Raw genomic sequence first — 115343 nt, 5'->3', positions numbered from 1 at the left:
TTTAGACGATGGTGATCCAGAACGGGTATATTTCAAGCAAGTAAAATGAAATACACTTGTGAAGCGAAGCACGCAAAAAGGCAGCTCTTTCGTCTCTTTATGGACTAAGAGCTGCTTTTATTTCACACTATTTATCCTCATGTCCATACAACAGGACCCTAATAAGCGTTATTCTTCTTCCCTGATTATCTGTTCGTGTATTTGAACACTGTATTGCATAAAAGCAGGATTACTATCTAAACCTCGTTCACGCAGAAGCTCTTGCAGACGCAGCCTTTTCAAAGACAATTTTGCCCGAATTGCCTTGCCTTCACTAGTTTCAGTGCCTCCGCTATTGTGGCAGGCAGCAAGCAGCCCTTCGAGGGTAACACATTCTGCACGCAAAGATACTTCCTCGGGCACCAGCCCGGAATTCTTCATAATTTTGAAAGACATGCGTAATTCTTCTGGCACGCCCGATAAATCCTCAAGCTCCAGTGGCTTGCCATGCCCAGGTAAATCTCCAAATTCCCCATTACGCATAGATTCCTGAATCCGCTGCTCAACCAGCCAGGACATCATCCCCATATACGCAGCCTCCTTCACCAATACCACTACTATGATCTATCCCGCCTAAGCAAAAGTATGGTAAGCAGAATTGCGTCTATTTTAGCATAAATAACTGTAGATTTACATCAAACTGCCGCAATGCATTCTTATAAAAGGCGATCCTTCTCCGTTCTATGAATCTTCCTCGTCATCGCAGATCGTTCGGACTAAGGAGCCTTTATTTCGCAATTTCAGGCTATTTTGCTACACTATCGGACTCAGTTGCACCTATTCACGCAAATACACCCTATTTTTAATAGAAATTGTGGAAATAAGAGCTATGCAGTCCGATACCGCTAAAATAAGCACTAAAAAGCTCAAATAGCTGCAATGCAGTCCGAAAAGTCTGCGCATCCTCATATTCGCCTCCGCAGATCGCTCAGGACTCAAAGAGTCCCCATTCCGCAAATTCAATTCATTCTGCTACACCATCATTCTCTGCTCCCTGTCCGCAACATATTACAGACGCCTAACCAAACCGTACAATAGTTTTTTTTCATGCGAACAATTGTTATACTCGTTCTAATAAGCCTCAACTCAACAAGAAAAACGCCTGACGTCGTCCTTGGAGGTAGAGTTACAAGCTGAGTACATCCGTAATTCCATACTCGTATCCATATACACCTTCGTAGTGAGGTTCCGCTTACGGACCGAATGGCTTTATTTCGATGAAATGAGCGCATATATTAGGGACGGACCGTATTGCACTTATTCCCTAATAACAAGCCCCTTCCCGGGTGATCTGGGGCGAATAACAGCGCTGGCTCATTTACGTTACCGGCGGCACATTATATTCGGTTTTTCGCATACATTTGGCTCGTTTACGTTACCGGCGGCACATTGTATTCGGTTTTTCGCATACATTTGGCTCGTTTATGTTACCGTCGGTACATTGTATTCGATTTTTCGCATACATTTGGCTCATTTACGTTACTGGCGGCACATTTGTATTCGGTTTTTCGCATACATTTGTCCGTAAGCTCGACTAAAACATGCATTTCGGAGGATATAAGGTCCGCTCGGTTTTTAGAATCTGACGGATGACTCCTCGTTTATTTCATGTCTCCTGCTTCTTCACGTTCACCCCTCCTTCCTCTTTCTTCGGAGTTATCCACATTTTTTTTGTATTGTATAATTTCCTAAACAATAAAAAAAGGACTACAGCAGTAGTCCAAAGGAGAAATATAACATGATAGCTAACCTCAAAAAAGCTGATGATCATTATGTCGCTCGTTTCGAACGTCAACTAAAACATCCCGCATCAGAAATATGGTCCTTTCTGACAGAAAATGAGAAGCTTGCTTTATGGTTCACTGAATTACGTGTTGAAGACCTGCGTGAAGGGGGATTAATCAAGTTTGATATGCAAGACGGAACCTTTGAGGAAATGACGATTACCGCCTTGCAACATGAATCTGTTCTTGAATTTACGTGGGCTGAAGATTCCGTTCGCTTTGAGCTATATCCTAATTCAGAAGGCTGCCTTCTCGTCTTGAATGAAACGATCCGAACGCTCACGCCACACACACCCCGAGATTTAGCTGGCTGGCATGTATGTCTGGACGTGATCCAGCATCTTCTGGATGGTACGACGCTGGAGTCACGAAAAGCTGAATGGAACGTCTGGTATGAACGATACCGAGAAGCGATCTCTAAATTAGGACAATAAGGACTCTGCTCCATCAATCACAATTTGCGCACCTGTAATATGAATAGATTCATCGGAAGCCAAAAAAGAAACTAGATCGGCAACATTATCCGGTTTACCCGGCCCATCCGCCAGCGGCTGCGCACCATCGGGAAATTCAATCGGAATGACGATCGCTTCTACTTCTTCGTTCATTTCAGTGGTTTCATCTATATTGGTAGCAATCGCCCCAGGGCAGATCACATTCACTCGAATTTTAAACTTAGCTAGCTCAAGTGCAGCCATTTTGGCAAAAGCTACCTGTCCAGCTTTGGTAGTACTATATGTAGACCACCCAAAGCTGGCAAATCTAGTATTCCCATTGATGGAGCTAGTGATGATAATGCTACCTTTCCCTTTATCCTTCAGATGAGGGATCGTATATTTTAATGTCAAAAAGGTCCCCGTCAAGTTCACCGACATCGTGCGCTCCCAATCACTCAAGCTCAGTTCCTCTATAGGTCCCACCGCACCATTGATTCCCGCGTTAGCGAATACTACATCTAAGCCGCCGAATTGTTCGACTGTCCTGCGCACGGCTTCCTCCATCCCTTTTTCATCCGAAGTGTCTACCTCTATGGCCAATGCACAATCTTTGCGAAACTTGTTTAGCTTATCCGCCAAAGATGAGGTACGTTCAAGATTCAAATCAAAAAGCGCTACATTAGCACCTTCCCTCGCCAGCTTAATAGCGGTAGCCCGACCAATTCCTGAACCCGCTCCTGTTATAATTGCAGTTTTTCCAATAAATCTTTGTTTCTTAGCTATGTTTGGACTCATATGTAATCTCTCCCTTAAGATCTCTTAGTGATGTACTATGGATCAAGATTACCCAAATACATGTACACTGGAATCATCTTCACAAAAAAACTCCCCGTTCAAAAGCTTGAACTGAGAGTTTCATCTAGATCTATACATCTAATTGTCCAGCTTCCGCACATCCACTTTCACGGTCAGAGTGCCTGCTCCACCACGATATACACCTTTTACAGGTACAATATCTTTGTAGTCCCGTCCGTGACCTAACTTAATGTAACGCCAATTGACCTCAACATTATTCGTCGGATCGAAACCAAGCCAACCTGTACCCGGAATGTGAGTCTCCACCCAAGCATGTGAGGCTTGCTCAAAATTAGCATTACTCCCTTGCAAATCACCAACAAAATGATATCCACTTACATATCTGGACGGCAGACCGACACTACGGCAGACAGCAATCATTAGATGAGCATAATCCTGACATACACCGCGTTTAAGCTTCAGTGCTTTTTTTACCGTAGTATTTACACTTGTAGCCTCAGGGTCATAGGTGAACTGTTCATAAATCGTCGCCGATAATTTAAGAATCCATTCATACATATCCTCTGCTTCATTAAAAGGGTATTGTGAGGCAAACTCCACTAATTCAGGCGTCACCTCGGTATAACGAGTCGGCAAAATAAACTCAATATATCTGTTCTGAAATCCCTCGTCATTTAACAATCTAATTTGTTCTTCAAGAGATGTTCTCGGGAGATCTGTCCCCTGAGCTTTATCCAGTGTAACTACAGTAGCTTTAGTGTGGATGACCATCTCCGTATGCGGCTTATTAACCGAATAGGCATGGACCCGATTCCCGAAGAAATCCTCATAGGTTAAAAGATTTGCTGGCGGGTAAATATCCACTTCATGGTGATAACAGGATTGGCGATAATTCGTGCGTGGCGTGAGTCTGATCTCATTGACACTGTCCGTAACCGGCTCTGGATAGCTGTATGTGGTGGTATGATTGATTTGAATCTTCATACAGACACTCCTTCTCGCCGAAAAAAGGCGCCCTCCATTGTTTTACCAAGTTTTTGACAGGATATCACCAGCGATTTAAGCACATCTTCCACTAGCTCGCCGGACATTTCTTCCTTTTCCATATAATCCAGCTCTGCTTTTAGCTTACCCGCTTGCCGGATAACCTTCTCATGACCTGAACCTTTCTCTGAGGGATCTAGTTCAAGCTTTGCTAAATGCTCTTCCAGCTGATGAAAAGAAAAACGAATGGAACGCGGAAATTTGGAATTCGCAATCAAGAAATCTAAAATGCTCTCCGGGGACATAGCATCTGCATAATAACGGCGAAACGCCTGGTACCCACTAACGGATTTAAGCACCGCCTGCAACTGAGTATAAACCGCGTCAAGCTCCTTAAATCGGCATGAGGCAATGACCGCCTGCAAGATACGAGTTGTATTCTCTGCCCGCTCTAGAAACCGTCCGCTCTCAATGAAATGCCACTCATTCCCTCTAAGCATTACCGACTGCTCTGCTCCGAGAAACATGGCTGTACGCTCCTTAACCTGCTGATAGAACTGATGTGGGCCGCTCATAATATCTGCAACAGACCGCTCACCAAGCCATAGGTTGAAGCTGTTGACAACATCCCATAATTCACTTGGAAGCTGCTGACGGAGTGTTCGCAGATTATTTCTGGCATGATGTACACAAGAGAATAATGAATTAGAATTGCCTAAATCAAGTGTGATGAAAGATAGGACATCCTGCTCGGAAAAGGTTTCGAACTGCTGCATATATTCACCTCGAACGCCTAGCGCATCGATTAACCTTGACCATTTATGTCCTTCTTCATGAAAATCCTCTTCCTGCTGGATATGATAATGAACATTGATTAGCCGCGCATGATTCTCTGCCCTTTCAATATATCTGCCGATCCAGAACAAAGCTTCAGCATTTCGATTCAGCATCTCCAGCCACTCCCTTATTTAACAAATTGATGCTGCATTTTGTTAATCATCAACAAGCCTCACTAGGTTGTATCAAGCCATGACCCAAGTATCTTTTACGCCGCCACCTTGCGAGGAGTTTACGACCAAAGACCCTTCTTTCATAGCCACCCGTGTCAATCCCCCAGGGATAACATGTGGCTTACGGTCAGCACCCATTAATACAAAAGCTCGAAGGTCGATATGTCTCGGTGCCATAGTCCCACCAGACAATACAGGTGCTCTGGACAGAGACATAATAGGCTGTGCTATATAACGTTCCGGATCTGCGATAATCTTCATTCGAAATTCAGCGAGTTCTTCTTTCGTAGCTTCGCTTCCGATCAACATTCCATATCCCCCGGATAAAGAGGTTTCCTTAACAACCATTTCAGATAGGTTCTCAAGGACATATAAACGTTCATCAGGCCTGCCTAGCAAATAGGTAGGGACATTTCCAAGAATCGGTTCTTCATTCAGATAATAACGAATCATATCCGGTACATATACATACATCGCTTTATCATCCGCAACACCAGTCCCCGGGGCATTAGCAATCGCTACATTCCCTGCCCGATACGCATTCATCAGACCCGCCACCCCTAGAAGTGAATCCGGCTGAAAAGCTAACGGATCGATGAAATCATCATCCAAACGACGATATAGTACATCTACGCGGCGAAGTCCGTTCATTTCTTTCAAATATATTTTGTGATCCTTTGCAACCAAATCTCGTCCTTCAACCAAATGTATACCCATCTGTTGTGCTAGAAAAGCATGCTCATAATAAGCAGAATTGTATTCCCCAGGTGTAAGAAGTGCTATAACCGGATCTGACTTTCGTGAGGGGGATAAACTACGTAGAACGGATAAGAAGCGATTCAAGCTATGATCAACATCTCGGATGGAGCTGGCAAAGGACAATTCAGGAAACAACTGATTCATAAGGGTTCTGCCTTTAAAAAGATATGAAAAACCTGAAGGCGTTCGTAGATTATCTTCAAGCACATAATATTGCCCATCATGATGGCGAATCAGATCGATTCCCGAGGTAGTGATGTAGGCTCCACCAGGCACCCTTAGACCAGTCATTTCTGGCCGGAAATAACAGTTGGAGATGATCATACGCCTTGGGACTATTCCATCCTTTACGATGTACTGCTCATGGTAGATATCATGAATGAACAGATTCAAAGCGGTGATACGCTGGATAATTCCAGCCTCTAGCCTCTCCCATTCATTCTTAGGAATAATGCGTGGAATCATATCGAAGGGAATCGTACGCTCCATGGGATGATCCTGAGCCGGATTGTATAACGTAAAAGTAATTCCTTCCTCCATCATCCTGCGCTGCATCAAATTCTGCTTACCCTGCAGCTCTTCGGAGCTCATTCCGGAAAACATGCGATTCACATGTCTGTAATGCGGCCGGACATTTCTCTTATCTGCATACATTTCATCGAAAAAATGTTGCAGCGGATATGGAGACAGACCTGGCAGAGGATCTAATTTGGACATGAGCCCGACTCCTTTCGATAAATGTTATCTTTACTAACAAACTATACTTTAATTTCTGAAAATATCCATGAAAATATTGTTTTGTATTCCCATAATACGTAAAATCTATTTCCGATGTCAATATATATAACAGAGAAATGCGATCTCTGAATATTTCCTCGTTTTGGAATCGCTTCCTTTCTCTCTTATATAGATTGCCGGAGCTGAAATGTAGTTTCTTCATTGAATTGTATGCAGGAGTAGTGACAAGCATTACTATTATGAATTTTTCATATGTTGGTTTTTTTATATAGTTGTCTGGGAAAGTGATTTCAGTTATATGGTATAATTTGGAGCGTTAGGAGAGTGAACAAATGGATCACAAATATACTATGACCATGGAGCAGGAAGAGGCTAGGCGGAATCATATTTTTCTTTTATTTGGCTTGTCAGAAGCTGGTTCGATGAAGGTAGCACTTAGTCGTGTAGGCAATCGTCATTTAATAAGAGTACTTTCATTTAATGAGGCGTTCTCTGCTGGACCGCTGTGCAAATTACATAATGATGAAGGGTGTCATGCCCGTGAGTTATGGTTTCAAGAACGATTTCCGGATCAGGGTTATCATCTCAATCCCCAGCATAAACTGGGAGCCATGATTCAGACCTTAAAAGAAATTCCCGAGGACAAAAAAATCACTATTTGGTGCGGAGACAACTCCCATGATCAGACAGGTTTACGATTTGCACTTTCTGTTCTTAGTGAGAGGAAGCAACCTATTCATATTATAAATCCAATCAAAGCTTATGAGGAGCTTCCCGGGATTGCTGACCAATTTAGCATGGGCTTATCTCCCCAGTCTCTGGGTCAGCTCCCAAACGAAGCTGTGCAAACTATTATCAAAAACACCGAAAATACGCAACCCCTTACCTCCGCGCAGAGAAAACAGTATGAACAGGAGTGGCATGAAATCAGCAACACTGAGGATATGCTTCGAGTATGGTCCAAAGGTCAGCTAACGAATGTACCCGAAACATACTATGACGAAGACATTCTATCCTTAATTCTGCAACTGCAAAAGAATGAACAGGGAGATCATTTCGTAAATGCAGGACTTATTGTAGGTGCAATTATAGGGCAGTGGAATTTATTTATCAGTACCTCATTTATAGAATATCGCTTCTGGAGGCTTATTAGTGAGGGAAAGCTGTTATTTAAAGGGATACCCTACGCGATGCATTTGTACTTTTTAAGAATTCCTTAGAGGTCACTACATTAACAACTAACAATCATTTTATAAAAAAGGAATGCCCTCATAAACTAAATATAGCTTCGAGGACATTCCTTGTAAATATGACTTCTTTAAGATCATGTGTAGGTATGGATTACACTTACTCTTCCGATTCTTCTGACTCTTCCTCAGCAATTAATCCGGCAAAAAGAGCATGCACGAACTGCTGAGAATCAAATGGCTGCAAGTCTTCCATCTTTTCTCCGAGCCCTACGAGCTTCACTGGTAAGTTCATTTCCTGACGAATGGCTACTACAATTCCGCCTTTAGCTGTACCATCCAGCTTCGTCAAGACGAGCCCTGTTACCCCACTCTTTTCACCAAATAGCTTGGCTTGAGTAAGCGCATTTTGACCTGTGGTCGCATCTAGCACCATCAGTACTTCATGCGGAGCACTAGGAATTTCTCTTTGAATAACGCGGAAAATCTTGTTGAGCTCTTCCATCAGATTGCTCTTATTCTGAAGTCTGCCTGCCGTATCGCAAATCAAGATATCTACATTCCGCTGCTTAGCCGCTTGAACAGCATCGAACATAACAGCGGCTGGGTCAGAGCCAGCTTGTTGCTTAATTACGTCTACGCCAGCACGTTGACCCCAAACTTCGAGCTGCTCAATCGCTCCGGCACGGAACGTATCCCCTGCGGCCAAAAGAACTTTTTTACCCTCTTGTTTGTAACGATGTGCTAGTTTACCGATCGTAGTCGTCTTGCCTACTCCATTTACCCCAACGAACAAGATAACTGTAATGCCATCCGGATTTTCTTTCAGGCTGTTATCGTCATCGCCGCGCAGCAATTCCATGAGCTTACGGGACAAAATGGGTTGCAGCTCAGTTGCATCTTCAATTCGTTTTTGCTTCACTTCGGCGCGCAGATCCTCGACAAGTGTCATTACTGTATTAACACCTACGTCCGCACCAATCAAGATTTCTTCCAGTTCTTCGTAGAACTCTTCATCTATTTTTTTACGGCGGATAATCAGGTCTGCTACCTTCTCGACAAAGCCTTTACGGGTTTTCTCTAATCCGTCGCGGAATTGTTTGGTTACACTTTCCGTTTTGCCGGAAATGCTTTCTTTTAACTTCCTGAAAAAGCTCATTTGTTTCCTCCTAAAAGTTTTGTGAGCGACACTTCATTGATTTAACTTCGTACAAAACTCGCTTCGAAAGCAGATACTTAAAAAAATCACCATTTTGGCAAGCCGTTAAGCGATCTCTGCTTCCTCATCCTCTAAACGTACAGAGACAAGCTTAGATACTCCGCCTTCTTCCATCGTCACTCCGTAGAGCACATCCGCCTCTTCCATCGTTCCTTTGCGGTGTGTAACGACGATAAATTGCGTTTGTTCCGAGAACTCACGCAAATACTGTGCAAAACGCACGACATTCGCTTCATCTAACGCAGCCTCTACCTCATCCAGTACGCAGAACGGAACCGGCTTCACTTGCAGGATGGCAAACAAGAGGGCCATCGCAGTTAAGGCGCGTTCCCCACCAGAGAGGAGCTGCAGGTTTTGAAGCTTTTTACCCGGTGGTTGGGCTACGATATCTATACCTGTTTCAAGCATATGTTCTGGATCCAGCAGCATGAGATCAGCTCGACCGCCTCCGAACAGCTTCGAGAATACCGTGCCGAATTGTTTACGGATCGCATCAAAGGTCTGTTTGAAGCGTTTGGACATTTCATCTTCCATCTCACGGATAACTTGATACAGGGTAGTCTTGGCTTCGACCAGGTCATCTTTTTGTCCACTAAGGAAGGTATAACGCTCATGAACACGCTGATATTCTTCAATCGCACCTAAGTTCACTTCGCCCAATGCAGAAATACTACGTTTCAGACGCTGTACATCCGCTTGTGCGGCAGGCACATCTTCGGGCACAGGATAACGTTGCTTCGCTAGTTCATAGCTTAGCTCGTAATCATCACTCAGCTTACGAAGAATATTATCAAGTTCAACATCGAGACGACCCACAGAAACTTCAGTAGAACGCAGCTTGTCCTCCACGACTCTAAGTGCCTGACGCTGATCCTTGGTCTTGCCCTCCTCTAGCTCAAGCTTACGGGTTAACGCTGAACGTTCCGCCCGAGCTAGATCCAAAGTACCGGCTGTCTCTTCCTTCTTCAGACGATAACTATTCAAATCTTCTTTCTGTTTCACGGTTTCCAAAGCATTGCTAGCCAAATCCTGTTCGATCGTATGTAGCAGGTTTCGATTTTGGCGTAGCTCTTTATCCTGTGAACCCGCATCTTGTCTTAGACGGCGTAATTGTTCCTCCAAGGAAAAGATCTCCTGATCGAGCTTGCCTTCTGATACTTTCATGCTGGTCAGCTTGCCTTGAAGCTCTTCCTTAGCCGATTCATTCGCTTTACGCGCCGATTCGGCATTACGGATACCCTCATGAGCTTCCTTCTCTTCCTTCTCGAGACGTTCAAGCTCAGCAGAGGCTTGTTTCCGAGTTTCTTCAAGCGTGCGGACCTCACTCTCAAAGCCACTACGTTCAGCGCCTGTGCTCTCCACTTGTTCCTGTACATGCCGAAGCTCTTGTTCAAGCTGCTTCAAATCGCCAGAAACACGTTGCTCTTCCAGTCTCTTCTCATCACCATCACGGCGCAGGTCCTCTAGCTTCACGCTAGCGTTCTCCTGCTCTTCACGAAGTCTGGCTATGCCTTGTTTCAGCTTAACAATTTGACGCTCGCTCTCTTCGATCTCACTGCTCAGCTGATCCAGCTGGCGTTTACGACTAAGTAAGCTATTGTTCTTCTTATGTTGGCTACCACCAGTCATGGAGCCCCCGGCATTGACTACATCACCCTCTAGCGTAACCACACGATAACGATACTGGCATCTTGCGGCGATGCGGTTGGCCTGCTCCAGGCTCTCAGCAATAACTACATTGCCAAGCAAACTGCCAACAATACTTGCATACTTATCATCGTATCCAACGAGTTCGGAACCAATTCCAACAAAACCTTCAGCATCTTCCACCATTCCTCGGTCACTACCGGAAATTTGGCGTGGCCGGATAACATCGAGTGGTAGAAAAGTAGCTCGTCCCAATTGACGTTGCTTCAGGAAAGATATCGCTTGACGAGACACGCTCTCATTATCCATAACCACGTGTTGCAGCGATGCACCCAGCGCAGTCTCAACAGCCATTTCCAGCTTCTCCGGAACGGAGATGAGTTCAGCAACCGCACCATGCACACCGTTAAGCTGTCCTTTACGAGCTCCTTTGAGAACTTCTTTAACCCCAAGCATAAAGCCATCGAAATCATCCTGCATTTCTTTCATGGTCTCGTGACGGGAGACTTGTGCTTCCCGCTTCTGTTCCCACTTTCTCAGACCTGATTGCGTCTCTTCAATCAGCTTCTGACGTTTACTAAGTTGTTCACTTTCAGTAATATAAGCACCACGAAGATTGCTTAGTTCTTTTCCAAGCTGGGCAATCTTGTCTTTTAGCCCTTTCTGGTTAGCAGACAGCTCATCATGCCGTGCAGTCCATTTGCCGCTTTCTTCTTCACTGCGGCTCATACGACGCTCCAGGTTCTCCTTCTGTTGATCGGCGTAACGAATTTCGTTACGTGCATTCGCCATAAGGTTCATTAACTCCAGGAGAGCACTTTTCAGCTTCTCCTCCTGGCTCTGACTAATACCGTCAGCGACACCTTCGAGTCTTGCCTCTTCCGCTTCGATCTGTTTCCGAAGCTCAACAAGCTTAAGCCGGGACGCTTCGAGCTTAGCTTCTAAATCCCCAAGCTCACGCTGTCGGTCCGCAGAACGCTCACCTACAGAACCTAATGTGAGCATTAACTGTTCACGGTTGCTCTCAAGATTACGCTTGCGTTCCTTCAACACTTCCCCGTAACCTTCGCTCTTCTCATAAGCTTCACTATAACGGAGCAATTGCTCTTGCTGCTTCTCGATCTGTTCTTCTAACGCGCGCAGTTCAGCACGTCCGCTTTCCAGCTTGGCATCATGGGCTGAGACAACTGTAGATAACTCCAGTTGCTCATCCTTTAAAGTTTCGAGCTTAGCGTTACCTTCCTGCCAAGCTGTATGAATGCCTTCAATCTGATGCACATAGACTGAAATTTCCTGATGCTTCAGTTGTTCCCGAAGCTCTTTAAAGCGAATGGCCTTCTCCGATTGATCCTTAAGGGGACCAATCTGATCCTCAAGCTCACTAATCAAATCGTGAATACGAAGCAAGTTTTGCTCCGTGTCGTCAAGCTTTCGACTTGCATCTTTTTTGCGCGATTTATATTTTACAATACCCGATGCCTCTTCGAATATGCCTCGCCGATCCTCGGAACGAGTACTCAGAATCTCTTCAATCCGACCCTGTCCGATAATCGAATAAGCCTCACGCCCGATACCGGTATCCATGAACAGCTCTGTGATATCCTTCAGTCTGCAGGATTGCTTATTAATTAAATATTCACTCTCACCACTACGGTGAACACGCCGAGTCACTGTAACTTCGCTGAAATCCAGTGGAAGCGTGTGATCCTCATTATCGAGCGTAAGTGATACTTCACCATAATTCACAGCTTTACGCGCGTCACTACCGGCAAAAATAATATCTTCCATCTTGCCGCCACGCAGTGATTTAGCACTCTGTTCGCCGAGCACCCAGCGTATGCCGTCAGAAATATTGCTCTTGCCGCTTCCGTTCGGACCCACTACGGCCGTTATTCCGCGCACAAATTCCATTTCTGTTTTGTCGGCAAATGATTTAAAACCAGCTAATTCTATCCGTTTCAAAAACATACTTGCCTATCACCTCTGACCCATTATACCATAGCGTTTATTCGCCTAAAATAGCTTCAAAATGAAGCTTGGCTATTCTTTCGAAAAAGAGCAGCAACGGTCTGAGCTCCGCCTAAACGCCGGTATTCAGACCTTTGCTGCTCTCCTCCGCTTGTCCACATGATGCAAAATTCAGGCACCATCTTCTTTCAGATGCAACAGTGCAGCTGCTGCAGCCTGCTGCTCTGCTTCCTTCTTCGAGCGGCCGCTCCCTTTACCAAGAGAACGGTTAGTCATTAACACTTCAGAGACGAATTCACGCTCATGCGCGGGTCCCCGTTCTTCAATGATCCGATATTCCAACGTACCCATATTGTGCTGCTGAATTAGCTCTTGCAGTTCCGTCTTATAATCGGTCATCTGCATTTGCAGTTTCCCATCCGTCTCCACAAGTGGAAATACGTGATTATCAAGAAAAGACCGTACAGTTTCCAGCCCTTGGTCAAGATAAAGCGCTCCCACGAAGGATTCGAACACATCAGCCAGCAGGGCCGGGCGAGTACGTCCGCCCGTAAGTTCTTCCCCTTTTCCCAGCAGTACATAACGGCCAAAACCTAAACTCTCAGCGAACTTAACCAGCGAAGGCTCGCATACGATAGCGGCACGTAGCTTGGTCAGTTCCCCTTCAGGTCGATCTGGCAACAGATTGTACAAATATTCAGAAACCGTCAGCTCCAGTACAGCATCCCCTAGAAATTCGAGACGCTCATTGTCCTGATGCTGATTGAAACGGTGTTCATTCACATAAGATGCATGGGTAAAGGCCTGCTTCAGAAGCACAGAATCGTGAAATTGGATTTGAAGTTGCTGTTGTAACTGCTTCAGTTCTCCTTTCACCGCGCTGTCCCCTTACTGATTATATTTTTTTAGAATAACTGTTGCGTTATGTCCCCCGAATCCAAACGAATTCGACATTACGATATCAAGATCCGCTTTACGTGGAACATTTGGTACATAATCCAAATCACATTCCGGGTCCTGGTTGTCCAAATTAATTGTTGGAGCAATCATGCCTTTTTGCAAAGAGAGTCCGCAGATAATAGCTTCTACTCCACCAGCAGCACCTAGAAGATGACCTGTCATGGATTTCGTTGAGCTAATAGCTACTTTATAGGCATGTTCACCTAATGCTTTCTTAACAGCAGCCGTTTCTGATCGATCTCCTACAGGCGTTGAAGTACCATGTGCGTTGATGTAATCAATATCTTCAGGAGAGATACCAGCATCACGGATTGCCATCTTCATGCAGCGAGCTGCACCATCTGGATCCGGTTCAGTCATATGGTGAGCATCAGCACTTAGACCATAGCCGATTACCTCAGCATAAATCTTCGCTCCACGTTTCTCAGCATGTTCAAGGGATTCCAGAATCAAGATCCCAGCGCCCTCTCCCATAACGAAACCATCGCGATCTACATCAAATGGCCGACTAGCCTTCTCCGGCTCATCATTACGAGTGGACATCGCTCTCATTGCACAGAATCCTGCCATTCCTGTTGGACGAATGGTCGCTTCCGAACCACCGCAGATCATAGCATCCGCGTCTCCACGTTGAATCAGACGGAATGATTCCCCAATGGAATGACTTCCTGTAGCACAGGCCGTCACTGTAGTCGTATTCGGTCCCTTTGCACCGAGGTTAATGGACAGCTGCCCAGAACCCATGTTAGCGATCATCATCGGGATAAAGAACGGGCTAACCCGTTTCGGCCCTTTTTCAAGCAACAGATTATGATTGTCTTCCCAAGTACCAAGACCACCGATACCCGAACCAACAGATACACCGATCCGTTCAGCATCGATATCTTCACCGATCTTAAGTCCACTGTCTCTCAATGCATCTTCACCAGCAGCCACTGCAAATTGTACAAAACGGTCCATTTTGCGGGCTTCCTTGCGGCCAAAAAGCGCCTCCGGATCAAAGTCTTTAACTGATGAAGCAATTTGCGTAGTGTATTCGCTGACATCAAACGCTTCAACCATCGATACACCTGATTTACCGCTCATCAGATTATCCCAGAACGTCTCCAAGTCTTTCCCCAGTGACGTAATTACGCCCATCCCGGTTACAACCACTCTATGACTCAAACACAATCACCCCATCTATAGGCTGTATACATTATATTCAGTACTTATATACTGCAAATTATTACTATATGAACAGCGATCACCGCATCATTAAAGCTTCCGCGGTTCTGTTATAATCCCTATGAAGCTGCACATGGCAACCTGTAATACAACTTTAATGCTGTATAAATGAGGAGAAGCCCCGCCCAAGTTGGAACGGGACTCTCAATCATATGACTCTAGGTATGAGATTGTATGTACTTCACAACTTCACCCACGGTCGTAATCGTCTCTGCATCTTCATCAGAGATTTCCATGTCGAATTCATCTTCCAATTCCATAACCAATTCTACTACATCAAGAGAATCAGCACCTAAATCATCTTTGAAAGACGCTTCTAATGTTACCTCAGCTTCATCGGCACCTAAGCGGTCGATGACAATGCGTTTTACACGCTCTAATACATCGGACATCCGGTTCACCTCCTCTTTTGGTATTATACGAGATATGAGGTCAAAATACCATAGACCGCAAAAAACGCTTTCCTGATCCCTCACATTTCATCTTTAAAACAGTGTAATTTCTCCCAAGCATAAACGCTTTCGGCGTCCTTATAAGGACGGTAAGTGTTTAAGCAAGAAATATAAAGATAAAGTATAGTGTGAAACTTATACTTTCTTATATTTTCAAAGGAGAATTACATATACATCCCGCCATCCACGTGTAGTGTCTGGCCGGTCATATAAGCGGCGCCTTCAGAAGCTAAGAAAACAACTGTCATAGCTACTTCTTCCGGACGCCCAAGGCGAGCTAGTGGAATGCCCTTCTCTAGCTCACTGCGAACTTCTTCAGAGAGCTCACGTGTCATATCTGTATCAATAAACCCAGGAGCAATACAGTTGACGGTGATGCCCCGCGAAGAAAGCTCACGAGCCGATGCCTTCGTTAAACCGATGACACCAGCCTTAGCTGCAGAGTAATTAGCCTGACCAGGGTTACCTGTCACGCCCACAACCGAGGAAATATTAATGATTCGGCCATAGCGCTGTTTCATCATCGGACGTGTTGCTGCCTTAAGGCAATTAAACACACCTTTCAGATTCGTCTCAATCACTTGATCGAACTCTTCCTCTTTCATGCGCATAATCAGGTTGTCCCTAGTAATGCCGGCATTATTGACAACAATGTCAATACGTCCCCAGGTATTAAGAACCTCTTTCACAAGGCTCTCGGCCTGTTCACTATTGCCGACATCTCCACGGAGTGCAATACCCTCCGAGCCAAGCTCGACAATACGAGCCACAGTCTCCTGTGCCGCCGCTTCACTTCCTGCATAGTTCACGGCCACCTTTACACCGTGTTCTGCAAGAGCAAGCGCGATACTACGGCCAATGCCACGTGAGCCGCCAGTTACAAGGGCCGTTTGGCCCCGCAATGCTGAGAACATAGTCTAATCCCCTTTCAATCATGATGCTGTTGTCAAAATGTTAAACCATTTCTTACAAAACAGTTTGGACACTTTCAAGTGTATTAATGTTGATTACTTTGACTGTTTTATCTATTTTGCGGATCAGACCTGCCAGAACACTACCAGAACCAATCTCAACAAAAGTGTCAACACCATCCGCAATCAACCATTCAATACTGTCTTGCCAAAGCACAGGAGAATACACCTGACGAACAAGCAGTTCGCGAATTTCTTCGGGATCTGTTACCGGTGATGCAGTGACGTTAACGATGACAGGTACATTTGGAGTGTTGAAGGTTACTTTCTTCAACTCTTCTGCCAAACGATCTGCAGCAGCTCTCATCATAGAAGAGTGAAAAGGTCCACTTACTTCTAGCGGAATTGCCCGCTTGCCACCAGCTTCTTTAACACGCTGCACAACACCATTAACGCCTTCCTGAGATCCGGAAACAACGATCTGACCTGGACAGTTAACGTTAGCCAGTTCTACAACACCATTCTCTTCAGAGATAGTTTGGCATAATGCTGCCAGCGCTTCTCGTTCTGCACCAAGCACTGCCGCCATTGCACCTTGTCCTCCTGGAACAGCTTCTTCCATGAAACGGCCTCTCAAGCGTACAAGTGTTACAGCATCTTCATATGACAACACACCCGCAGCTACTAGTGCACTGTATTCACCAAGGCTATGACCAGCAACATAATCCGGCTTCAATCCTTGTTCACGTAGAGCTTCAAGATAGGCTACGCTTGCTGTAAGAAGCGCTGGTTGCGTGTTTACCGTTTGCTTCAACTCACTGTCCGGTCCTTCAAAAATCAGCTTACTTAGTGGAAATCCGAGAACTTCATCCCCTTTCTCGAACACTGCACGGCTGTTTGGAAGAGCATCATAAACATCCTTGCCCATTCCAACTGCTTGTGCTCCCTGACCGGGAAAGACGAATGCAATTTTACTCATAAGTATGAACTCCTTCCCGTATAACGGTCTTAGCTTATTACCAGATCAATACAGATGCGCCCCAAGTCAAGCCACCGCCGAATCCAACCATCAGGACGGTGTCGCCTTCTTTCATACGTCCTTCTTCCGCCGCTTCAACAAGCGCTAGTGGAATGGAGGCAGCCGAAGTATTGGCATATTTATCAACATTGATTACACATTTCTCTGGTGGCAAATCAAGACGCTGCATAGCGGATTGAATGATACGAATATTCGCTTGGTGAGGTACAAACAAATCGATATCTTCCTTACCCAGACCAGCTTTAGTAAGCACACGTTCTGTAGCTGAGCCCATTACACGAACAGCAAATTTAAAGACTTCACGGCCATTCATATAAATGAAATGCTTCTTATCTTCAACGGTTTGCTGAGAGGCAGGCAAGCGCGAACCGCCGGCTTCTAGCTTAAGCAAGTTCCCTCCAGAGCCTTCAGCACCCAGATCAAAGGATTGGAAACCACGACCTTCCGGAACCTCACCAATGATAACTGCACCTGCTCCATCACCAAACAAGACACAAGTATTGCGATCTGTATAATCTGTGATGCGGGATAAAGTATCCGCACCTATAATAAGTGCATTATTGTACATTCCGTTCTGGATAAAGCCAACCGCAGTAGCTAAGCTGTATACAAAACCAGAGCAGGCTGCTGACAAGTCAAAAGCCGCAGCGCCTTTAGCACCCAGTTTATCCTGTAAAATACAGGCTGTAGAAGGGAAAGCACTATCAGGTGTTACTGTTGCAATAATAATAAGATCCAAATCTTCGGCTTTCATTCCAGCGGAATCAAGTGCCTTGAGTGCTGCTTCATACGCTAGATCAGAAGTTGCCTCGTGAGGCGCAGCAATATGTCTCTCGCGGATGCCTGTCCGACTGACGATCCACTCATCGTTAGTCTCCACTATTTTTTCCAGATCGCTATTTGTCAATATTTTCTCAGGTACATATTTCCCAGTTCCTATAATTCCAACCGGTCGCAACTGTCTCATGTCGTCACTCACTTCCCGCTAATTTCCTTGGATATACTTGGCACAAGATCGGCTTGTAGAGCAATCCGCGCTTGTCTTACCGCATTCTTAACTGCATTTCCGTCAGAAGATCCGTGGCCCTTAACTACCAATCCGCTAAGACCGAGTAGTGGTGCACCACCGTGCTCTTTGTAATCCATTTTACCCTTTAAAGCTCTAAGCTCCGGCATCAGCATAGCCGCGCCAAGCTTAGTCTTCAGGGAACGACTAAATTGCTCCTTGAGCAAAGAGAACAAAGCACCCGCCGTACCCTCAAGAGACTTTAGCAAAATATTACCGGCAAATCCATCGCAGACAAGCACATCGCAATTCCCTGTCAGTACGTCACGTGCCTCAACATTACCGATAAAATGAATGCCTGGCAAGTTCTCAAGCAGCGGATAAGCTTCTTTCGTCAGTTCGTTACCCTTTCCAGGCTCCGTCCCTACATTCAGAAGTCCCACACGCGGCTTAGCAATACCATGAACCTTGCTTCGGTAAATGCTGCCCATCAGCGCATATTGTACCAGATGTTCAGGCTTCGCATCCATGTTAGCACCAAGATCAAGAGCCAGTACGCCAACATCGTCAAGCGTTGGAATCATAGGTGCTAGTGCAGGACGTTCAATTCCCTGCATCCGGCCAACTACGAGGAGTCCTGTGGTCATTAGCGCACCCGTGTTACCCGACGAAATCATAGCATCTGCTTCACCTTCACGCACCATTCGTCCAGCTACAACCATGGATGAGTCTTTTTTACGACGAACTGCCTTAACCGGCTCTTCATCAGAACCAATGACGTCTCCTGCATGACGTATTGTCAGATTAGATGGCTTGTCTTTGAGTAGTGGCTCTAATCTGGCTTCGTCACCAACGAGCACAATCTGCGTATCTTTCCATTCCGCGGCCGCGGACAACGCCCCCTCGACATTACATTCAGGAGCGTTGTCCCCGCCCATGGCATCAATGGCGATCAGCACTATGGTTACCCCCTTCACTGTGTTCATCATTTGCGGACCGATACACTATAAAATGGCCCTGAAACACTAGTTCTTCTCCGACATAGGTGAATACGTCCACCTCTGCTTTGCCACCCCTACCGGCGAGTGACCGCACCTGTGCTTTGGCAATACACTTCTCACCTAGCTGAACTGTGCGTACAAAACGTATATCGGCTGAAGCGGTCAGAGCAATTTCATCGTTGATTACGGCAACCGCAAGCGAGTTCGCTTGAGCAAACACATAGTGACCACGAGCGATCCCATTTCTAGAGAACACATGGTCTTCGCGAATCTCAAATATCGAAATCCCACTCTTGTCCAATTGTAAATCCACAATATCTCCGATGACTTCATCCGCAGGCAAAGAGCGCACCTGATCATAGGAGTGCTCTGCCATTTGCTTCATTCGTTCACGCAGTTCCGGTATCCCCAGCTCCATTCGGTCTAACCGAATCGTCTGAATGCTAACTTTTAGCTGACGAGTCAACTCCCGATCCGTTACAAAAGGATTACCTGCGATTATATGTAGCAGCTGTTGCTGACGTTCTTTCTTGGACATCCGCTCGATTGCGGCTCACCTCCTGGCACGTGCCAAGCATAAACGCCTTCGGTGTCCTTATGGACGATAAGCGTTTAAGCGAGAAATATAAGACATCAAGTATAGGTGCATAACTTATACTTTCTTATATTTTAAAGAAAGCATTCGGCCGCTTGAATGGCCGCTGTTATATTAGGTCAAATAACCTTAAACATTATTTAGAACCAGGTACTAATATGTAGTATAAAGCATGCCGCACCAAAAATAAAGCATTGACTTCTGGGCGGCTTATGTTTGGATAAGCATAAACGCCTCAGCGTCCCTAATAGACGGTAAGCGTTTGTGCAAAAAATATAAGGATAATGTATAGTGTAAAACTTATATATTCTTATATTTCAAAAAAAATAGTACTTCACCGATAGTGAAGTACTATTTATTCCGAAACTATTGTTTGATGATTTCTCTTGCTTTGTAAGTTCCGCAAACTTTACATACGTGGTGAGCCAATTTCAACTCTCCGCATTGTTCGCATTTCACCATGCCCGGCACAACCAACTTAAAGTGGGTGCGACGTTTGTCACGGCGTGTTTTAGACGTTCTACGTTGTGGTACTGCCATGTGTTCCACCTCCTTGTGATATTTCTGTCAGCCTGCTCCTCAGAGCAGAATGTGTTTTGTTGTAATGTTTCATTTGAAAAAGTCTTTCAACCCAGCGAGTCGAGGATCGATCACTGTGTTGTCGCAACTGCAGGTGCCTTCGTTCAAGTTCTGTCCGCATTTCTGACAAAGACCAAGACAGTCTGCCTTGCACAATACCGAATCCGGTAAGTGCAGTACGAAATTTTCTTCCACATAAGGAATAAGATCCACAACCTCATCCTTGACGTAAATGAGTTCCTCATCTTCGTCATCATCTGGAAGAACTGGCTGCTTAAGCCACTTGAAAGTCTCAGCAAAAGGAATGTTCAAATCACTTTTGACCTCCGTGAGACAACGTGAACATAACATGTCCACATCTCCACTCAGTTTTCCCACCACGTTCACACAATCGGTTCCCGCGGGCAGCGCTTTAAGGTCCACTGAGAGCGGAGCAACAGCTAGAATATCCTTGCGCCCTTTGACTACCTCGCTGACATCCACAACATCGTGAATATGTAACGGTTCGTCGGCATTCGCTAATTTGCGAAAGTGAATCTGCATAACTTATCACTCCCAAACAAACAAAATTTATTATACCTAGTATTATATACCTTTGTCAACCATTTTCCCTTTATATTGTTTCAGGAATTGGAGAGAATTATGATATAACTATTAGTGTAAATCAAAATGACAGCATATGCGAACTGAGTTTCTAAATATTAATCTTACTAATCTCTACTTATATTTTAAATAATGGTTACATACGGAGGGAAGCAGCAGTGACAACAGTTGGAATAATAGCAGAATACAATCCATTACATAACGGACATGTCCATCACTTCACCGAAGCCAAAAGACTATCTGGCGCTGAGCGCGCCATTGTCGTCATGAGCGGTCCCTTTACTCAGCGCGGCGAGCCGGCGGCGGTAAGCAAGCAAGCCCGGACAGAGATGGCGCTACGAATGGGCGCCGACCTCGTCATTGAGCTGCCGGTGGCCTATGCTGTACAGCCGGCAGAATGGTTCGCCTTCGGAGCAGTTGCACTGCTGGAAGCGACCGGAGTCGTGGACAGCTTGTGCTTCGGCTCCGAAGCCGGCACTTTGGGTTCGCTGCTTCCTCTGGCCAAGTATCTGGCAGAGGAAAGCAGCGAACTTCAGAGCGAGATCCGCCGCCGCATGGCGCTCGGAGCGAGCTTCCCCGCCGCGTACAGCGCAGCGGCGGCGGTGGCCTTTGAAGGGACTCTCCATGAAGAGGAGAGTCCCGGCGATGCTGGCGAGTTGCTGCGCCAGCCGAATAACAGCCTTGGCTTGCATTATCTCATCGCCTTGCAGCGGCTGAATAGTAAGATAAAACCGCTAACCGTTCCGCGAACAGCAGCCGGATTCCACGATCCTTTGCAAGTTGGCTCATCGATCGCAAGCGCCACTGCTATTCGTAAGCTGCTGCAAGAAGGCGGCTCCCCAGCAGCATACATGCCGGAATATAGCGTGTCCATATTAGAAAGAGAGCATGCAGCAGGTAGGGGTCCTCTGGAATTGGAGCATTTCCGAGGTCCCCTCCGTCACCTACTCTCTACACGTACCGCTGCCGAGCTACGAACCATCCAAGACATGAATGAAGGCTTGGAGAATAGAATCCTTCGACTTATGCCCGATCTTGAGCAATTCTCTGTCTCGGGTTTGCTTCAAGCCCTTAAGAGCAAGCGTTATACGCACACACGACTGCAACGTCTACTACTACACATTTTGCTAAATCATACAAGGGAAGAAATGACCCCTTCTGTACTAGCGGAGGGGCCCGGATATATTCGAATCCTTGGTTTTAGAGAAAGCGGACGAGCTCTCCTTAAAGAGATGAAACAAAAAGCAACCTTACCCATCGTCATGCGGCCTTCACTGTGCTCCCATCCACAACTTGAACGAGACCTTCAAGCCGCGTCTGCTTTCGCAGGAGCTTTTCGAGAACCTCATAGAACCGATATGTATCGCGATTATTTGGAACCTCCGGTCATGGTTTGACCGGTAGTTCCTCCATATACTTCAGTGCTTCATCCAGTGTCGATACGGGTACCAACTTCATAGATGTGCCGATTTTATCAGCTTTCGTTTTGGCTTCGTCGTAATTCTTAACAGGAACGAAAAAAATCTCCGCCCCTTCTCGATCCGCTGCAACAATCTTATGCTTCACTCCACCGATAGCACCTACCACACCCTCAGCGTCGATCGTACCCGTTCCTGCAACCCTATGACCTTTGGTTAAATCACCAGGCGTAAGCCGGTTGTAAATCTCCATAGTGAACATCAGACCTGCAGAAGGACCGCCAACATTCGTATCCACAAAGCTGACCGCTTTGCCTTGTTCTTTAGGTTTTACCTTTTGAACTGCGGCTATAGTGACTCCAAAACCAGGTCGAACTGCAGTACCTTCTTTATCTTTGATCTCGACAAGTGTCACTTGTTCCTTTACTTCCTTACCGTTTCTTTGTAAAACAACAGCGACCTGATCACCGATTTTTTTTGTTGAAAGCAAAGCTGAAAGTGCTTCCGGATCGGGTATCTTCTGGCCTTCTACACTTATGATTCTGTCACCCGGCTGGAATTGTCCTTTATTACTGGCAACCGGAACTGAAAAAACATACAAATAATCCACAATATCCTCATACGGAATTCCTGCAGCATGATAGGCCGCCTGAACGGAGTAAGATTGCGAGCTGTTCATATAAAAAACCTGCTCCGCAGCATACTCATCTTCAGACTTATCTCCTAACCGTGTTTCTTTCCGCACAACCTCTGAATTGGAGTTAAAAACAGAGGCGACCAGCAACGCCACATTAGCGTAACTAGCAGATACTGTAGTCATCATGAAGGTTCCTTCTTCAGCTGGATCAGCATTTTCCACTTTAATCATAGGGGCAACTTCAGAGGCACTACCCGGTTGATATACGATGTAAGGGGTGTTCATAAAAACAAATACATACACGATAACTACAAACGTAAAGAGGTAAGCTGTGGCACGGAATCCCGGCCGATGCTTCAACTGCTTCACTACTCTTCCCTTCTTTCCCACGGCACATTTAGGAGTTGAATGTTTGAACTTCATTACCGCTTCGACTAGTGGTTTGGCATGATGGTTGTCTACTCTGCATAAATTGATAACACATCCGCTATGCCTTAAGTTATGAAGAGGTGATTCTAGAAATGAACAATATTAAAATACGCCGGCTAGCTAGTCGCTCCACACCTTTTTTATCTGGGGTGATCGCAATCCTGTTAGCCATTGCCATCATCATCTCACCAGAAAGCTCTTTCGAGGCTTCTCTCCAAGGGTTAAAGCTCTGGTGGACACTCGTATTCCCTGCACTTCTACCCTTCTTGATGCTGTCTGAGATGCTAACCGCTTCGGGCTTCGTGCATGGTTTCGGAGTTCTCCTGGAACCATTGATGAAAAAGGTCTTTCGACTGCCTGGCGCGAGTGGTTGGACTTTGGCGCTTGGAATCACCGCTGGATTCCCCGGCGGGGCCGGTGGAGTAATGCAGCTTCATAAGCAGGGCAGCATTTCGGACAAGGAAGCCGCTCGTCTTGCTTCACTTACGCATTTCGCCAGTCCAGTAACCCTGCTCATTGTGATTGGTGTAGCTTTCCTACATAGTCCTACAGCAGGTTACTTTCTACTTGCTATCCACTGGGTTTCAGGACTTCTGGCCAGTTATACAGACGCTCTTTTAAATGGCCGGCTAGACAATCCGCAGCCTTCTGTAAAAGAAAGCACGAATACCAAACGACCTTCTTTATATAGTCGTGTCCAACTTGCAGCCACTGAAGCCAGATCAAGAGATGGCCGAAGCTTCGGTAGACTTCTTGGGGAGTCAGTAGCTACAGCGGTACAAAATTTGATGGTTGTGGGCGGTTACATGATTATGTTCGCCGTGGTCATCAATATCATTACTACGGTACTTCCTGCATTGCCAGCCGCTCTGCCAGCGAGCTTGCTCGAGATTCATTTAGGAGCCGACGCTATAAGCAAAGGGCTCTCGAGCATCGGAGCTGGAGCATCAGGTGTACTAGGCTTGGCCATACTCTCTGCTGCACTAGGCTGGAGCGGGCTCTGCGCACAGCTACAGGTGCTGACGTTGCTTAAACAAGCAAATGTCCGATTCCTCCCCTATGCTGTCGTTCGCCTGATGCATGGCGTTTATGCTTTTTTATTAACACTGCTACTATGGAAACCACTTTTAGTAATAAGTGAGGCTGCTTTGCCTGCGCTCGCTGATTCACAATCCATACCAAACAGAACCATTAATGTAACTGCCATATGGAGCTCTTTTCCACAGTTGCTTAGTTTGCAATCGCTTCTGCTAATCATCCTCCTGGCATTATCCGCAACGATCTATCTCGTTAGCGCTTTTCGCCATCGGCTCGATTAAATTTAAGCTTCATCGCCTGTTCCACCTCAGGCGTCACGAAGTCAGACACATTCCCACCAAAATGGGCAATTTCTTTTACAACGCTGGAGCTTAAATAGGAATATTTCGGATTAGTCATCATAAAGATCGTTTCCGCATCCGGATCCAGACTATGGTTGATGGATGCGTTTTGCAGTTCATATTCAAAGTCAGTTACGGTACGAATACCACGTACAATGACTTGAGCATCTTTTTGACGAACATAATTGACTAATAGATCCCTAAAGCTGTCGATTTCCACATTGGGAATATCAGCTGTTGCCTGTCTTAAAAGCTCTGTCCGCTCTTCTACAGTAAACAGCGGGTTCTTACTCAAATTATTAAGCACCGTTACGATTAAACGGTCGAATTGCTTGGATGCGCGCCGAATAATATCCATATGTCCCATAGTCACGGGATCAAAGGTGCCTGGATAGATGGCAACACGTTCTTTTCTAATTTGCTGACTCATTCTCTACCTCCTCACCAGTCTCGCTTTCCACAGAAGGATTAGCTTCATACTGATAAATAGAAATTGTCGTTTCTCCGTATACGGCCTGACGCAGCCTATAAAATCCTGGGATATCCTCAGGATAGGCATAACTTGATTCATGCTCCAGAACAATGATTGCGTCCTCTTGCAGCATTCCTTTTTCTACCATAGATAACATCAGCTCATCTCCGTGCTTCAATCGGTAGGGAGGATCTAGAAAGACTAAATCAAAAACACGTCCCCGCTTCTCTAATGCACTGAGTGCTCTTCCTGCTTCATTTCGGTACACTTGCGCACTCGCTTCAAGATTAGTCGCCTTCAAATTGGCACGAATGGTGTCAATACTCTTGGGATCCATATCTACAAATACGGCACTTTCCATCCCTCTGCTTAAAGCTTCGATACCCAAACCACCTGTACCTGCGAACAAATCCAGTACCGCTCCACCTTCAAAATATGGACCGATCATACTGAATACAGCTTCCTTCACCTTATCGGTTGTAGGTCTTGTTCCACTTCCCGGCACACTTTTTAGTGGTCTTCCTTTTGCACTTCCCGATACCACTCTCACCGTCAATCACCCGCTCTATGTCTCTGTTTGTTATACCCAAAAGGGCATAAGTCCACGCCTATCGTAACACATTTGCGCGATGAAATAAAAAATTTGTCTTGATATGAAAAATGGAAAGATCAAGACTATTCCGATAAATAAGTCTTCCTTATGTATAAGACTGGGCTTCCAGGGACATCATGTAATTATCGACACCACAAATGTCGTAGACAACCGCGGAGCAGGCTTACGTTTCCCCATAAGCTCTTCGTCCGGTTTCTCCTCTCCCATGAAAGGGGCCCTAGAGATAGGGCCCCGAATTTATGTTTAAAGACATTAAAAGTTATTATTATATAGAATAACCAATACAAAATTACTAGTTTCGCACAATGAAAGACACCCGCCGACCCCTTAAGGTTGACGGGTTCGCTTAATGTTGTCCTGTCTGGAAGCCATTAGATCGTAGGTTCGTTGGTTTGATTGCTCGCAATCTTTAGAATCTATTAAAAATCCGCGCATTTCATTCAACTGTATCATCACTACTTAATTCATCATCGATTTGTTGTTGTCTTTTTTTGTTTATATTCCGTAACACTAGGTGTGTAAGAAAATAAACAATTATAAAAGATACAAAGATTAAAATAATGCTCCATACATTTCTTTCTCCCGCCAAAACTATAAGCAACGAAACACAAATTCCGCCTGAAATAATGCTGTTTATGAGCAGCTTTTTGTTTGTGTTTCTTTGGGAATCCCAAATATCAACACCAACAGACAAGTGCCGTATCGTTATATATATTCCACTACCAATCAAACAGAAAAACTCGACTGCGAATTGCTCAAACGGAGCATTCATTATGAATTGTTGAATCAGTACTGAAATCAGCAAACAATATACTAATATTTGATAAGCATCACTTTGAATCGTTCTTCTTTGAGATACAATTCGCTCATCATTCATTTTACTTTTTTTCATTATTATCCCTCCCTATAACCAGAATTATAATATATTTATTACATAATGCAATTTATATATTGCATTTAAATGTGAATAAAAAGCAAACTCACACAATAAATTCACTAAGGAGTATATACATCACAAAAGGACCACCTTTCGGCAGCCCTTTGTTAGACAGTCACGGTCGGGGTTACATGATAGAAATAAAAGCTTCCCACCGTTATGAAAATGATTAATAGTACAATAATGGAAGAAATCCCGGTCAGCATTTTTTATGTACTTCAATACGAGAGTAGAATCCTAACGACTTTTGCTTTGCATGGCATAAATCGAAATAGTACCATTAAGAAAGTCTGCTTCCAGCACGCATGCCAGAAGCAGACTTTTTTATATCTTTAGAATATGCATGCGCTCGTAATAATAACTAACAAGATGAACAACACTAAGATTGCGCCTGTATTAGTAAAAGCACCACCAACATGACCAAATTCTGCACCCATGAGAAGACCTCCTCCGTATTTTAGAATACATCATAAGATATGTAATCATCTTCTTAGAAGATTGGGCGAACGGTTAAAAAAAAGACCCCACTGGCAACCAGTGAGGTTAAATGCTCTGCAATTAATCAGAAACTAAAATACCGTCAAAGCTTTCTGGACCCACACGAACTGTGCCGAGAAGATTAGAAGATACAAATGCTGTATAAGTGAGTTGAGGTGTGATTGCAGGTAAGAAATCGTCTGCTGAAAAGGTTATGACTTGCGGAGCCAATATACTTAGACCAAAAGTTGAAGTAGCAGAATATATAAGCGGATCGGTTGGCAAGGTTCCCCTTACAATCGTAATTGTGATTCCCACTAAAGCTAAAGGAAGTATTACAGAGATTGTTCCTTTAAGCAGCACACGCGGATTTGTAGTCACTCCAGCAGTCAACAACCCAATCTGTCCAAACAGCTGTGGAGTATTTAGAACTGTTATAGGAATAGCTATAGAGTTGGCGAGGCTGGCATTTTGCGACGTTCTTGCATCAAGATAAGTTCCCATCGTTGCACCCCCTTTATAATTGACATAAGATAATATATTAGGGTTCTCGATAGATTGCGTAGTCACAATACCTGTATAAAACGATTGTTTTATATAACTGATAGGCCGAGTCTATTTATCATCTGTTTTGGTTCCTTCCCTTTTGTTAAAAGCAAGCTCAAATAACCCCGTCGCCGAAAGTCCTGCTAGCCCTCCAGCCCATAGCCGCAGGATCAGATTCATATCAGTGAACGGATAGGCTACTGCTCCAACCAGCAAGCCAATAGCTAATCCAACAACCGGTACAATATTCCGCGGAAGTTGCACGCTATTCTTCACAAGTTGTACAAGTGCCATTACAAAAACAGCCAGCACGGAAGCAAAGGCAAGCACACTGTTGAGAGCATCATTATACATAGTGTTTAATCCTCCTTATTTCATTTTCCACTACCAGAAACAAGTAAGCCTGCACGGTTCAGCACTGTTATTATGCGATAGAAGTCATAACTGCCACCTGACGGTGTATCCAGAAGCCCTGCAGCACTCGCTGCTTTTATTGCCGCTTCAGCCCATGGGGGTACATTCATCACTGCACGGCCTTCGATTAAAGTCACACGATCTGAAAGCTTAGTAATCGACTGTCCTTGTTCCTGCATACCTGTTTTTAGCGTATCCTTGCTATCCGTAAGGCTCACAATAAGACCACGCAATTCCTTTATTTCCGTTTCCAGACTAGCCAGCCTTTGTTTATCCTCTCCCGACATTTCGTCATCACCTTCCTTGGCTTCATCATCATATTTATACAAATTGTAGGTATTCATGATTTGGATTAGCTTTGCTGCATAGTTTGGGTCGGTAGCATAACCAGCGGCAGCAATCTCTTGTGCAGCTACCTTGCCACTAGCACCAAGCACCTTGCTGTAAAGATTACGATTCCACGAAACACCATTCACAATCAACCCGGAATGATCCGCAACAGATTCTCCCCAGTTGTTATAGGCCCGAAAAAGAGCTTCTACTTTAACAGCTTTACCATTAACATATTCAGTAGTTTGCACAGTAATACTACCGGCTGGTCCGCTACCTTTAATCCCAAACAAATTGTTGGCCTTAACAGTCAATCCGCTGCTGCCAAAGCCCGATTCCAGCGCCGCTTGAGCTATCGTTAGCGATGCCGGAACCTTGCTGATCTGCATGTCCTTCACAGCAAAATTTGCGATCTTCGCAATAAACTCGGTCTCCGTCATTTCATCACTTCCTCTCCTTTTATTAAATGCTGACCATAATGAAATGCTTGTGCATATCCCTACTAAATAGAGCGTCATTGCTAGATTCCATTCAAAATAAACGTCAAAACACGCGCCCAAAGAGCCCGTGTTAGTATTTGATAATTCAGATGTGACATAAGTAGCTGAAAAGAATTAAATGAAGCATGCAACCCACATAGGGCTATTAGTCCTGCTCACATGAGCATTTTACTTCTCGTAGATTCATAATATGTAATTATAAGTAAAATTGTCTTGAAGTTTCATTAAAACTAGCGTAACATATAGTATTAATTGACTATATAGGAGGGTCTAATAGACTATGCCTTCATATTACTTTAGAGAACTATGGACACCCTTACGCTGGGTAGGTATTAAATTTTTCCGTGATGACGAAGGTTTTCTTTGGATTAAATGGTGGGCCAAACCCAGAAAAAGACTGCGTTAACCGTTAAGCAAGCAAATATACATAAGAAGTTTCATACAATGTGCATATGTATTTCTTGATAACAATCTAAAGGGGCATCAACCGCTACAACATTAGCAGCTGATGCCCCTATTCCTAGTTTCCTACCTTAGCCCCAAAAGAGCGTGCTAACAGTACAGCCTGATCTATATCCATACGAACACCTTGCAGATCCAAACTTTTCAAATCAATTCCTTCAACTATAGCATCCCGTAGGTCAGCCCCCTTAAGCTTGCATTGAGACAGCTGTACACGGCTCAGATCAGCCCCTCGAAGATCACTTTTTTGCAAATTACAACCCATGAGATCGGCCTCAGTAAATCGAATCCCGCGTAGATCCTGTCTGCTAAGATTGGTATGTCTCAGGTTCGTGTAAGACCAGTCCCCGCCGATAAGTGTGATCCCGTCCAAATAAGCATTTGAGAAATCAGATCCTACCATTTTACAATTTTCAAATTTCGATACGAACAGATTCGCACCCGTGAACTTACAGTTAGTAAAAGCCGAGCCTTTATGATGTGATGCATTGAGCATGGCTCCAGTAAAATCGCAATCTATAAATCGGCAGCCGATGGAAGTCATCTCTTCCATAGAGCTTCCCTTGAAGGAACACTGCTCAAATGTACAGTTATTTAGTTCCCCGTCCTGTAGACTTCCTTGGTCAAAATTGTGTTTTTGGAACGTTTCATTAAGGTATTGGTACATGTTAAGTCTCATCACCTTCATTAGGATTAAATAAATTTATTCTTATTAAAAATAGCACTTTAGTAGATTGTTCTCAACAATCTCTTTCGATATAATTGCAAATAAACGATATGGAGGGAAATTATGGATGTGTCCAGCAGGAAAGAACCATTTCGCTATGTAATGAACCAGCCGCTTGAATGCTGGATTGAAGTTCCAATAAGTAGTAGCGGTCCGGGCGCCGGAAAGCTAACAGAAGCTGTGTTGCTCGATCTTAGCCGATCTGGCTGCAAAGTGCGCACCCCCCTGAATCTTCGATTCACGGCGGGCGATACAAAGCTAGTGATTCATCTTCAATTAAACGAAGAAAAGCTTCAACTCGTAGGCAGCGTCCGTTGGGGCTGGATGTTCGGACTCGGCCAATACCAATATGGAGTTAAACTTAAATTAAACGAGGACGAAGAAGAACAGCTACATAGAGAACTCGATATATGGACAGCCTCTCTAAATGTAGAGGGCCTGTAGAATTCTACATAACAGATGCCCTTCTCATGGAAAGGCGTCTTTTTTTTGCATAAAAACGAAGACAAAGCTAATCGCTCTGCCTTCGTTCTAAAAAGCGTTATTTCATCGTGTACCTAGGACTCCACTCTTTTTTTAACGAGCTTAACAATAGCATATACTAGAATCGTAATAATCACAGCTTCGAACAGGGTAGGAAGTAAGCCAAGAACATACTGAGAGATCTCAATATCATTTAATTTAGCGGCCTCATCCGTCACTTCAAATCGAAAAGCTCTTTCCAAAGTGACATTTTTATGATCGAACATCGATGTTTCTAATAAAGAAATTATATACTGTATTACAAAAAAAACGGCTATCCCAATCCATACTCTTCCTTTCACTCTCACACTCATTGCAACGGTCATGGAGAACATCACGAGCAACATAGAGTAGGCGGAAGCCCAAAAGACTAGTAGCACTGTATATGCAGAAATCAGCCAAAATTTTTCCGGTAAAAACGAAGTTGAAAACATCATAATATCTACTGCTAAATGAATATAAGCGACAAGAAATAAAGCGAGTAACGACCCTAAAAACAGCATTACCGGTGAGAGAACGGTATACAGGACTGGTACTGGAACAAGCCTCCGATTGAATAATCTCAGGTTCTGACCGAAGGTACGCAGACTAAAAAAGAGAAGCACTACACCTGCTACGGCATAGGAAGTGACGTTCATCATGAACATGTCTTGATCTGAATGAACCGTAAATCCTATCACAAACTGCACAAGAATGGTGATTACAAAAACAGCAAGAAACTTATCCCTATCTCGTCTAAAATCATACTTCACTAGCTTTAGCATTCTGCGTACACCTCTCTGAACAGTTCGTCTATGCTTTTACCTTGGCGCAGCCGGATATCTTCTACCGCCGTATGCATCACAATTTCTCCCTCTTTTATAAAAATCACATCATCAAAGATCCGCTCGATATCCGAAACTAAATGAGTAGAAAGGAGAATGGTGCTGTCCTCTTCATAAAACTCTACTAACGCGTTAAGAATTTTAGTTCTAGCTACTGGATCAACACCACCGATTGGCTCATCCAGTAAATACAGGCTAGCTCGGCGTGATAAAGCAAGTGTAAGCTGTAGACGTTCATTCATCCCTTTGGACAAATCCTTCACCTTATCTTGAGCACTTAGCTTCATAAACTCCAACATTCGAGAAGCCTTAGTCTGATCAAAATCCGGATAGAAATCACTTTGGAACTTTAGAGCATCCTTAACATTCATCCAGGATTCTGTAAGCGGCTTATCGGGCATAAATGACACTACTGCTTTACTATCTATGCCTACAGCCCCTCCAATAATGGATACACGACCGGAAGTAGGCTGTGTCAGCCCGGCGATGATTTTCATAAGTGTACTTTTACCGCTGCCGTTACTGCCCAGCAGTCCCGTGATTTTACCCGCACTCAGATTAAAGGATACTCCGCGGAGGGCGTGCTTGGATCTATATTTTTTTGTAACGTCATGAACCTCAAGTATATTTTCCAACTTGCTTATCCCCCTATTCTCCATCCTTGTTTCGGATACTCTCTGCTACTGCCGCTAAAATATCTTCACCTTGAAAACCAAGGTCCTGCATGCCACGAATGAAACGATCTAGTACATCCTTTGCCATTTCTTTTTTGATGGTCAAAATAGTTCCTTCATTACTAGTGACGTATCTTCCCATTCCACGCCGGGTCTCCACGATTTCTTCACGCTCCAGTTCCTGAAAGGTTCTTTGTACTGTATTCGGATTAATCTGCAGTTCATTGGCAAGCTCTCGTACCGAGAGAATTTTATCTCCTGGTTTTAACTTACCTGTGACGATTTCTCCTTTGATGTAATTCATGATCTGAATATAAATCGGCAGGTTGTTATCGAATTCGATTGTCATGATTAAGCAACATCCCTTCGTCTAAAGACGGAGAAGCCTATGAGTAGAAAGACAGCTGTGTATAAAACTAGCATTACTATGGAAAAGGTCAGCGTCATTCCAGGCATAGGTGCTCCTCCACCTTCATAAGCAGCTAAATTTAGGTTGGGGAATAATACATATTTATAAAATTCACGAAAAATAACCAATTTGTCTATCATCAGCATAAACATTGTAGCACCAATTGTAACACCCGTAGATGTTGTCAAAATACCGATCATAAAAGCAAGTGTTGTATATACAACTGTACTAACTGAGTTATACATTAAACTGGTTAACATCTCACGAATACCAGCCTCACCACCACTCAAGCCAAACCATAAAGCTCCTGATGCAAAAACCGCCAACATGCCGACAACTGCCACTGAGAACGGGTAAATCAACACAACAGCATATTTAGACGCAAGTATTGCTGTACGACTTCTCGCACGGATTAGAAGGAATTTGATGGTGCCCTGACTATATTCTTTTGAGACAATACCCGCTGTTCCGATGATTGCGAGAATGGTAATCACTTGCCCAATCCCTTGTGAAAGCAGCATCATTGCTGAAAAGTCATAAGCTGATCCAAACATATCAGGTGAGGCAGAATGAACAATATAACCTAATAGCAGGGATAATAGAATTAATATCAGGTAAGGTACAAAAAACGTACGTTTCTTCGAGAGCTTGAGCCATTCATTAACAACCAAATTATTAAAGCTACGCAATTCGGTTCCCTCCTGTCCATTTCAAGAAATCTTCCTCTAAGCTTTGTTTATTCTCTGCAATCCGGTAAATACCTACCCCTTTATTACTAAAAGTCGACACTAGTTCCGGCACTTTACTGTCATGCAGATTTATTGTCACCTCAGAACGAGCACTATCCATAGACAATAACTCTGCGTATTCTAGCCCTTCCAAGATGTTAATAGCTGATTCTACTGAGCCTACACGAATGGTTAGTTTCACATCTGAAGCTGTCTCCTGCTCCCCACCAATCGCTGTAACGGTCACCAATTTGCCGTTCTGAATCACGATGGCCCGGTGACAAATTTGCTCAATTTCAGTCAGTAAGTGGCTGGATATTAGAATAGAAATCCCTTCAACCTCAGCAATCCTACGCATATAATCACGCATTTCTCGTATGCCTGCTGGGTCAAGGCCGTTCGTAGGTTCATCTAGAATCAATAACTTTGGTCGGTTCAGTAATGCCTGAGCAATCCCAAGACGTTGACGCATACCCAGCGAATAGGCCTTCACTTTCTTATTCATCGCTTCCTGAAGTCCTACCAATTCAACAACCTCATCAATTCTGCCAGCCTCAATATTATCTGTCATTCTCTGGTATTGCTTTAGATTATCAAGCCCTGTCATATACGGATAGAACTCTGGATTTTCAATAATCGCTCCAATATGTCCAATAGCTTTATTAAAATCACTCTTAACACTGTGACCTTGAACGATCACATCGCCTTCACTCATCCGTATAAGACCCGTCATCATCCGGATCGTTGTTGTCTTCCCTGCACCATTGGGTCCCAATAGCCCAACAATTTCTCCCTTACGGATATCAAATGTCAGCTTATCCACAATGGATTTCCCTTTAATGATCTTGCTTACCCCATTCATTTGCAGCACGATTGAATCCTGCATGCGTTCATCACTTCCCTGCTTCATGGTAATCCTCCCTGCCATCTTTTGTATTATTGATGAGTTTGTTTTAATGTGTCGGTGTTATAGTTGAATAGTACACTAATATATTGTTGATGTAAAGCCCGAAATTATGGATTACGCAAAATAAGGGCTTTCTATTAGACTATCTGCCAAACCAAAAATTGAAATGAACATAGATTAGATTACAAAGGAGGAATGACAAATGAAAAAAGAGGTTCATGTATCACAGACTAACCCACGTTTGACTGTATACAATGAAGAAAATTTTAGGGGTAGCAGTAGAATCTTTACCGGCAACCTTGGCATTCGTAATACGGATAGGATTTTAGATGGTATTGAGAGTCTTCGTTTCTTCTCTACTAGCAGTAATGCAACACTGGTACTCTTCACTAGAACCCAGTTTAGAGGGAACTTCCGTGTACTTCGTGGAAACCACAGCATCCGTGATTTGGACGACTTCATTTCCGGTAATGATGTGGAATCGATTATTTCAACTAATCAAAGATTAACTCTCGAACAGATTCGCAATATCCGCAGCAGCGGCACTTTGCCTGCGGGATATCGCCTGATCTAACATTTCCATTCAACAAGAAAGGAGCAATCTGGTGCTAGAGCCCAGGTTACTCCTTTTTCCCAAGTGATCTTCTGAGATCAAATAGTTATTAGATTTACCTGCTAAGTCAATCCAACAAGGAGAGATGAAATATGGTAACCATAAAAGCAGCGTCCGTAATCTATCCCAGATTAAGAGTATATAGTGAGGAGAACTTTCGTGGGCTCCGCAGAACCTATCGCGGCAACCTAGGCATTGCAGATATTGATGCAGTCCTTACTGGAATAGAAAGCTTACGCTTTTTCTCCACGAATCCGAATGCTACGCTTGTGTTGTTCGATCGTTCTCGCTTCCGTGACAATTTCGTAATTCTGCGTGGTAACCACAGCATTCGCGAACTGGATGACTTTCTCCGTAGAGGAGATGTCGAATCGCTCATTTCAAGCAATCAGCGGCTGACTCCGGCGCAGGTTCGCGCCATACAGCGCACTGGTAGCTTGCCTTCAGGATATCGTTTGATCTAATCACCTGAGGACGCAGTTTAAGCTATAAGCTTAAGGTGCGTCCTCATTTATTTTCCGCTATAATGACTCCATACATATTAATAGAAAGAAGGTATCTTTATGGAACCAATCGTTTCTACCCGATGGCTGCTTGCTCGGTTATACGAACCTGAACTGGTTATAGTCGATTGCCGTTTTTTACTCACCGATCCGGAAGCTGGACGTAAAGCCTATACAGAAGATCATATTCCCGGCGCAATCTATTTTCATCTAGAAGAACAACTCTCCGCTCCAGTAAGCGCACACGGTGGACGCCACCCACTGCCTGAGATCTCGAAGCTAACCACCGTTCTTAGCAAGGTTGGTATTAACAGAGATAGTATTGTCGTTGCTTATGATGATCAAGGTGGTGCCTACGCTTCCCGTCTGTGGTGGATGCTTAAATATTTGGGACATGAACGTGTGTTTGTAATGGATGAAGGCTACTCTGCTTGGAAAAAAGCATCCTTCCCCGTCAGTGATCATCAAGCGGTTAGGATTCCTAGCCAGTATGAAGCAGATGTTCAGAAGAAGATGCTTGCTAGCATGGAAGATGTGCAAAATGTAGTTAACGACGGTCGCGCACTATTGATTGATTCCCGCGAGTCCCGTCGCTATGAAGGGCTGGAAGAACCGATTGATCCGAAGGCAGGTCATATTCCTGGGGCGATCAATAAGTTCTGGAAAGAAGTGCTGGATGAGCAAGGACGCTGGAAATCAACTGAGGTGCTGAAAGAGCATTATGAGGGAATTGATCCTGAGCAAGAAATTATCGTGTACTGTGGTTCAGGTGTAAGTGCCTGCCCGAATGTGCTCGCGCTCGGAAAAGCTGGGTATAGGAATGTGAAATTGTATGCGGGTAGTTGGAGTGATTGGATTAGTTATGAGGGGAATCCGGTGGCTATTGGGGAAGAATAAGAGTTGCGAGGAATTTGGATAAGTAGTTGGATGGACTGGACTGGGTGATGCGTAAAATTCCAGTTCAGTCCTTTCTGTGTTCAATTGCAAACAATCTGCAAACAAAAACTCAAAAATAATAGTTCCGATGCCCGTAGAAACATCCACCTAATAGCAAGCTAAATAAGTTGGTGTTGAATGCTCAAATTAGAAAGGATTTAGGATGATGCAGAAAGATTATCATTTGTCTTATAAAGAGTGAGTTACTTGGATGATACTATTACACAGATTATTCAGCACAATTGAGAATTTAGAGGAAGCACTTGTCCATTTCAAATAAAATAAAGATTCGAAGATATCAGACCAAGTAATTAATTTGCCACTGAAGGCGATAGAAGTTCATTTCAAATCATTAGTTTTTTACAATTTGTGTATTCAGTCTGTACCTTCTTCAATTTCATCAACATCTGATAGATTACCATTTTGATTAGAATTTTTATGGAGCCAAACAAACTGTTGAGCAGTTTTAAGCTCTAATGGAGTTTCGTCGAACTCAGGATATTGCTCCACATTTATTAGATCACTGTATACCCTTTCTAGGGCAGTTATAATCAATTCCGGCTCAACTACCTGTGTGACTGCTTTATATTGTTCAAATTCAAAATCTGCCTTATGAGATAAACCGCTTTCCATTCCCCATGCAGTCGGTACGTATGATAGTAAGAGTTGGGTCACACCTTCGGGATATTCTTCTAACCACGAGTCAATTTTATTATTGGCTTCTCTTTCCTCTCCATAAGTACTCCAAATATAAAGAAGAGAAGTTACGTTCGATTCAAAATTATTAATCAATGCAGCTGGCCCACCTTCATAATCTCCAATCCGTTCTGCAAGTACTCTTCCAATAGTAGCCAAATCTTCTGAGTTGAAACCTTTCGGATCTGGGCGTTCTTCCTTGTTTCGTTTAAACCACCTCAGGCATTCATACCCAAAATTAAGGGGTTCTGCCGTTACTACTAGTTCAACAGCAAGAGCAATTCGTTCTTCTTTTGTAGAAATATTAGAAACGAGGTCTCCGACGAGCATAGCAGCTCGAGAGAATGCAGTAAGACTAAATAATGCTTCTGGATTTGGTAGCAACTGCGCCGAAATAGCTAATGCTTGTGCTAGAACTTTCGATGCTTCTACCGAAATGCTTAACACCTCTTGACGTAGCTTTGCAATTACCACTTCCGCATTTCTTTGATCCATTATATGACCGATCTCAACTAAAACATTATCAATGCTCATCTCAGATAATTTATCGATAAAAGCTCTTAATTGCTGATCAGAAATATCATCAACAGGGACAGAATAAGAGAAGTATCTGGCTACATATGAACTAGAACATATTCGTTTGGCCTTGGCCCATGATTTATCCCAATCTGAACCGTAGTGTGTATTACCATACACACCCTCCAAACGAGGAAATAAATATGTAAGTATTTCATTAGCTGATTTTATATCTTCTGTTCTAAATCCTTCCAAGGAGGTCGATATCAATTCCTTGACTTTCTCCTTTTTTTCTTCAGTTCTACGTCCATAGTCTCTAATTTCACTTAGAAAGAGTGTGGTATTACGACGAATAACATCATATAACCTAGGATAAAACACTCTTACACCTTCAATTAACATCAGATCAACGTTATTGACCTCTCCTTTTAATATTGGGAGAGAAAATGTAAGTATATTACTATAAAGCTTAGCTTGTCTTGGAGTGTTCAACCTTGTCTCTAGACCATAAGTGAAATTGCGTACGAATAGCTGAGCATTCTCTTCTCCCAAAACAATATCCGCTTGCGATAATGCTTCATTGACACCAGAAAAACAATATTTCCGCAATGAATTTCTATCTACTGCCGGTAATTGTAATGGCACTTGTATAATTTTCTCCAAAAAAGCTTTCCCTGCATTTTGTTGTACCGATCCATAACGCTCTTGAAGTGCAGCAGCTACCATCTCGTGGTCAAATGCCAAAACATAGGCAGTATTCTTAAAGTCTGCTGTAAGCTTTACCAGACGAAATATTGCATGGATCTCGCTTTTCTCCAGCCTATCAATATCATCAACAAGGATCACAACTCGGCGATCTTGCTCATCTAAAATCTTCTCAATTCTTTCACGTAAATTCTCAATGTCAGCAGAACTTAACATATCCCCCAAATTTCCAGCCACTTCACCTTGTCCAGCCAATGAGGCTAGTGGTTTCCCAAAACGCTTTATCAGATCTCCAACTTTTTCAGCAGTTGTTGATAATGACTGATCAATGCAGCTTGCTAAATCATAGAAGAAAACCTTAAGCAATTGTTCTTCGTCTCCAAATCTCCAAGGATTAAACTTCATACAAACAACATTTGCATGCTGGTTCAACTCATATTGTATAAAATTCAAAACAGATGTCTTGCCCTCACCCCATTCACCATTAATACCGATGACAATACTACTTTTATCTCTTCTTGTTGCAATAACTTGAGCGACACGTTGAGCAAAGGGCCATCTTTTGAATACATCACCTTCAGGATGTTTAATTGGTGCATCAGACGAGTAAGCATCCATTGAATTTGAATTGGACATACTTTTCAACCACCTTTTCACCTATATACATTCTTGTTTATACATATATTAACTCATATCAATAGAACCCTTGCAATTAATTCAATGTTTTAGTGAGAATCAAACATTTGCTAGTACTTCAAGGGATATGTTAAGACGAATTCCTATGTTCAGACACTTAGAGATTCGGAGTCATTGGTCCATTATGATACCTTATCAGCATTAAGCTACTAAGTTTCATCAATATTAGCGGAGAAATTCAAACCATATCAGAAAAACCACAAAAAATAAAAACTAATTATCCACGTCCCTGAAAGGGCCGGGAGCAACTTTAAGCTAAGGTTGTAGAAGCTCGCTTCAAGATATAGTAAAATAATATTATTATTTTAATCAGTGTCACCACTCTGTCACCTCGTGCTACCTCCAGTCACCCAGGTGACAGCTTCCACTCCTCCGTGCCTACGGTTCTCATCTCACTCTTTGTCACATGATTCCTTAGCCCAACTCATGTTCTCTTGAAAAAGCATTTTATAACTTTTGGGCATGTTCTTTTGTTCGTTCATCTTTCTGCTCAAGGAACCATTGTTAAAGCTTGATTAGTTCACCCTATCAGGGGCTGATTGCAAACAACCTGTCAACAAGTTGCAAACAAATAACCATACGAAATCAACAATTTATACCACTACACTATGAAACCCCAAGATCTTAGTTCACTTATATAAAAATCCTCTATTAATTCATCATGTTAGGAAGCGGAAAAGCGATCAGACAATTAACTCCTACATCTTTTTACTTACTACCATCAGAAGGCATAACTCCTAGACAATCAGTTAGTTTAAGAAGACTTAAACAAGTAATTGACTGGAAATTCTCGAACTGATAAAATAAAACATTAAATCCAAAATAGGAGATGAGCCTTGAGCTTCGACTTTAGTAAGATAGATAATTGGGATGATTTTCTGAAACAAACCGCAAGTAATAATAAGCGTAACCAGATTGAAGTTATTGAACTTGTTACTAAGGATAATCATCTTAATAATGTTGATTACAATAGATCAATCGCTTTAGTTGACGAGGGTGAGCTTTATGTACATATCACACATGATCTCGACCAGTCGTTTATCCAAACCTACGCTGCAGGTGAACGAAAAACGGAAGTGTTGCTCGCTCAGGCAAGCAGACTGATCGCTGATAAAATGCGAGATTGTGTTGAGCGACTACGCGTTATGGATAGATTATGATAGTCTCGCTAGTTTCTAGCGAGACTTTTCCATTTCAGTATGACTAACGTTGATACACAAGTGTTTAGGGGGACGATGTTTGGGTTTGGGTTTGGGTTTGGGTTTGGGTTTGGGTTTGGGTTTGGGTTTGGATTTGGGTTTGGGTTTTTGTTCGAAGCTTAGTAAGTTTTTGGCGTTGATACCGTTGATTATCTGTGTATAGCCCTTACACAAAAAAGGGCAGCGTTATCCAGGAAAATGGTTATAGGATTACTCCCGAAGAAACGATTTGATTATCGATAAAAGTGCCTAAGCTCTGTATCTTTTCCGTAGAAGGTTAATCCATGTTAAAAAAGAAGTCTCTGGAAAATTTATATAAAAAATCTAGCACACGTTTTTACCACTTTTTATATATAAGCAAAAAAAACCATTAAATATATTTTATGCAATCACTTACGAATCTTAACCTAAAAAGTAGATGACACAAATTATCCCTAAATTATAACAATTGAGATGCCGATGATATTATACGGAAGGAGAAAATGGGATTTGATAATTAAGTACATAAAAAAAATATCATATAACGATTGGGAGGTTTTATTTTTATGAATATTACGAAAAAAGTATTTATCTCTTCTATTTTGGCTACAGGATTATTGTGCGGGGCTGTAGGGGTCTATGCCTCGAACGGAGTGTCTTTAGTGCAAGCATACCTTAATAGTACTATTAAATTCACTGTGAATGGCGTTTCCTGGAGCCCTAAAGATGCTAATGGGAATAAAATTTCCCCTCTAGTCTACAATGGTTCTACTTACCTTCCCGCCAAGGCGGTTGGAGAAGCTATGAATGCGTCAGTCCTATGGAATGGCAGCAGTAAAACAGTAGCAATTACAACCTCGGGTAGTGAAAATACCGGAGAACCTTACAATGACACTTCAACAACCTCAAAAACACCAACAGCGACAACACCACCTGCAGCGAATGACTCCGTCACCCAACAAAGTAACCTTCCAAGTGGGGTAATCTCATTGCCTTCTAATTTTGATCTAAACACTTCAGGTGAAAAATATAGATCCGTAGCATTGGCTTTTATCAAGGCTTACGGAAGTGATCTAACCTCTGGATCAAGCTCTGGTATGAATGCTCTGATTGATAAATATGCGATTGATGATATTGGCGGCTATAATATGGAATACAAAAAAAGTGCAAAAGAATATTTAGCCAAAATGGTTGCCTCAAGTATCCAAGACAATGATAGTGTCACTATGACTGAATATGCAAGACTTTTAAAAATCGCACCACTTAGTGATGTGAAATTCGATAAGTCTTTCTCTGATAAAAACACCTACTCTGCTAACCTAGGTTACAAAATAATGTTACCTGGCTACATATATAGCCTCACTACCGATTTAAAGTTTGATTTTGACGAAAAAACCAATAGCTATATTATGACAGGTGTAAAATTTTACTAACATAAAACTCATAATAGGAATGCTAACTCGTCGTGCTAGCATTCCTTTTTTCGATATGCAAAAATGAGACCACGTAAGAATTCAAGCTCCGTAACCTAACAATCGAATGTCATACCATTGAAATCATGTCATTTATCCACGAAATCTCTCCTTATGGTCTTACTACATGAATAAGCCGCTTCCGCTCCAAAGTAGGTGCCTGCCCGAATGTGCTCGCGCTTGAAAAAGCTGGGTATAGAAATGTTATGCGGGTAGTTGGAGTGATTGGATTAGTTATGGGGAGAATCCGGTGGCGATAGGAGAAGAATAGAATAAGAACCCGCGGTGTGGATTCTTGTGATTCCCTGGAAATCAGAGACCCGACCATACTAGAAAAATATCGTATTCGATTTTTCGTGTGTATTTGGCTCGTTTAGCTTGCCGGCGACACATTGTATTCGATTTTTCGCGTACATTTGGCTGATCACCTACCGTCGGCACTTTGTGTTCGGTTTTTCGCATACATTTGGCTCATTTATGTTACCTGTGGCACATTGTATTCGGTTTTTCGCATACATTTGCCTCGTTTACCTACCGTTCGCACATTGTACTCGATTTTTCGCATACATTTGGCTCGTTTACCTAACGTCGGCACATTGTGATCGGTTTTTCGCATACATTTGGCTCGTTCAGCTTGCCGGCGGCACATTGTGTTCGGTTTTCGCATACATTTGGCTCATTTACCTACCGTCGGCACATTGTATTCGGTTTTTCGCATACATTTGGCTCGTTTACCTACCGTCCGCACATTGTGTTCGATTTTTCGCATACATTTGCTCATTTACGTTACCGACGGCACATTGTATTCGATTTTTCATTCACATTCTCACGACGGCCTTCATCTTCAAACCAAATCTGGACTTTGTAGCGTGCCAATATATTCATAGTAAATGATTCGCTGAGATGAACCTCTTGCCACCGGGCGAAATTTTCCTTTATCCACCAGCTGACGGCAGTATTTAATGATCGTCATCGTGTGCAATTCCAGTTCTCTCGCGGCATCAGCCGGGCGAAGGACTCGATGGTGCCGGATGGCTGCCCGCATAAGATCGCGCTCGATTCTGGAATAAGCTCTCTCAACGGTTGTCTTCGCAGACTTTTCTGCTAACAAATAAGAAAAGAGAATGTTCCGCAGCGCGGAGAGAATGAAGGATGGATTTTCTTTTAGCTCATCCAGCGAGATATAGAGCACCGTGCAGTCTTGAGACTGTAGAAAAAGCCCGCGGTTCAAGTCCATGCGGTATTTGCTACGATCCGTTCCATGTGAGCCATAGTCCATGATCTCAAATGCAATACGCGAGGCTCCGATCTCCCACAAAATATCCACAAAATAGGATCTGCCGCGCCAGTCCTTAACTTCATATTCTGGGTGTAATCCGTGAAAATGTCCGGCTAGAGGCCACCACACCCGCTCGACAAACAAGCGGTTTCCGTAACCATGACCGCGTTTAAGTGCATCAAGCCGCTCTCCCTTCCTTTGTTTAAGATGATTACATAACCATTCATTATGCTCCCTCTCGAAACCCATTACCTATCCCCTCGCTCTGCAACGAAATATGTTTTTAATCATACAAAACCCCGCCTCTATTCCAAAAGGAAAGGAGACGGGGCATTCTTTGCCTCGTTTGGTTTTATCTATAAATATTGTGCCACATTATCATTAGAATGCACAATAGGAAATCGGCAGGATCATTCAAAATAAATAAGCCCAGTAAAATCCCCCAAAAATTCTATCACTCTCTATTCCATTTATTTTTATATTTATATCCTCTTTTCTTTTAATATTTTCCCTATTAATACATTTTCATATCGCATATTTCATCTTATCCACCTTTGGGTTTACTTTCCATTTTAATCAACTGCCCGCCCGGGGTATTATCGCCGGAGAAGGCCGGATATACGAATATATAAAGGTATGCAGCAAATTAGAGTGATTGGGTTTTGTATGGGGATTACGATCGTTCTTGAGGAAGATTAAAGTTAAAAGCGCGTGCTTGATATCTGGTTAAACGATTATATGAAAGAGAAGCAACTGTCAGCATACCGGAGTATCCGGCCGCACTTCTGCGAAACGGTCCGCTGAGGACTCCCGTTCCATTCTAAGTAGTGCTCACCCTATCTGAGGACGGTTGGTCCGCGTTGGGTTCGACCAGGATTTTCTGTATAATGGTAAACGTTACGTCGGATGTGATGTTAAACGCACGAAATGACAAGTAAACAAAGTCCATCCGGCGTTTGAAACCATGAACCGGAAAGGATGAAGTAAATTGAGTTATACGGAACTGCTGGAACGGAAGAGCGAAATCTTGAAGAAAACGGTCGAGAACTGGGTTTTGAAAGAAAATCGCGACGGACTGAACCTTCAAGAGGCTCATATTTACCAGAATATACTCAAGGAATTTCATCAGAACGAACATGAATTGAATGGGGTACGAGACGAGGAAGCAGTTAAGCGTCAGGACAACGGGTCCACGGAAAAAGAAGACACTGTAACAGCTCGCAAACATGAGGCGCAAACGGCTTGATCTCAGAAGACGTACGCGTAAGAATATGAGAGGCTGCCCGGGAAGTTTGGGCAGCTTTTTACGTACAATCATTTCGCTGCCGGCCTCCGAAGCAAACGCTCTAAAATCCAGACGTTCGTATAATCCAGCAACCTGAGGATATCGCTATATGACGTTAACCTTTTCTGTGGCAAGTATAAATTAGAGTACAGAGCTAACTCCTGTGCGTCACGACTGCCAGTATGTGCTGGCGGTGCTGGAGGTGGCCCGTATACCTCACACTGGAGTTTCTCAGATGTATTCGAAATCAACAATTTATATTTGTAAATATTTTCATGATAGATGGAAGACCAATACAACAGTTTCTACTGTTAAGGTAACAGCTCAGCACATAATTTTCTATCCTATTAGGTATTAACGCTTGATGAAACTACCAACCTTCTGGACAATCCTTCCTCTAGTTGTATATAGTGTATAACGAAAGTGGCACTTAGTGAGCAAGGTACCAGGAGGAGAAATACGAAATGGCAAATATATTGGTAGTAGAAGATGAACGAGCGATTAATGATTTAATTACAATGAATCTCAAGCTGGTTGGACATACATATAGCAAGGCTTACCGTGGACCGGAGGTTTTCGAAATTCTGGAGCGTGAAAAGACTGATTTGATTCTGCTGGATGTTATGCTTCCGGAATTGGATGGTTTTGAGGTGATGCAGCGGATTGCACATTTGCAGGTTCCAGTGATTTTGATCACCGCCAAGAATTCTTTGGCTGACCGCATTAAAGGCTTCGAGCTGGGCGCGGATGATTATATCATTAAACCCTTTGAAATTCTTGAATTACTGGCAAGAATCAATGTAGTCCTGCGCAGGGGTGAAAAAGGCACTTCCAGCTTCATTTGCGATAATGTTGAGGTGCGTTACCTGGAACGGCAAGTTTTAGTAGATCAGACACCGGTTGATTTGACCGTTAGAGAATTCGAGCTGCTTGAGGTGTTAATTCGTAACCGGAATATTGCATTGTCGAGGGAAAAGCTGCTGGAATTGGCGTGGGGCTATGATTTTGAGGGCGACACCCGCACCGTGGATGTTCACATCCGGCAGCTACGTAAAAAGCTGGGCTGGGAAGAACGGATCAAAACCATTTTCAAGCTAGGCTACCGCCTGGAAGTTCAGAGCTAATCATGAGATTCTGGCATAAGATTCTGCTGTCGGTACTTGCTCTCTTTATTGCTGCTCTGGATGTAAGTGTCATTATGGTGATGAAAAAAAGCTGGCAGCTAAACATGGACAGTGAAATGCAGAGAGCATCCAGTGAGCAATTGTTAATCGCCAACAATATTTATGAGAACCTTAATTCTATTCAAGCACGGGGAACGGCATTGACCCCTATTCTACTGGCCAGCGTCTCTGAGTCCTATGGAGATTACTACCGTAAGCAGGGAATCTATTTACAGCTATGGGAGAACGACCGAATGATTTACCCTCCCCAAAAAGGACAATTCGGGAAATCTAATTTAGGAAAAGGCGATCAGCCTGTATCCTCAGACGAACGCTCTATTCAGCTCTCCACTCAGCTTCCTGCTCCTTACCAGCATTTGCTGCTTGTCTATCAGCGTGATATCAGTGAGCTCTTCAACAAGCAACAGGAACTGAACCGCTTTTTTGTAATGATTAACTGGATCGTGGGACCCGTTCTACTGCTTCTTCTTTATCTTCTAATCCGGCATCTAAGCAAGCCGCTAAAGCTCCTGTCAGAGACCAGCAAAACAATCGCCGAAGGCGACTATACGAAACGGGTGCAGCTGCGCAGCAAAGATGAATTTGGCGAACTGGCCTTGAACTTCAACCGGATGGCGGAGGCCGTGGAGCAGAGGGTTACGGAACTCTCAGACATGGCTGAAGAGAAACAAAGGATGGTGGATAATTTGGCCCACGAGTTGCGCACGCCTTTGACCAGCATGCAGGGGTTCGCCGAGTTTCTGACCACGGCCAATATTGGACAGGAAGAACAGCAAACTGCGGGTGGCTATATTCTTAGTGAAACCCTTCGTCTCAAGAATCTGGCCTTCAAGCTGCTGGATTTGTCTGTCCTCCGGCATCAGCCGTTGGCACTTCAGCAGGTGGATATTTCGGAACTATTTCAAGCTATCCAACAGACGGAGCGCCCAAAATTGACGGATGCTGGCATAAGATTTCATGTCCAACATACGATTTCAAATGTCTGGGGAGATCCCGATTTACTAGCTTCATTATTGGTAAATCTGGTTGAGAATGCGATTCATGCCTCCAAGCAAGGCAGCGAAATCCACATGCTGGCCTATGAGCTGGATGGAGAAGCCGTGCTAGAAATCCGTGATACGGGAACCGGAATCACCGCAGAGATGGCTAAACGTGTGTTTGAACCTTTCTATCGGGGAGACCAGGCTCGTTCACGTGAATATGGCGGCGCTGGCCTAGGATTATCCTTATGTAGGCAAATTGCTGAAGCGCATAAGGCCAGACTATCCTTAAACTCTGTCCTCGGCGAGGGAACTAGCATCAGACTCTTTTTACAACTCTATAACAACTGCCCTCCTACTCTATAACATCTTTGGATTAAGGTTAGGAAGATTCATCATCATCCGATCCCAATGGAGGTTAAGTTAAATGAAGAACAACAAGATTTCCGCTACACTCGCTGTACTCTTGTTCTCTGGAAGCGTGCTGGCGGTGAGCGCAATGATTGTCCCAGGATTTGTGAACACCACCGCCGCCAAGAGCATTTCTGCAGTACAAGACTCGGGCAATCTAACCTTGAACAGCAGCAAGGCACCCGTACTAAAAGTAGAAGCAGAAGCTCCGGTATCTACTGTGAACAGAGATCTAGAGCAGCTGATGACCCAAGAAGAAATGCAGCAAATTTATGATTTTGCGGACAAGCCCAATAACGAAATTATCACCATCGGAAGGGAGATGACCGAGGATGAAATAAACCGGAGGCTGATATTGGAAGACCAGTATGTGTATGACGGCCTTCGTCCCAAGCAGCTGTTCCCGTTAAAATCGGGACAAGCGGAGTTTTATTTTGACTTGGAGAAAAACACGCTCAAGTATCCGAATCGGACATTGACTGACGAGGAACTGTTACAATATATTGACTGGTTCTACCGGGAGGCCTATGCCTTGTCCAAACGGAATATTGTAACCCCTCCAGAAACAGGGAATTTGAGCCAGACCGACGCCGTTGCCATGGCCGCTTCAAGTGTGCGAAAAATATTCGGAGCTGACGTCTCCAAGCTTGAAGTAAAAGCAAGCCAAGGAGAATCCATGCTATCAAAGAAAAAGACCTGGATGGTAATATTCACCCCCTATAAAACCAACACCTTAAGAGGACAAGGTAAGGAATTTTGGCAATATACCGTAATTATTGATCCCTCCACCCGGACGGTAGTAGATACGACCGCAGCTAATTTTTCACTCACAAGAACCCCAATCAATGCTGAAGCTGCCATCGCTATCCAAAAGGATGCAACCTGGATTAACGAGGCTATAAAAATAGTTACAGACAGACAAGGAGAAACCCGGAAAATCGCCACGGCTTCCCTTACAGACACTGACGTAAATAATAAGCGCGGTATGGTAGCGGTCAAAATGTTGCTCGAAGACGGCAGCAGTTATACTGCAGAGTTACGCTACCCAGATCAGACTCTTCGGTGCCTCATCTATGAAGAAGCAGAAGCTGCTAAATAGGATATTAAGGATGAACAAAGGGGAAATTATATTTCAAATCGGTATAACCAGTTCTTGAAAAAGTCAAAGAAGCTACTGAGGAAGAGTAAGAATTGCGAGGCATTTGAATAAGTGGTTTGTGGACTGAACTAGGTGATGAGTAAGATCCCTGTTCAGTCCTTTTTGGTTTCTTCTGCAAACAATCTGCAATCAAAAACTCGAAGATGATAGTTGTAGTGTACCTAGAAGCATCCACGCTTTAATAGTCTCTATCCTTTGTCCAAATTGCATTTAATAGAATATTTTGGTAGATTGAATCCAGGAACTTGTTAACCGACTGATCAGCGCAAATATTGTTCAAAACTAAGCGTATTTCTACCGAGGGGAGATCAGATTTCTATGAATATAGCCGTCAAATTGATGCAAAAATTCAAAGACCGCGATACCCAGAATAAGCTGAAAGTTTATCAGGACAAAGTGGAGCTCATCAGAAAACGGAATTTGGAAGCATGGGACGATGGGCAGCTTCTAGCGGAATCCCTCCGGCTACAAAAAGAAGCAAAATCAGGTACACCTTTGGATGAGCTGCTTATCGCTGCTTATGCGTTAGTATGCGAGGTAGCGAAGAGAAAGCTTGGATTAAATCCTTACGATGTCCAGATCATGGCTGCCATTGCTCTGCACGAGAGATTCTTGATAGAGCAGCATACAGGTGAAGGAAAAACACTTTCTGCTGTTATGCCTGCATATCTAAATGCACTGACTGGCAAAGGCATTCATGTGCTGACTTTTAACGATTATTTAGCCAAACGGGATGCGGAATGGATGGGCCCGATCTATCGTTTTCTCGGATTAACGGTAAACTCGGTTCAAGCGGGCATGAGCCTGTCCGAGAAACAGGAAGCATACGCCAAGGATATAACCTATGTTACGGCAAAAGAAGCGGGATTCGATTACTTGCGCGACACAATTGCACTAAACGAAGCGGATACCGTGCATCGTCCTTTCCACTACGTCATCGTCGACGAAGCGGATTCGCTGCTTCTCGACGAAGCTCGGGTGCCGCTAGTCATAAGCGGTGATTCTCCCTCTTCCAGGAGCGACGGCTTTCGTTTCGCAGAAGTAGCTCAGCAGCTCAAGCGAGATGAGCATTACGACTTCGACGAGTTCCAGCGGAACGTTTACTTAAATGAAACAGGCGCTGCGCAAGCGGAATCGCTGCTGGGATGCGGCAATTTGTACGATAGCCATAACAGTCACTTGCTGACATCATTAAATTGCGCGCTGCATGCAGAATCGTTATTAAAGAAAGACGTCGATTACATCGTCCGGGACGGAAAAATCGAGCTGATCGAAGAATATACCGGCCGAGTGGCGGAGAACCGGTATTTGCCGGACGGGCTTCAAGCCGCGCTTACGGCAAAAGAAGGGCTGTACTCCATAGCCGGCGGGAAAATTCTCGGGACGATCACCATTCAACACTTCATCAGCCTGTATCCGCAGATTTGCGGAATGACGGCTACCGCTCATGCATCCGCAATGGACTTCGAAGATATTTATGCGCTGCAGGTGCTGCAAATTCCGCCGAACCGGCCAAACATCCGGATCGACCATCTGCACCGGATTTATACCCATAAAGAAGCCAAACTTAAGGCACTCGTACAAGAAATCTCATCCGTCCATAGGACGGGACGTCCAATTCTCATTGGTACGTCAAGCGTCGAAGAGTCTGCCATGCTGGCAGAGGCACTAGCGGTTGCTGGCGTACCTTGCCATGTTCTAAATGCGAAAAACGATGCGGAAGAGGCAAACATCATCGCCAAAGCGGGAGAAACCGGTGCAGTGACGGTGTCTACAAATATGGCGGGACGCGGGGTCGACATCCGGCTCGGCGGCGTCGACCCCACGCAAGCGGAGGTAATCGCAAAGCTAGGCGGGTTGTACGTAATTGCCACCCATGTGAACGAAAGCGTGCGGATCGACGACCAGTTGCGCGGGCGTTCCGGTCGCCAAGGCGACCCGGGAGCTTCCGTTTTTTATGTAAGCTTGGAGGACGAGTTACTGCTTCGCTTCGGCATCCATAAAGCAGTTCGCGCTCCCAGGCAGAAAGAGGCTCTTGAAGAGACGGGGCTCAGCAGCAAGATCACAAGTATTCAGCGGATTGTTATGGGTCAAAACTTTGATATTCACAAGGAACTGAACTGTTATTCGGATATGGTGGAGGATCAGAGGCGAATTCTATACGCGGAGCGGCTGCGAATTTTGAAAGGCGAGCAGCCGTTGAGCCCAGCGGAGCAGCGGGTACGGCTTTTTTATATCGACGAATTCTGGGCTGACCATCTTGCATACGTTTCTTACCTTCGTGAAGGCATTCACTTAGAGAGCCTTGCCAGCCGCAATCCAATCGACGAATTTCATGCGCAAATCACTGAAGCCTACGAGCAAATTCCTTCTAAAATAAATATCGCGTCAGAAAATATGCTTGAAAAGCTCGGAGGTTCAAATGATCCGGCAGAGTGGGAAAAGTTCGGTCTGAAAAGCCCTGCTTCCACCCGGACTTATATAATCAACGATCAATACCTACAGAATAAGCGAACCTCATGGACCGGAACGACCGTATTTGCTTATTGGCTTCGCACGGTTGCGAGGCCGATATTCAAGCTGTCAAAATATTGATGCAACGATGGGGCGGTTAGCCCCTACTCCTCTAGCTCATCCAGCTTCGCTTCCAATTCAGCCAGCTTGCGATTCGCTTGATCCAATATCTCCTGTTGTTCTGCGGTTTTTGCTCGTTTTATTTCTTTTTTGATGGCCACAATTTGCTGTTCCAAATAGAGAATTTCAGCTTCATTTCCTGCGTTGTTCCACATCTGTGAATAAGTCATTGTCGCTCTCCTTTTTTCTAATTAAGAAAAGCCTTCCCTAAAGTTCAAACGAACTTTAGGAGAGCTTCTTTTTTTATCTACACAAGGGTTTCAAGTTCTCGCTTCTAGCAAAATTCTACTCTCGTGATGCTTCCTGTATTAAAGGCATCCCAGCTTCAACTAAACATTTGTTTCGAATGAAGATAATGGACAGTATTACAGTTAACACCCCTGTTCCAACAAGGAGCCATTCAATCTCAATTACATCCGCGAGCGGACCGAATATCAGCATTCCGATTGGCATCATGGAAGTCGATATCATACCAAAGACTCCGAATATGCGTCCCAAGTAATCCGGATCTACCTTCTCTTGTAGCATTACGGTTGTCGGTGTATTAAAGACGGGCATAGCTACGCCGAAAATAGCCATCATAACTAAGTAGATCCAAAAAACAGGTACAATGCCCAAAGCGAACGTACATACACCCATAATTAAGCTAGCAAAAGTCATTGTATATACTTTGTTTCGAAAGCCGCCCCATGAAGCAATAATTGCTCCGCCAGCCATCATACCGATAGAAAAAGCAATTTCAATAGCTGTTAATCGCCAATAATCATCTCCGAAGCTGCGTGTCACTTGTAGCGGTGTTAAAAATGCAGCCGGTGCCATCAATACGAAGAAAAAGGCGAAAAAAATGAAAAAAGTTTTGAGAAAGCTGTGGGTTTTAATATAGCTTAAACCCTGTTTAAAATCGTCCAAATAGCTTGTCGTTTGTTTATCAGTCGCTTTTTTATGCAACGGTATTTTCAAAAAGAAAGATAATGTAAAGATCGCTATCGCCGCTGTGATAACATCGATAAAGAAAATGACCTCTATTGTTGCCAATGAAAGCAATGACGCGCTAACGATAGGTGCAACAAACATCATTAGTGCTTGAAGACTTCCGTTAATCCCATTTACTTTCGTCAGCTTATCCTCTGGTACAATTTGAGGTAATATTGCCCCAACCGCAGGTGATTGAACCCCAGCTCCGAGCGCACGAACTGCAGCAATGGCGAACAACAACCATATCTCATCATAACCAAGCAAAAATGTAATGGCTAAAATCAGTGTAACAAAGGCAATCAGGGCATCTGCTATCATAATAAGATATTTCCGGTTGAAACGGTCCGCCCATACACCTGCAAACGGTGATAATAAAAAGGTAGGAATGAATCCACAAATAATAAATAATGTCATCATCATACCTGATTTTGTTGTAAGCGTAACGTACCACATAATAGCATATTGAACTAAAGCAGAACCGAATAACGAAAATGTTTGACTACTTAGAAAGATAATTATATCCCGTTTCCAATGTTTTTTGTTTTGTGCTTCGTTTGGTATCACTATAACTTACTCCCCCATTTTTAAAAAATATCATTCATTCCCCATTCGCCTATTAAAATTAATTACCAAATCCAGTACTTCTAATTCTATGTACAAAAATTTTATATAAATCACATTTCTAGAATAGCACAGAAATATTCACCCCACCATTCAGCCAGAATCTTAAAATTAGCCTGTGCACACAAAGAGCCGGTATCCCCCTCTTTCGAGAAGCCACCGGCTCTTTTTTACGTCTATTTCATTCTCCGTTTATACACTCGCATTGCGGAAGCCCAGAAAAACGCAAGTATTGCTAAACTCCATAATACCGCCACAAGCGTAGTTTTATCTGCCGTTCCTCCGAGTAAAAGAGAACGAATACTCTCGATAAGCGGTGTCATGGGCTGATATTCTGCGAATACGCGTATAGCCGAAGGCATGCTGTCGGTCGGCGCAAAGGCAGAACTAACGAATAAAAGTAACATCAAAATGTAAGAAAATACTCCTGCTCCTTCGAATGATTTAGCAAGTAAGCCGAAGGTGACGGCAATCCAAGTAAACGCAAGTACGCTAAGCAACAAAATACCAATGGCTAATACCCAACCGAGCACATCCGCTTTCGGCCGAAATCCCATTCCGAAGGCAACAAGGAAAATGGCAAGCAATGAAATGACGTTAAAAACTAATGAAGCAACCACATGACCGCCTAGAATAGAGGCTTTTGCGATCGGCATGGAGTGGAAACGCTCGAATATGCCTTTCGTGAGATCGTTATTGATACGAAGAGAAGAATAAGCCACGCCACTAGCAATGCAAAAGAGCAATATTCCGGGCACAATATAATTGATATAGCTTACATCACCGGTGTTCATCGCTCCGCCAAAGATGTAAACAAAGAGCAGCATGATCATGATCGGCATGGCGATGACGGTAATAATCGTGTCGATGCTACGTGTGGAATGGCGAATGACACGCCCACTCATGACGGCGGTATCGCCTAGAAAATGAATGAATTTCATCGGGAGTCCTCCTTTTTGCTAGTGACGATCGCGAGAAAAACATCCTCAAGCGAGGGCAGTTTCTGCGCAAACTCGGCAATTTCTATGTCAGCTTCCGCTGCTTTCGTTAGCAGTCGCATCATCTGTCTCGTACTTCCGTCTGTAATGACGGAGAGCGTGAGATTGTTCGAATCTGCAGTCGCGTTAAATTCCTTCAACAGATCTTGTGCTTGATTTAGCGTTGTTTCATTGTCGAATCGAAGCTCGATATGACCCTTAGGCAATCTATTTTTTAGCTCCGCGGGACTGCCGCTTGCCACGATATGACCTTCATGTAAGATCGCGATTTGATCGGCTAGATGGTCAGCTTCCTCTAAATACTGCGTAGTTAAAAAAACAGTGACACCTGATCTCGCTAAATCCTTGATCATATCCCACATAGCAAGACGCGCTTGCGGGTCAAGTCCGGTGGTCGGCTCATCGAGAAAAATGACCGAAGGGTTACCCAATAAGCTCATGGCCAAATCCAAGCGCCGACACATCCCTCCGGAATACGTGGAGATTCGGCGATCGGCGGCATCGAGCAAGTCAAAACGACGTAATAACTCCTCGGCTTGTTTGTCAGGATCGGGCAAATGGCGGAGTTTGGCCATCATTCGCAGATTCTCGCGTCCGGTCAGGATATAGTCAGCGGTGACGCTTTGTCCTGTCAGGCTGATCTCCTTACGTACTTGCTCTGGTTGCTTAGTTACGTCGGCTCCATTAATCTTTGCGCTTCCGTTGTCGGGCTGGAGCAGGGTGGCAAGAATTTTGATCATAGTGGTTTTACCCGCGCCGTTGGACCCTAGAAGAGCAAAAGTTGAACCCTTCTGAACAGTGAAGTCCACCCCCCGCAACACTTCCACGTTCTTATAGGATTTTTTGAGGCCTATTACTTCAATCGCCCAATTGTTCGATGTCATCCTAATCCCCCCTATCTTCCAAGTTTTTTGTGAATGGACTCGTTCATTTTGGCTCGCATTTTCCCTGTCCAAGTCTGAGCGGAAACGTCCTCGAGCAGCCCGTCACAGAACGCCATTACGTCATTCCCTACGATCTCCAGAACATCTCGACCTTCAGCAGCTCCCATCTCAAACATGTCAAGCATTTCGGGAAACAGGTTGATGACGCTAGAATCGTTAGTTGAGAAATTCAGCATGTAGCGCGATGCGATATTGTAAACTTCTCGGTAATCGTTCGGGAGCGCTTTTGAACGTTTTACGCACTCTTTATAAGCCTTTTTTTGTTCACGTAAATCTTTAAATTTAGCGAGCATGTTCTTATACACGGCTATCCTCCTTCAGTTGGGTAAGTCTTGACGAAACATATCCCCATTTCTCCCAAAACATGGACAGTTCCCGCCATCCCTCTTCATTTAAACTATAAAATTTCCTTGGTGGTCCTATTTCGGACGGTTTTTTCTCGATATCGACGAGTTTATTTTTTTCTAACCGTATCAAGATGGTGTAGACCGTCCCTTCAACAACATCTTCGAAACCGAGCGCATTTAGCGTTTTTACGATTTCATACCCATAGGTTTCTTTCCGGCTGATGATTTCAAGTACACAGCCTTCCAAAACTCCTTTCAGCATTTCTGTTAGGTTATCCATTTAAATCCTCCAATGCTACTCTGTATTGCTTAGTACCACTATATAGTAACACCGAGTAGTGGAATTGTAAATAGGAGGAAAAGCGGATTGCTGAAAATAAATACGACAGCAGTAGGGACTGGATTTGGTATGAGTGGAAAGCATTTGCTTTAAGTCAGTAACAATAAAGAAAGCCCGCGCTGGGCACGGGCTTTCTTTATTGTTACGAGGTTCTTCGACATCGACAAAACTATTTATACGGGTCAGCAATTTCTTCCCATTGACCAGTGAAGACATCCACTTTTATCGTGAACTCCCTGCCGCCTTGCCTAACATTACTGAACAAATAACCATCTCCAATAAAGCCGGAAATCCAATCCTCATCTATTGGCTCGAAGCCTTCTGTATCAAAGATTGGCTGAAGTAACTTATACAGCTCCTTCTTGTATTCCGTACCGTTAGATATGTTCCACAGATCTATCGCTTCTCGATTCACAAGGCTTCTCACTGGACTGCCAGAAGTTGTATCATGAACCGTTCCGGTAAGAGGATTAATTTTATAGCTAAGGCCTTCCCCTACACCATTCGGTGGATCCATAAAATTAATCGTGTATTGATCGCCTTTTTTACCAAAAGTCCAGCCGCTAGCTGGAAGCTTTTTTTCCAGCAAGGACTTAATATCCTGTTCACTGAGTGGAGGAGAAATAAACGAGCCATAGTACATCTGTACACTCTCAATGGTCAATTCCTTGCCGTAAACGACAATAACTTCAAGCGGAAACTCAGAGATGGATGCTGCACCTGCCAAACGAGCTACAATACGGTCCCCATCAAGCTCATACGAAACTACGGCGCCAAATCCAATCTTTTCGCCCCAATCCCCCTCAGTGTAATCATACACTTTAGTCAAATGCTTTCCGTCTAGTTCAGCGGATACGTAAGTGTGGTTATTCCGGTGTGAAATGGAGGATTTCAGCCTCCGATTTAGCGTCTCGACCGGTTCCTCTACCACAAGCTCTTCCAGAGTGACAGGCTGGAGCACATGAATCTCACTCATTGAGAGCCCTGTTCCAGTGCCGGTAGTAATACGAATAAAGATTTCTTTAGTACCATCCCCGTTAAGATCGGCTTCTTCAATGGAAGGTGGCCGCGTTTCATCTTCACCGGCATTCCACAAAAACGTTCTGTTAACCTCACCGCGCACATCTACCGTGACTTCATGCAAAAGTGCATGCTCAGCCGTGGGCTTTGCAGTTACAGTTATTCCGTTCTTCTCCACTAATAGGGTTCCTTTGGGATCGATTGCAGTTGAATCTTTAGTCTGAGAAGCTGACGGGATAACAACACTCTTCTCCGGGGCTGACGTAGAACTCAGCTTTGCCCCAGTCAAGGTACAGCCACTTAAGACCATAATTACTGTTAACCCCAACACCGTATTTTGTGCTGTGATTTTTTTATGCCTGGTGATCATGGTTATCCTTCTTTTCATTTCCTTCTTGTTGCTTGAAATGCCGGCTGCACCAGCCACTCGGATTGGATCGGTCAATGTTTCCAATAGTTTAAGAAGAGTCCGTGCGTAGTCTTTGTGGTGCTCCGATGCAAGATGCTTTAAAGCCAGCGCATCACAGGCGACCTCTTGATCCCTTTTCATTTGGCTAACGGCATACCAAAGCAACGGATTGAACCAATGCAGGGCCAGCAGCAGTCCTGTCAGCAGATTCAGCGAAATATCACGACGTTTCACATGCGCCAGCTCATGCAGAAAAATATGACGCAGTTCGTTTGCCTCCAGCCTGTGTAACATGGATGTCGGCAGCAGCAGCTTGGGGCGCATCATACCAAGCAGTGTTGGCACGGCAATCTGCTTCGTCTCAACCAGCTTCACTGGGCGCCTTACCTTCATCTCTCGTTGACACGTTTCGAACAACCACAGGATATCTGCGGAACGGATCTCCGGTTCCCGTCGAACCCGTGCCGTGAATCGCAGCTGCTCACGAACCGACAGACTTATCATTACCACTGCTCCGCTAAACCATATCAGAACCAGCAAATGCATCGGCGTCCAGCCTGTATTGAATGTCTCATAAGTATCGTAGATTTCCGGAGTCACCAGTGTCATACTATCTGGTCTCTCGGCTTGCTTTGAAGTTCCTGTTCCTGTTATTTCAGCGACCTTGGTCGAGTCCACCTCTTGAATGTTCATCCCGGACACAGGCAAATCACCTACATCCGGCTGCGCAGAAGGAATATTGAAAGTCAGAGCTGATTCTGTCTCCAGCGGAAACAAATTAAAAATGCTGAACGCACTTTCCGGTGTCCAAGGGACGGCTAACCTCACGATCAGCGGTATCCACAGAAGATACGTCCAGGTCGGTTTTAATCTATTCTTGATCAAGAAACGGGTTGCCAGGATCAGCAAAGCCAGCACGCTCGCCATAGCGGATAGTGACAATATCTTAACGAACAGATTGTATGCAGCTTCCAGCAAGCGACTCAGTCCTTTCGCTCATCCAAAATTCTCTTCAATTCTTCAATATCTTCTCGGGACAGCTTCTCATTCTGTAAAAAGTTGACTAACATCGGGCGCAGCGTTCCACCGTAGATCCGCTTCAGAAAAGATTGTGTCTCCGATTGGACGCATTCCTCTTCCCGCACCAGTGGGTAATACGAATACACCCTTCCTGTCTGGTTGTAACCGATAGCCCCTTTCTCCGTCAGACGCTTAATCAGCGTCCGCACCGTTTTTGGGTTCCAGTCCCGGCTGCCCTCCAGAGCTTCAACAATCTCTCCTGCCGTGCGCGGGGCTCCAGTCCACAGCACCTTCATTACTTCCCACTCGGCATCCGAGATTTTTGGAATTTCCGTAGACATAATCCTATCCGCCTTTCTTTCTACTGAATGACTACACTTGTAATCCAATGTAAAAAATATACAAGTAAGTCTCGTTTATGTCAACCTTAAGTAACAATACGAATCACTATTAACAATGAATGCAGATGTGGGGTTAGTGCAGAACACTATATTTGGGGAAATAATTGTGAATATCCTCTTTTTATACTTTAAATTAAGGTTGGCCCCTTCACTGACCCGGAGTATGGACAATGTACAAGAAGAATTATGATTACGTACATTAAAAATATTAATACAACTCTCCAAAGAGGTGGAACATGTGCCTATTAAAAATGGTAATCAATACATCGAACGAATCGACCGGCAAAATATCAATATTTGGTACAAAGGGACGCGTATCGAAGGACCATTATCCAAACATCCTGCATTTCAAGGCCTCATACAAACACAAGCCGAAATGTACAACATGCAGTGTGACGAACGTTATTTAGCGCAGATGACCTACCCTTCGCCTGATACTGGAGAGCTTGTTGGTCTATCTTTTCTCCCACCCAAAAGTGTTGAAGATTTAGAAAGTCGAAGAAAAATGATTGAACTCTGGTCAAACAGACATCACGGTTTTTTAGGACGCTCCCCAGATTATATGAATACGGCAATCATGTCTCTGTTTACTGCTGCCGATATCCTTGAGGACCTTCATCCGAAATATGCCGAGAACCTCAGGAAATACTATGCCTACTGCCGAGATCATGACATTACTTTATCCCATGCATTCATCCAGCCACAAGCAAGTAAAATATCCGGTCAGGTTGATGCCACAGAGGATTCTATCGCTGCTAAAGTCGTAGAAATCAAGGACGAAGGGATGGTTGTGACCGGTGCTTTTATGATGGCAACACAAGGGGCTACATGCGATGAAATGCTAGTATTCCCTACGCCTTCACCATCCCTTGTAGATGATGATAATCCCTTCGCATTTGCCTTTGCAGTACCTAATGATCTGCCTGGGATGACTTTTTTTTGCCGTGAAAGTTACTCAGCCCCATCTACTTACGACCATCCCTTAAGTTCTATATATGAAGAAATGGATACGCTTGTTATATTTGACCGCGTACTCATCCCTCATGATCGAATATTTTATTACGGAGATGAGATCTACTGTGCCCGATTGTTCGGTGAGAGTCACTTTCATACCCATATGGGTCACCAAATCATCACCCGCTATATTGCTAAGACTGAGTTCTTTCTCGGTGTGCTAGAATCTTTGGCAGAAGAACAAAATGCTGAGCTCGAGTCCTTCACCATTCTGCCGATTTCAAGAATACTGACGTTTCTAGAAACATTCAAAGCGTTAAGACTCGCTTCTGAAGTAGGAGCATCCCACGATAAATTTGGATTTCTTGTTCCTGATAAAGGCCCTCTTCTAGCTTCAACCATTCACTTTTCAGAGTTTTATCCCAAGATGGTTGAAATGGTTCAAAATCTCAGTTCAAGCGGGCTTATCATGATCATCTCTGAATCGGACTTCAGTTCAAGTGCCGGTTCATACCTCCATCAGTATTTGAAGGGTAATGTCTCGGATGCTTGGTACCGAAATGCCTTATTCCGGGTCGCATGGGAACTGGGAGCGGGTGCATTCGGTGGCCGCCAAACCCAATTTGAGCGGTTATTTTTTGGGAATTCAGAAACAATGGCCTGGCGTATGTACAATAGCTATGATAATCACGAATACTTCCGTCAAATCATTCACGAATTTATTTCACCAAAAGATCCCCTCCCTAATTCAACAACAGATGTAGTTTCTAATTGAGCTTTTTGTTTATTTTTCATGTTGAATTGAACTTTTCGAATTGCTCTCACAGCCAGGTAACACGAAGCATTATAACCCTGGCTGGAGCGTTAAGACTTAGATATCGCACCTAATTATACGAGATAAGTGTTACAATTTTTTCAACACGAATACTCATCCCTTCAGTTACTCCTTTGTTAATAACCAAAAAAGAAGAGCCAGAGCACTCACAATTGCACCTAACAAACTCACTCCGTTCCAGCCAAAGTAAACATAGATACTGGTAGATGCGATCGATCCAGTGGCGCTGCCAATGGAATAAAAAATCATGTAACCGGCAGTAAGCCTACTGCGTGCCTCAGGTCGCAAAGTAAGGATCATGCTCTGATTGGTGACATGTACAGCTTGTACTGCAAGATCAAGAAGGATAATACCAACGATTAATGCAATAAGCGAATGCTGAACATAACTTATTGGCAACCATGATATGAGCAAAAGAATCAAGGCTACACCTGTGGTCTTCTGCCCTAAACCCCGATCGGCGAGGCGACCTGCTCGCGCTGCTGCTAACGCGCCTGCAACACCTGCGAGACCAAACGCTCCAATCGCAGTATGTGAAAGAGAAAACGGTGGGGCGCTGAGAGGTAATACTAGAGATGTCCATAATATACTGAAAGCGGTAAAAATCATCATGCCTAGTGCAGCACGGATTCTAAGAGTTCGTTCCTGAGCAAACAACGTGAACATTGAACGAATCAGCTGTAGGTAAGATAATGATTCTCTTTTATGCTCATAATGTGGCAACACCCGAAACAATACACATGCCATGATTAGTGTTAATACCGCGGAAACAAGGTAGACAGAACGCCAACCTGCTAAATCCATTAATACGCCAGCGAAAGTTCGCGCCAGTAGAATACCAATTACGATTCCACTTGTCACAACACCAACGACACGCCCACGTTCGGCTGGAGCAGCCAAAGTTGCCGCGAATGCAACGAGCGTCTGTGTCACTACGGCTAGAAACCCAACCGCTGCTATACCTATGAATAACACTTTACTACTGGTGGCAGTACCAACGACAATTAAAGCCAATACGGATAGAAGCATCTGTCCAGCGATCAGCCAACGCCGATTTAATAGATCACCCAGAGGCACTAATAATAACAGTCCAAGTGCATAAAAAATTTGAGTGATTGTAATAACAAGTCCAACGAATGAATGAGAAATACCAAACTCGTTCGAAATAGCGTCCAGTAAAGGCTGCGCATAATATATGTTAGCAACTACTATTCCGCAGGCGATGGAAAATAAAAGTGCCACATTACGAGATATTATTGATACAGGCACTTGTTCCGACGCTCTAAACCCTCCTTGTACTTTTTCAGCTTTTTTGACTGTTTGATCCGCTATAATAGCTTTCGATTCCTCAACAGATTCCCCCAAAAATAACGCCTCCTGATTAACTTTTATCAAATTCATACATTACATACCATTCAGTACGTAAATACGTTTGACAAATATAACTCTAAAAAAAGATAACTGTCAAGAGATTAGCTTATAGAACAACCAAAAATTAGAAGCCGACTATTTATACGTTCATTTCTTATTGACATAATAATATTCAAACCATAAAATAATATCATACCGTTCGATATGAAAAGAGGGAGTTACTATGGCTCGACCACGTGAATTTGATGAGGAAAAAGCATTGGATGCAGCTATGCAAGTATTTTGGGAAAAAGGGTTCGAGGCTACCTCTTTAAGCGACCTGACATCAAGAATGGGTATTCAGCGGCCTAGCATCTACTCTACCTTCGGAGATAAAAAAGGACTATTTGAAGCTGCGTTGCGGAAATATACGAGCTCTCATGCTGCCTATGTTCGTAACAAGCTTCAAAACAATTCTTCTGTTAAAGAGGCATTCCGTGACTTTTTCGAAAATATAGTGGCAAAAGAATATGGACAACATCCGAACTGGGGATGCTTTTGCATTAATTCGATGGTTGAACTTTCACCCCACGATGAGAAATTTGAGCTCCTGACAAGAGAACACCAGATGTATCTCTCGGTAATATTTCAAGAAACGATTGATCGGGGTTTGCGCTCAGGTGAGCTTGATTCAACTATTAACGCAAAAAGTTTAGCGCAGACACTAGTCATATCATTAATTGGACTTACTGTGATCATGAAATCCCGTCCTGAAAGATCATTTGTAGATAATTCTGTAAAAGAAATACTTACATTGTTACGATAGAATCAAAAATTAGGTATGCAGCTTTTGTAACTTCGAAACTTTAATATGTTTAATAACTCTTCACTAATCCTGTTTTCCTGTCGATAATTTATAGTAGATGGAAAAGTATGGAGGAGCATATGAACACTAATCGCAGAACTGAACCTTTTCGATATACCCTTAAAGAACCTGTAACCCTTGATCTTCATATTCTTAGTATTAACGGAATCCAGGTTCCTTCTAAGCCTGTAAGAGCTGTACTGTTTAACATCAGTCGAACAGGCTGCCACTTATCGTTACCCCTCAACATTAATCCAGAAAATAACCTAGTACGGATTGGTATGGAAATGAATCTTACGGATGAATCTATTTACTTAGAAGGAATTCTAAAATGGAATAGAGAACAGCAAGACTGTTTCCATTACGGTATTCAATTAGACATACCTGAAGCTGACATTGAGTGTCTTCCGAGGGTGCTACGCAGGCTCGCTGGAGAAGGTAAAATATTGGTTCGTTGAGATGTTAACAAAAGAATAGTACTCCATTAATAAAAAACAAACCCGCGTGTAGACGCGGGTTTGTTACAGTTTTTGCTGCTGTTATTGAAAATCAAGATAATTCCTAACACTTCTACCTTTGTTCTTGAGGTATATCTCGTTCAGGGGTTACTGGTATAACTTGCTCTTTCTCCAGCACCTCTTTTAAATCATCCTGAATTCTTCGATCCCAATGAGGAACACCGGAGCGATATGCCGCCCTACCTGTTAGGTGGGCGGATAAAGGTGCAGTTATAAATACAAAGACAATTCCTAGTAATAGCTTTGCACTAATATGATTCTGAAAAAATGCAAAATATAGAAATGCCCCAACTAAGACACATAACACACCGAGAGTGGCACTCTTCGCGGCAGCATGTGATCTTAGATAAACATCAGGTAGCCGTATCAAACCAATAGCACTAACGGCGCTAAGCAATGCCCCTGTAAGAATTAACAAGGCAAACAGCAACTCACCTGTAGTCTTGATCATTTCCATTTTCTAGCACCACTCCCTTTTCGATATATCTGGCAAAGGCTGTCGTTCCAATAAAAGAAAGAATTCCAATCAATAAAATAATTTCTATAAAAGCCTGCGTTTGGAGAAAGACAGATAACACGGCCACCATTGCTAGCAGATTAATTCCAATCGTATCTAGTGCAGCGACTCGGTCAGGTAAAGAAGGTCCTTTCACCAAACGCCAAGCACATACGCCTATAGCTAAAGCCATGATCGTAATGGATAGCATAAGAATAAAATGAATCATTAGCGGGTCACCTCCAGTATCGCTCGCTCAAAGGTATCACGGATATTTGCTCTGAACTGTGCAGGGTCATCAACATCCATAGCGTGAATATACAATGTCCGATTATCATCCGACACTTCAAGCACCACCGATCCAGGAGTGAGGCAGAGCATCGTGATTAACGTTGCCACTTCCCAATCTGATTTCAGCTCTGTAGTATATTTGAGGATAGCTGGACGTATATTAAGCTCCGGTCTTAGAACGGCTTTTACCACTACATAGCTAGAAACGACCAGCTCCCGCAGCAGCAACAGGATTAGTTTAATGATCGCCCACACTTTTCCAAGATATAATCTGGGCCAAAAGCGTCGCATTCCGAGCAGAATGAGTATACCGAGCAGGAAACCTATGACGAAACGTGGCCCAGTCCAATCATTGTGCAGAAACATCCACAGGAATGCTATCATGAAATTCAATAATAGTTGAAAAGCCATAGTATCTACTCCTTCATGACAGCGTTAATGTATAATGCTGGATCGGCCAGTACGGCTCCGGCTTGGCTGACATATCCGTTTACCGTCTCAGCACCTACACCCATCAGAATTACAATCGCGAACAGAACAGCTGCCGGTGCCATCATAGCTTTATAATGAAGCGGTTTGACTTGTTCTTCCCTTTTCTCGCCACCCCAGAATACCTGCTGGAATACCTTGATCAAGGAATATAACACTATGAAGCTTGATGCAAGTGCAATTAGTGCCAGAGCCACATGATTCTGTCCAAATCCGCTACGCACCATCATCACTTTTCCAGCGAAACCACTAAGTGGTGGAACACCAACCAACGCCAAAGTCAGTACGAAGAACATCCAGCCGGTCCACGGATAGCGTCGGATTAAACCACCCATTTCTTTTAAGCGGTCTGTGCCCGATGCTGAGATAATCATCCCGCCCAGGAAAAATAATAATGCTTTGGCAACCATGTCATGCATTAAATAAAACACTACACCATTTAACGAATCCTGAGTCGCGACAGAAATCCCAAAAGCAATAAATCCAACACTGATGATGATATTATAATTAAAAATCCGCCCCAGATCGTTGTAAGCCAGTGCACCGATTGCACCAAGGATCATCGTCGCTCCCGCCATCCAGGCAATCAGTGAATGGGTGAGTCCCGGTTCTTGAATAAAAATCAATGTAAAGGTACGTGTAATGGCATACAATCCCACTTTCGTTAACAATGCTCCAAACAGTGCTCTAACAGCCACAGGTGGTGCACTATAAGAATCCGGAAGCCAGAAAAAGAGCAGCAAACCTGCCTTTATCGAAAATACGATCAGCAGCAGAACCGCAATGACGTTCATTACACCGCCTTGTCCCGCCTCTGCTACACGCATAGATAGATGTGCCATATTCAGTGTTCCTGTCGCGGCATATAAATAAGCAAGCGTTGCTACAAACAAGGAAGAGGAAATCACGTTAACTAATACATATTTTAACGTCTCTCTCAGTTGACCTTTGGAGCCACCAAGTACAATTAAAGCGTACGAGGCAACTAACAGGACTTCAAAGCAGACGAACAAGTTAAACAAATCTCCGGTGAGAAAGGAGCCAAATACCCCAGTTAATAGAAAATGGAAAAACGGATAGTAATAAAACCGTTCTCTTTCTTCCCCAATGCTGGCGAAGGAAAAAAATAGACAAGCCGCACCAACAATAGCACCGACTAGCACAAGTAAGGCCGCAAACATATCGGCAACAAACACAATGCCATAAGGTGGAAGCCATCCACCCATATATAGGGTCTGGATGCCCTTTGTACTTACCTGGTACACAATGATTCCAGAAACCAAGATATTTAAAAACACACTGACGGCACTGATAATACGTTGCAGATCCACTCGTTCTTTTAGAAAAATCAGTATAACTGCCGTAAAGGCCGGAATCAGCAGAGGCAGCACTAGCAAGTTGTTCATTGTTGTCTCTCCTCCTTGGTTCCTTCCACATCATCCGTGCCCGTCGAACGGTAAGTCCGGTATGCCAAAACAATGAAGAATGCTGTTACTCCAAAACTAATTACAATAGAGGTCAAAATGAGCGCCTGCGGTAACGGATCTACATACGCCTCCGCTTTTTCACCTAGCAAAGGTGGAGCACCTGTCTTGAGACCCGACATTGTCAGTAGCAGTAAATGAACACCATGGGTAATTAAATTAGTACCCAGCAGGATGCGTAGCAAGCTTTTGGAAAGGACTAGATAAACACCTACGGAAAACAATACGCCGATCGCCAAGGCAACAACAAGCTCCATTAGTTATCCCTCCCGATCGTAAGTATGATATTCATAGTGACACCAATAACAGCTAGATAAACACCAAGATCAAAGAACATTGCAGTGGTTAATTCTGTTTTGCCCATAAGCGGCAATTGGAAATATCCAAACGTTTGGCTCAGGAAGGGTACGTCGAATATAAATGAGCCAACCCCGGTAAGAAAAGCAATCGAAATCCCGATCGCAATTAACTTACGATAATTAATAGGCAGCACCTTCTCAACCATATCCATCCCAAAAGTAATAGCAAGTAGCACCAAACCTGCAGATGCCATCAAAGCCCCAATAAATCCGCCTCCCGGATTATTATGACCGGCAAAAAACAAAAACAACGAAAATATCAGAATGATAACGAATGCTACTTTAGCTACCGCTTGCAGTAACACATCATCACTTCGGGAATAACGAGGCTTATTATAGGGAACAACCCTCTTCAGTTGGTCTGCTGTACCCTCTCCATCCAACTGCAGCTTGATCATGGAATAAATAGCAAGTGAGGCAAGGCCTAGTACTGTTATTTCAAACATGGTATCAAAGCCGCGGAAATCAACGAGCAGAACATTGACAATATTTTTACCGCCACCCAAAGTATAGCTATTCTCCACATAATATTTCGAGATGGATTCGAACGGACTACTGCCTAAAGCAGCAAGTGCAACCAATGTCATCGTTACGCCCATCCCGATGGAAATAATTAGTTTCAGGAAATGCGCACGAGGTTTGAGCTTCTCTTTTTCCAGCCTAGGCAAATGCCGGAAACATAATAGGAACAATGTAACAGATACCACTTCAACAATCATTTGCGTAAGCGCCAGATCAGGAGCTCTGAACAGAACAAAGAGCAAAGTAACCATATAACCAACCATTCCTGTTAACAAAATGGCTGTTATTCTGGAACGCACAAACGGAATAGCTAAAGCACCTAGAAGCAAAACCATTACAGCAATAACCTCAAACAAAGAAAAAGGAGTATACTCAGTCGTACCAAGTGTAATTCCATCTGAATACCAGACGACACCGCAAATCGTTACGATCAAGAAAGAAAAAATATACATTAAATAATGTCTCATGGAACCAGTCATATAAGAACTAGTCACCCATCTAGACAATTTCTCAACCAGCCGGATTACTCCGTCATAGACTTGATTTAAAGTGTAGCCACTGCCCCATTCTTTATCGACCAGACTTAAGCGGCCATAGATTCGGTATACAGTAATACCAAGAATCACAACACCAAGTGTCATCCATACTTCTGGTGTAAAGCCGTGCCAGAAATGGATATTCACGACAAAAGGTTCCCCGGTCTGCAAGATAGGGTGAATAGCATTCATTGCAGGGATAATAAGTGTATTAGATAGTATATTCGGGAAAAAACCGATAAATATAGACAGCACTGCTAGCAGGCACGGGGCAAGCAGAAGTCCAAATGGGGCTTCATGCGGTTTTTTGTCCAGCTTCTCAGGCTGATATTTTCCGAAAAAGGTGTGGAATACCAAAATCATACTGTATGCAAAAGTAAACACGCTGGCAATCCAGGCCAAAACCGGGAAGAGCGTAAACAACGAGGGAATAGAGAATATATCCAAGTTTCGGATATTCAGGACAGCTGTAAAAAACATCTCTTTACTTAAAAATCCTGAAAATGGCGGCAAACCAGCCATGGAGAAACTGCCGATCATCGCTACCGTAAAGGTAACCGGCATAATGGAAATCAGTCCGCCCAGCTTTCGCAGATCGCGGGTACCCGTCTCATGGTCAACTATACCGACCATCATAAACAAAGAGCCTTTAAAGATGGCATGGTTAATAAGGTGAAAGATAGCCGCTGTTGTTGCAGCAGTGTAAAAGACTGAATCTTCCCCTGCATAAAATGCCGCTGCCGATCCCATTCCTAGCAATCCCATAATCAGTCCAAGTTGACTAATCGTTGAATAGGCTAATAGAGCCTTCAGGTCCGTCTGCTTCATCGCCTGGATAGAGCCATAAATCAAGGTGATCAAACCGACGCCTGACACAACCCAAAACCACTCATATTGCCCCGCAAAAATAGGGCTGAAACGGGCGACAAGATACAATCCAGCTTTAACCATCGTTGCCGAGTGAAGATATGCGCTGACGGGTGTCGGTGCCTCCATGGCATCCGGCAGCCAGATATGAAACGGGAACTGAGCTGATTTGGTGAAGGCGCCTAAGAGAATTAGTAGCATCGCCGGAATAAATAAAGCATGCCCGCTAATATCGCCAACCTCACTCCAAATTTCCCTGATACTAAAGGTGCCTGTCATTACATAAAGCATTAAAAAGCCGGCAAACATCGCTAAACCACCAAATACGGTAATCAACATAGATTTGAGAGCACCATACCGCGATTTTTGCCGCCGATGCCAGAAAGCAATCAACAGAAATGACGAGACACTTGTTAATTCCCAAAAACCGTATAGCACCATCAAGTTATCCGAGAGCACAACGCCAAGCATCGCTCCCATAAACAACATTAAATAAATATAAAAAGGGGTCAACGCTTCTTTTCGCTTGTCTAGATAATAAATCGAATAGATAATTACAAGACTACCCATTCCAGTGATTAACAAAGCGAACAGTAAACTTAATCCATCCAGATGGAAAACCAAATCAATGCCTAGGGAAGGAATCCATGAAACGGTTTCATATCCCAAATCCCCTCCCTTAATAACAGGAATCCGGGTTAAAAAATATACAAACAAAGCGAGTGAACCGGGGAAAACAAGCCATCCTCTATGAAGGTTGGATGCTCTCTTGGTCAAAAGTGCGATTACTAAGGCCATTAGAAACGGAACAAGTATGATTACATGCAGCAAAGGCAGTCCTCCTTTTCCACTTGAGCTTATCAAGTTGTGAACTTTAGTACTTACTTTTTTACCAAAAGCCAAAGATCATATGATTGGAAGGGCCCTTAATAATAGGCCCTCATGAAGATAAGGGCACGCCGATTATAAAGAATCGGTCAATGTGCCATCACAAATATGCAAATATCTAGCCTTTCCATCTTCTTGCTCAATTCTGAATAAACCGTTCTCAAATTCTGTGTGTAATTCGTGAAAGAACTTTCCTTTAAGCGAATACTCACCCTTAGGTTCATCACTGAGCTGATACTCATCCCCGATTTTGACCAGGTAGGCGATTACGCCTTCCTCATGGGTTTCTTCCAGCCCGGCGCGCATCCGTTGAACGGCAACTACATGCAGATCCATCATTTTCATTTTACCAATGAGTTCATTGATGAAATTGCGTTTGGTAAGCTCCTGCCATCGAGTCTGAGCAGATTGTCCAATTACGATCTGTGTAACCTCATTCTTTTCAGCTACTTCTACAATAATATCAGTTGTTTTTCGGCCTTCACGTTTCCGAATGATAAATTCTGCGCCAGCTTCATCGGCAAGACGTTTCCAAACCGTCATATACATTTCTTTGCTCTGATTATATTCATCATTGTCCGAACTATCGACATTTAATACAAACAATGGGGCCCCTATTATTTCAGATAGTTGCACACCACGCCGGATTAAACGCTCCCCATGCGGACCATAATGAACACAAACCATAATCTTTTCATTGTGTATGACCTTCACCCTCCTGTAACATGGCCAAGAAATACAAAAGGAGCCTACTGGCGTTAGGCCCCTTGCGTAAATCTAAAACCGATAAGTTATACTTAATTATATCTATTCCTATGTTTTTTGTAAAGTTTAATGGTTATCATGGAACATATTTCTACGTAATGATTGTACTATGCCCTTCTTTTGAAGTTATCATACAATGAAAATTTTAAATATCCCTTTACAGGAATATTCACTTAATGGTATATTGTAAATGCAAACAGGAAATACAAGGAAGTAGGCCTGTTGAGTCGCTCCATCACGGCCCGTCATATGAAATCCGAATCAAATCAATGAATCGAAGTGATGCTTGTTTATGAATACTAACGTAATGAGTGCTTTAGCAGAGCCTAATCGTATGCAGATCGTTGAACTATTACGCGAGAATCCCCTAACCGTTGGAGAGATCGCAGAAAGTCTTCAGCTGCGGCAGCCTCAAGCGTCCAAGCATTTGCGTGTTCTCAGTGAAGCAGGCCTTATTGAAGTTCAAGCTGTTGCTAATCGGCGCATTTGCAAGCTCCGCCCTGACCCCTTTAAGGAATTAGACACTTGGTTAGAATCCTACCGTCATATGTGGGAGGAACGCTACGATCGACTGGATGATTATTTGCAGAAGCTACAAAGCAAGGAATTAGATAATGAAAAGTAAACGAGGAGGATTTATCCAATGACAAATTCTAACCAAACCAACCAACTAGTATCCAAAGTTGAAGGCAGCACTCTAATATTAGAGCGTATTTTTATAGCTCCACGTGAGCTAGTTTTTAAAGCTTTTTCTGAGGCTGAGCATTTGAAGCATTGGTGGGGGCCAAAAGGCTGGACACTTCCCGTATGCCATGTCGATTTCCGTCCAGGAGGTACTTGGCATTATTGCATGAAGTGCGAGGATAAGAGTCAGGGAGATTTCTACGGTATGGAGTCTTGGGGTAAGGCGATTTATGGGGAAATTTCGATTCCAGAGCAAATTATTTACACGGACGGGTTCTCAGATGCCGAAGGTAATATTTCAAAAGATCTGCCCGAGACACTAGTCCAACTAGATTTTATCGAGCTGGATGGTCAAACGAAGCTGGTTAACACCGGTAAATACGCTTCTCCAGAAGCGTTACAACAAGTGATTGATATGGGGATGCTACCGGGTATTTCACAAACCTTTGATAATTTGGACGTACATCTTGAGAATATACAGAAGCATAGCTAAGAGAAGATAAGATAAAAAGGACGATGCAAGGATACTCTCTCCTGCTCGTCCTTTTATTCATTTTGCGGGAAATAAGAACCTGATGCTACTCGGAAAATATTGCAGAAAAAACGTGTCATTATGCGTGCCTAATGGATCTGTCTCAAACATCACCCGCTGATCAGCTCCATCTATCTTCTCTTTTAAAATATCAAAAGCACGTTTACTATTAGGCACCATGTCCTTCTGTGCATTAGTCTTCTGGATACCTTCCTGTTCACCTACATACATATAGACTTTGCATTCCCTATCTAACTTTGAAGTCTCCATATAATGTATAAAATCTTTGAACCACACAGACGCGGATATGAATATAAAATTTTCAAAAACAGACTCCGTCTTGTACATCGCGTACAGACTTATTAACCCACCTAGTGATACACCGCCTAATGCCAATTTGCCCGGCTCATGAGAGATCCGAAAGGAACGAATTATATGCGGGACCAGTTCCTTATATACGTAATCCAAATAGTCATCCCCCTTGCCCCCAAAGGACCAATCCTTAAAAAGAGCAGGCATTTCCCAAGGTGTATATTCATCATTGCGTCGCTGAGAATCAATCCCGATAAAAATAACCGGTTCTGTAATCCCCTCCTCCACATCCCTTTCTATATCAGCAATCGACTCTTTGAACAAGAAATCGCCATCCTGTAAGAAAACCGCCGGGAAGCTTCGCTCAGTAAACAAATGATATGCTTTAGGGAGATACACGATAATTTGTCGCCCCATATGTTCAAAAGTAGTAAGTTCTCCTAACATCATCCTGCATCATAGCCCCTTCCTTAACAATTCAACATACGGAACGCTCTGCTCATGATGGTCGGTACTACTGACGCGTGGTTTTCATCTGGCGCTATGTAATGTTCAACCTGCAAGTCAGGCAAAGAATACTCACACAATTTCGAAAATAATCCTTTAGCATCATCGACCATAAATGCCTCTTCACTGCCCACTGTGATCAATAGCTTTCGTTTCTCGGATCTTATCGTTTGCCCCTTCTTATAAAACGCCTCCGCATACGCCAAGATTTCATGATCATTCCACCAAATCGAGGGGCTAGAGGCCAAATAATACTGGAATAGCTCGGCACGAGTAAACAGCGTCCAGAGAACAAACAATCCGCTTAATGAGTGACCAAACAAAACTTGCTTATGCTGATCGATATTATATTTTTCAGAGATCAGGGGCATTAATTCCAATTCTAAAAAAGATAGTAACTTTTCAGCACCACCATGTGGTCCTATGTCAGCATTTTTCAATCGATCTGGATATACATACTGCTTCGCAGGAGGCGTGAAATCATAAAATCTTCTTTTGGAGACCTCATCATCTGAACCATAATGCCCAATGCCAATCACGATGGCTGGTGCAATCAAAGTTTTCGGCGCATTTCTTGACTGCAATTTCACAACATCCCGGCCCAATTGAAAATATGAATTACCATCGAGCATATAATAGACGGGAAATCCATGCTCAGGGGCCTCTTCTCTCGGAATTGAGACCTTTATATCATACGTGTAGCCCATATACTGAGATTCTAGCTTCCATGATTCTGTGCGTTCGAGTTCAACTTGTGTTGACATATGTGCTGCTCACTCTCCCCTATACTCTTGACTTGGCTAATAAATATAAGAAATAGGGAATGCCAATAATCGAAACAACTATTCCCACAGGTAACTCTGCTGGCTGAAATAATGTTTTGGCAAAATAATCCGAGATCACCAGCAAAAACATCCCAACCACTGCACTGGATAACATAATATAGCGGTGATTAATCCCTACTAATCTTCTGGCGATGTGAGGAGCCATCAATCCTATAAAACCTATAGAACCGGATACAGATACACAGACACTTACAATCCCCACACTGCATAACAGAAAGATCAGCTTTTCTTTTTCTACGGAGATCCCCAAGCTTTTTGTGCTGGAATCCTCCAATTGAAAATAATTGAGCAAATAGCTTTTTCGATACATCACAAATCCTAAAATCAGCACCCAAGGTGTGATCATTATGATATAAGTCCAATTCGCGCTGTAAATACTTCCGACACTCCACACCGCAGCCATTTCATAATCACTTGCATTCATTTTTAGAGATAGATACAACGACAACGCGCCAAAACCACTGCTTATCGCGATCCCTGTCAATATCAAACGTTGCATATCAAGTGCACCATTCCGCCAAGAGAAAATAAAGATAACCACAACTGCGGCAAGCCCCCCCACAAAACCAAAGAGAGGCATGGCTAGTATCGAAAACCAGCTTTCTTTAAAAAAAGTAACCCCTGACATCTGAAAGAAAAACATAAATGCAACAATGGCAGCTCCGGCACCTGCATTAATCCCAAGGATGCCTGGATCAGCCAGCCCGTTTCGGGTAATGCCTTGAATGACCGTTCCAGCCATCCCCAGACCTATGCCTACTAACGACGCAATAATGATCCGTGGTAGTCGAAATTGAAAAATAACCAGGTCAAATTTAGGATTGGGATCTATTCGCAGCAGCGTTTTTATCACATCCATGACAGACATATCAAAAGCGCCATTCGTAAGATGAAAATACCCCGCCACAAGTGTTAGCAGGATAAAAGCTAGTAGCGTCAATATATAGCGACTAAACTGTATTTTGCCTCTATCCACGTTGCTCTCCCCCCTTAACCCGAATTAAATAAAGGAAGAACGGGATTCCAATAAAGGCTGTCACAACGCCAATTGGCGTCTCAAACGGAAAGTTAATATACCGGCTTAAGACATCACAAAATGCTAAAAAAACAGCCCCAATGACTGCTGAGCAAGGAATGATGAAACGATAGTCGATACCAACGATAAAACGTGTAATATGAGGAATGATTAGACCTACAAAGGCAATCTTACCTACTAAGGCCACTGCTGTCCCGGTCAGACATACAACAGATAAAATACTGATGATTTTCACCCATTTTGTCCGTTGACCCAAGCTAATTGCCGTTTCATCCCCTAGGGAGGCAACCATTACAGATTTAGAAATACTAACTGCCAAGAGTAGACCAACGATTATAAAAGGAATGGACAATATTAGCATATCTGGATTTACAGTATGTATTTTCGAGCTATACCAAACGCTAACATTTTGTGAGACTTGAAAAAACATCGCTACTGCTGAGGCAATACTACTTAAAAATGTACCAATTACAGTACCAATAATGGCTAGTCTGACTGGAGATAAGCCGTTTTTGACCAATGAGCCAAATCCGAAAACCAAACCCGCTCCGATAGCAGAACCCACCATGGATAAAAGAATCATATGAACATTCGATAATCCAGGATAAAACACCATAGCCAACGTAATAACAAATGCCGATCCGTCATTTACTCCCATAATCGATGGTGATGCAAGATAATTCCGTGTAACGCCTTGCATTAACGCCCCTGAAACAGCCAGTGCCGCTCCAACTAATAAAGCGGCGATTACACGCGGTAATCTAGATGTCATAATAATGTTGTGGTCCACATTATTTGCATCGAAGTGTGTAATCGCCTGCCAGATTGTTACTATTCCAATATCCTTAACACCATATAAGACGGATACAACCATTGCTAATACGATGAATAATGGAGAAGTTGATAGGATCAATATAACTTTCCAATTTTTTGTATTCATCTTATTCATCGCACCTTCGGTTTTACTTCAAGAGATTTTCAATTGCAGCATCCAGGAATCTTACTTTAGACCAAGCTGTACCACCTTGCGCCAACGGATCAATTGCATTTACAAAGACATGATTGTTTTTGACTGCATTTACGCTTTTGAAAATAGGATTCTTGAGCAAATCATCAAGTGCTGTTGCATTATCAGTATTCTCGCTAGTCTCAAACTGCAAGAAAATATAGTCCGGATTAATTTCCGCTAAAGCTTCTAGTGAAAGCTCAGCTTGAGCTTTAGTAGTTGTTATTACTTCGGGAATGGTAGCACCTAAATCTTCGTAAATAACCGGATTCAGGTAAACACCCGCTGGATACACACACATACTACCCTCACGAATACGAATAACTAGAATTGATTTATCTTTCAACTTTTCTCCAACGTCAGCCTTTGCACTAGCAGCTTTTGATTCATAATCGCTAATAATCTTTTCTGCTTCTGAGGTCTTTCCGGATAATTGACCTAGTAAAAGCAGATTATCTTTCCAATTCGTTGAGATATGTGAATAAGGAATCATCGTTTGAATTTTATTAAGCGCGCCGGCCACATCTTCCCCAAACTTGGAAGACCCTAAGATAACATCTGGATCCAGTTGCAGAATCGCTTCATTACTTGGAGCAAATTTATCCCCCACTAAGGATGCACCCGCTAGGTCAGTTGACAGATAACCTGGAATGGCATTTGCTATAGCAAGTACGCCTACAGGCTTCACTCCTAGGATTGCAGCATCTTCCATAGATTCAAGACTTGCAGCTACGATATTGTGAATCTCTGCAGGTACTACATAATCCTTGCCTAGATATGTAATGGTTTGTTCAGTGGCAACTGCCTCCTGAGTCGCATTTCCTTTGTTATTTGCATTTCCCTCAGCTGCTACTGCTGCATTATTTGCACTTTTTGAAGCTGCGTTATCCTTTTCATTGTTACCGCAAGCCGCCAAACTCAAAGCTAAAACCGCTGATACCCCTGCTAATAAAACTTTTTTCTGATTCATTTTCTATCTCCCCATCTCTATTTTTTTTATCATTCCTTATAGCAAAGTAATGATAATGAGAATCGTTATCATATTAAATCATATGAGAATAATTATCAATAGATTTCTTTAAATATATGAAATTTTGTAAATTGTCAGATCATTATAAAGGGAGAAATTTCCGCAGATGACGTAATTGTTAAAAAAGGAAATGGAGCTGGCTGTGCATCCGTGTCACATGTACTGCATCTAATGCAGGTTGGTCTTCAAGAGGCGTACGCTCTGGCAGAGCTTGTCGAGCTAGATGCACTCTCTGTCGTAGTTCGGAATAAGTTTCGTAAACAGTTGGGTCTGCCAGTGGCCTAGACTCTACCGTCCTATTAAGAACACCGAAGGCGATTATGCTTGCTATAATAGAATTTTTAAAGTTTCTAGATTGCGGAGAAATGTGAAATGAACTCAAGGGATGGGCCTATATTCAACTGTTGGCCATGGGGAGCCCTGTTTTTAATTAAGCACACGCCTCTTTAGGATGACGGACCGAGCGGACCTTAAATCCTTAGAATACATGTTTTAGTCGAGCTTACGGACAACTGTATGCGAAAAACCGAATACAATGTGCCGACGCTAACGTAATAAGCCAAATGTATGCGAAAAACCGAATACAATGTGCCGAAGCTAACGTAAATAAGCCAACTGTATGCGAAAAATCGAATACAATGTGCCGAAGGTAACGTAAATAAGCCAACTGTATGCGAAAAACCGAATACAATGTGCCGGCAGTAACGTAATAAGCCAAATGTATGCGAAAAACCGAATACAATGTGCCGACGCTAACGTAATAAGCCAAATGTATGCGAAAAACCGAATACAATGTGCCGACGGTAACGTAATAAGCCAAATGTATGTGAAAAACCGAATACATTGTGCAGAAGCTAACGTAAATAAGCCAAATGTATGTGAAAAACCGAATACATTGTGCCGAAGGTAACCTAAACGAGCCAGCGCCGATACACATGCTGAAGAACATGCAGAAGAACCCGCACCAAGTGCGGGTTCTTCTGCGCTTAAATATAAATTCAACTTTTTCATCAGCATATAAATTACGGCATATATTTCTCAGCAATGCTGGTGACATATCCGTCTTTTTTAGTAATCACACACGGGGGCACAAAATCAGTATATTGCTTGAAATATTCAATAAACTCCTGCTTGCTTACTTCTTTTAGAGCACCCGCATTAGCATCAACTATAGAATATCTCGTATCCTCTGTAACCTCTAATGGATCGGTATACGTATATTTGTTGAGGATATAAAATCCATTGGGCATATCCTCATCTGGATTAATATTCAACCCTTTAAAGCGAGCGGAATCCTCCATTGTTAGCCATTCAATGTTATCAAAATCAAAGGAATGATTCTCCAGGCTAAGATTAAAAACGTAGCCCATTAATATACTCTCGGGCGTGTTCGCAAAATCATCAGCTGTAGCCTCATTGTCCACCACAAGCTGATCCAGCTTAACATGCTGACCCATTCCAATATCATTGCTTATATAATTCATGGCGACCTGCAAAGGATAAAGTAGTGCTGGCTCCTCACCCTGATCAGCTAATGTCTGCAGACGGGCATAATATTCAGCTATCGTAACATCGGTTTGAGGTGTATTGTAATATTCATTTCCATTCGAATCCTTCCAGCGTTCTACGCTCCAAATTCCTGAATCTCCTTGAATAACAGGTTGGGATAACAACAGTTGGCTTGTTTCGCCTGTAGTTAAGAGGAATTTCACTAGAATATGATTCCCACTATAAGTTTCATGCGGAAGCTGATGGTTTGCTTCAAGAAACACACGCACTGCCATTTCCTGACCGGCTGGTGTGGATATGTCATTCTCTCCACTCCTGATTACGCCCAAATATTGTGGTGTTGAATTCATAATAGAAAAAATAAGTATCGGTTTCCCCATGCTTCCTTCTTCGGTGATAAATCCATCAACCACATTTTCCGTCATCGTCAGCTTAGCTGGATCATCCGGTTTCAAGCGATATTCTAAACTCCAAATTTCCAAGGGTGTTGCAAACAGATCGTCGAATGACGCTATTTTTTCAAGCTTAGTAATTTTACTGTCAACCATCTTAACATTTGTACTATTCTCATAGCTCGTAATGTTCTGCTCCATAAATTGCTCGGCATAATCCTTTACGGTTAATGGATCATTTTTCGGATTACTTATGAGTCCGACACACAGCGCAGCCACAACTATGATTGCGACTAAAACAACCCAAAAGGCTGGTTTTTTGTAATTTAAAATATTTTTTATCCGCCCTTTCGTGTTGCTCTCTCCAAAGGCAAGCGGTGAACCGCCCATAAATCGTCTTCCAGTAGATAAGGATAAGAGTGAGGTCGAATATTCCTTTTTGATTCCGCTGCCCATCTGTCTTATGACGCTTTCGTCACAGGATTTCTCCATATCATCACTCATCAGATAAAAAGCAAGCCAAACCACTGGATTAAACCAATGTATACACAGAACAGCGAACGCCAGAGGTTTTATGATGTGGTCGCATCTGTGTATGTGCACTTGCTCGTGTTTGATGATATAAGCTTTTTCATGATCGGAAAGACCGTTTGGAAGGTATATTCTAGGCTTAAGGAAGCCGAATACAAAAGGTGTGGAGATGCCGTTATGTTCATATACATTTTCGAAAAGAGGGGTTGCGGCTCTTAAGTTTCGTGAAAGTCGAACAGTGGCAACAATGCTGTAGATGAGCAGCAGCCCAATCCCGATCAACCATATATATTGGCCTATGTTAATCCACGCGTCTGAAGGATTTGAAGGGATTATACCACTTGGTGCAGCAGGTGTAGAGGGGATAGGTACGGGTGATATATTATTTACTGCTTGCTCGGATGTGATGATTACATTTTGGATTTGAGGCGTTTGTGTGTATAGCTTATTTAGAGGTGAGTTCTGTACTTCAGATGGGATAAAACTAAATATACTCTCAATCGAGAACGGACACAGGAGTCGGATCAAAACCACAGACCATAAGGCATAGGAGAATATTTTGGGAACTTTTCTTAAGAACAGCCGTGCCACGATGATAAACACAATCACATAACTTCCCGTAATGTTCATGTTTAAAAGTTGTCCAAACAGCTGATCCACCGTTACTCCTCCTTATGCTCATGGATTAGTCTTAGAACATCATCAATTTCGCTGTCACTTAATTTCCGGCTCTTTGTAAAAGCAGCCAAAAATTTGGGTAACGAACCGCCGAAGGTTTCCTTCACAAACGCCTTGCTCTGCTCCGCATAAAAGTCATCCTTTTTGATAAGAGAACCTACCACACCATTATCATTTTTAAAAATCTCTTTAGCTTCAAGTCGTTTTAACATCGTATACGTCGTAGATTTCTTCCAGTTGAGCTCGGATTCACATAACTTCACCAGATTCCCTGACGGAATCGGTTCATGATCCCATATTAATTCCGCAAATCTCCCTTCCATTTCGGTCAGTCTGAGATCCTTCAACCTTGCGCCTCCCGTTGGTCTACAATTCCTAGACCTTCCATTTGAATTAGAGTTTACAACTTGTAGACCATTTTGTCTACAAAAAATTCCCAGCACAAAAAAGAGACTATGTCTTTGCAAACATCGCCTCATTGTTATCTTTATTAAGGATAAAACACAGATAAGTCACGGAACAATAGTCCGCTCTCTTCTAGTCTGTTAAGCACCTCTTCTACATCAGTTACAATATGGCTTTCTCGCTCATGAGCTGCATTGATTAACCACGGTCGCCCCTGTCTTAAAAAACAAAGATCATCGGGCACTCTAGTCTGCACCCATGAGTACAAGCTCGTAGAATAGGATAGTAGGATATCGACCGCATCCGGTGAACATCTAAAATAATAAACATCTGCATAATGTCCCATAAGCCGAGTTCCCGGCCAATAATCATCTTTGACGATCTCTTTGAGAAAAGGCTGTAACCGTTCCAATAGTTCATATCCTTCTGACTCTAACTCCATCTGATCCCGTTTGACCAAAATAAATTCATCACACACTTCCATAGCTACCTGTATCAGCGTCTTATAGGCCTGACCTGTTGGGTCCTGCAAAATAGTATTTATAATAATGTCCGCCCCTTACTTATTTGTATTATTTAAATACTCTTGATGCAACCTTCCCCAGCCACACATGCTATCCAAAACAGTAATTAGTGATTTGCCATGTTCTGAAATACTATATTCCACCCTCAATGGAAGCTCATGAAAAATCACACGATCGATAAGTTGATCCTCTTCAAGCTCTCGTAGTTGCTTCGTTAATGTCCCTTGAGAGACATCTGGAATAATCCGTCGAAGTTCGCCAAATCGTTTGGTACCATCTATCAATAAAATAAATAAAATGAGCGGCTTCCACTTTCCACCGATCTTATCAAGCGTTGTAAGCACTCCGGCCAATCTCGGCTCAAGTAAATCCATGTGATCATCTCTTTCGATAGTTAATCTATTTCACAGCTAGTACGAACAATCGTACCTAGTACGAAAAAAGTGCGTACTGTGCAGAATTTCTTTTATATCTAATAATAAAAAACAGAACTTAAAAGTCCATTTAACTATGAACGGAGTAGATAAAAATGTCCAGTATTTCTTTAAAAAACCAGCGAATCGTCATTATCGGAGGAAGCTCCGGAATAGGGCTCGCGACTGCCAAACAAGCGGTTGAACAAGGCGCATATGTCATAATCGCTGGGCGTTCACAAGATAAATTAGAAAAAGCTCAACAAATTCTAGGGTCCGAATCTACCGAAACTCATTCGCTTGATAATCAAAATGAAGAAGACTTAAAGTCTTTTTTTGAAAAAATCGGCAACTTCGATCATTTGTTCACTCCCGGCGCCTCTTATGTTAGAGGACCGATTACTTCAAGCTTAGAGATTGCTCATAGCTGCTTTAATGCAAAGTTCTGGCCTCAATATAATGCTGTGAAATGCGCGATCCCATATATAAACCCAACAGGCTCTATTGTTCTGATGTCTGGTGCATTCGGCCAACGACCACTTGCAGACGGTGCCTCCTACGCGGCTTGTAACGGTGCAATTGAGAGTCTGGGAAAAGCATTGGCTGTAGAATTAGCTCCGATTCGGGTAAATGTCATCTCCCCAGGAACCATTCATACCAACTTTAATTGGGAAGGTGCAGAACAGGAAACTAGAGACAAAGCTTACGACGAATATACGAATATAAATATTCTTGGGAGGGTCGGCCATGCGGACGAAGCAGCACATACAACCATTTATTTGATGACTAATAACTATACAACAGGAAGCACTTTGTTTCCGGATGGGGGTTATATTTTGCGATAAGAAACAAAAAAAGCCCATATATCTTTTGGGCTTTTTTTAATAAACTTAATCCTATGTAAGCGCCTGAATCCGTACCTAACTTTTTTCTTAATTAGGAATAGTATACTTTTTCCACTTTATATAATGTATGCTCGATAGTTGGGCAGAGATCGGCATCTACTTTATAAAATTTAACTCGAAAGTATAAACTTTTCAGAAAGTTCTTTATATTATGTTTTTGCCTAAAGGCAGGAAGAAACTCTGAATTTTTTTCTACATCACCAAAACCTTGAATCCATTGCTCTACATAAGTCTGACTAAGTATTTTTCTATTTAAAACACTAATTATGGGTCTTACCATTCTCTCATCTTCCCCATCGGAGTAAATTCGATCTGTTATGATCATCTTTTCATAAACCAAATGGAGAATCGTTATGAGGTCATTGTTATCCAGTTCGGAACATTGAGCTAAATCGTCTAAAGCATCTGCTGCATGGGCTATGGCATGAGCCCAGCCCTTTTCTTCATCATACCCGCGGTAATCTCGCTCTTCTTGTACATTGTAAAATACTTTCTCTTTTATCAGATGAATTTGCTCTCTTGAGAGAAATGGTGATTCTCTATGTCTTTCTAAGACGAGTGGTATGACTAGCATTGAGAAAGATCGAGTAAAGACAGCATCTGTATTTGTTTCACCAAGCTTAAAATGCAAATGGTTATGATCCAAAATAACTGGAAGAAGTTGTTCTAGTTCATTTGCAGTTAGAGAATTACCAGGAATCCAGTGTGATAAGATTGTATAAATCAGATCATCACGCAGCTCGGCATCCACAGAACCGATGTTATGTATCATTTCTTGTATCAACTGGAATGTATCGGGAGGTGCTTGGTAGCCATTTTCTTTTATTACTATCAACTTTTCTTTTAAATTCATTTTACACACTCCTACTAGAATTTTTCCGTATACAGCGTAATAACGCGACAATTAACAGAGATATTAGTTTGGAAAATGTCACACTATCCTTTCGGGTTGTCGGCATTTATCATGGTACTATATATAGTATTAAGGGCAAACTTTTATGGTTAAGCGACACCCTTTCTACATTCTAGAATAGCCTATTCAATAACCAACCAAAGGTGGTACGAAAATGAACCAGAAACTAGAAACAACAGATTCTAAGCGTCGTGTTCTCCCCTTTAAAGGGGTCCTCAATTTCCGAGATATGGGCGGATACACCACCGCAGATGGCCGTAGAGTCAAATACGGTTTGTTTTTTCGATCAGCCGAATTAACAGGAATGACCGATCAAGATATAAAGCTCTTTAAATCACTTGGAATTAAGACCATATTTGATTATCGGGGAATAGAAGAAATTCGTTTAAAACCAGATCCAGTCATTCCAGGAGTTAATAACATTTGTGTACCTGCGCTAAAGCAAGAGGTGCCTGGAGACATGAGAGATGTGGTTCGTTCTGGATTCCTTGAACATTTTACGACAGACTTCTTGGTTAATATGTATTTGGATATGGCCTTTAATAACCCTTCCTTTAAGCGACTTATGGCAACCATTATGCTTCCAGATGAATTCAGTATCCTGCATCATTGTGCCGGCGGAAGAGACCGCACTGGCGTAGGATCAGCATTCATCTTCCTAGCACTTGGGGTTCCAAGAGAGACGATTATAGAAGACTATTTGCTCTCCAATCAGACACTTGGTCCTTTGAATGAGCAAATAAAAAAGCAAGCCTCACAGCATCTGTCACCGAAGGAAGTCGATACTGTTATGGCTGCGCTTATATTACGCAGAGAATTCATGGAAGCCATTTTCTCTGCCATTGACGCGCGTTATAAAAGTGTAGAGATTTTCCTCGAACAGGAATTCGGCATGACTGCTGATAAGCGCAAGCAGCTACAAGCCTACTGTTTAGAAGCTTAACAACTTATTGAGCTATGGACTAATTCATTAAGATAGCGATAAAAGTATAAGAAGCGTAGCTCTTTAAGAGCTACGCTTCTTTCCATTTAATACTGACGTTCTTCCTCGTAGGATACAAACAACATTCTACGCTGTACATCCATCAACGACTTAATCACCCAAGTTGCGATCACGGCAACGACGAGTCCCGCTACAACATAAGAAATGTATTGCTGAGATAATGTCCAGTCGATATTAAATAAAGCAAACACACTATTCTCCAAAATGTTCAAATCCATCGTTTGCAGGAAAATCTGATGAAGCACGGGTAGTGTAATCAGACCTAACGCAGCTGCTACCACAGTTATCGTTAGTGAAAAGAAGATAATACTGGATACGAATCGTCCCATAATCAGCATGATGTTACGTGCAAACTTTGCACCATCAAAACCTAACTTCATTCGTTGCAGGAAGCCTGCTCCCTCTTGCTTCATATCTGTTCTACGCTCTTCACTCGGTCTAGGGATATCCAGCAGTGATCTCACTAGGTCTTGCTCAAATTTCACAATGTAATCTAACCCTTTAGCTACTGCGAAAAATAAGGGTATACCGATGAAAATTGGTGTTAAAGCAATCGATAATGCTAATCCTGTCACCATAAACACGAAATATATAATCGTAATCGGCAAAGAGATTATAAAATACAACATACTCCGATAGGTCTTGGGACTTGATCGACGTTTGCCTGGTTTAGATTGTGATTTCGATTCTACGGGAATCTGCATGGAATCTACCGCTCCGATCGGCATTGTATACAACTTATCGTTCATTTCTTATGTCCTTCCTCTCACGTTATCAATTAATCTCATTATACGTGAGAAAGAGAAGGCTCAAAACAGTCTTAGGACCGGAGTCTTACCAGACTAAAGGCTAGGATGGGTTTAGACTGGAAATAGCTACAAGCCCAGCTTATTCCCCTTCTCGAGCCGCACGATCTGCTGTTCTCCGCTATCTGCCAGCTCTCTAAACTGGTTAATGGTTTCACGCATTTTAGGAAGAGCTTCCTGCTTATAAGTACTGATCGAATCTAAAGCGGATAGCACATCTGTAAATGCCTGTTTTAATGTATCTACTGAAATGCTAGATTCTAGGGATTGCTTATGGATCGCCGCCCCCTGATCTTTCAACATTTTTGAGGTGCCGCTTATTAGCGTGTTGGTTGTTTGATTTAGGAGTTCAATCTTTTTCAAAACAATTCGTTGATTATAGAGTGCACTGGCCACCGTAACGGAGATTTTCAGGGCAGAAACCGTAACATTTCTAGCTCTGTCCACCCCTCTAATTAGCTCTTTATTATTTCGTATAACCACTTCAATCGCCATAATTCCCTGCTGATTTACTACCAGCATCTGTTGCAGATCCATCACACGCTGCCGCAGAGGAAACAACACCTCCTCCGTTATGAACTTTACTCTTTCTTCAGACTCATTACGTAGCTTGGCTGCATCTAGCTGAGCCTCAATCTCCTGATCCATCAGCATTCCCAGCTGAATTTCTTTCTGCAGTTTTTTAGTGAGCTCTCTAAGCGATTGCTGCTCAAACTCTAATGTAGTGTTATCATTTTTCAATACGGTTTTGCCTTTATCTAAAGAAATGATAATATCTGAGATTACAGCATCTGCTTTTTGATACTTCGCAAAATAACTCCGCAATGGGTTAAAGAACTTCCCTAGAAGACCACTTTTGGCAAAATCCACTGCGCTTGGGTCTAAATCTTTCAACTGGAGGTTTAGTTCCGTTAACCCTTTAGCTACTTGCCCGCCTTCATCCCCTGTTTTTGATAAATTCCCTACAGAAACTTGCAAAAGAGAGTTCTTGTCTGAAGACGATCTCATGGTGCTCATCCCGAAGCTGTCTATGGATTGCAGCACTTCTTTTCGTTTATCCAAAGATTCTAAATCCAGCTCCAAAATCGTCGAGACATTGGTTATCGCCATTTCCTTCAGTTGCGTTACTTCCTGTGGCTCAGGTTTAACCTGTTCTTCAATCGCTGACTTCAATTTCTCCGGACTTACCACTTCCATCGTAAAAGTCATAGAACCCCTCCTAAAAGTTGTAACTTACATTTGAACATTAAGCAGGTTTCCGATTTTATAGACTACGTCGTCTGTATCCGCGTTGATGTTAGCCGCTTCATTAATACTTGAAATGCTCTCCAGTGCTTTAATATTTGCGTTGTAGCCAATGGTGTAAATCGGAATTTTGTAGGTTTCAATTAAGCCCCTGATATCATTCAGTGAATGACCTTCATTCGTTTCTCCATCACTTAATACAAAGATTAAAGGTTTGATTTCCGGGTTTATCTTCATTTCGTCTTGAAGCATTTTGAGTGCCACCACAATTCCATCAAAAGTCGCTGTCCCCCCATTCGCCTGAAGACTATCTATTGCCCCAACAAACATCGACTGCTGATTCGTGTCATATTTGCCAATTGGAAGATTTATCGTAACGTTATCGGAGTAGGAAACAAAACCAATACTATTATCTTTGCCTAAGTATTTCTGTCCTGTTAATAATGATTGCTTTAAACGATTTAAAGGCTCACCGTTCATGCTACCTGAGACATCAGCTACAAATACTGCCGCAATGGGTTTATTGCCGTTTTTCTTCTCCTTCCACAGCTTTTGAGCCGAGGATAAAAGACTGCCATCCACTGGATTAACCTCCGAATGATAGTCATTCAGTCCATTAAAACCTTTTTCCTCACCCAAACGCTGATACTTATCCTGTTCAACAAACTCCGCGAATTTCTTAATAATGTCCAGCTTCTCTTGTGGAAGATCACCTAATGCGTAAAGGGGGCTGTCATGCCTTACACCAAAAGGAGTAAATACATAACTACCCTTTAGTTCGGGGGCATTTGCGTAAATTTGGTACTCTAATACAAAAGCATCCAGCTTCCCCGTTTTAGCCGCATCACGCATTTGTAAAGTAGTCGATGCGATAAAAGGTACATTCGCTTGGAATTTCTCAAAGCCCTGAACCGCTTGCTCTCCAAGCAAATCAGAGCTGTCAAACGTCCCAAGTGCAGTCACAAGAAAATTCAAACCTGTTGAGCTGGCAAAAGGATCTGTGTAACCCATAGATAATTCATTATTCGCTATAGCATCAGTAATCGTCTTAACGTTTAAAGAACCATACTTTTCTACTAACTCATCATACTTCGTTTTATTCGTGACAATACCAGCTACATTACCAATAAGACGATTGGTTATAAGCTGCGTATTCATTCCGTTCGCTTTTACCATCTCACCCCATAACTCATTGGATGGTGTAAACGCATCTGGTATATATTTACCAGACCTTATGTAATCCGTCGCTGTTCCTGAAGCAATATTGCGAATTTTTACTGAAACAGGTAATCCGTTCACTTCTATATTGGAACTATTAAAGTCTGTCGCCACTTCATTAAGCCATCCATCATTACCCGTTCCTGATTTCTCTGTGGATGAAAAGATTTCGACAAAGCTATCCGTTGTATTGGTTACTGATATAGGGAATTTAGAAATATCCGGTAAGGAATCACCAATCGCTACAGGATCAAGGTCGATTTGTCCTTTAACTTGCTCCGCGATATTTACGTTAATTTTTTTATAAAGTTTTTCCAGCCGCTTTCCTGCATCTTCTGACGAAACCTCAGTAGTGGTTTTACCTAAATTAGATGTTAAGGTGATCCCAAAATACACAAGAGCAAAAACCACCACTGTTATAATCCCGAGGACTAAAAATGTTCTCCCTTTCCTAGCCATTCGCATCTTCCTTTCATTGCTTATAGAATTTCGTCTGTTTGATCAATTCATCGATCTCCTTCATACAAGGCATATCTTCAACATCTTTATAATTCGTACTGTCTAATAGCGATATTTCGAGAAGTAATTGATCTAACTTCAGCAAAATCTCTTCGTTTGCACCGAGATAACCTGTTACATAAGCCAAGTATTCATTGTATAGCGCTGTTTTTTTCTGCACCAATTTATCCGAGAACTGCGCAGGTCTCTGCTGACTGGCAAAAAGGGAGAATTCCGAAGCGTCAAAAACACTTAACTTATTAAGTATCCCTCGGACATTCAGATAGAAAAGCTTCTCTACTTCATAACTGACCGCACCAAACTTCTTGTAGCTTAGCTCCGATTGCTCAAATCTCTGACCCAGGACAACCATTAACGTGTTTTTCTTCTTTTCCATCCGAATGACCTGATCCAAAGCCAGTGTAATGTCCTTCTTCAGCACCTTTACATTTTTGTATTGCGTGAGCGCTGCTATATAATCCTCATGCGTCTTTATCTCTTTTACAGGTGGAACCACCGAAGCTTTAAACAGCAAATTATAACTTCCATAAAGGACAACAAGAAGACTGATCACTACTAATGTCACGCCAAAGGAAGTCTCTAGAACGCTTACTCCCCCAATTTCGACCCCTAATAACCCTGGTGACAAAACGATAATATTCAGTAACACCACGCCAACTATAAGTCCTAATAGCTTTACGGATCTCGCACCGTTCAACATAAACACCTCCCTAACCGATCCGGTAACTTTTTCCATCATTTGCTTTATTTTATCAGAAACTAACTCACCATACTCCTTTTATTTACAAAAAAACTAATTTTCCGCAGATGATCTCTGCCCTACGTTGATTCACTTCTATATATATGGAATTATTTCTGTGATTACATCCCTAATCACAAAAAAACCTTAACAGGCCCAAAGCCCATTAAGGTTAAGTAAACTCATTTATACCCAAGCGTCATTCGAATAGCCTCGTTGCTCCCAGTATCCTGTATGCTCTCCCTCGATCAGTTCAATCCGGTTCAGCCACTTCACTGACTTGTAAGCGAACATTTTGGGGACAATTAGCCGAACCGGTCCACCGAGATCGCTTGGAATCGGTTTCCCATCATGCATCACCGCGACCATAACATCGTCCATATCCGCCTGCTCCAGCGTAAGGGTATCTGTATATACCCCATCCCCTGAGTAGAACTTCACTGTCTTTGCAGTGGACTTCACACCAGCCATTTGTAGAAGATCCTTCAGCTTGATGCCCTCCCAGGTATTCTTATAGACGGACCAACCTGTCACGCAGTGAAAATCACTCACTTGAACCGTACGTTGCAATTGAACGAATTGCTCCCAATTCCATGTAAAGCTCTGATCAACAAGACCATCCAACTTAAAGGACCAATTATCGTTCGTGAACTCAGGAATAGGGGTTACTGTATAAACACGGAATTGACCCTGCGACCCACCTCCAAGAGGCGGTGACGATGCCGCCAGTGGCTGCGGTGCTGGCAACAGCTGATTGCGGTCATTCTCGATTAATTTATCGATCGTTTCGCTGCCACCGATGTTTCCAATCGAGCTGCCTAACCATTTTACAAATGAGGGTCCGATTGTAAGGGCAAGCCCTACACCGATCGTCCCTCGAATGAAAGCTCTACGTGTATAGACTGGCTGCGGAGTATTCTGAGATGTTGTAATAGCACTCCCCTCGCTCTTGATGGTCCGACGATTCGGCTCCTTCAACCACTTCACACGAGTCAATGAGTGATAGATAATGTAAGGCAGTCCAATCCAAGTCAGGACATCATGAACGACCAATGCAAGATTAGATACTTGCGGTCCTACCGTACGAAACTGCCATAACAATACACCAGAAACGAACCACCCAAGCAACAGGAAGAGCACAACAAGTACATTGAACCGCTGCCAAGGTTTTTCCTTTAGCTGTTTCCAATGTTTACTGGCCAGCAGAAGATAATAGATCACTGGAAGGATAGATGCAATTCCTACCACAATATGCAAGCCTTTAATCCATACCCTGCCTTCACCGAGGAAACCTCGCCAGAAACCGCCTACTAGCACAAGCCCAGTCAAGGCCAATATCACGACGATCCAGCCGTTCCAGGTGTGAAGTGCACGCAGCTTTTTCCCGTATCCCTTACGTAGCCGACCAAGCAAATCAATCATAGCTTAGCCTCCTCCTCATATGTATGATCCCGCATCCGATATAATTTAGTCCAATAAGGTTAGAAAGGACTTTGATGCAGCAGAGAGTGGAACCCCTCGAAGAGTCGCTATCCCGATGTTACGCTCTGGAAATGGCGGATCTAAAGGGATTTCTACAAGCTCCCCACTTTTTAATTCTTCCCTTACATAATCACGAATAACAAAAGCTAGACCAAAGCCACGCAAAGCGAACTGAACAAGAAGATCTACACTGCCTAGTTCAAACTCTGGTGTTATCGTCACATGATTGGAGGCAAGAAACCCATCTATATATTTTCTAGTGCTGCCTCCTGGCTCCAGAAACAACAATGGGTACTGCTTGATGTTTGAAAGCGGCATCGTATTATCCGCTAAATGACGGAAGCCCTTGCCTCCTACAAGACAATCTTGGAGCCGTGTACTCTTACGAAATTCAATCTGCTTGTCAGATGCCGGTAAGCTTACGATGCCGAAATCAATTTTGCCTTCTTTTAAAAGCGTGAGCGTTTCCGGTGTTGTTCGATTCGTAATATGAATACGTACGTTAGGATATTGTTCATGATATTGCTCGAGATAAGATAACAAGTAATATTTGCAGAGGGTATCACTTGCACCGATATGAATCTCCCCACTATTTAAATTGTTCATTTCAGCAATCGCTCGCTCACCCATCTCCACATTCTGAAAGGCTTGCTCAATGAATCGCAGCAGTACTTTTCCTTCTGTTGTTAGATCCACCCCTCTAGAGGTACGGAAAAATAAAGGACCGCCCATCTTTTCTTCCAATTGCTTAATCGTGTGACTCACCGCGGGTTGTGTGATATTCAGCCGTTCTGCTGCCGCAGTTAAGCTGCCTGTTTGTGCTACCCAATAAAAAGAGCGATACCATTCCAAGTTGATGTCCATTCCCAAGTCATTACCTCACCTTATAATAGATATTACATATATCAATTTTTCTAATGTTATATCTAGCATTATACTTAGAGCTGTAGCCAATCACAAGCTTGGGAGGTAATCACGTGACCGTAATCGCAATTGTAGGAGCTAACTGGGGAGATGAAGGCAAAGGAAAAATGACAGATGTACTAGCCGCTCAATCATCCTATGTAGTTCGTTTTCAAGGTGGAAGTAATGCTGGACATACTATCATTAACCAGTATGGAAAATTTTCGCTTCATATGCTGCCTTCTGGTGTATTTTACCCTTCAGTTACAAACATTATTGGACCAGGAACAGCTCTTGATACAGAAGTATTAGTAAAGGAATTACAAGCATTAGCAGATAAAGGGGTTCCACGGCCGAAGTTGTACGTGTCTGAGCGTGCTCAAATCGTACTTTCGATCCATCGTTTGTTTGATGAGCTGGAAGAGGAACGACTTGGGTCACAAGGGTTCGGTTCAACCAAACGAGGAATAGCGCCATTCTACGCGGATAAATATGCGAAGCTCGGGATACAAGTTGCAGATTTGTTTGATCCCGCCCGACTTCAGAAACGTCTCGAACAATTACTTGCTTCAAAAAATGTATTGCTGGAGCATTTATATAAGAAAGCCCCTATCCAAGTCTCGGAATTAATGACTCAGTTACAAAAGGAAGCTGCGCAATTGGCACCATATGTTGCCAATACAACAGAAATACTACAAGAAGCTTATGCAAAAGGAGAAACGATTCTACTTGAAGGGCAATTAGGCGCTCTGCGCGATCCTGATCACGGTATATATCCTTACTCTACCTCTTCATCGACACTTGCCGGATACGCACCTGTCGGCGCGGGTCTACCTGCGGCTGCCATCACGAATGTTATCGCTGTAACGAAGGCATATTCCAGTTGTGTTGGTGCCGGACCTTTTGTATCTGAATTAGAAGGCCCTGTAGCGGATGAACTTCGCACACGAGGTGGCGATGCTGGGGAATTTGGAGCAACAACGGGTCGTCCTAGACGTATGGGTTGGTTTGATGCAGTAGCTACACGCTATGGTTGCCTGATGCAAGGTGCAACGGAGGTTGTGCTGACCAATCTGGATGTTCTTGGTTATTTAAATGAGATTCCGGTTTGTGTTGCCTATGAACTTGAAAATGGGGAAATCACCGACAAGTTTCCAGCAACAAATAAGTTAAACACAGCAAAACCGATAATAACGTATTTATCTGGCTGGAACTGCGATATTTCCCATATCACCAGCTTCGACGAGCTGCCAGAGCAAGCTAAAAGTTACGTAGACTTTATTGAAACGTCTATTGGAATACGTATTTCTACTGTTTCTGTGGGACCTAGACGTGATCAGGTCATTCATCGTACGCTGAAATAATTTCATATCCAGCATAGTGTGAAATTTATACTTTCTTATATTTCAAAATAAGGATGCCTAGTTATACCTACATGCAAAATGCATATAGCTGCAACTAGGCATCCTTGCGTTACTCTTTTACACCAACACTGCATCCACTTTCGTCTGAGGCGCCTTGTCACAACGCTTACAAACCTTAACGACTGATCCGTCCGTTTTTCTTTTTGGATAAAGCAGTTTGATCCGTGTGCTCTGACAGACCGGACAAGTACCCCGACCCCTGGATGGTAAACTCCACAGTGCATGCCCACGTTTTGACTTTGCCATGAATAAACCCCTCATTTCGGTCAATAAATAGTCAACATTTCATTCTGAAAGTGCTTCTTTCAAAAGATATGCTTTAGAGACAGGCTCTATGACTAAATCAATGATGAGGCGTTCGAATATATGAAAAGGACGCCCGGTGATGAACCTTAAGGCGTCCTTTGATTTAAAATGAAGTTATAGTTCCCTTACATTAATTTGTGTAAATCATAGAGACAACACCATTTGTAAAGGTTACGTAATTATAATTTCTATATTGCCAAGTCTCAACTGTAATTCCACTGCCGGATAGACTTGATTTATCAATTGGAGTGCCCCAGCTCAGCTCTACTTGCTGCTTCGTCATCCCTGTCGAAATTGTACCTGCCTTGATCTTGGCCCAAATCGCATTTGACCATTTATAGATTTTGGTAGGATCAGACGTAAAGAAATACTCTTTGTTTGCCAGATCGCGAGTGACCTGATCGTATTCCATATCATAAGAATTCACAATTTTACCTGATGCCAATTGAAAAGAAATCGAAAACTCATTATCGTCGTTCACAAGAATATCAACAATCGTTGCTTTTTGGAATTTATAGTCGGAATCATACTGGTTGAACCAATAAGTCTTTCCGATTAGCTTGGCGAGATCCCCTTGAGATTCTCTTTTGGATATTTTTAACGTATTTTTTGTGTACGCAAATAACTCAGCTTTACCGAAATTGATGTTCAAAGACTCATAATGAGCACCAAAGTCCAATACTGCTCCCAATGCTGTTTTTAAGAGGGTAGCAGGGAATACTGCTCCTCCATCCACGGTTTGCACTTTACCACTCATTTTCACCTTATTCCCATTCACCATAGCAATATCGCTGCCCAGTTGAAGCTGAATAGGCAAATCCCCTACACGAATACTAAAAGTCTTAGTGGCTGTATTCGTCTGAATAGTTGCACCTAAACTCTTAAAGGTAGTTTGTACAGGCAAATACATCGTGCCATTGATTAATACACCTGTTTCGATGTCCTTATCAGCACTGATAGATAACTTTAACGTTTTGGAATTAGCTCCTGAACGTACGGTTACATTTGTTTCGCCAACGGCTAATGCTTTTATTGAACCATCAGGCAGCTTTTGCAATAAGTAAGGCTTCTCAATAACCATATCTGCTTGAGACAGTGGAACACGTTCGGATGAGCCATCTGGACCTTTTGCAAAAATCTGCACTGGAACCTTGTCACCAACGGTCATCTCCGTATAGTCCATCTTAAAGATTAGATCATCGTTGTTTTGAGTCGTAGTCTCTGCTTGTACACTTGTATCTGCTGCCTTCGCTGTATGAATTGGACCAAACATAGATACTGCCAGCGCTGCAGTGATGCCCCATTTAATCATTTTCATTTCCAAAATCCCCCTCTAGTAAATAAACCAATATTACTTTATCACAATTCCACTATTTTTGTAGATAAAAATGGAAGGTTGTTAAGCTTATATTTTTATAATGTGTAAATATTATGAAAAATAAAGGAAATTACATGGATCTACAAGAAGTTACAGAGTACGTATAACAGAGTCTTTGTAATCGTATTAGGCGGTAGCAACTGAAGAACAATTAAAACTTAAACTAGGAGTGCTATATTCATGGAAATAGTATCGAACCGATTAATTTTAAGAGATTATACAAGCAGTGATTCTTCTTTTTATGAAGAACTAGAACAAAATCCCCTATCCTACAAATATGAGAACACTGCACCTGATGCAAAACAAATTAAAGATGACTTCCTTTCGATCTTGTCTCAAGCAACATGTGATCCACGGCAATATTATGATCTTGCAATATGTACAAAGCTGGATATGAAGCCCATCGGTAATGTCAGCATAAAGTTAAACTGGGAAGAAATCAGAGAATGGGAAATCGGTTGGGTCCTACTCCCGGACTATTGGAAAATGGGATATGCAACTGAAGCCGTGAAGTCTCTGATAGGTTATGCCTTTAGCTCTCTTAATGCACATAGGGTTGTTGCTTATGCCAACGCCGAGAACGTGCAATCTGAGAAAGTAATGATTAGAGCAGGAATGTTAAAAGATGGAGTTCTTAGGGAGACTAGATTCTGTAATCAGCAATGGTGCAACGAGATCGTCTATTCCTCTTTAGAGCAGGAGTGGGCTAATATTTGATGGTTTAAAACTGATTAGGGAAAAACTCCCTATAAAAAGTCGATATCCGCTAATAATGAATGAAATTAGGGAATTCCTCCCTATAAATCAGGCTAATTCCTTTGATTCTCATCAAATCAGACGAATTTAGGGGAGGTTTTCCCTAATTATAAGTCTGGCAACCAATAATCTCAGAATTAGAGGGAGAAATTCCCTAATTGTTCTATTGAAACTTCACTTGGAACTTCACTCGGATCATCATTTGGAACGTCATTTACAGGATAACAAGAAGAGCCGCTCCCAAGTAGTACAAAAACTACTTTTGGAACGGCCTCTTTTCTTTTTACACTATCAACTCACGTATGACTTCAACCTCATCCCTGCTCACTTCAACGAATCCAAGGGATGTATATAAGTTCGAAGCACGTTCGTTCTCTATTCGATGTCCAATAACGATTTTGTCGCAGTGATGTTCCTCTTTTATAGTTCGAATCAAGGCAGCCATTCCGGTTCTACCGAATCCTCTATTCTGATATTTCTGATCAATCATAAACGCCATAATCCAATAACTTCCGTCCTCAGGATCAACAGCATATACTGAGAATCCTACCAATTCTTCATCTGCGTATAAAGCCAACGGAGTCATTCCGCAATAAGCCGATTCTGCTAACCAATAGACTACTGGTACAGGAAAAACCGTTTTTTGCTCATTGGACACCTCTAATTGCGTACAGGTATACCAGTTATTCTCAGTGATTGTCTTCAGCGCAATATGTGGATGAAAGCCATTCCGAATACGATCACAGATTGCTTCTAATTTAGCTTTAAGCTGTAGTGCCCATTCCGGACAAATAGAAACGTCCAAATTCTCTAAACTTCGAAGCAACCTAGCGAATCCATATAAGTCAGAGAATCTTTGGAATTCTGGCAATAGCTTGATATATTCATCGTCCAGCCGCTTTATTGATCTATATCCATTAATAAAAAGATCGATGTTCTTCTTGCTCTCATCATCATTCTGTTTGGATAGATCTCTTAATGCTGATGTGATATCCATCGCAAACCAGTGATACATAGAGTCATCAAAGTCGATCGCACTATATCGAGACGTCTCTTTCATATAAAAGATATTGTCTGTCTCAAAATCAAAATGGATCAGCCCCGTATGCCCTACGCCAAAAGAGAGCTCACTTAGCCACGCCTCAATTCGTTCATATTCCTTAAGCGCTTTATGCTCCTCGGGGTGTCTTCTTAATACGGATAAAATAAATTGAAGCGAATCGACCCAGCTTTTACGTGCGGGTGTGCTCGGAGCATAAGTCTCAGATAAATTATGCAATCTCGCGAGCGTTTGACCCCAATGTTGGAACTGCAGCTCCGACATCTCTTCAAGTGGAACGTACTCCCCTTGGGCTTGTTCAAAAACAACCCCGTGATATTTACCATTTCCAGTTGAAAGGGTCTCAATCCACTTCCCTTGCTTGGAGCGTACTGGCGCTACGGTCTCATAGCCCTGTTCCAATAAGTACATCATAAAATCTAGTTCAGCCTGAATATTCTCTGCGGTATTATCCTCTTCATGAGTAAACCTTAAATAATAGTGCTTACTATTCCATTGAAACGTATAAATAAAATTGCTACTTGCTCTCACAAGCTTCAAAGTTCCAGGCTCATGATTCCAATACTTGATCATCTCTTTGGCAGGTAGATCGTTCTCTGTTCCCCTCACCATGTTCATTAAATTCATCATTTCCGATAGTGCCTCCCGTAGTCATTGAGAGGTGTTCTTCCCTTACGAATACTGACCTCTCTCGGACTTCATTGTGGTGTTGTTCGTACTCAAACATCATCACTCCTTATAAACGGATTAGGGACCCCAGAAAGATTTGACCTTTACTCTCATCCCCTTTAACATTATCGGTAAATTATTCTATTTAATCAAGAGATTTAGATAAAGCCTTCATTACTAGATGAAAGGGATGGGACTCCGTACTCCCAGATCTGTAATGCCGCACCGATCATTCCACAGGAATTGCCACGATAGGCTGCTTCAATGCGGACGCCTTCCAGCATCGATGGCATCGTTCTCGTAGCCACTTCTCTTCTTATTCCTTCGAATAATAGCTCACCTGCTTCAGCCACTCCACCACCAATAACAATAACCTTTGGGTTAAAAATATGAATAAACGAAGCGATAGCTGAACCAAGCGCAGCAATTGTTTCTTCCATTACTTCTGTAGCTAGACGGTCTCCTTCCCTCCATCTCGCGATCACGTCTCGTGATTCTAAGTTATCAAGTGGCTCATTGTTTAAAGTTAGTTTTTCCCTCATTCGACGAGCAATGCTTGTGCCTGACGCATAATATTCTAAGCAGCCTCTCCCTCCACAAACACAAGCAGGTCCTTTGAAATCTACGGACAGATGCCCCAACTCTCCAGCGCCACCCCAAGAACCATGGACAAGACGACCCTCTACAACAATGGCTCCACCTACACCCGTACCAAGTGCAAGACAGATAAAATCGCTCACACCTATACAAGAACCTAAATATTTCTCTGTTAATGCCAGTACATTCACGTCGTTATCTACGATTACTGGAAGCTGGAATTGAGTCTGAAGCAACGCTTTCAAGGCTGTCCCAGCATATCCAGGAATAAGCTCTGATGACGAGCGAATACTCCCTGCCTCCCAATCGATTTGTCCTGCCGTTCCTACACCAATCCCTTTAATCTGAACGCCTGCATGCATGGCTGTAGCTTCTTCTATTAACCTTTGAATAGCCTGAATAGCTCGGTCCACGGTCTTCGTGAACCCAGCCTTTGTGCTCAGACTTACAGTATGTACTACGTCACCCTGTGGTGTAACGAGTCCAGCATTAATTTTCGTCCCCCCGATATCCACTCCGACAGCATATTCCATTAGAGGATCATAATCTTCTAACACGGACTCGCCTCCTTAAGTCTCAGCAATCGATCACGGCTTTGACATATCGTGAAGTGATCAACTGTGGCCTTGTAATCGCACTTCCTACAACTACATAAGATGCCCCAGCCCTCTTAGCGCTCGCCGCATCTTCCGGTGTCCATATACGCCCTTCTGCAACTACGGGAATCTTCACGAACTCGCATAACTGCTGAAGCAAGACAAGATCTGGTTCTTCTTGTTGTGTGCTGTATGGTGTATAGCCCGAAAGTGTTGTACCAATAAAATCTACACCTAATTCTTCCGCTGCCAGTCCTTCCTCCAAAGTCGATATATCTGCCATTACAAGCACACCCATTTGATTGGCATATGCGATTAAAGGCTTAACCGACGCTAAGCGACCTTCCCGATTCGTAACATCTAATGCAACAATATCCGCTTTAGCGGACACGATTGCTTTCACCTCATCCAGAGTTGGCGTAATAAATATGGCTGATCCGGGAATATCCCGTTTAATAAGTCCAATAACCGGTACATTTACTTCTTCTTTAATCGCTAGAATATCTGGAACCCCATTCGTGCGAATTCCAATTGCCCCTGATTGAACCGCCGCTCTTGCCATTTTTGCCATTGTATCCCCACCATGAAGCGGCTCATGCTCAAGTGCCTGACATGACACGATCAGACCTTTCATCGGAAAGATATCGCTCATTCGAGTCATCATAACCCTATCCCTTCGCTTCAAGAATATACTCTAATATTCTATTGTTGAGAGCTTCCACCCGATCCTGATCCGAAGCCTTGATGGGTAGAAGTGGCATTCTCGGTTGGCCCGTTTCAAATCCACGCAAACTCAGAATTGCTTTACATGCACCATATAATGATGGAAAGGATAATAATTCTACAATGAGATCATTGATAATGAACTGCCATTTCTGCGCCTCAGCCATATCGCCTTGCCCATAACATTGTTCTACTTTTAAAAATAGCTCGGGCATGACCCCGTAAGTTCCACCAATCCCACCATCTGCCCCAATGCTGCGGCCAGCTAAGTACTGCTCATCCGGTCCATTCAATACAAGAAAATCATTTCCACCTGCTGCCTTAAACTGCTGAAGCTCAAATGTACTTTCTGCTGAAATCTTCACGCCAATCACTTTATCCTGCGCGGCCATCTTCACTAACAAGCTTTTAGATAATTGAAAGCCTGTCGTTTGCGGGATGTGGTAGATAATAAATGGAAGTGAAGTACTATCAATGATCGCCTGCCAATGACTTTCAACACTGTCTGGAGACAAACGGTAATAGATAGCCGGAACAGCCGATACCGCATGTGCGCCAACTAATTCAGCATGTACAGCTAACTCAACACTGTCTCTTGTAGATGGAGCACCTACGTGTGCAATGATCGTAAGCTCATCTCCTACTTCCGCTATAACTGCTTCGAGCATTTGTTTACGCTCTTCTACCGATTGCAGCATGCCTTCGCCTGAGCTTCCGCCAACATAAAGACCTTTCACACCTGTAGAAGCATAATGACGAGCTAATTTGCGTGCCGCTTCTTTATCTATATTCCCCTCAGCATCATAACTGGAGTACAAAGCGATAATAATGCCTTTAAAAGCTTCAAGATTATATGATTTCATAGATAATAGCCTCCATCGTTTAAATCACTATTGTTAATTTACGTTGTTATGAGAATTGTTAACCCTTAACAGCACCCATAGTAATCCCTTGTGTGAATGCCTTTTGAAACATTAGGAAAATCGCAATCATAGGAATAGAAGCTAACGCAGCACCTGCCATAAGCAGTCCATAGTTCGTTGTGAATTCGCCTCGAAGTGTCGCAACCCCAAGTGGCAAGGTCATCATCGAAGTAGATCGCGTCATGATTAGCTGGCTGAAATAATCGTTCCATGAAGTAATAAAGGTGAATATAGCCAGTGCACCAACTGCTGGTTTCAATAACGGTAAAATGATCGTTCCGAACAATCGAATTTCCGAGCTGCCGTCAATTTTTGCCGCTTCAATCAACTCTCCCGGAATCGTCTGCGCGAACTGTTTCATCAAAAAGACTCCAAATGGCCAGCCAATCGCCGGTAAAATAAGCCCTTTATACGTATTGACCCAACCAAAGTCTGCTAACATCGTAAACAGCGGAACGAGAATAACTTGCTTAGGCAATGCCATAGCGGCAACAAACATCGTGAAGATAATTCCTCGTCCTGGAAATGATTTCTTTGCGAGAACATATCCGGCACAGGAGGAGACAATACAGATCGCAGCCATTTCTGCAAAAGCAATAATAAAGCTATTAAACATCCAGCGTTCTACTGGATTCTTAAATAATTCTGTCCAGTTCTGTAACGTCGGCTTTAACGGAAACCACTCCGGTGGGATGGTCGTTGCCACAGTTTGAAGTTTAAAGGCCCCCGACACTACCCAGTAAAAGGGAAATATAAAAAATAATGTAGCCAAAATCAATAGGATTGTAGCGATTATTTTTGGAATCGTTAATTCTTTTTTCCATGCGCTTACTTTCTTAGACTGGATAATAGGTGCTTTCAGTTCTAATGGATTCGTAGAATTCATGATGTCCCCTCCTTAATACTCAACATCGCTGCCAAAGTATTTGAATTGAATGATTGAAATGATCCCAATTACAATTGCGAGTATGACGCCCATTGCAGAGGCATATCCGAAATGACCTAGCATAAAGGCTTGTTCATATACACCATACATAACAGTTGAAGTGCTATATACAGGTCCACCTGAGGTAAGGAGTTGAATCAGTGCAAAACACTGAAAGGTATTAATCGTGGTAATCACGATAATATATAAGTTCGTTGGCATCAGCATCGGCCATAATATTTTCCGGAAAATTTGCCAAGGGGTTGCTCGATCTATCTCTGCGGCTTCAATATAAGAATTAGGAATGTTACCAATGGAGGCCACATACAAGATGATCGGTTGCCCTACAGAAGTCGTTATTAAGACCACGATAATTGCAAGTAATGCGGTTCTTGTATCCCCAAGCCATGAAACAGGCTCCATTCCAAATAAACCCGTCAAATAATTCAGAATTCCGTAGTTGGGATGGTAAATCCAGCCCCAAACGACTGTAATACTTACGACCGAAGATACGGCTGGCAAGTAGAACACACCTCGGAAAAACGATCTAGCAAACTCTTTTTTCTTATAAATATTCATGGAGACAAACAGTGAAAAGATAATCACGATCGGTACGGTGATCACTACGAGTAATAAAGTATTTCCCATGGACTTCATGAAATTATCATCTTTAAATAATGAAATATAATTATCGAGACCAATAAAACTAAAATCTCTCAGCGAGTAATCAAAGAAACTAATATAAACCCCTTTTATCATTGGGTAGGCTACAAACAGAAGAAAAAATCCAAACGCTGGTAATAAGAAAAGATAACTCATCATCCAGTCACGTATCACATAACCTTTAATTTTGCGTACCGTTGTCCCCACAACCTTCTCCCCATTTCTCTGATGAAAAATAATGATATTTATAGGTGCGTAGCTTTAAAATTTTCATTTTTTTAAAAAGAATAGAGTGCTTCCCGCACTCTATTCTTTTGAACACCATTCACTATTTATTTCATAGCTGCTTTTGCTTTAGTAATAGCTTCGTTAGCCTTTGTAGCAAAACTATCCAAAGCTTCCTTGCCGGTTGCGCCTCCAGTTAAAGCACGTTGTAATTCAGGGAACCAGAACGTACGAATATCTGCATATCCATCAGCAATCGTTGGTGCATCTGTCGTAAATTTACGTGCATATTCAGCGTATTTATACTCTGGATCGTCATAAAGACCAGTAATCGAATTACGAACCGAGAGTCCGCCTGTTTGAATCAAGTTTTTCTTACCCCATACAGGATCATTAGCAATAAAATCAATCAGCTTTTTGGAAGCTGCAATCTTAGCTTCATCCCCATTGTTAAATACAGCCATACCGCCCAGATATGGTTCAAGCTTTGGTTCCGAACCATCTAGTGTAGGGAATGGAAGGAGAATATCTTCGAACTGAACCATTTTTTTGGATACGTTCTGTGCTTTTAGTACAGCGGAATAGTTAAGTGTAAAGGCCAATTTCCCTTGCAGGAACAAATCGTTCACGTCAGCAGCCGCAAGTGAAGCTGCACCAGAGACACTGAGTTTATCTTTCGTAGCTTGGACAATCCAATCTAACGCTTTAGCTGCATTATCAGTATTGATAGCGACTGCTGAGTTATCTTCATTTAAGAATCGGGATACACCTAAGTTAGCAAGATAAGCGCGAGTGCCTTGGTCTCCAGCTTGGCTCTTCGCGAAGAATCCTGTAGGAATAACGTCCGGTGCCTTTTCTTTTACAGCTTCCAACGCCTTTTTATATTCTTCAAACGTCCAAGTTCTATCTTCCTTATCCAAAGGTAGTAAATCTAGAGCGCCAATCTTTTCAAAAATAGATTTATTAACAGCCATCATAAAAGGCGCTGTGTTGATCGGGTACATAAAGATGTTGTCGCCTACACTTGACTGCTTCCAAAAAGCTTCTGAAATATCATTCTTCACTTCATCAGTCACCATGTCGTTAAGCGGTGCAAGCAAATCCTTTTTACCCCAATCGATAATCCGTCCAGGTGCATCATAGATCACATCAGGTGCGGTATTCGAAGCAATTGCGACATTCAGTTTTTCAGGGCCGCCTTCAAAGGTGATCATCTCAAGGTTTACTTTAATTTCAGGATTCTTCTCATTAAAAGCTGCAATGATTTCCTTCTCATACTTGCCTACTTCGCCATCTAAAGCTTGAAAGCTCGGAAAATTCCACCAAGTAATTTCTACTGGTTTAGCAGCAACCTCAGTTGCTGCGGGCTCTGTCTTGTCAGCATTATTACTTGGTGTAACTGCTGAATTGGCTGTGTTCGTATTTCCACATGCAACTAACTGTGTACCTAAAAGTGCGACACCAACAATACTCATTAGCCCTTTTTTCATTGCTTTCATGTGCTACCCCCAATTATTTTTTGTGGAATAAAGTACTGCTCTCATTCCTTGCGCTAATCATAAATCAATTGTAAATTCAGGAGAATCCCACTCCTTTTACTTTTAGGGTTCATTTCTGACATATCCCTTCAATCCACCCCTCTTCAATGTTATAATACATTACATATTCCACCTATTAACAATTGAATTTATATTTTTTCACTTTTTCGCCTTAATGTAACCCTTTTAATCTTACATCTAATGGTATTCTCTTACGAGTGATCCACTATAATTCTAGTCTTCCGGAGGGATTTCATGTATAAATTGATGATTGTAGAGGATGAGCCATTAATACGAACGGGCTTAAAACATTACTTTGCTTGGGAGGAGCTTGGGGTCCACAGCATTATTGAAGCAGAGAATGGCAGAGAAGGAATGACCACCGCGCTACGCGAGAAGCCCGATTTGGTGATCACCGATATCCGGATGCCAGAAATGGATGGGCTTCAAATGATTGAGCAGATTCGCAATCTGCTTCCTGATACATTATTTATCATTTTGACAGGATTCAACGATTTCGAATACGCTCAGAAGGCTATACAACTAGGGAATGTACATGCTTTTTTGCTTAAGCCTTTGGAATACGAAGAAAGCCTTCTAGTAATACAAAACTGTATGAACAAGCTTCATCTAAAACGGCAAGACCGATTAAAACGTTCTAATCTGGAAGGGGCAGAGCTTGTAAAGCTGTTGCTAGAGGAAGAACATTCAGTAATAGATGATGCTATTATCCATGAACTATGTAATTTCAACAGTAACTACTATCTTTATCTCCCCTTTGTTTTGACTGGCATTCCTGTGAGAGAAACGCGCACGCAATCCACCCTATGGATGAGAGAATATGCGGAAAAGTTGATTCATTACGCAGTGGATGAGTATCTCCATGCCTCTACACCACACTCTATTTTTACATATTCATCTAAAACAAAGCTCTATGGTCTTATTGTATTGGGATCTCCGTCTTCTACTGACAACTTCCCTCTTCAAACTCAAGTACAGATACGAATCGATCAATATCTGAAGGCGCTTACGCTAGAACATCATCTAGGCCTCTATGTAGTTATAAGTAAGACGACGGAGAACCCTGCACAAATACATACATTGCTGCACGAGTCCGATCGAATGTTATATCAACGCTTTTACAAGAGAGATTGCAGGTTATTCTATGTGCCACAATGGATAGAAAACTCAAATTCTCAGAAACCATCCTTAATTCAACTAGATGAGAATGATAAGAAACGGATGATCTCCTGTATCGAAAGTTCTAACGAAATAGAGACGCTCCAGCTGATACACCGTCTGGCTCAAGATATTTTGAGTAAAACCGATGTCTCTTCTCCTGATTACTGGCTCGCATTTCTTCAGGAAATCATAAGTGTTATAATCCGCTTCGCCAATAAAAACCACATCCATATCGAAGGTGTGTACAGCGAAAAGCTCCTGAACCTTACCTTTGTGGATGATTTTGATTCACTTGAGACGCTTTTTGACTGGCTTGGCAGGTGGATGATTCATTTGGGGATTGTTTATACCGAAGGACTGACACACAACCACCAACAGGATGTGATCATATTCGAGCATATTAAATCCTTCATTAAAGAAAATATTGATCAAGACGTGACTCTGCAGATGGTAGCAGATCGATTCTTCTATAATCCGTCTTATTTAAGTCGCCTCTTCAAGCGGAAACTCGATAAGAACTATATGCGATTTGTAACCGAAATTCGGATGGAATATGCGCAGGAATGCTTAAAAAAACCGGAGATTCTAGTGACCGATGTCTGTACGATGTGTGGTTACAAAAGCTATAAGCATTTCGTGAAAACATTCCGAAGTATCACCAACATGACCCCATCAGACTATAGAAAACAATCAGGCTGGTGACCTAAAATGATGCAGATTGAGCAACCAAAGAGACGCTACCGGATGCGACATGTCAATCGTCAAATTTTCATGCTGATGATCCTGACCATTACCATTCCACTCCTGATCATATCCGCAATCATCTATATCTTTTCAAACCAAGCCGTCAAAAATGAATACCAGAGTAGCTCAAATCTGATCCTTAATAACCTCTCGTTCAACATTGACCAATATCTTCAAAGTATTGATAAAGGTACACTGAACGCACAGGTAGATAGCCAGCTCCAAACCGCACTTGAGCATTGGACGATCCATAAAGACGACGTCGGAAATGACCTGAATATTCAGTATGGAAACACGATTGAGCATTTCATCAGCGGGATTGAGATGACGATTAAAAATGTTGATAGTGTGCAGATTTTTTCGGGATCACGTGTGTTCTACTCTGCCAATTTCAATCGTGCGGATTATGATGTGAAGGATTATACCCAGGAGGATTGGTATTTACAGACCCAGCAGAAAAAAGGCGGAGTGATTCTATTTGGCAGCCATGTCCCCTTCTATCGCACCAATTCCAAACAATCCGTCATTTCTATTGCCCGAGTCATTAATAAAAAAGGAAGCAAGCAGCCCATTGGCGTCATGTTAATCGATATCCGATTGGATTCATTACGTGAAATCTTAAAGCTCTCGGAGAATAGCAAACGAAAATTCATTATTTTAGACGATAAGGGCGGTAGTGTTTACAGCTCTGACATCTTAGAGACCTCACCCTTACAACCTATCCCTATAGAACCTCAGGCGCTTAATACTTTCATGAACAATGACACGGGAAGCTTTTATGGTACTTTTGATGATAAAGACTCGTACATTAACTTTGTTACGTCTCCCTATTCCAACTGGAAGGTCATACAGTATATAGATGAAAAAGAGATGACTAAGCAAGCCACTTTTCTCGGAAAAATCATTTTAACATTAGCGCTCTTGTCGCTTGTCACTGCGATCTTATTCATGTATATCCTATCGGAGCGTGTCACTAAGCCTATTATTCTTTTAAGCCGAAAGGTTAAGCTGGTGGGGATGGGGAACTTTGATGTGGATTTGTATAGTAATCGTCAAGATGAGTTTGGTGTTCTATACAATGGAATCCGAAAAATGGTGAAAGACCTGCAAAATTATATCGAGCGATCTTCTATGGCCAAAGCACAGCAAAAAGTAGCTCAATACGGCGCCCTTAAAAGCCAAATCAATCCACATTTCCTTGCGAATGTACTTGAATCTATTCAAATGAAAGCTATCATTAATGGGCAAAGAGAGATTGGCGAAATGGTGGGGATTGTAGGTAGATTGTTTCGGATTCATATCCAGACCGGAAAGATAACCGTAACCCTGCGAGAAGAACTTGAACACGTCCGGCTGTATGTAAAAATCCAACAATTACGTTTCGGGGACAAAATTCAATATATTGAACAGCTAGAACCTAATACCGAAATAATTAAAGTCATGCACTTTTCCCTTCAACCCATCGTTGAGAATGCTATCGTCCATGGACTGGAGTGTCGAAGTGAACCGGGTCTCCTTGAAGTCTCCTCGATGATTTCGGGGGATGACATGCTAATTATCGTTAAAGATAACGGAATTGGTATCGATGAAGAGAAACTTAAACAGTTACGTCTTCGTCTCTCTCAACCATCAGACACCCTAGATGAAGATCATATTGGTATAAAAAATGTTCATGATCGTATTCAATTTCATTTTGGTGAACCCTATGGGATTGAAATCACCAGTCAAGTAGGTAAAGGGACGACCGTGATCATCCGACTGCCAGCATAATCCTAAACATTCTGTTCAGTGATTCCTGCTTCAGGATCGAAGGTAAGCATTTTCGTTGCAATTTTATCGATGAAGAAGCGGTCATGACTGACGGTAACTACGGCTCCAGGGAAATGAATGAGTGCTTGCTCCATCACCTGAATACTCGTCAAATCTAAATGATTCGTTGGCTCATCCAAAATAATGACAGCCGCGCCAGAGAGAAGGCATTTCGCTAACGCTACTCTGGCCTGCTGTCCACCTGACAGACTGCCGATCGTTTTGCTCAGATCCATTTCCGAGAATTGTAGCATCGATAGAAATTTGTTCACTTTTTTCCGCGGAGCATCGAGTCCCAGCCCATACACATTTACGGCATGACTGACTGTATCCTTAACATCGAGTTCGTCCCACATCTGATTGAAGTACGCATAGCTGACCCCACGTTCCCAAGTCACACCACCCGTTTCAGGCTCTTCTTGCCCAGTCAATACCTTTATGAGTGTCGACTTCCCGCTTCCGTTAGGCCCCACAATAGCTATCCGATCTTCCTTTTGAATATCGAAGCTAATGTTCTGGAATATCGTCCGACCATCATAGCTTTGTCCAATTCCCTTCACTTCACCAAGCTTGTCCGGAAACCGTAAATTGCTGTAGATATCGGTGATCAGTACGTTCACTGGATGAGGCTCCACACGCTTTTTCATATCTGTCAGTTTACGTGATAGACGATCCTTCGGGGACTTTTTGTTCCCGCGGGTTTCAATGGCTTCAGACTCCATAAGTAGAAGCTCTTCTTCCCACTCGAATTGACGATCAAGCACCTTTTTGCGCATCTTCTTTTTACGAACATAGTCGGTGTAATTGCCTTCATATTCCTGAAAATGATAATTCTCGATTTCTATCGTCCGCGTGACTACTCTGTCAATAAATTGCCGGTCATGGGAGATGAGAATCATCGCCCCATTAAAACGGTGAAGCCACTGCTCCAACCATACGATCCCTTCGATATCCAAAAAGTTAGTAGGCTCATCGAGCAATACGACATCGGGCATTTCAATTAAGACTTTAGCCAGTGCTGCACGGTTCCTCCAGCCTCCCGATAACTCATCTACAGGTTGATGCCGTGATCTTTCATTGAAGCCCAACTTCGTCAGAACAGTGTTGATTTCTACAGATACATTCCAGCCATCCAAATGATCCATTTGTTCAAAAAGCGCCGCTTGCCGCTCTAAAAGTGTATTCATCTGGTCATCATCCGTCACTTGTCCAAGCTGTTCCCCGATTTGGTTAAGCTCCTGTTCGATAAGCGCTACCTGCTCAAAGCACAATTCTAACTCTTGCTGTACAGACAAGGCCCCGGAAAGCTCCGAGAATTGAGAGAAATAACTGATCTTCACATTGGGATCTAACTCTACTTTCCCTGCTGTTGGCTCCTCTTTTCCCATCATCAGTTTAAAAACAGTAGATTTCCCCGCACCATTTCGTCCGATTAACCCAATCCGCTCACCCTTGCTAACTCGAAAATATATATCTCGAAAAATCAAAGTATTCTCATATTTCTTAGTTACGTTCTCCATACGGATTACGCTCAAATCTATCACCCCTAGTTCATATAGATCAAAATACAGCTCAGAACACTCAAAGAGCTATTATAGCACTATTTTAAAAAGGACTTTATAATCATATTTAATCTTCTAGAAAACAAAAAAAGGTCGCTGTCAGCGGACCTTTTTCTGCATTACGAATCCCATCACATTCTCACTCTCATCACTTGCTGCTTATTTTTTCAAGATATCAATATACTCCTCTTTCTCGCGATCAAGCCCCGCATCAAGTTTCAAACGAATGAATTTGGGTTGATCCAATACGTTGCTGCTAAAGTTACTTATAAATCCATCCTCACTGCCACTTCCGCCAATCGAATTATTTTTCAATTCGCGCTTCCCAACCCGCGATGTCAACTCACTAGGGGTCTTTCCAAATAACTCATTCCTGATCTCCCAATTAGTTTTTAAATCCTCACTTAGCGTATATTTGACTACTATACTTAATGGAGAAAGCTCCACTTGTGCAAGATTCACTTCATGCCCGTCAATCATAAAAGGCTGATTTATAACTACCGTCTCGGTCTTTTGTTCCCAGAATTTTGGATCAATAGCGAAGCTCACCTTTAAACGATCAGAATAGCGCATGTCAGCTAGATCCGTTCCCGTTTTTGGTTTTGCTAGCATTCCTGGATCCACTGAAGCGATCTGAAAATTCGCCACCACCTCTTTTGGAAATGCTTTATCCTTATCTAGTGGATAGATAGTTTTTCCGAGCCATGTATAAATACTATCCACAGCATGTAAACCCATCCCACCTCTACTCCCATTTTCATCCACTACACTTTGTCCCGTCACAGCATCTGTCAGCCATACACTATTCACATTGTAAATTTCCTGACCACCACTTGTAGTCCCTGTATATAGCAGTATAATTTTATTTTCATCAGCGATCACAGCATTTAGAGTGATTTTATATCCGTTTTTCTCAGCACTCTTATTCACGATTTGCACATAATCATTTCGGATAGCAGATTCTAATGTGAGAGCATCACCATCTAACGAGGCAAGCTTCTTAAAAGGTTCCAGCACACCCCAGTTACTTGATTCAATACTTGTAGAGGCTTGCTGTGGCATCAATTGGGTTGGATTGAAGAAGAGTAAACCTGCAATCAAAACAGAAGCAGTCAGTACAGCCATAGCGCTTCTAGCGAACATTAGCTTTTTTCCGCGCTTTTTACCTAGTTCGAGTCCTGCTTGAATGGCATAGATTTGTGCGGCTGCACTCTCCATTTTTTGCTCCTGTGGGATCCGTTCAGCATCGATTAACATGGCAAGCTCCTCCTGACTACTCATGGTTCCAATCACCCCGATTCTTAATGATCGTTCTTAACTGCTTGAGTCCTTTATGCTGCCATGTCTTGACCGTTCCTTCAGGTTTATCTAGTATTTTAGCAATCTCATTTAAGGTCATATCGTTGTAGTATTTAAGCAGCAGCACATGGCGATACTTGGGTTTAACCTGTTCAAGTGCCCACAGCATTTCCATCCGATGATGGCCAATGTGGGTAATCTGCTCTCCTATTCTCTCGTCAACAAGCGGCATGGAATGCTTTCTACGTCTTTGTTCATCTATACAGACATAAATCAGGATCCGAATGATCCATGATTTAAACGCTTTTGGATCCTTTAACGTTTTTCTTTTGATCCAGGCCCGGCAAGTCATTTCCTGCATCGCTTCAAGCGCATCATTCCGGTTACGCAAGTAGCTATAGGCAATACTGTATAGCTGTTCTCTATGTACCAATATAGAATCGTAGAAATCCGTCTCGCTCCTAGAATCAAGAATCGTTACCTTCTTCATTTCTGCATTAGTCATCGTCATATCCTTCCTTAGCCCCCTCTCCTAAACCTCTCATAAATTAAGACGGGGAGGGTATAGAAACGGTTTTTATTTGTATTAACTTTTTTGGGACTGAGCACTTGAAATTATAACATTCTATAAAAAAAGAACGATAAATGTTATGATAAGCAAAATTGGACATAATCAATAGTACGCACTTAAAAGTACCATAGATACTAAAAAGTACCCATACATTGGAGGATATCATGACAACTATCAAGAAAAAATACAATATTTCTGTTGAGGCCACACTCGAAGTGATTGGAGGAAAATGGAAATGTGTAATTCTGTGTCATTTAACTCATGGCAAAAAACGAACATCGGAACTAAAACAGTTAATGCCCGGAATTACTCAAAAAATGTTAACCCAGCAACTACGCGAACTTGAGGCCGATGGAATTATCAACCGGATCGTATACAATCAGGTTCCACCCAAAGTGGAATATGAGCTTAGTGAGTATGGTGATAGTTTAAGCGACATTTTGACTTCTCTATGTAATTGGGGAGAACAACATATCATTAAGCAATATGGCGATAAATATGCTGTTTTAGAGGACAACATTTTAAATAAATAAATTTTACCCCATGAAAAAAGGACAGTTAAATCAGATCGATTTAACTGTCCCATAACTTAAATTACGCCATCTCCTCCTATAGCAGTTGCTGTGAATGATATGGGTCCAAATAGATTTATAGGCAAGTTGCTATCATTCTGAATTACCAATTCATAGTTGTGGATTCCAATATAAGGACCATCAACCCACTGAACATTTAATTGAATATCAGTAGTTGTAGTAAAACGAAAAAAGGATCTATAAATATCGACTCCAGCACGTCGGATTAAAACAAGAAATTGGCTGTTAGCAAGTGCAGTAAGACTAAAACTACCATTTAACTCGACTCTACTGGAGAAAGAGGCAGGATTAGCCGGACTAATATTTACTTGCGCTGTGGCTAGACCCGCTCCAGCTCCAGGAATCCCTGCAACCGTTATAGCAGTAGTAAACGGGTCTAACGGGATTTTTGCCTGTGACCCATAACTTATAATTGTCGCCATTTTTCATCACTCCATTTCAAGGTTATAGAATAGTATATTGTGAATCCGCAATGATAGATTGGACTTAATTCCTGATGATTATATACATTTAAGTTATACTTTTACTAGATTATAAAACCTAGATACTTCGAATATCATCCTCTAATTTCCACCTATTGACAAACTCACTTATCAGAATTACAATTACCCAAATATCATGAACAACGCTGACAAAGGGTAAGTAGACAAACGAACATGGACTTCAGAGAGCCGGTGGTTGCTGCGAACCGGTGTCCAGCGCTTGATCGAATGGCCTTTAGAGTTGCTCTTCCGAACCATCTCTCTAGGATGCTGTAGGGATAGCCGGGGTTCCCACCGTTATCAAGGGACCTGTATCCGAGATTATCTTTAACCCTCTTTCGTACAGGTAAGAGAAGATCGTAAAGCCAACGAAACGTATGGTAACACGATCAATTAAGGTGGTACTACGACAACTTCGTCCTTATTGGATGAGGTTTTTTTGCTATTTTAAGGAGGTGATGGCCATGGATGATGGCTGGTGGTGGCGACTCAATATTAATCAAAAGCGACAAAACAGGAGGAATTCAAATGATAAAAGAACGTGTATTAACTGGAGATCGAGTGACCGGAAAGCTGCACCTTGGCCATTACGTGGGCAGTTTACAGAACCGAGTGGCTCTACAGGAGCAATATGATACTTTTGTGTTTCTAGCAGATATTCAAGCCCTAACGACTCACTTTGATCGGCCTCAATACCTTGGTCAAAACTTGAATGAAATCACACTGGACTATTTATCGGCGGGTATAAATCCAGATAAAGCCACCCTATTTATTCAATCTATGGTTCCTGAGATCGCTGAGCTGACCGTCCTATTCTCCATGTTTGTTACTGTGAATTCTTTACGGCATAATCCCACGATTAAAGCCGAATCGAAAAATTCCAGCTTAGATGAATTGTATTATGGTTTTCTAGGTTATCCAGTTAGCCAGGCTGCGGATATAACCTTTTGTAAAGCGACGATTATTCCTGTAGGAGAAGACCAGCTTCCCCATCTGGAGTTGACCCGCAAAATCGTACGTAGATTCAACGAACTGTACAGCCCCATCCTTGTGGAGCCCAGAGCGCTCATCAGCGAGACGCCAAGACTAGTAGGAACAGACGGCAATGCTAAAATGAGTAAAAGCCTAGGCAATGCTATCGAGCTGGACTCTACGAAAGAAGAGATCACCTTCAAGATCCGTAAAGCCACAACCGATCCAGCCCGTGTTCATAAAAATGATCCTGGGCATCCAGATATTTGTCCCATTTATGCTTATCATCGTGCTGTTCGTTCGCATGGTGCCTCAGAAATTCACGATAGCTGCGAAAGTGGCAGTATAAGCTGTTCTGCCTGTAAGCAGCTTATCACGACAGCTCTAGACCAGCTAATTGAACCAATGCGTGAGCGTCGCTCCTATTATGCTGCCAGACCCAAGGTTGTTGAGGATATCTTATTATCCGGAACTAAGCGTGCCCGCGATATTGCTCAAGAAACGATGTCCGAAGTACGCGAGGCTATGGGCCTTAATTATTTTTCAAAATAAAACTGATCTCTAAGGGCAATAAAAAAACGCCGGACTCTCTATTGAAGAGAGCGCCGGCTGTTTTTATAAGAAAATATTATTTAATATGGATCCGCTTCTACATAAAAATACTTTCTATAACATAAATCCCGTCAAAAAAAGGCCGTAACCCCCTAAAGCGAGATTACGACCTTAATTTTATACCTTACAGCACCCAATTCCCTTTACGGAATACCGGCTCAATCGTACCATCCGCCAATTCTCCGTCAATATCCAGCTCAGCTGAACCAATCATAAAATCGACATGTGTTAAGCTGACATTAGCACCTCGTGCCACAAGCTCTTCATTCGTAAGCTTTGTGCCGCCTTCAATATTGACAGGATAGGCACTTCCCAACGCGAAATGGCAGGAGGCATTCTCATCAATCCCTGTATTGTAGAAAATTCGGTTCAAGCGAGAGATTGGAGAATCATGCTGCACTAAAGCCACTTCTCCTAAATAGGATGCACCTTCATCCGTTGCCAGCAGCGATGTCAGATGCTCACGTCCGGATTCAGCTTCATATGCTACTACTTTTCCATCTTTAAATGTGAAAGAAAGGCCTTCTACCAAACGTCCGTTCAGATTCAAAGGAAGTGTGCTTCTAACTGTACCATTCACACCTGTACGATGTGGCATAGAATAGATCTCTTCCGTTGGCATATTAGCCACGAAATACACACCTTTATCATTCTCTCCGCCGCCTCCACGCCATAGATGTCCTTCTGGAAGCTCCACATGCAGATCCGTTCCCGGAGCGCGGTAATGCAGGCTTTTATAACGCTTAGCGTTCATTCTATCCTGACTTTCTTTCAATTGACCGATATGCTCTCTCCATGCGGCAACCGGATCCTCGCTACCTACACGATTCATCTGGAACACCGCTTCCCACATAGCCTCTACTCGCTCTTCCTCTGGAAGATCAGCAAACACCTTGTTCGCCCAAGCACGCGTTGGAGCCTTAACGAGAGACCAGCTAATTTTGCTATTACGAGTATATTTGGAGTAGTTTTTGCGAGCAACAGCTGCCGCTTTAACTGCTCTTGACACTTTGGAAGAATCAATACCATTGAATAATTCCGGATCTGGTACTTTAATATGTAAGATGGCGCCGTTCTCTTCCGCAAACTTCTCCATCATTTCTGCTTGCCACTGTGGATAGTAATCGAAGGAATCTTCTGGGGCTTTTTCGTAACGAATACGTGTAGTCGCTTCATCGTCCCAATCAACGATTACATATTTAGCACCTGCTTCATAGGCTTTACTTACAATCAAGCGAGTAAGCTCTGCCGTTTCAATAGGTGCATGCACCATCAAAACTTGTCCAGGTTGTACATTTACCCCTACTTTTACAACCAGGTTCGCATATTTCTCTAACATGACATCAAAATCTTTCATGAATTCTCTTCCTCCATCTCTATGGTTGCTTTACTGTCGCACCAAAGCACCGGAGCTCCTTAACAGCAGACGGTCAGCTTCACTTCTTATTTTAACGCAAAATGCTAAGAGTTGCGATTCGATAAAATTAAGCGGCCCCCATGAAAGGAACCGCTCACGTAAATCCTTATTTTTTATCCACTTGCAGCAACGTTACGGTCTTTAAAGAATAGGTATGCATAATCTTGTCCTCAGAGATTACGTTAAGCTTGGTCAAACTTGCTACCTTCGCGGGATCTGATTTGGAGAGCATACGCCACACTTCGGGGTCTGATAGGGTTTCATATAACTTGAGATCATCATATTCTTTGCGATTTTGCATCACTAACTTCACTTTGTAGCTTCCGATTTCAGTCTCGGTAGCCCCCTGCTCACTACAATAGCTTAGAATATCCTGCCGAAGCTCTGCTAACTCTTTTTCAATTTCCTTTTGCTTTTGCTTCAGTCGATAATACTGCTGCACCTTTTTCTCCATCACTTCACGCTCCTCTATAGACATATGTATGCCGGAAGCGCTAAATAAATAAGTTGAGTTCCCTATCATAAAATTTTATAATGAGCCGGGAACGCTAGTTTGCAGCAAACTACATTATTCCACAAAAACAATGATTCGGCAGGTGACTTATGTTTCATTCTTACTTTTTCCCAATTTCTTATGCCTTTATGATGTTTCCTATAGCGGCATTGATCTTCACACTCCCTTTTCTAATCGTTCAATACCGTAGACACGGCTACATCCATAAGCTTAGAGCTTTAATCCTATACTTATTGCTGCTCTATCTGATGAACGCTTATTTTCTCGTTTTGCTTCCGATGCCTTCCTCAAGACATAATATGGCACCTTCGGGAAATATGATGCAGCTTGTCCCTCTTCAATTCATACAAGATATTATAGATGGCTCTAAGATCATACCTGATCAGATTTCAACGTATTGGTCGTTACTGCGTGAGCCTGCTTTTTTACAGGTGATATTTAACATCGCTTTGACCGTGCCGTTTGGATTGTTTCTGGGCTACTATTTCCGAACGCGCTGGGGAATGTGTATTCTCTTGTCTTTCATACTTTCGTTATCTTTTGAGGTCACTCAGGTTACAGGCATCTACGGCTTTTTTGATCATCCCTACCGTCTATTTGATGTCGATGATCTTATTACCAACACGCTGGGAGGGATCTTTGGATTCCGAATTGCTATCTGGATAAACGGGTTACTGCCACGTATAGAACAACTGGATACGAATATCGATCGTTCTGCCAAAAGAGTCTCCTATACCCGCAGAGGGATTGCTTTTTTCATCGATAGTATGGTGTGGATCATTGGGTTTGGTGTACTTTATGGATTCGATATAAAAAGTGCTTTCTGGATTGTAACAGGGATTTACTTCATCCTGATTCCAGCTTTTACTGGTGGGCGGACCTTAGGCAAATGGATTGTACGTATTCGGGTAACGAACAGAGGTAATCGGGCTTCTTTCTGGGCGCTTATGATCCGATATGGTTTGTTATATTGGGTAATACTTGGACTTCACGCTATTGTTATCGATTCTGATGTGACGGGGCTTCTATCTTCACCATTGAGAACGGCCGCTTACCTCTTTGTTCTACTGGTCGATTTAGTTTTCTTTATCCATTTAATCATTAAGGTATTCAAAAAAGATTACCAGCTAATCTATGAGAAATTAAGCCGAACCTCGCATGTTATTTCATGGCCTGAGAAAAGATTGCATACCGATGTCTCCAACAGCAGCTCTTTAGAGGATTAAAAATCCTCCCTTTTATATAGTATTTATACAATGTAATTTATTATAGAATAGGAAGGTAACAATTCTCAAAATTTAGGAGATGAATGAATGGAAACTACAAGTAGCTTGCAGTTGTCTAGAAGTCTTCCAGAAGAGCAGGGCATATCATCAGCCGCAATATCCAGCTTTATTGATGCAGTAGAGACGCAAAGCTTAGGTCTGCATAGCTTCATGCTCCTTAGGCATGGGTATGTGGTCTCTGAAGGCTGGTGGTCTCCTTATAAGTCCGATCTACCACATATGCTATTTTCCCTTAGCAAAAGCTTCACCTCAACTGCAATAGGGTTTGCGGTTACAGAAAAGCTAATTACGCTCGACGATGCAGTTATCTCCTTCTTCCCTGAAGAGGCTCCTGCGACTAACACTGACAATCTATCCAACATGACAATCAGACATCTATTGATGATGGGTACCGGGCATGTCGTGGATACTATGGACACACTTCATAAAAGTGCAGACGGGAATTGGGTTAAAGCTTTCTTCTCAGTCCCAGTGGAGAAACAACCAGGTACACATTTTCTATATAATACCGGCGCCACTTACATGCTGTCCGCGATCCTTCAACGAGTTACTGGCCAAACACTGCTAGAATATCTAGAACCGCGTCTGTTCGCTCCGCTCGGTATTCACGGAGCAACTTGGCAGTCTTGTCCACGTGGAATTAACACGGGGGGATTTGGCTTAAGCATTACCACAGAGGATATCGCTAAATTCGGCCAGCTTTACTTACAAAAAGGGATCTGGAATAATCAACGAATCCTGCCTGAACAGTGGATTAATGAGGCAACTTCCAAACACATTTCCAATGGCGAAGGCGATCATGACTGGGCGCTCGGATATGGTTATCAATTCTGGAGATGCCAACACGGAGCCTACCGCGCCGATGGCGCATTCGGACAACTCTGCGTTGTTCTTCCTGATCAGGATGCGGTAATTGCTATTACTGCCGCTTCAAATAGTATTCAAGGTATTTTGAATGCAGTGTGGGAGCATTTATTACCCAATATGAAAGATGTCCCTCTTCTGGAAGAACAAGCATTAGCAGCCAAATTGGCAGACCAATTAAAAAACTTATCGATAGACCCTCCACAATTGCAGCGGTCATCTTTTCAAGAAGATCAATTGAATGGTATAACCTATACACTCGATGACAACCAATTTTCACTAGCTACAATCTCTATCTCCTTCAACAATGATGAAGCTGAGGTTACTTTAATAACTAAACTGGGTGAGAACAATGTCATTCGATTAGGCCGAGGACAATGGCTCGAAAGCTTTGCACTCATCCTGGAGCCTTTCATGAACCGGATTATGTCCAGCTTTACTTGGACTGCAGAAGATCAACTTCAATTGTCCTTGCTATTTGTTGAAATGCCTTTCTTAATTACACTTGATATTAAAATTCTAGAGAACATGCTTATCCTTAAGCAGCGGATTAATGTGAATATGGGACCGCTTGAATTCGATGATATAATCGGAAGAATACAATAGGTA

At 42.8% G+C, this 115343-nt stretch carries 112 protein-coding genes, 1 pseudogene and 1 other annotated feature (1 of these 114 running past the window's edge); of the genes and pseudogenes, 33 read left to right on the top strand and 80 right to left on the bottom strand.

All coding sequences use genetic code 11. The annotated features are described in order from the left end of the window. Nucleotides 1-49, top strand: partial view of a GNAT family N-acetyltransferase gene (locus tag MHI27_RS13530; protein WP_405176477.1) — the 3' portion only. The gene continues 371 nt to the left of window position 1, outside the view; only the last 49 of its 420 coding nucleotides appear in the window; its start codon lies off the left edge, out of view; it ends in the stop codon at nucleotides 47-49. Nucleotides 50-168: 119 nt separating this feature from the next. Here MHI27_RS13530 and MHI27_RS13525 read toward each other — a convergent pair whose 3' ends face one another. Continuing rightward, on the bottom strand, nucleotides 169-567 hold the full coding sequence (locus tag MHI27_RS13525; RefSeq protein ID WP_076298881.1) for a DnaJ family domain-containing protein: 399 nt from the start codon (nucleotides 565-567) through the stop codon (nucleotides 169-171). 1210 nt (nucleotides 568-1777) lie between these two features. On the opposite strand from MHI27_RS13525, the gene MHI27_RS13520 reads away from it, so the two are divergent. Continuing rightward, nucleotides 1778-2257 carry an SRPBCC family protein gene (locus MHI27_RS13520; RefSeq protein WP_042187720.1) on the top strand — a complete coding sequence of 160 codons (480 nt, stop codon included), beginning with the start codon at nucleotides 1778-1780 and terminating at the stop codon, nucleotides 2255-2257. Here the strand turns inward: MHI27_RS13520 and MHI27_RS13515 are convergent. From MHI27_RS13515 to MHI27_RS13500, 4 genes are all read right to left on the bottom strand, one after another. Beyond that, the gene (locus MHI27_RS13515; RefSeq protein ID WP_042187718.1) at nucleotides 2246-3055 is read right to left on the bottom strand and encodes an SDR family NAD(P)-dependent oxidoreductase; all 810 of its coding nucleotides are present in this window, start codon (nucleotides 3053-3055) and stop codon (nucleotides 2246-2248) included. The two genes, MHI27_RS13520 and MHI27_RS13515, sit on opposite strands and share 12 nt — an antisense overlap. A gap of 138 nt (nucleotides 3056-3193) precedes the next feature. After that, a complete protein-coding gene (locus MHI27_RS13510) occupies nucleotides 3194-4060 on the bottom strand; it encodes a transglutaminase family protein (RefSeq protein WP_042187715.1) in 867 nt (288 codons plus the stop codon). Further along, nucleotides 4057-5010 (bottom strand): alpha-E domain-containing protein, encoded by a 954-nt coding sequence (locus MHI27_RS13505; protein ID WP_405176476.1) that lies wholly within the window; start codon nucleotides 5008-5010, stop codon nucleotides 4057-4059. Before MHI27_RS13505 ends, MHI27_RS13510 begins: the two co-directional genes overlap by 4 nt. Before the next feature lie 72 nt (nucleotides 5011-5082). After that, a complete protein-coding gene (locus MHI27_RS13500; RefSeq protein ID WP_076282773.1) occupies nucleotides 5083-6546 on the bottom strand; it encodes a circularly permuted type 2 ATP-grasp protein in 1464 nt (487 codons plus the stop codon). A gap of 353 nt (nucleotides 6547-6899) precedes the next feature. Here MHI27_RS13500 and MHI27_RS13495 point away from each other — a divergent pair, with 353 nt between their 5' ends. Further along, complete coding sequence (locus MHI27_RS13495) at nucleotides 6900-7787, top strand: DUF1835 domain-containing protein (protein ID WP_405176475.1); 888 nt, start codon at nucleotides 6900-6902, stop codon at nucleotides 7785-7787. A gap of 127 nt (nucleotides 7788-7914) precedes the next feature. Here MHI27_RS13495 and ftsY read toward each other — a convergent pair whose 3' ends face one another. From ftsY to MHI27_RS13435, 12 genes are all read right to left on the bottom strand, one after another. Next, nucleotides 7915-8913 carry a signal recognition particle-docking protein FtsY gene (gene ftsY, locus MHI27_RS13490; protein WP_405176474.1) on the bottom strand — a complete coding sequence of 333 codons (999 nt, stop codon included), beginning with the start codon at nucleotides 8911-8913 and terminating at the stop codon, nucleotides 7915-7917. A 105-nt stretch (nucleotides 8914-9018) separates the two neighbouring features. Beyond that, nucleotides 9019-12588, bottom strand: coding sequence for a chromosome segregation protein SMC (gene smc, locus MHI27_RS13485; protein WP_149644311.1), 3570 nt, complete (start codon nucleotides 12586-12588; stop codon nucleotides 9019-9021). 171 nt (nucleotides 12589-12759) lie between these two features. After that, nucleotides 12760-13464 (bottom strand): ribonuclease III, encoded by a 705-nt coding sequence (gene rnc, locus MHI27_RS13480; RefSeq protein ID WP_042127220.1) that lies wholly within the window; start codon nucleotides 13462-13464, stop codon nucleotides 12760-12762. A gap of 12 nt (nucleotides 13465-13476) precedes the next feature. Beyond that, a complete protein-coding gene (gene fabF / locus MHI27_RS13475; protein ID WP_076282776.1) occupies nucleotides 13477-14715 on the bottom strand; it encodes a beta-ketoacyl-ACP synthase II in 1239 nt (412 codons plus the stop codon). Between the two features lie 218 nt (nucleotides 14716-14933). Further along, nucleotides 14934-15167: an acyl carrier protein gene (locus MHI27_RS13470; protein ID WP_036686493.1), complete on the bottom strand. Its 234-nt coding sequence runs from the start codon at nucleotides 15165-15167 to the stop codon at nucleotides 14934-14936. A gap of 224 nt (nucleotides 15168-15391) precedes the next feature. Then, nucleotides 15392-16141, bottom strand: a complete 750-nt coding sequence (gene fabG, locus MHI27_RS13465) for a 3-oxoacyl-[acyl-carrier-protein] reductase (RefSeq protein ID WP_042187706.1) — start codon at nucleotides 16139-16141, stop codon at nucleotides 15392-15394. A 52-nt stretch (nucleotides 16142-16193) separates the two neighbouring features. Continuing rightward, nucleotides 16194-17117, bottom strand: a complete 924-nt coding sequence (gene fabD, locus MHI27_RS13460) for an ACP S-malonyltransferase (protein ID WP_042187705.1) — start codon at nucleotides 17115-17117, stop codon at nucleotides 16194-16196. Between the two features lie 37 nt (nucleotides 17118-17154). Next, complete coding sequence (locus tag MHI27_RS13455; protein WP_139328492.1) at nucleotides 17155-18144, bottom strand: beta-ketoacyl-ACP synthase III; 990 nt, start codon at nucleotides 18142-18144, stop codon at nucleotides 17155-17157. An 8-nt stretch (nucleotides 18145-18152) separates the two neighbouring features. Further along, complete coding sequence (gene plsX / locus MHI27_RS13450; RefSeq protein ID WP_042187701.1) at nucleotides 18153-19142, bottom strand: phosphate acyltransferase PlsX; 990 nt, start codon at nucleotides 19140-19142, stop codon at nucleotides 18153-18155. Next, nucleotides 19126-19722, bottom strand: coding sequence for a transcription factor FapR (fapR, locus tag MHI27_RS13445; protein ID WP_042127208.1), 597 nt, complete (start codon nucleotides 19720-19722; stop codon nucleotides 19126-19128). The genes plsX and fapR overlap by 17 nt, the downstream gene beginning before the upstream one ends. Nucleotides 19723-20145: 423 nt before the next feature. Beyond that, the gene (gene rpmF / locus MHI27_RS13440; RefSeq protein ID WP_019911234.1) at nucleotides 20146-20319 is read right to left on the bottom strand and encodes a 50S ribosomal protein L32; all 174 of its coding nucleotides are present in this window, start codon (nucleotides 20317-20319) and stop codon (nucleotides 20146-20148) included. Nucleotides 20320-20388: 69 nt separating this feature from the next. Further along, complete coding sequence (locus MHI27_RS13435) at nucleotides 20389-20901, bottom strand: DUF177 domain-containing protein (RefSeq protein ID WP_042187699.1); 513 nt, start codon at nucleotides 20899-20901, stop codon at nucleotides 20389-20391. A 218-nt stretch (nucleotides 20902-21119) separates the two neighbouring features. Between MHI27_RS13435 and MHI27_RS13430 the strand changes: the two genes are divergently transcribed. Continuing rightward, a complete protein-coding gene (locus tag MHI27_RS13430; protein ID WP_405176473.1) occupies nucleotides 21120-22358 on the top strand; it encodes a nucleotidyltransferase in 1239 nt (412 codons plus the stop codon). Here the strand turns inward: MHI27_RS13430 and MHI27_RS13425 are convergent. Beyond that, nucleotides 22348-23385, bottom strand: a complete 1038-nt coding sequence (locus MHI27_RS13425; protein WP_341060624.1) for a SepM family pheromone-processing serine protease — start codon at nucleotides 23383-23385, stop codon at nucleotides 22348-22350. The genes MHI27_RS13430 and MHI27_RS13425 overlap by 11 nt on opposite strands. Before the next feature lie 152 nt (nucleotides 23386-23537). On the opposite strand from MHI27_RS13425, the gene MHI27_RS13420 reads away from it, so the two are divergent. Continuing rightward, nucleotides 23538-24764 (top strand): nucleoside recognition domain-containing protein, encoded by a 1227-nt coding sequence (locus MHI27_RS13420; protein WP_405176472.1) that lies wholly within the window; start codon nucleotides 23538-23540, stop codon nucleotides 24762-24764. Here the strand turns inward: MHI27_RS13420 and coaD are convergent. The 8 genes from coaD to MHI27_RS13380 all read right to left on the bottom strand — a co-directional run bounded on the left by coaD (nucleotide 24736) and on the right by MHI27_RS13380 (nucleotide 30242). After that, on the bottom strand, nucleotides 24736-25254 hold the full coding sequence (gene coaD, locus MHI27_RS13415) for a pantetheine-phosphate adenylyltransferase (RefSeq protein WP_076282781.1): 519 nt from the start codon (nucleotides 25252-25254) through the stop codon (nucleotides 24736-24738). The two genes, MHI27_RS13420 and coaD, sit on opposite strands and share 29 nt — an antisense overlap. Beyond that, a complete protein-coding gene (gene rsmD, locus MHI27_RS13410) occupies nucleotides 25238-25846 on the bottom strand; it encodes a 16S rRNA (guanine(966)-N(2))-methyltransferase RsmD (protein ID WP_060624086.1) in 609 nt (202 codons plus the stop codon). Before rsmD ends, coaD begins: the two co-directional genes overlap by 17 nt. A 499-nt stretch (nucleotides 25847-26345) precedes the next feature. Next, the gene (locus MHI27_RS13405; protein ID WP_405176471.1) at nucleotides 26346-26801 is read right to left on the bottom strand and encodes a DUF6773 family protein; all 456 of its coding nucleotides are present in this window, start codon (nucleotides 26799-26801) and stop codon (nucleotides 26346-26348) included. A 377-nt stretch (nucleotides 26802-27178) separates the two neighbouring features. Continuing rightward, nucleotides 27179-27283, bottom strand: a complete 105-nt coding sequence (locus tag MHI27_RS13400; protein ID WP_081382793.1) for a sporulation protein YjcZ — start codon at nucleotides 27281-27283, stop codon at nucleotides 27179-27181. A 121-nt stretch (nucleotides 27284-27404) separates the two neighbouring features. Next, a complete protein-coding gene (locus MHI27_RS13395; RefSeq protein WP_405176470.1) occupies nucleotides 27405-27827 on the bottom strand; it encodes a hypothetical protein in 423 nt (140 codons plus the stop codon). A 111-nt stretch (nucleotides 27828-27938) separates the two neighbouring features. Continuing rightward, entirely contained in the window at nucleotides 27939-28223 is a 285-nt protein-coding gene (locus MHI27_RS13390) for a holin (RefSeq protein WP_149644303.1), read from the bottom strand. A gap of 20 nt (nucleotides 28224-28243) precedes the next feature. Beyond that, nucleotides 28244-29053, bottom strand: coding sequence for a glycoside hydrolase family 73 protein (locus MHI27_RS13385; RefSeq protein ID WP_405176469.1), 810 nt, complete (start codon nucleotides 29051-29053; stop codon nucleotides 28244-28246). Between the two features lie 580 nt (nucleotides 29054-29633). Continuing rightward, nucleotides 29634-30242 carry a pentapeptide repeat-containing protein gene (locus MHI27_RS13380; protein WP_405176468.1) on the bottom strand — a complete coding sequence of 203 codons (609 nt, stop codon included), beginning with the start codon at nucleotides 30240-30242 and terminating at the stop codon, nucleotides 29634-29636. 123 nt (nucleotides 30243-30365) lie between these two features. On the opposite strand from MHI27_RS13380, the gene MHI27_RS13375 reads away from it, so the two are divergent. Continuing rightward, a complete protein-coding gene (locus MHI27_RS13375) occupies nucleotides 30366-30746 on the top strand; it encodes a PilZ domain-containing protein (RefSeq protein WP_042187677.1) in 381 nt (126 codons plus the stop codon). Nucleotides 30747-30859: 113 nt separating this feature from the next. On the opposite strand, the gene MHI27_RS13370 is transcribed toward MHI27_RS13375, so the two are convergent. The 5 genes from MHI27_RS13370 to MHI27_RS13350 are packed head-to-tail and all read right to left on the bottom strand — an operon-like array spanning nucleotide 30860 to nucleotide 34369. Then, nucleotides 30860-31588 (bottom strand): hypothetical protein, encoded by a 729-nt coding sequence (locus MHI27_RS13370; RefSeq protein ID WP_405176467.1) that lies wholly within the window; start codon nucleotides 31586-31588, stop codon nucleotides 30860-30862. Then, complete coding sequence (locus MHI27_RS13365; protein ID WP_179085701.1) at nucleotides 31582-32283, bottom strand: ABC transporter ATP-binding protein; 702 nt, start codon at nucleotides 32281-32283, stop codon at nucleotides 31582-31584. Before MHI27_RS13365 ends, MHI27_RS13370 begins: the two co-directional genes overlap by 7 nt. 13 nt (nucleotides 32284-32296) lie before the next feature. Continuing rightward, nucleotides 32297-32671, bottom strand: a complete 375-nt coding sequence (locus MHI27_RS13360; protein ID WP_042187671.1) for a GntR family transcriptional regulator — start codon at nucleotides 32669-32671, stop codon at nucleotides 32297-32299. Between the two features lie 2 nt (nucleotides 32672-32673). After that, entirely contained in the window at nucleotides 32674-33420 is a 747-nt protein-coding gene (locus tag MHI27_RS13355; protein ID WP_405176466.1) for an ABC transporter permease, read from the bottom strand. Beyond that, on the bottom strand, nucleotides 33413-34369 hold the full coding sequence (locus tag MHI27_RS13350) for an ABC transporter ATP-binding protein (RefSeq protein ID WP_256721552.1): 957 nt from the start codon (nucleotides 34367-34369) through the stop codon (nucleotides 33413-33415). The genes MHI27_RS13355 and MHI27_RS13350 overlap by 8 nt, the downstream gene beginning before the upstream one ends. Nucleotides 34370-34568: 199 nt before the next feature. Here MHI27_RS13350 and MHI27_RS13345 point away from each other — a divergent pair, with 199 nt between their 5' ends. The 3 genes from MHI27_RS13345 (at nucleotide 34569) to MHI27_RS13335 (ending at nucleotide 36379) form a co-directional block, all read left to right on the top strand. Beyond that, nucleotides 34569-34940: a hypothetical protein gene (locus MHI27_RS13345; RefSeq protein ID WP_379421762.1), complete on the top strand. Its 372-nt coding sequence runs from the start codon at nucleotides 34569-34571 to the stop codon at nucleotides 34938-34940. Between the two features lie 131 nt (nucleotides 34941-35071). Beyond that, nucleotides 35072-35443 (top strand): hypothetical protein, encoded by a 372-nt coding sequence (locus MHI27_RS13340; RefSeq protein ID WP_405176465.1) that lies wholly within the window; start codon nucleotides 35072-35074, stop codon nucleotides 35441-35443. 99 nt (nucleotides 35444-35542) lie between these two features. Further along, the gene (locus tag MHI27_RS13335; protein ID WP_405176464.1) at nucleotides 35543-36379 is read left to right on the top strand and encodes a sulfurtransferase; all 837 of its coding nucleotides are present in this window, start codon (nucleotides 35543-35545) and stop codon (nucleotides 36377-36379) included. Between the two features lie 414 nt (nucleotides 36380-36793). Here the strand turns inward: MHI27_RS13335 and MHI27_RS13330 are convergent, their stop codons facing one another. Next, entirely contained in the window at nucleotides 36794-38971 is a 2178-nt protein-coding gene (locus tag MHI27_RS13330) for a P-loop NTPase fold protein (RefSeq protein ID WP_405176463.1), read from the bottom strand. Between the two features lie 896 nt (nucleotides 38972-39867). Here MHI27_RS13330 and MHI27_RS13325 point away from each other — a divergent pair. From MHI27_RS13325 to MHI27_RS13315, 3 genes and pseudogenes are all read left to right on the top strand, one after another. Then, nucleotides 39868-40191, top strand: a complete 324-nt coding sequence (locus MHI27_RS13325; protein ID WP_405176462.1) for a hypothetical protein — start codon at nucleotides 39868-39870, stop codon at nucleotides 40189-40191. A 584-nt stretch (nucleotides 40192-40775) separates the two neighbouring features. Further along, complete coding sequence (locus MHI27_RS13320) at nucleotides 40776-41642, top strand: stalk domain-containing protein (RefSeq protein WP_405176461.1); 867 nt, start codon at nucleotides 40776-40778, stop codon at nucleotides 41640-41642. Nucleotides 41643-41827: 185 nt separating this feature from the next. Further along, nucleotides 41828-41952 (top strand): annotated as a pseudogene (locus MHI27_RS13315) (sulfurtransferase); the annotation flags it as partial. Nucleotides 41953-42525: 573 nt separating this feature from the next. Here the strand turns inward: MHI27_RS13315 and MHI27_RS13310 are convergent. Continuing rightward, nucleotides 42526-43209, bottom strand: a complete 684-nt coding sequence (locus tag MHI27_RS13310; RefSeq protein ID WP_339270858.1) for a hypothetical protein — start codon at nucleotides 43207-43209, stop codon at nucleotides 42526-42528. 739 nt (nucleotides 43210-43948) lie between these two features. On the opposite strand from MHI27_RS13310, the gene MHI27_RS13305 reads away from it, so the two are divergent. The 5 genes from MHI27_RS13305 to MHI27_RS13285 all read left to right on the top strand — a co-directional run bounded on the left by MHI27_RS13305 (nucleotide 43949) and on the right by MHI27_RS13285 (nucleotide 50574). Then, nucleotides 43949-44206: a hypothetical protein gene (locus MHI27_RS13305; RefSeq protein WP_042187657.1), complete on the top strand. Its 258-nt coding sequence runs from the start codon at nucleotides 43949-43951 to the stop codon at nucleotides 44204-44206. Nucleotides 44207-44709: 503 nt separating this feature from the next. Next, on the top strand, nucleotides 44710-45369 hold the full coding sequence (locus tag MHI27_RS13300; protein ID WP_149644295.1) for a response regulator transcription factor: 660 nt from the start codon (nucleotides 44710-44712) through the stop codon (nucleotides 45367-45369). 2 nt (nucleotides 45370-45371) lie between these two features. Beyond that, nucleotides 45372-46775, top strand: coding sequence for a HAMP domain-containing sensor histidine kinase (locus tag MHI27_RS13295; RefSeq protein WP_076299370.1), 1404 nt, complete (start codon nucleotides 45372-45374; stop codon nucleotides 46773-46775). Between the two features lie 61 nt (nucleotides 46776-46836). Beyond that, nucleotides 46837-47919, top strand: a complete 1083-nt coding sequence (locus MHI27_RS13290; RefSeq protein ID WP_042187651.1) for a hypothetical protein — start codon at nucleotides 46837-46839, stop codon at nucleotides 47917-47919. 378 nt (nucleotides 47920-48297) lie between these two features. Continuing rightward, a complete protein-coding gene (locus tag MHI27_RS13285) occupies nucleotides 48298-50574 on the top strand; it encodes a DEAD/DEAH box helicase (protein WP_405176460.1) in 2277 nt (758 codons plus the stop codon). Between the two features lie 23 nt (nucleotides 50575-50597). Here MHI27_RS13285 and MHI27_RS13280 read toward each other — a convergent pair whose 3' ends face one another. From MHI27_RS13280 to MHI27_RS13245, 8 genes are all read right to left on the bottom strand, one after another. Continuing rightward, nucleotides 50598-50783, bottom strand: a complete 186-nt coding sequence (locus MHI27_RS13280) for a hypothetical protein (protein ID WP_405176459.1) — start codon at nucleotides 50781-50783, stop codon at nucleotides 50598-50600. A gap of 115 nt (nucleotides 50784-50898) precedes the next feature. Beyond that, nucleotides 50899-52152, bottom strand: coding sequence for an MFS transporter (locus MHI27_RS13275; protein WP_405176458.1), 1254 nt, complete (start codon nucleotides 52150-52152; stop codon nucleotides 50899-50901). A 233-nt stretch (nucleotides 52153-52385) separates the two neighbouring features. After that, nucleotides 52386-53150 (bottom strand): ABC transporter permease, encoded by a 765-nt coding sequence (locus tag MHI27_RS13270; RefSeq protein ID WP_042187644.1) that lies wholly within the window; start codon nucleotides 53148-53150, stop codon nucleotides 52386-52388. Next, entirely contained in the window at nucleotides 53147-54091 is a 945-nt protein-coding gene (locus MHI27_RS13265; RefSeq protein ID WP_042187642.1) for a daunorubicin resistance protein DrrA family ABC transporter ATP-binding protein, read from the bottom strand. The genes MHI27_RS13270 and MHI27_RS13265 overlap by 4 nt, the downstream gene beginning before the upstream one ends. An 11-nt stretch (nucleotides 54092-54102) precedes the next feature. Beyond that, a complete protein-coding gene (locus MHI27_RS13260; protein WP_052404266.1) occupies nucleotides 54103-54456 on the bottom strand; it encodes a DUF1048 domain-containing protein in 354 nt (117 codons plus the stop codon). Further along, nucleotides 54449-54778, bottom strand: a complete 330-nt coding sequence (locus MHI27_RS13255) for a PadR family transcriptional regulator (RefSeq protein ID WP_042187640.1) — start codon at nucleotides 54776-54778, stop codon at nucleotides 54449-54451. Before MHI27_RS13255 ends, MHI27_RS13260 begins: the two co-directional genes overlap by 8 nt. 229 nt (nucleotides 54779-55007) lie before the next feature. Then, nucleotides 55008-57245, bottom strand: a complete 2238-nt coding sequence (locus MHI27_RS13250) for a M56 family metallopeptidase (protein ID WP_405176457.1) — start codon at nucleotides 57243-57245, stop codon at nucleotides 55008-55010. A gap of 5 nt (nucleotides 57246-57250) precedes the next feature. Beyond that, entirely contained in the window at nucleotides 57251-57628 is a 378-nt protein-coding gene (locus MHI27_RS13245; protein WP_042187637.1) for a BlaI/MecI/CopY family transcriptional regulator, read from the bottom strand. A gap of 298 nt (nucleotides 57629-57926) precedes the next feature. Here MHI27_RS13245 and MHI27_RS13240 point away from each other — a divergent pair, with 298 nt between their 5' ends. Further along, nucleotides 57927-59417 carry a 4-hydroxyphenylacetate 3-hydroxylase family protein gene (locus MHI27_RS13240; protein ID WP_405176456.1) on the top strand — a complete coding sequence of 497 codons (1491 nt, stop codon included), beginning with the start codon at nucleotides 57927-57929 and terminating at the stop codon, nucleotides 59415-59417. A 165-nt stretch (nucleotides 59418-59582) separates the two neighbouring features. On the opposite strand, the gene MHI27_RS13235 is transcribed toward MHI27_RS13240, so the two are convergent. Next, nucleotides 59583-60842, bottom strand: a complete 1260-nt coding sequence (locus tag MHI27_RS13235) for an MFS transporter (protein WP_405176455.1) — start codon at nucleotides 60840-60842, stop codon at nucleotides 59583-59585. Nucleotides 60843-61071: 229 nt separating this feature from the next. Here MHI27_RS13235 and MHI27_RS13230 point away from each other — a divergent pair, with 229 nt between their 5' ends. Then, nucleotides 61072-61653, top strand: coding sequence for a TetR/AcrR family transcriptional regulator (locus MHI27_RS13230; RefSeq protein ID WP_339270837.1), 582 nt, complete (start codon nucleotides 61072-61074; stop codon nucleotides 61651-61653). Nucleotides 61654-61772: 119 nt separating this feature from the next. Continuing rightward, complete coding sequence (locus MHI27_RS13225; protein ID WP_042187629.1) at nucleotides 61773-62150, top strand: PilZ domain-containing protein; 378 nt, start codon at nucleotides 61773-61775, stop codon at nucleotides 62148-62150. A gap of 112 nt (nucleotides 62151-62262) precedes the next feature. Here MHI27_RS13225 and mnhG read toward each other — a convergent pair whose 3' ends face one another. From mnhG to MHI27_RS13190, 7 genes are all read right to left on the bottom strand, one after another. After that, complete coding sequence (gene mnhG / locus MHI27_RS13220) at nucleotides 62263-62667, bottom strand: monovalent cation/H(+) antiporter subunit G (RefSeq protein WP_042187627.1); 405 nt, start codon at nucleotides 62665-62667, stop codon at nucleotides 62263-62265. Beyond that, nucleotides 62642-62935 (bottom strand): Na(+)/H(+) antiporter subunit F1, encoded by a 294-nt coding sequence (locus tag MHI27_RS13215; RefSeq protein ID WP_042187626.1) that lies wholly within the window; start codon nucleotides 62933-62935, stop codon nucleotides 62642-62644. The genes mnhG and MHI27_RS13215 overlap by 26 nt, the downstream gene beginning before the upstream one ends. Then, nucleotides 62935-63408 (bottom strand): Na+/H+ antiporter subunit E, encoded by a 474-nt coding sequence (locus MHI27_RS13210; protein WP_042187625.1) that lies wholly within the window; start codon nucleotides 63406-63408, stop codon nucleotides 62935-62937. The genes MHI27_RS13215 and MHI27_RS13210 overlap by 1 nt, the downstream gene beginning before the upstream one ends. A 5-nt stretch (nucleotides 63409-63413) precedes the next feature. Continuing rightward, entirely contained in the window at nucleotides 63414-64892 is a 1479-nt protein-coding gene (locus tag MHI27_RS13205) for a Na+/H+ antiporter subunit D (RefSeq protein ID WP_076282806.1), read from the bottom strand. Then, nucleotides 64889-65227, bottom strand: coding sequence for a Na(+)/H(+) antiporter subunit C (locus tag MHI27_RS13200; protein WP_042187622.1), 339 nt, complete (start codon nucleotides 65225-65227; stop codon nucleotides 64889-64891). The genes MHI27_RS13205 and MHI27_RS13200 overlap by 4 nt, the downstream gene beginning before the upstream one ends. Then, the gene (locus tag MHI27_RS13195) at nucleotides 65227-68091 is read right to left on the bottom strand and encodes a Na+/H+ antiporter subunit A (RefSeq protein ID WP_339271614.1); all 2865 of its coding nucleotides are present in this window, start codon (nucleotides 68089-68091) and stop codon (nucleotides 65227-65229) included. Before MHI27_RS13195 ends, MHI27_RS13200 begins: the two co-directional genes overlap by 1 nt. A gap of 126 nt (nucleotides 68092-68217) precedes the next feature. After that, on the bottom strand, nucleotides 68218-68856 hold the full coding sequence (locus tag MHI27_RS13190) for a universal stress protein (RefSeq protein WP_231573438.1): 639 nt from the start codon (nucleotides 68854-68856) through the stop codon (nucleotides 68218-68220). Nucleotides 68857-69199: 343 nt separating this feature from the next. Between MHI27_RS13190 and MHI27_RS13185 the strand changes: the two genes are divergently transcribed. Both MHI27_RS13185 and MHI27_RS13180 read left to right on the top strand, forming a co-directional pair. Beyond that, on the top strand, nucleotides 69200-69532 hold the full coding sequence (locus MHI27_RS13185) for a metalloregulator ArsR/SmtB family transcription factor (RefSeq protein ID WP_340969103.1): 333 nt from the start codon (nucleotides 69200-69202) through the stop codon (nucleotides 69530-69532). Between the two features lie 18 nt (nucleotides 69533-69550). Next, nucleotides 69551-70084, top strand: a complete 534-nt coding sequence (locus MHI27_RS13180) for an SRPBCC domain-containing protein (RefSeq protein WP_405176454.1) — start codon at nucleotides 69551-69553, stop codon at nucleotides 70082-70084. A gap of 57 nt (nucleotides 70085-70141) precedes the next feature. Here the strand turns inward: MHI27_RS13180 and MHI27_RS13175 are convergent, their stop codons facing one another. Genes MHI27_RS13175 through MHI27_RS13155 form a run of 5 tightly spaced genes read right to left on the bottom strand, consistent with a single transcriptional unit; the run spans nucleotide 70142 to nucleotide 74799 of the window. Then, a complete protein-coding gene (locus MHI27_RS13175; RefSeq protein WP_405176453.1) occupies nucleotides 70142-70885 on the bottom strand; it encodes an alpha/beta hydrolase in 744 nt (247 codons plus the stop codon). Between the two features lie 20 nt (nucleotides 70886-70905). Beyond that, entirely contained in the window at nucleotides 70906-71706 is an 801-nt protein-coding gene (locus MHI27_RS13170) for an alpha/beta hydrolase-fold protein (RefSeq protein WP_339803204.1), read from the bottom strand. Nucleotides 71707-71725: 19 nt separating this feature from the next. Beyond that, nucleotides 71726-72763 carry an iron ABC transporter permease gene (locus MHI27_RS13165; RefSeq protein ID WP_076299385.1) on the bottom strand — a complete coding sequence of 346 codons (1038 nt, stop codon included), beginning with the start codon at nucleotides 72761-72763 and terminating at the stop codon, nucleotides 71726-71728. Continuing rightward, complete coding sequence (locus tag MHI27_RS13160; RefSeq protein WP_341054298.1) at nucleotides 72756-73772, bottom strand: iron ABC transporter permease; 1017 nt, start codon at nucleotides 73770-73772, stop codon at nucleotides 72756-72758. The genes MHI27_RS13165 and MHI27_RS13160 overlap by 8 nt, the downstream gene beginning before the upstream one ends. A 13-nt stretch (nucleotides 73773-73785) precedes the next feature. Beyond that, entirely contained in the window at nucleotides 73786-74799 is a 1014-nt protein-coding gene (locus MHI27_RS13155; RefSeq protein WP_405176452.1) for an ABC transporter substrate-binding protein, read from the bottom strand. A gap of 210 nt (nucleotides 74800-75009) precedes the next feature. On the opposite strand from MHI27_RS13155, the gene MHI27_RS13150 reads away from it, so the two are divergent. Then, nucleotides 75010-75144: a hypothetical protein gene (locus MHI27_RS13150; RefSeq protein ID WP_256716290.1), complete on the top strand. Its 135-nt coding sequence runs from the start codon at nucleotides 75010-75012 to the stop codon at nucleotides 75142-75144. A gap of 737 nt (nucleotides 75145-75881) precedes the next feature. Here the strand turns inward: MHI27_RS13150 and MHI27_RS13145 are convergent. From MHI27_RS13145 to MHI27_RS13130, 4 genes are all read right to left on the bottom strand, one after another. Continuing rightward, on the bottom strand, nucleotides 75882-77951 hold the full coding sequence (locus tag MHI27_RS13145; RefSeq protein ID WP_405176451.1) for a M56 family metallopeptidase: 2070 nt from the start codon (nucleotides 77949-77951) through the stop codon (nucleotides 75882-75884). A gap of 2 nt (nucleotides 77952-77953) precedes the next feature. After that, nucleotides 77954-78316 carry a BlaI/MecI/CopY family transcriptional regulator gene (locus tag MHI27_RS13140; protein WP_042187606.1) on the bottom strand — a complete coding sequence of 121 codons (363 nt, stop codon included), beginning with the start codon at nucleotides 78314-78316 and terminating at the stop codon, nucleotides 77954-77956. Between the two features lie 143 nt (nucleotides 78317-78459). Beyond that, nucleotides 78460-78852, bottom strand: coding sequence for a hypothetical protein (locus tag MHI27_RS13135; protein WP_405176450.1), 393 nt, complete (start codon nucleotides 78850-78852; stop codon nucleotides 78460-78462). 81 nt (nucleotides 78853-78933) lie between these two features. Next, a complete protein-coding gene (locus MHI27_RS13130) occupies nucleotides 78934-79272 on the bottom strand; it encodes a helix-turn-helix domain-containing protein (RefSeq protein ID WP_340969090.1) in 339 nt (112 codons plus the stop codon). Between the two features lie 155 nt (nucleotides 79273-79427). Between MHI27_RS13130 and MHI27_RS13125 the strand changes: the two genes are divergently transcribed. Continuing rightward, nucleotides 79428-80156: an SDR family oxidoreductase gene (locus tag MHI27_RS13125; protein ID WP_405176449.1), complete on the top strand. Its 729-nt coding sequence runs from the start codon at nucleotides 79428-79430 to the stop codon at nucleotides 80154-80156. 91 nt (nucleotides 80157-80247) lie between these two features. On the opposite strand, the gene MHI27_RS13120 is transcribed toward MHI27_RS13125, so the two are convergent. Then, complete coding sequence (locus tag MHI27_RS13120; RefSeq protein ID WP_405176448.1) at nucleotides 80248-81069, bottom strand: DUF2785 domain-containing protein; 822 nt, start codon at nucleotides 81067-81069, stop codon at nucleotides 80248-80250. Nucleotides 81070-81283: 214 nt separating this feature from the next. On the opposite strand from MHI27_RS13120, the gene MHI27_RS13115 reads away from it, so the two are divergent. Next, nucleotides 81284-82072, top strand: a complete 789-nt coding sequence (locus tag MHI27_RS13115; RefSeq protein ID WP_076282822.1) for a tyrosine-protein phosphatase — start codon at nucleotides 81284-81286, stop codon at nucleotides 82070-82072. A gap of 86 nt (nucleotides 82073-82158) precedes the next feature. Here MHI27_RS13115 and MHI27_RS13110 read toward each other — a convergent pair whose 3' ends face one another. From MHI27_RS13110 to MHI27_RS13085, 6 genes are all read right to left on the bottom strand, one after another. After that, nucleotides 82159-82881 carry a sensor domain-containing protein gene (locus MHI27_RS13110; protein ID WP_341127970.1) on the bottom strand — a complete coding sequence of 241 codons (723 nt, stop codon included), beginning with the start codon at nucleotides 82879-82881 and terminating at the stop codon, nucleotides 82159-82161. 126 nt (nucleotides 82882-83007) lie between these two features. Next, nucleotides 83008-84147, bottom strand: coding sequence for a toxic anion resistance protein (locus MHI27_RS13105; RefSeq protein WP_405176447.1), 1140 nt, complete (start codon nucleotides 84145-84147; stop codon nucleotides 83008-83010). A gap of 24 nt (nucleotides 84148-84171) precedes the next feature. Continuing rightward, nucleotides 84172-85860 (bottom strand): VWA domain-containing protein, encoded by a 1689-nt coding sequence (locus MHI27_RS13100; RefSeq protein WP_076282826.1) that lies wholly within the window; start codon nucleotides 85858-85860, stop codon nucleotides 84172-84174. 13 nt (nucleotides 85861-85873) lie between these two features. Next, nucleotides 85874-86620 (bottom strand): hypothetical protein, encoded by a 747-nt coding sequence (locus MHI27_RS13095; RefSeq protein WP_405176446.1) that lies wholly within the window; start codon nucleotides 86618-86620, stop codon nucleotides 85874-85876. Nucleotides 86621-86845: 225 nt separating this feature from the next. Next, on the bottom strand, nucleotides 86846-88081 hold the full coding sequence (locus MHI27_RS13090) for a molybdopterin-dependent oxidoreductase (protein WP_405176445.1): 1236 nt from the start codon (nucleotides 88079-88081) through the stop codon (nucleotides 86846-86848). Between the two features lie 45 nt (nucleotides 88082-88126). Continuing rightward, nucleotides 88127-89005: a LysR family transcriptional regulator gene (locus MHI27_RS13085; RefSeq protein WP_341060596.1), complete on the bottom strand. Its 879-nt coding sequence runs from the start codon at nucleotides 89003-89005 to the stop codon at nucleotides 88127-88129. Nucleotides 89006-89118: 113 nt separating this feature from the next. Here MHI27_RS13085 and MHI27_RS13080 point away from each other — a divergent pair, with 113 nt between their 5' ends. Further along, the gene (locus MHI27_RS13080) at nucleotides 89119-90408 is read left to right on the top strand and encodes an adenylosuccinate synthase (RefSeq protein ID WP_405176444.1); all 1290 of its coding nucleotides are present in this window, start codon (nucleotides 89119-89121) and stop codon (nucleotides 90406-90408) included. A gap of 117 nt (nucleotides 90409-90525) precedes the next feature. Here MHI27_RS13080 and MHI27_RS13075 read toward each other — a convergent pair whose 3' ends face one another. Further along, a complete protein-coding gene (locus MHI27_RS13075) occupies nucleotides 90526-90714 on the bottom strand; it encodes a hypothetical protein (RefSeq protein WP_076121390.1) in 189 nt (62 codons plus the stop codon). A gap of 190 nt (nucleotides 90715-90904) precedes the next feature. Then, nucleotides 90905-92092, bottom strand: a complete 1188-nt coding sequence (locus MHI27_RS13070; protein WP_405176443.1) for a stalk domain-containing protein — start codon at nucleotides 92090-92092, stop codon at nucleotides 90905-90907. Between the two features lie 240 nt (nucleotides 92093-92332). On the opposite strand from MHI27_RS13070, the gene MHI27_RS13065 reads away from it, so the two are divergent. Continuing rightward, on the top strand, nucleotides 92333-92869 hold the full coding sequence (locus tag MHI27_RS13065; protein ID WP_405176442.1) for a GNAT family N-acetyltransferase: 537 nt from the start codon (nucleotides 92333-92335) through the stop codon (nucleotides 92867-92869). Between the two features lie 322 nt (nucleotides 92870-93191). Here the strand turns inward: MHI27_RS13065 and MHI27_RS13060 are convergent, their stop codons facing one another. The 7 genes from MHI27_RS13060 to MHI27_RS13030 form a co-directional block, all read right to left on the bottom strand. Further along, nucleotides 93192-94598 carry a GNAT family N-acetyltransferase gene (locus tag MHI27_RS13060; RefSeq protein WP_405176441.1) on the bottom strand — a complete coding sequence of 469 codons (1407 nt, stop codon included), beginning with the start codon at nucleotides 94596-94598 and terminating at the stop codon, nucleotides 93192-93194. 197 nt (nucleotides 94599-94795) lie between these two features. Further along, nucleotides 94796-95791, bottom strand: a complete 996-nt coding sequence (locus tag MHI27_RS13055; RefSeq protein ID WP_405176440.1) for an ROK family protein — start codon at nucleotides 95789-95791, stop codon at nucleotides 94796-94798. A 19-nt stretch (nucleotides 95792-95810) separates the two neighbouring features. After that, the gene (locus tag MHI27_RS13050) at nucleotides 95811-96494 is read right to left on the bottom strand and encodes an N-acetylmannosamine-6-phosphate 2-epimerase (RefSeq protein WP_405176439.1); all 684 of its coding nucleotides are present in this window, start codon (nucleotides 96492-96494) and stop codon (nucleotides 95811-95813) included. Nucleotides 96495-96498: 4 nt separating this feature from the next. Then, nucleotides 96499-97416: a dihydrodipicolinate synthase family protein gene (locus tag MHI27_RS13045; RefSeq protein WP_339270783.1), complete on the bottom strand. Its 918-nt coding sequence runs from the start codon at nucleotides 97414-97416 to the stop codon at nucleotides 96499-96501. A 58-nt stretch (nucleotides 97417-97474) separates the two neighbouring features. Next, the gene (locus tag MHI27_RS13040) at nucleotides 97475-98362 is read right to left on the bottom strand and encodes a carbohydrate ABC transporter permease (RefSeq protein ID WP_081382857.1); all 888 of its coding nucleotides are present in this window, start codon (nucleotides 98360-98362) and stop codon (nucleotides 97475-97477) included. A 12-nt stretch (nucleotides 98363-98374) separates the two neighbouring features. Further along, nucleotides 98375-99223, bottom strand: coding sequence for a carbohydrate ABC transporter permease (locus MHI27_RS13035; protein ID WP_405176731.1), 849 nt, complete (start codon nucleotides 99221-99223; stop codon nucleotides 98375-98377). Between the two features lie 173 nt (nucleotides 99224-99396). Then, nucleotides 99397-100788, bottom strand: coding sequence for an ABC transporter substrate-binding protein (locus MHI27_RS13030; protein WP_076121384.1), 1392 nt, complete (start codon nucleotides 100786-100788; stop codon nucleotides 99397-99399). Between the two features lie 294 nt (nucleotides 100789-101082). Here MHI27_RS13030 and MHI27_RS13025 point away from each other — a divergent pair, with 294 nt between their 5' ends. Then, the gene (locus MHI27_RS13025) at nucleotides 101083-102711 is read left to right on the top strand and encodes a response regulator (protein WP_405176438.1); all 1629 of its coding nucleotides are present in this window, start codon (nucleotides 101083-101085) and stop codon (nucleotides 102709-102711) included. A gap of 6 nt (nucleotides 102712-102717) precedes the next feature. Beyond that, complete coding sequence (locus MHI27_RS13020; protein ID WP_405176437.1) at nucleotides 102718-104523, top strand: sensor histidine kinase; 1806 nt, start codon at nucleotides 102718-102720, stop codon at nucleotides 104521-104523. Nucleotides 104524-104525: 2 nt separating this feature from the next. On the opposite strand, the gene MHI27_RS13015 is transcribed toward MHI27_RS13020, so the two are convergent. The 3 genes from MHI27_RS13015 to MHI27_RS13005 all read right to left on the bottom strand — a co-directional run bounded on the left by MHI27_RS13015 (nucleotide 104526) and on the right by MHI27_RS13005 (nucleotide 107934). Then, a complete protein-coding gene (locus tag MHI27_RS13015) occupies nucleotides 104526-106097 on the bottom strand; it encodes an ABC-F family ATP-binding cassette domain-containing protein (protein WP_076299403.1) in 1572 nt (523 codons plus the stop codon). A 186-nt stretch (nucleotides 106098-106283) separates the two neighbouring features. Beyond that, nucleotides 106284-107405 carry a DUF4179 domain-containing protein gene (locus MHI27_RS13010; protein WP_405176436.1) on the bottom strand — a complete coding sequence of 374 codons (1122 nt, stop codon included), beginning with the start codon at nucleotides 107403-107405 and terminating at the stop codon, nucleotides 106284-106286. Next, nucleotides 107398-107934 (bottom strand): sigma-70 family RNA polymerase sigma factor, encoded by a 537-nt coding sequence (locus MHI27_RS13005; RefSeq protein ID WP_405176435.1) that lies wholly within the window; start codon nucleotides 107932-107934, stop codon nucleotides 107398-107400. Before MHI27_RS13005 ends, MHI27_RS13010 begins: the two co-directional genes overlap by 8 nt. A gap of 224 nt (nucleotides 107935-108158) precedes the next feature. Between MHI27_RS13005 and MHI27_RS13000 the strand changes: the two genes are divergently transcribed. Further along, nucleotides 108159-108527 (top strand): helix-turn-helix domain-containing protein, encoded by a 369-nt coding sequence (locus MHI27_RS13000; RefSeq protein ID WP_042187569.1) that lies wholly within the window; start codon nucleotides 108159-108161, stop codon nucleotides 108525-108527. Between the two features lie 56 nt (nucleotides 108528-108583). Here the strand turns inward: MHI27_RS13000 and MHI27_RS12995 are convergent, their stop codons facing one another. Next, nucleotides 108584-109009, bottom strand: a complete 426-nt coding sequence (locus MHI27_RS12995) for a hypothetical protein (RefSeq protein WP_042127063.1) — start codon at nucleotides 109007-109009, stop codon at nucleotides 108584-108586. Nucleotides 109010-109206: 197 nt separating this feature from the next. After that, nucleotides 109207-109495 (top strand) — a binding site (T-box leader). Nucleotides 109496-109597: 102 nt separating this feature from the next. Here MHI27_RS12995 and trpS point away from each other — a divergent pair. Beyond that, complete coding sequence (gene trpS, locus MHI27_RS12990; RefSeq protein WP_405176434.1) at nucleotides 109598-110593, top strand: tryptophan--tRNA ligase; 996 nt, start codon at nucleotides 109598-109600, stop codon at nucleotides 110591-110593. A 184-nt stretch (nucleotides 110594-110777) separates the two neighbouring features. On the opposite strand, the gene MHI27_RS12985 is transcribed toward trpS, so the two are convergent. Continuing rightward, entirely contained in the window at nucleotides 110778-112010 is a 1233-nt protein-coding gene (locus MHI27_RS12985; RefSeq protein WP_042187565.1) for an aminopeptidase, read from the bottom strand. A 166-nt stretch (nucleotides 112011-112176) separates the two neighbouring features. Beyond that, nucleotides 112177-112524, bottom strand: coding sequence for a hypothetical protein (locus MHI27_RS12980; protein WP_042187563.1), 348 nt, complete (start codon nucleotides 112522-112524; stop codon nucleotides 112177-112179). A 149-nt stretch (nucleotides 112525-112673) separates the two neighbouring features. Between MHI27_RS12980 and MHI27_RS12975 the strand changes: the two genes are divergently transcribed. Both MHI27_RS12975 and MHI27_RS12970 read left to right on the top strand, forming a co-directional pair. Continuing rightward, a complete protein-coding gene (locus MHI27_RS12975; RefSeq protein WP_405176433.1) occupies nucleotides 112674-113810 on the top strand; it encodes a VanZ family protein in 1137 nt (378 codons plus the stop codon). A gap of 87 nt (nucleotides 113811-113897) precedes the next feature. Beyond that, the gene (locus MHI27_RS12970; RefSeq protein ID WP_405176432.1) at nucleotides 113898-115340 is read left to right on the top strand and encodes a serine hydrolase domain-containing protein; all 1443 of its coding nucleotides are present in this window, start codon (nucleotides 113898-113900) and stop codon (nucleotides 115338-115340) included. Nucleotides 115341-115343 lie beyond the last annotated feature (3 nt).

This window comes from Paenibacillus sp. FSL H8-0261, assembly GCF_045040645.1.
In the GTDB taxonomy this organism is placed as follows: domain Bacteria; phylum Bacillota; class Bacilli; order Paenibacillales; family Paenibacillaceae; genus Paenibacillus_AQ.
This window is presented reverse-complemented; position numbering and strand designations above follow the sequence as displayed.

Coding starts and splice junctions, on each gene's coding strand:
- MHI27_RS13525 (WP_076298881.1), bottom strand. CDS start 567: ATGGGGATGATGTCCTGGCTGGTTGAGCAGCGGATTCAGGAATCTATG.
- MHI27_RS13520 (WP_042187720.1), top strand. CDS start 1,778: ATGATAGCTAACCTCAAAAAAGCTGATGATCATTATGTCGCTCGTTTC.
- MHI27_RS13515 (WP_042187718.1), bottom strand. CDS start 3,055: ATGAGTCCAAACATAGCTAAGAAACAAAGATTTATTGGAAAAACTGCA.
- MHI27_RS13510 (WP_042187715.1), bottom strand. CDS start 4,060: ATGAAGATTCAAATCAATCATACCACCACATACAGCTATCCAGAGCCG.
- MHI27_RS13505 (WP_405176476.1), bottom strand. CDS start 5,010: ATGCTGAATCGAAATGCTGAAGCTTTGTTCTGGATCGGCAGATATATT.
- MHI27_RS13500 (WP_076282773.1), bottom strand. CDS start 6,546: ATGTCCAAATTAGATCCTCTGCCAGGTCTGTCTCCATATCCGCTGCAA.
- MHI27_RS13495 (WP_405176475.1), top strand. CDS start 6,900: ATGGATCACAAATATACTATGACCATGGAGCAGGAAGAGGCTAGGCGG.
- ftsY (WP_405176474.1), bottom strand. CDS start 8,913: ATGAGCTTTTTCAGGAAGTTAAAAGAAAGCATTTCCGGCAAAACGGAA.
- smc (WP_149644311.1), bottom strand. CDS start 12,588: ATGTTTTTGAAACGGATAGAATTAGCTGGTTTTAAATCATTTGCCGAC.
- MHI27_RS13470 (WP_036686493.1), bottom strand. CDS start 15,167: ATGTCCGATGTATTAGAGCGTGTAAAACGCATTGTCATCGACCGCTTA.
- fabG (WP_042187706.1), bottom strand. CDS start 16,141: ATGTTCTCAGCATTGCGGGGCCAAACGGCCCTTGTAACTGGCGGCTCA.
- fabD (WP_042187705.1), bottom strand. CDS start 17,117: ATGAGTAAAATTGCATTCGTCTTTCCCGGTCAGGGAGCACAAGCAGTT.
- MHI27_RS13455 (WP_139328492.1), bottom strand. CDS start 18,144: ATGAGACAGTTGCGACCGGTTGGAATTATAGGAACTGGGAAATATGTA.
- fapR (WP_042127208.1), bottom strand. CDS start 19,722: ATGTCCAAGAAAGAACGTCAGCAACAGCTGCTACATATAATCGCAGGT.
- rpmF (WP_019911234.1), bottom strand. CDS start 20,319: ATGGCAGTACCACAACGTAGAACGTCTAAAACACGCCGTGACAAACGT.
- MHI27_RS13435 (WP_042187699.1), bottom strand. CDS start 20,901: ATGCAGATTCACTTTCGCAAATTAGCGAATGCCGACGAACCGTTACAT.
- MHI27_RS13420 (WP_405176472.1), top strand. CDS start 23,538: ATGAACAATATTAAAATACGCCGGCTAGCTAGTCGCTCCACACCTTTT.
- coaD (WP_076282781.1), bottom strand. CDS start 25,254: ATGAGTCAGCAAATTAGAAAAGAACGTGTTGCCATCTATCCAGGCACC.
- MHI27_RS13405 (WP_405176471.1), bottom strand. CDS start 26,801: ATGAAAAAAAGTAAAATGAATGATGAGCGAATTGTATCTCAAAGAAGA.
- MHI27_RS13400 (WP_081382793.1), bottom strand. CDS start 27,283: ATGGGTGCAGAATTTGGTCATGTTGGTGGTGCTTTTACTAATACAGGC.
- MHI27_RS13395 (WP_405176470.1), bottom strand. CDS start 27,827: ATGGGAACTTATCTTGATGCAAGAACGTCGCAAAATGCCAGCCTCGCC.
- MHI27_RS13390 (WP_149644303.1), bottom strand. CDS start 28,223: ATGTATAATGATGCTCTCAACAGTGTGCTTGCCTTTGCTTCCGTGCTG.
- MHI27_RS13385 (WP_405176469.1), bottom strand. CDS start 29,053: ATGACGGAGACCGAGTTTATTGCGAAGATCGCAAATTTTGCTGTGAAG.
- MHI27_RS13380 (WP_405176468.1), bottom strand. CDS start 30,242: ATGTACCAATACCTTAATGAAACGTTCCAAAAACACAATTTTGACCAA.
- MHI27_RS13375 (WP_042187677.1), top strand. CDS start 30,366: ATGGATGTGTCCAGCAGGAAAGAACCATTTCGCTATGTAATGAACCAG.
- MHI27_RS13370 (WP_405176467.1), bottom strand. CDS start 31,588: ATGCTAAAGCTAGTGAAGTATGATTTTAGACGAGATAGGGATAAGTTT.
- MHI27_RS13360 (WP_042187671.1), bottom strand. CDS start 32,671: ATGACAATCGAATTCGATAACAACCTGCCGATTTATATTCAGATCATG.
- MHI27_RS13350 (WP_256721552.1), bottom strand. CDS start 34,369: ATGAAGCAGGGAAGTGATGAACGCATGCAGGATTCAATCGTGCTGCAA.
- MHI27_RS13345 (WP_379421762.1), top strand. CDS start 34,569: ATGAAAAAAGAGGTTCATGTATCACAGACTAACCCACGTTTGACTGTA.
- MHI27_RS13340 (WP_405176465.1), top strand. CDS start 35,072: ATGGTAACCATAAAAGCAGCGTCCGTAATCTATCCCAGATTAAGAGTA.
- MHI27_RS13335 (WP_405176464.1), top strand. CDS start 35,543: ATGGAACCAATCGTTTCTACCCGATGGCTGCTTGCTCGGTTATACGAA.
- MHI27_RS13330 (WP_405176463.1), bottom strand. CDS start 38,971: ATGTCCAATTCAAATTCAATGGATGCTTACTCGTCTGATGCACCAATT.
- MHI27_RS13320 (WP_405176461.1), top strand. CDS start 40,776: ATGAATATTACGAAAAAAGTATTTATCTCTTCTATTTTGGCTACAGGA.
- MHI27_RS13310 (WP_339270858.1), bottom strand. CDS start 43,209: ATGGGTTTCGAGAGGGAGCATAATGAATGGTTATGTAATCATCTTAAA.
- MHI27_RS13300 (WP_149644295.1), top strand. CDS start 44,710: ATGGCAAATATATTGGTAGTAGAAGATGAACGAGCGATTAATGATTTA.
- MHI27_RS13295 (WP_076299370.1), top strand. CDS start 45,372: ATGAGATTCTGGCATAAGATTCTGCTGTCGGTACTTGCTCTCTTTATT.
- MHI27_RS13290 (WP_042187651.1), top strand. CDS start 46,837: ATGAAGAACAACAAGATTTCCGCTACACTCGCTGTACTCTTGTTCTCT.
- MHI27_RS13285 (WP_405176460.1), top strand. CDS start 48,298: ATGAATATAGCCGTCAAATTGATGCAAAAATTCAAAGACCGCGATACC.
- MHI27_RS13280 (WP_405176459.1), bottom strand. CDS start 50,783: ATGACTTATTCACAGATGTGGAACAACGCAGGAAATGAAGCTGAAATT.
- MHI27_RS13270 (WP_042187644.1), bottom strand. CDS start 53,150: ATGAAATTCATTCATTTTCTAGGCGATACCGCCGTCATGAGTGGGCGT.
- MHI27_RS13265 (WP_042187642.1), bottom strand. CDS start 54,091: ATGACATCGAACAATTGGGCGATTGAAGTAATAGGCCTCAAAAAATCC.
- MHI27_RS13255 (WP_042187640.1), bottom strand. CDS start 54,778: ATGGATAACCTAACAGAAATGCTGAAAGGAGTTTTGGAAGGCTGTGTA.
- MHI27_RS13245 (WP_042187637.1), bottom strand. CDS start 57,628: ATGTCTACGGAAATTCCAAAAATCTCGGATGCCGAGTGGGAAGTAATG.
- MHI27_RS13230 (WP_339270837.1), top strand. CDS start 61,072: ATGGCTCGACCACGTGAATTTGATGAGGAAAAAGCATTGGATGCAGCT.
- MHI27_RS13225 (WP_042187629.1), top strand. CDS start 61,773: ATGAACACTAATCGCAGAACTGAACCTTTTCGATATACCCTTAAAGAA.
- mnhG (WP_042187627.1), bottom strand. CDS start 62,667: ATGGAAATGATCAAGACTACAGGTGAGTTGCTGTTTGCCTTGTTAATT.
- MHI27_RS13215 (WP_042187626.1), bottom strand. CDS start 62,935: ATGATTCATTTTATTCTTATGCTATCCATTACGATCATGGCTTTAGCT.
- MHI27_RS13210 (WP_042187625.1), bottom strand. CDS start 63,408: ATGGCTTTTCAACTATTATTGAATTTCATGATAGCATTCCTGTGGATG.
- MHI27_RS13205 (WP_076282806.1), bottom strand. CDS start 64,892: ATGAACAACTTGCTAGTGCTGCCTCTGCTGATTCCGGCCTTTACGGCA.
- MHI27_RS13200 (WP_042187622.1), bottom strand. CDS start 65,227: ATGGAGCTTGTTGTTGCCTTGGCGATCGGCGTATTGTTTTCCGTAGGT.
- MHI27_RS13185 (WP_340969103.1), top strand. CDS start 69,200: ATGAATACTAACGTAATGAGTGCTTTAGCAGAGCCTAATCGTATGCAG.
- MHI27_RS13180 (WP_405176454.1), top strand. CDS start 69,551: ATGACAAATTCTAACCAAACCAACCAACTAGTATCCAAAGTTGAAGGC.
- MHI27_RS13175 (WP_405176453.1), bottom strand. CDS start 70,885: ATGATGTTAGGAGAACTTACTACTTTTGAACATATGGGGCGACAAATT.
- MHI27_RS13170 (WP_339803204.1), bottom strand. CDS start 71,706: ATGTCAACACAAGTTGAACTCGAACGCACAGAATCATGGAAGCTAGAA.
- MHI27_RS13160 (WP_341054298.1), bottom strand. CDS start 73,772: ATGAATAAGATGAATACAAAAAATTGGAAAGTTATATTGATCCTATCA.
- MHI27_RS13155 (WP_405176452.1), bottom strand. CDS start 74,799: ATGAATCAGAAAAAAGTTTTATTAGCAGGGGTATCAGCGGTTTTAGCT.
- MHI27_RS13130 (WP_340969090.1), bottom strand. CDS start 79,272: ATGGATTTACTTGAGCCGAGATTGGCCGGAGTGCTTACAACGCTTGAT.
- MHI27_RS13125 (WP_405176449.1), top strand. CDS start 79,428: ATGTCCAGTATTTCTTTAAAAAACCAGCGAATCGTCATTATCGGAGGA.
- MHI27_RS13120 (WP_405176448.1), bottom strand. CDS start 81,069: ATGAATTTAAAAGAAAAGTTGATAGTAATAAAAGAAAATGGCTACCAA.
- MHI27_RS13115 (WP_076282822.1), top strand. CDS start 81,284: ATGAACCAGAAACTAGAAACAACAGATTCTAAGCGTCGTGTTCTCCCC.
- MHI27_RS13110 (WP_341127970.1), bottom strand. CDS start 82,881: ATGAACGATAAGTTGTATACAATGCCGATCGGAGCGGTAGATTCCATG.
- MHI27_RS13105 (WP_405176447.1), bottom strand. CDS start 84,147: ATGACTTTTACGATGGAAGTGGTAAGTCCGGAGAAATTGAAGTCAGCG.
- MHI27_RS13100 (WP_076282826.1), bottom strand. CDS start 85,860: ATGGCTAGGAAAGGGAGAACATTTTTAGTCCTCGGGATTATAACAGTG.
- MHI27_RS13095 (WP_405176446.1), bottom strand. CDS start 86,620: ATGTTGAACGGTGCGAGATCCGTAAAGCTATTAGGACTTATAGTTGGC.
- MHI27_RS13090 (WP_405176445.1), bottom strand. CDS start 88,081: ATGATTGATTTGCTTGGTCGGCTACGTAAGGGATACGGGAAAAAGCTG.
- MHI27_RS13085 (WP_341060596.1), bottom strand. CDS start 89,005: ATGGACATCAACTTGGAATGGTATCGCTCTTTTTATTGGGTAGCACAA.
- MHI27_RS13075 (WP_076121390.1), bottom strand. CDS start 90,714: ATGGCAAAGTCAAAACGTGGGCATGCACTGTGGAGTTTACCATCCAGG.
- MHI27_RS13070 (WP_405176443.1), bottom strand. CDS start 92,092: ATGAAAATGATTAAATGGGGCATCACTGCAGCGCTGGCAGTATCTATG.
- MHI27_RS13065 (WP_405176442.1), top strand. CDS start 92,333: ATGGAAATAGTATCGAACCGATTAATTTTAAGAGATTATACAAGCAGT.
- MHI27_RS13060 (WP_405176441.1), bottom strand. CDS start 94,598: ATGATGAATTTAATGAACATGGTGAGGGGAACAGAGAACGATCTACCT.
- MHI27_RS13050 (WP_405176439.1), bottom strand. CDS start 96,494: ATGATGACTCGAATGAGCGATATCTTTCCGATGAAAGGTCTGATCGTG.
- MHI27_RS13045 (WP_339270783.1), bottom strand. CDS start 97,416: ATGAAATCATATAATCTTGAAGCTTTTAAAGGCATTATTATCGCTTTG.
- MHI27_RS13040 (WP_081382857.1), bottom strand. CDS start 98,362: ATGAATTCTACGAATCCATTAGAACTGAAAGCACCTATTATCCAGTCT.
- MHI27_RS13035 (WP_405176731.1), bottom strand. CDS start 99,223: ATGATGAGTTATCTTTTCTTATTACCAGCGTTTGGATTTTTTCTTCTG.
- MHI27_RS13030 (WP_076121384.1), bottom strand. CDS start 100,788: ATGAAAGCAATGAAAAAAGGGCTAATGAGTATTGTTGGTGTCGCACTT.
- MHI27_RS13025 (WP_405176438.1), top strand. CDS start 101,083: ATGTATAAATTGATGATTGTAGAGGATGAGCCATTAATACGAACGGGC.
- MHI27_RS13020 (WP_405176437.1), top strand. CDS start 102,718: ATGATGCAGATTGAGCAACCAAAGAGACGCTACCGGATGCGACATGTC.
- MHI27_RS13010 (WP_405176436.1), bottom strand. CDS start 107,405: ATGAGTAGTCAGGAGGAGCTTGCCATGTTAATCGATGCTGAACGGATC.
- MHI27_RS13005 (WP_405176435.1), bottom strand. CDS start 107,934: ATGACGATGACTAATGCAGAAATGAAGAAGGTAACGATTCTTGATTCT.
- MHI27_RS13000 (WP_042187569.1), top strand. CDS start 108,159: ATGACAACTATCAAGAAAAAATACAATATTTCTGTTGAGGCCACACTC.
- MHI27_RS12995 (WP_042127063.1), bottom strand. CDS start 109,009: ATGGCGACAATTATAAGTTATGGGTCACAGGCAAAAATCCCGTTAGAC.
- trpS (WP_405176434.1), top strand. CDS start 109,598: ATGATAAAAGAACGTGTATTAACTGGAGATCGAGTGACCGGAAAGCTG.
- MHI27_RS12985 (WP_042187565.1), bottom strand. CDS start 112,010: ATGAAAGATTTTGATGTCATGTTAGAGAAATATGCGAACCTGGTTGTA.
- MHI27_RS12980 (WP_042187563.1), bottom strand. CDS start 112,524: ATGGAGAAAAAGGTGCAGCAGTATTATCGACTGAAGCAAAAGCAAAAG.
- MHI27_RS12975 (WP_405176433.1), top strand. CDS start 112,674: ATGTTTCATTCTTACTTTTTCCCAATTTCTTATGCCTTTATGATGTTT.
- MHI27_RS12970 (WP_405176432.1), top strand. CDS start 113,898: ATGGAAACTACAAGTAGCTTGCAGTTGTCTAGAAGTCTTCCAGAAGAG.